This is a genomic window from Paenibacillus sp. J22P59, assembly GCF_059383895.1.
The window spans coordinates 57,672-173,014 of the sequence record NZ_JBXENX010000008.1; the positions used below are offsets into that span (position 1 = coordinate 57,672).

Annotated in this window: 107 protein-coding genes and 4 pseudogenes (1 of these 111 only partly in view); 34 read left to right on the forward strand and 77 right to left on the reverse strand. The window is 46.2% G+C overall.

The genetic code is table 11. The annotated features are described in order from the left end of the window. Window positions 1-6 precede the first annotated feature (6 nt). The 8 genes from AC50YO_RS15085 to AC50YO_RS15120 form a co-directional block, all read right to left on the reverse strand. Window positions 7-516 (reverse strand): HugZ family pyridoxamine 5'-phosphate oxidase, encoded by a 510-nt coding sequence (locus AC50YO_RS15085; protein ID WP_494848222.1) that lies wholly within the window; start codon window positions 514-516, stop codon window positions 7-9. A gap of 20 nt (window positions 517-536) precedes the next feature. Beyond that, complete coding sequence (locus AC50YO_RS15090; protein WP_494848224.1) at window positions 537-1,313, reverse strand: ABC transporter ATP-binding protein; 777 nt, start codon at window positions 1,311-1,313, stop codon at window positions 537-539. Between the two features lies 1 nt (window position 1,314). Next, window positions 1,315-2,280 (reverse strand): FecCD family ABC transporter permease, encoded by a 966-nt coding sequence (locus AC50YO_RS15095; protein ID WP_494848701.1) that lies wholly within the window; start codon window positions 2,278-2,280, stop codon window positions 1,315-1,317. 47 nt (window positions 2,281-2,327) lie between these two features. Then, entirely contained in the window at window positions 2,328-3,323 is a 996-nt protein-coding gene (locus AC50YO_RS15100) for a helical backbone metal receptor (protein WP_494848226.1), read from the reverse strand. 237 nt (window positions 3,324-3,560) lie between these two features. Next, entirely contained in the window at window positions 3,561-6,011 is a 2,451-nt protein-coding gene (locus tag AC50YO_RS15105) for a glycoside hydrolase family 31 protein (protein ID WP_494848228.1), read from the reverse strand. A gap of 98 nt (window positions 6,012-6,109) precedes the next feature. Continuing rightward, window positions 6,110-7,402: an ABC transporter substrate-binding protein gene (locus AC50YO_RS15110; RefSeq protein WP_494848229.1), complete on the reverse strand. Its 1,293-nt coding sequence runs from the start codon at window positions 7,400-7,402 to the stop codon at window positions 6,110-6,112. A gap of 125 nt (window positions 7,403-7,527) precedes the next feature. Further along, window positions 7,528-8,364 (reverse strand): carbohydrate ABC transporter permease, encoded by an 837-nt coding sequence (locus AC50YO_RS15115; protein WP_494848231.1) that lies wholly within the window; start codon window positions 8,362-8,364, stop codon window positions 7,528-7,530. After that, window positions 8,364-9,245 carry a carbohydrate ABC transporter permease gene (locus AC50YO_RS15120; RefSeq protein WP_494848233.1) on the reverse strand — a complete coding sequence of 294 codons (882 nt, stop codon included), beginning with the start codon at window positions 9,243-9,245 and terminating at the stop codon, window positions 8,364-8,366. The genes AC50YO_RS15115 and AC50YO_RS15120 overlap by 1 nt, the downstream gene beginning before the upstream one ends. 140 nt (window positions 9,246-9,385) lie before the next feature. Between AC50YO_RS15120 and AC50YO_RS15125 the strand changes: the two genes are divergently transcribed. Both AC50YO_RS15125 and AC50YO_RS15130 read left to right on the forward strand, forming a co-directional pair. Next, window positions 9,386-11,173, forward strand: coding sequence for a cache domain-containing sensor histidine kinase (locus AC50YO_RS15125; RefSeq protein ID WP_494848234.1), 1,788 nt, complete (start codon window positions 9,386-9,388; stop codon window positions 11,171-11,173). Continuing rightward, entirely contained in the window at window positions 11,170-12,783 is a 1,614-nt protein-coding gene (locus AC50YO_RS15130; protein ID WP_494848236.1) for a response regulator transcription factor, read from the forward strand. The genes AC50YO_RS15125 and AC50YO_RS15130 overlap by 4 nt, the downstream gene beginning before the upstream one ends. Window positions 12,784-12,824: 41 nt before the next feature. Here the strand turns inward: AC50YO_RS15130 and AC50YO_RS15135 are convergent, their stop codons facing one another. Then, on the reverse strand, window positions 12,825-13,235 hold the full coding sequence (locus AC50YO_RS15135) for a glycosyltransferase (RefSeq protein WP_494848238.1): 411 nt from the start codon (window positions 13,233-13,235) through the stop codon (window positions 12,825-12,827). Between the two features lie 206 nt (window positions 13,236-13,441). Between AC50YO_RS15135 and AC50YO_RS15140 the strand changes: the two genes are divergently transcribed. Then, window positions 13,442-14,416, forward strand: coding sequence for an aldo/keto reductase (locus AC50YO_RS15140; RefSeq protein ID WP_494848240.1), 975 nt, complete (start codon window positions 13,442-13,444; stop codon window positions 14,414-14,416). A 9-nt stretch (window positions 14,417-14,425) separates the two neighbouring features. On the opposite strand, the gene AC50YO_RS15145 is transcribed toward AC50YO_RS15140, so the two are convergent. Continuing rightward, on the reverse strand, window positions 14,426-15,331 hold the full coding sequence (locus AC50YO_RS15145; RefSeq protein WP_494848703.1) for a LysR family transcriptional regulator: 906 nt from the start codon (window positions 15,329-15,331) through the stop codon (window positions 14,426-14,428). 128 nt (window positions 15,332-15,459) lie between these two features. On the opposite strand from AC50YO_RS15145, the gene AC50YO_RS15150 reads away from it, so the two are divergent. Then, on the forward strand, window positions 15,460-16,500 hold the full coding sequence (locus tag AC50YO_RS15150) for a YeiH family protein (protein ID WP_494848242.1): 1,041 nt from the start codon (window positions 15,460-15,462) through the stop codon (window positions 16,498-16,500). Window positions 16,501-16,655: 155 nt separating this feature from the next. Here AC50YO_RS15150 and AC50YO_RS15155 read toward each other — a convergent pair. Together AC50YO_RS15155 and map are read right to left on the reverse strand one after the other, a co-directional pair. Beyond that, window positions 16,656-16,825: pseudogene (locus AC50YO_RS15155) on the reverse strand (IS1182 family transposase); the annotation flags it as partial. Window positions 16,826-17,284: 459 nt separating this feature from the next. Then, window positions 17,285-18,031, reverse strand: coding sequence for a type I methionyl aminopeptidase (gene map, locus AC50YO_RS15160; protein WP_494848243.1), 747 nt, complete (start codon window positions 18,029-18,031; stop codon window positions 17,285-17,287). 257 nt (window positions 18,032-18,288) lie between these two features. Here map and AC50YO_RS15165 point away from each other — a divergent pair, with 257 nt between their 5' ends. Continuing rightward, window positions 18,289-18,792, forward strand: a complete 504-nt coding sequence (locus tag AC50YO_RS15165) for a hypothetical protein (protein ID WP_494848244.1) — start codon at window positions 18,289-18,291, stop codon at window positions 18,790-18,792. Window positions 18,793-18,951: 159 nt separating this feature from the next. Beyond that, a complete protein-coding gene (locus AC50YO_RS15170) occupies window positions 18,952-21,225 on the forward strand; it encodes an ATP-binding protein (RefSeq protein WP_494848246.1) in 2,274 nt (757 codons plus the stop codon). A gap of 4 nt (window positions 21,226-21,229) precedes the next feature. Here AC50YO_RS15170 and AC50YO_RS15175 read toward each other — a convergent pair whose 3' ends face one another. From AC50YO_RS15175 to AC50YO_RS15190, 4 genes are read right to left on the reverse strand one after another with little or no spacing between them, the layout of a single operon-like run. After that, complete coding sequence (locus tag AC50YO_RS15175; protein WP_494848248.1) at window positions 21,230-22,105, reverse strand: ABC transporter ATP-binding protein; 876 nt, start codon at window positions 22,103-22,105, stop codon at window positions 21,230-21,232. A 3-nt stretch (window positions 22,106-22,108) separates the two neighbouring features. Then, window positions 22,109-24,940 (reverse strand): ABC transporter permease, encoded by a 2,832-nt coding sequence (locus tag AC50YO_RS15180; protein WP_494848252.1) that lies wholly within the window; start codon window positions 24,938-24,940, stop codon window positions 22,109-22,111. A gap of 40 nt (window positions 24,941-24,980) precedes the next feature. Then, on the reverse strand, window positions 24,981-26,006 hold the full coding sequence (locus tag AC50YO_RS15185; protein ID WP_494848254.1) for an efflux RND transporter periplasmic adaptor subunit: 1,026 nt from the start codon (window positions 26,004-26,006) through the stop codon (window positions 24,981-24,983). After that, the gene (locus AC50YO_RS15190) at window positions 25,984-26,718 is read right to left on the reverse strand and encodes an ABC transporter ATP-binding protein (RefSeq protein WP_494848257.1); all 735 of its coding nucleotides are present in this window, start codon (window positions 26,716-26,718) and stop codon (window positions 25,984-25,986) included. The genes AC50YO_RS15185 and AC50YO_RS15190 overlap by 23 nt, the downstream gene beginning before the upstream one ends. Window positions 26,719-27,000: 282 nt before the next feature. Here AC50YO_RS15190 and AC50YO_RS15195 point away from each other — a divergent pair, with 282 nt between their 5' ends. Beyond that, window positions 27,001-27,207, forward strand: coding sequence for a hypothetical protein (locus AC50YO_RS15195; RefSeq protein WP_494848261.1), 207 nt, complete (start codon window positions 27,001-27,003; stop codon window positions 27,205-27,207). 178 nt (window positions 27,208-27,385) lie between these two features. Continuing rightward, entirely contained in the window at window positions 27,386-28,234 is an 849-nt protein-coding gene (locus AC50YO_RS15200; protein WP_494848262.1) for a lipoate--protein ligase family protein, read from the forward strand. Here the strand turns inward: AC50YO_RS15200 and AC50YO_RS15205 are convergent. From AC50YO_RS15205 to AC50YO_RS15215, 3 genes and pseudogenes are all read right to left on the reverse strand, one after another. Further along, on the reverse strand, window positions 28,231-28,662 hold the full coding sequence (locus AC50YO_RS15205) for a threonine/serine exporter family protein (RefSeq protein WP_494848265.1): 432 nt from the start codon (window positions 28,660-28,662) through the stop codon (window positions 28,231-28,233). The two genes, AC50YO_RS15200 and AC50YO_RS15205, sit on opposite strands and share 4 nt — an antisense overlap. Window positions 28,663-28,683: 21 nt before the next feature. Further along, on the reverse strand, window positions 28,684-29,445 hold the full coding sequence (locus AC50YO_RS15210) for a threonine/serine exporter family protein (RefSeq protein ID WP_494848267.1): 762 nt from the start codon (window positions 29,443-29,445) through the stop codon (window positions 28,684-28,686). 25 nt (window positions 29,446-29,470) lie between these two features. After that, a pseudogene (locus AC50YO_RS15215) lies at window positions 29,471-30,879 on the reverse strand (MATE family efflux transporter). 164 nt (window positions 30,880-31,043) lie between these two features. Here AC50YO_RS15215 and AC50YO_RS15220 point away from each other — a divergent pair. Continuing rightward, the gene (locus tag AC50YO_RS15220) at window positions 31,044-31,841 is read left to right on the forward strand and encodes a DUF6492 family protein (RefSeq protein ID WP_494848705.1); all 798 of its coding nucleotides are present in this window, start codon (window positions 31,044-31,046) and stop codon (window positions 31,839-31,841) included. Window positions 31,842-31,909: 68 nt separating this feature from the next. Here the strand turns inward: AC50YO_RS15220 and AC50YO_RS15225 are convergent, their stop codons facing one another. Continuing rightward, on the reverse strand, window positions 31,910-33,100 hold the full coding sequence (locus AC50YO_RS15225) for a polysaccharide deacetylase family protein (protein WP_494848269.1): 1,191 nt from the start codon (window positions 33,098-33,100) through the stop codon (window positions 31,910-31,912). 303 nt (window positions 33,101-33,403) lie between these two features. Between AC50YO_RS15225 and AC50YO_RS15230 the strand changes: the two genes are divergently transcribed. Together AC50YO_RS15230 and AC50YO_RS15235 are read left to right on the forward strand one after the other, a co-directional pair. Beyond that, window positions 33,404-34,999: a histidine kinase N-terminal 7TM domain-containing diguanylate cyclase gene (locus AC50YO_RS15230; RefSeq protein WP_494848271.1), complete on the forward strand. Its 1,596-nt coding sequence runs from the start codon at window positions 33,404-33,406 to the stop codon at window positions 34,997-34,999. Then, complete coding sequence (locus AC50YO_RS15235) at window positions 34,999-35,619, forward strand: NAD(P)-dependent oxidoreductase (RefSeq protein WP_494848272.1); 621 nt, start codon at window positions 34,999-35,001, stop codon at window positions 35,617-35,619. The genes AC50YO_RS15230 and AC50YO_RS15235 overlap by 1 nt, the downstream gene beginning before the upstream one ends. A gap of 108 nt (window positions 35,620-35,727) precedes the next feature. Here AC50YO_RS15235 and AC50YO_RS15240 read toward each other — a convergent pair whose 3' ends face one another. After that, complete coding sequence (locus AC50YO_RS15240; RefSeq protein WP_494848274.1) at window positions 35,728-36,210, reverse strand: glutathione peroxidase; 483 nt, start codon at window positions 36,208-36,210, stop codon at window positions 35,728-35,730. Between the two features lie 177 nt (window positions 36,211-36,387). Between AC50YO_RS15240 and AC50YO_RS15245 the strand changes: the two genes are divergently transcribed. The 5 genes from AC50YO_RS15245 to AC50YO_RS15265 all read left to right on the forward strand — a co-directional run bounded on the left by AC50YO_RS15245 (window position 36,388) and on the right by AC50YO_RS15265 (window position 40,744). Then, window positions 36,388-36,849, forward strand: coding sequence for a MarR family winged helix-turn-helix transcriptional regulator (locus tag AC50YO_RS15245; RefSeq protein WP_494848276.1), 462 nt, complete (start codon window positions 36,388-36,390; stop codon window positions 36,847-36,849). A 151-nt stretch (window positions 36,850-37,000) separates the two neighbouring features. Beyond that, window positions 37,001-37,372: a GntR family transcriptional regulator gene (locus tag AC50YO_RS15250; RefSeq protein ID WP_494848278.1), complete on the forward strand. Its 372-nt coding sequence runs from the start codon at window positions 37,001-37,003 to the stop codon at window positions 37,370-37,372. Next, window positions 37,369-38,265 (forward strand): ABC transporter ATP-binding protein, encoded by an 897-nt coding sequence (locus AC50YO_RS15255; protein WP_494848280.1) that lies wholly within the window; start codon window positions 37,369-37,371, stop codon window positions 38,263-38,265. Before AC50YO_RS15250 ends, AC50YO_RS15255 begins: the two co-directional genes overlap by 4 nt. Beyond that, window positions 38,262-38,945 carry a hypothetical protein gene (locus tag AC50YO_RS15260; protein WP_494848282.1) on the forward strand — a complete coding sequence of 228 codons (684 nt, stop codon included), beginning with the start codon at window positions 38,262-38,264 and terminating at the stop codon, window positions 38,943-38,945. Before AC50YO_RS15255 ends, AC50YO_RS15260 begins: the two co-directional genes overlap by 4 nt. 92 nt (window positions 38,946-39,037) lie before the next feature. Next, the gene (locus AC50YO_RS15265) at window positions 39,038-40,744 is read left to right on the forward strand and encodes an alpha/beta fold hydrolase (RefSeq protein WP_494848283.1); all 1,707 of its coding nucleotides are present in this window, start codon (window positions 39,038-39,040) and stop codon (window positions 40,742-40,744) included. Between the two features lie 76 nt (window positions 40,745-40,820). Here AC50YO_RS15265 and AC50YO_RS15270 read toward each other — a convergent pair whose 3' ends face one another. The 5 genes from AC50YO_RS15270 to AC50YO_RS15290 all read right to left on the reverse strand — a co-directional run bounded on the left by AC50YO_RS15270 (window position 40,821) and on the right by AC50YO_RS15290 (window position 44,891). Beyond that, the gene (locus AC50YO_RS15270) at window positions 40,821-41,453 is read right to left on the reverse strand and encodes an ABC transporter permease (protein ID WP_494848285.1); all 633 of its coding nucleotides are present in this window, start codon (window positions 41,451-41,453) and stop codon (window positions 40,821-40,823) included. Window positions 41,454-41,466: 13 nt separating this feature from the next. After that, complete coding sequence (locus AC50YO_RS15275) at window positions 41,467-42,378, reverse strand: glycine betaine ABC transporter substrate-binding protein (protein ID WP_494848287.1); 912 nt, start codon at window positions 42,376-42,378, stop codon at window positions 41,467-41,469. Between the two features lie 18 nt (window positions 42,379-42,396). Continuing rightward, window positions 42,397-43,071, reverse strand: a complete 675-nt coding sequence (locus tag AC50YO_RS15280) for an ABC transporter permease (protein WP_494848289.1) — start codon at window positions 43,069-43,071, stop codon at window positions 42,397-42,399. Then, a complete protein-coding gene (locus AC50YO_RS15285) occupies window positions 43,068-44,294 on the reverse strand; it encodes a betaine/proline/choline family ABC transporter ATP-binding protein (RefSeq protein WP_494848290.1) in 1,227 nt (408 codons plus the stop codon). Before AC50YO_RS15285 ends, AC50YO_RS15280 begins: the two co-directional genes overlap by 4 nt. Before the next feature lie 66 nt (window positions 44,295-44,360). Continuing rightward, window positions 44,361-44,891, reverse strand: coding sequence for a DUF2179 domain-containing protein (locus AC50YO_RS15290; RefSeq protein WP_494848291.1), 531 nt, complete (start codon window positions 44,889-44,891; stop codon window positions 44,361-44,363). A gap of 274 nt (window positions 44,892-45,165) precedes the next feature. On the opposite strand from AC50YO_RS15290, the gene pepT reads away from it, so the two are divergent. Then, window positions 45,166-46,398, forward strand: a complete 1,233-nt coding sequence (pepT, locus tag AC50YO_RS15295; RefSeq protein ID WP_494848293.1) for a peptidase T — start codon at window positions 45,166-45,168, stop codon at window positions 46,396-46,398. 73 nt (window positions 46,399-46,471) lie between these two features. On the opposite strand, the gene AC50YO_RS15300 is transcribed toward pepT, so the two are convergent. From AC50YO_RS15300 to AC50YO_RS15355, 12 genes are all read right to left on the reverse strand, one after another. Further along, entirely contained in the window at window positions 46,472-47,083 is a 612-nt protein-coding gene (locus AC50YO_RS15300) for a flavin reductase family protein (RefSeq protein WP_494848295.1), read from the reverse strand. A gap of 12 nt (window positions 47,084-47,095) precedes the next feature. Beyond that, complete coding sequence (locus AC50YO_RS15305) at window positions 47,096-47,704, reverse strand: alpha/beta hydrolase (RefSeq protein WP_494848296.1); 609 nt, start codon at window positions 47,702-47,704, stop codon at window positions 47,096-47,098. A 38-nt stretch (window positions 47,705-47,742) separates the two neighbouring features. Beyond that, window positions 47,743-48,696 carry a ring-cleaving dioxygenase gene (locus AC50YO_RS15310; protein WP_494848297.1) on the reverse strand — a complete coding sequence of 318 codons (954 nt, stop codon included), beginning with the start codon at window positions 48,694-48,696 and terminating at the stop codon, window positions 47,743-47,745. 31 nt (window positions 48,697-48,727) lie between these two features. Further along, on the reverse strand, window positions 48,728-49,354 hold the full coding sequence (locus tag AC50YO_RS15315) for a nitroreductase family protein (RefSeq protein WP_494848298.1): 627 nt from the start codon (window positions 49,352-49,354) through the stop codon (window positions 48,728-48,730). 122 nt (window positions 49,355-49,476) lie between these two features. Further along, window positions 49,477-49,923: a MarR family winged helix-turn-helix transcriptional regulator gene (locus AC50YO_RS15320; protein ID WP_494848707.1), complete on the reverse strand. Its 447-nt coding sequence runs from the start codon at window positions 49,921-49,923 to the stop codon at window positions 49,477-49,479. Window positions 49,924-50,096: 173 nt separating this feature from the next. After that, window positions 50,097-51,086 carry a peptidoglycan-binding domain-containing protein gene (locus AC50YO_RS15325; protein ID WP_494848299.1) on the reverse strand — a complete coding sequence of 330 codons (990 nt, stop codon included), beginning with the start codon at window positions 51,084-51,086 and terminating at the stop codon, window positions 50,097-50,099. A gap of 152 nt (window positions 51,087-51,238) precedes the next feature. After that, window positions 51,239-52,996 carry a sensor histidine kinase gene (locus AC50YO_RS15330; protein WP_494848301.1) on the reverse strand — a complete coding sequence of 586 codons (1,758 nt, stop codon included), beginning with the start codon at window positions 52,994-52,996 and terminating at the stop codon, window positions 51,239-51,241. 2 nt (window positions 52,997-52,998) lie between these two features. After that, on the reverse strand, window positions 52,999-54,555 hold the full coding sequence (locus AC50YO_RS15335) for a response regulator (RefSeq protein ID WP_494848303.1): 1,557 nt from the start codon (window positions 54,553-54,555) through the stop codon (window positions 52,999-53,001). 123 nt (window positions 54,556-54,678) lie between these two features. Beyond that, window positions 54,679-56,361 (reverse strand): extracellular solute-binding protein, encoded by a 1,683-nt coding sequence (locus AC50YO_RS15340; protein ID WP_494848305.1) that lies wholly within the window; start codon window positions 56,359-56,361, stop codon window positions 54,679-54,681. A gap of 69 nt (window positions 56,362-56,430) precedes the next feature. Further along, the gene (locus AC50YO_RS15345; protein ID WP_494848307.1) at window positions 56,431-57,327 is read right to left on the reverse strand and encodes a carbohydrate ABC transporter permease; all 897 of its coding nucleotides are present in this window, start codon (window positions 57,325-57,327) and stop codon (window positions 56,431-56,433) included. A 34-nt stretch (window positions 57,328-57,361) separates the two neighbouring features. After that, window positions 57,362-58,330: an ABC transporter permease gene (locus AC50YO_RS15350; protein WP_494848309.1), complete on the reverse strand. Its 969-nt coding sequence runs from the start codon at window positions 58,328-58,330 to the stop codon at window positions 57,362-57,364. Between the two features lie 243 nt (window positions 58,331-58,573). Then, entirely contained in the window at window positions 58,574-58,852 is a 279-nt protein-coding gene (locus AC50YO_RS15355) for a hypothetical protein (protein ID WP_494848311.1), read from the reverse strand. Between the two features lie 181 nt (window positions 58,853-59,033). On the opposite strand from AC50YO_RS15355, the gene AC50YO_RS15360 reads away from it, so the two are divergent. Next, entirely contained in the window at window positions 59,034-59,963 is a 930-nt protein-coding gene (locus AC50YO_RS15360) for a TRM11 family SAM-dependent methyltransferase (protein WP_494848313.1), read from the forward strand. 88 nt (window positions 59,964-60,051) lie between these two features. Further along, complete coding sequence (locus AC50YO_RS15365; protein WP_494848315.1) at window positions 60,052-60,336, forward strand: alpha/beta-type small acid-soluble spore protein; 285 nt, start codon at window positions 60,052-60,054, stop codon at window positions 60,334-60,336. Between the two features lie 7 nt (window positions 60,337-60,343). On the opposite strand, the gene AC50YO_RS15370 is transcribed toward AC50YO_RS15365, so the two are convergent. The 5 genes from AC50YO_RS15370 to AC50YO_RS15390 form a co-directional block, all read right to left on the reverse strand. Next, window positions 60,344-60,769 carry a DUF1284 domain-containing protein gene (locus AC50YO_RS15370; protein ID WP_494848317.1) on the reverse strand — a complete coding sequence of 142 codons (426 nt, stop codon included), beginning with the start codon at window positions 60,767-60,769 and terminating at the stop codon, window positions 60,344-60,346. Between the two features lie 49 nt (window positions 60,770-60,818). Then, a complete protein-coding gene (locus AC50YO_RS15375) occupies window positions 60,819-61,118 on the reverse strand; it encodes an MGMT family protein (RefSeq protein WP_494848319.1) in 300 nt (99 codons plus the stop codon). Between the two features lie 74 nt (window positions 61,119-61,192). Continuing rightward, the gene (locus AC50YO_RS15380) at window positions 61,193-61,672 is read right to left on the reverse strand and encodes a GyrI-like domain-containing protein (protein WP_494848321.1); all 480 of its coding nucleotides are present in this window, start codon (window positions 61,670-61,672) and stop codon (window positions 61,193-61,195) included. Between the two features lie 64 nt (window positions 61,673-61,736). After that, window positions 61,737-62,675 (reverse strand): helix-turn-helix transcriptional regulator, encoded by a 939-nt coding sequence (locus tag AC50YO_RS15385; protein WP_494848323.1) that lies wholly within the window; start codon window positions 62,673-62,675, stop codon window positions 61,737-61,739. Between the two features lie 45 nt (window positions 62,676-62,720). Beyond that, window positions 62,721-63,956: an MFS transporter gene (locus AC50YO_RS15390; RefSeq protein ID WP_494848325.1), complete on the reverse strand. Its 1,236-nt coding sequence runs from the start codon at window positions 63,954-63,956 to the stop codon at window positions 62,721-62,723. Window positions 63,957-64,113: 157 nt separating this feature from the next. Between AC50YO_RS15390 and AC50YO_RS15395 the strand changes: the two genes are divergently transcribed. Next, complete coding sequence (locus tag AC50YO_RS15395; protein WP_494848327.1) at window positions 64,114-64,746, forward strand: TetR/AcrR family transcriptional regulator; 633 nt, start codon at window positions 64,114-64,116, stop codon at window positions 64,744-64,746. Here the strand turns inward: AC50YO_RS15395 and AC50YO_RS15400 are convergent. After that, complete coding sequence (locus tag AC50YO_RS15400) at window positions 64,727-65,467, reverse strand: uracil-DNA glycosylase family protein (RefSeq protein ID WP_494848329.1); 741 nt, start codon at window positions 65,465-65,467, stop codon at window positions 64,727-64,729. The two genes, AC50YO_RS15395 and AC50YO_RS15400, sit on opposite strands and share 20 nt — an antisense overlap. 162 nt (window positions 65,468-65,629) lie before the next feature. Further along, on the reverse strand, window positions 65,630-66,181 hold the full coding sequence (locus AC50YO_RS15405; protein WP_494848331.1) for a pyridoxamine 5'-phosphate oxidase family protein: 552 nt from the start codon (window positions 66,179-66,181) through the stop codon (window positions 65,630-65,632). Window positions 66,182-66,438: 257 nt separating this feature from the next. On the opposite strand from AC50YO_RS15405, the gene AC50YO_RS15410 reads away from it, so the two are divergent. After that, a complete protein-coding gene (locus AC50YO_RS15410; protein ID WP_494848333.1) occupies window positions 66,439-68,064 on the forward strand; it encodes a stalk domain-containing protein in 1,626 nt (541 codons plus the stop codon). Window positions 68,065-68,854: 790 nt separating this feature from the next. Here AC50YO_RS15410 and AC50YO_RS15415 read toward each other — a convergent pair. The 5 genes from AC50YO_RS15415 to AC50YO_RS15435 form a co-directional block, all read right to left on the reverse strand. Further along, the gene (locus AC50YO_RS15415; RefSeq protein ID WP_494848334.1) at window positions 68,855-70,768 is read right to left on the reverse strand and encodes a beta-N-acetylhexosaminidase; all 1,914 of its coding nucleotides are present in this window, start codon (window positions 70,766-70,768) and stop codon (window positions 68,855-68,857) included. Between the two features lie 242 nt (window positions 70,769-71,010). Next, window positions 71,011-71,580 carry a xanthine phosphoribosyltransferase gene (locus tag AC50YO_RS15420; protein WP_494848336.1) on the reverse strand — a complete coding sequence of 190 codons (570 nt, stop codon included), beginning with the start codon at window positions 71,578-71,580 and terminating at the stop codon, window positions 71,011-71,013. Between the two features lie 210 nt (window positions 71,581-71,790). Then, window positions 71,791-72,273: a transcription elongation factor GreA gene (greA, locus tag AC50YO_RS15425; protein WP_494848338.1), complete on the reverse strand. Its 483-nt coding sequence runs from the start codon at window positions 72,271-72,273 to the stop codon at window positions 71,791-71,793. A 229-nt stretch (window positions 72,274-72,502) separates the two neighbouring features. After that, on the reverse strand, window positions 72,503-73,378 hold the full coding sequence (aguB, locus tag AC50YO_RS15430; RefSeq protein ID WP_494848340.1) for an N-carbamoylputrescine amidase: 876 nt from the start codon (window positions 73,376-73,378) through the stop codon (window positions 72,503-72,505). Between the two features lie 39 nt (window positions 73,379-73,417). After that, a complete protein-coding gene (locus AC50YO_RS15435; protein ID WP_494848710.1) occupies window positions 73,418-74,452 on the reverse strand; it encodes an agmatine deiminase family protein in 1,035 nt (344 codons plus the stop codon). A gap of 237 nt (window positions 74,453-74,689) precedes the next feature. Between AC50YO_RS15435 and AC50YO_RS15440 the strand changes: the two genes are divergently transcribed. The 3 genes from AC50YO_RS15440 to AC50YO_RS15450 all read left to right on the forward strand — a co-directional run bounded on the left by AC50YO_RS15440 (window position 74,690) and on the right by AC50YO_RS15450 (window position 77,765). Then, on the forward strand, window positions 74,690-75,334 hold the full coding sequence (locus AC50YO_RS15440) for a DUF2306 domain-containing protein (protein WP_494848342.1): 645 nt from the start codon (window positions 74,690-74,692) through the stop codon (window positions 75,332-75,334). 148 nt (window positions 75,335-75,482) lie between these two features. Beyond that, on the forward strand, window positions 75,483-76,577 hold the full coding sequence (locus AC50YO_RS15445) for a PRK06851 family protein (RefSeq protein ID WP_494848344.1): 1,095 nt from the start codon (window positions 75,483-75,485) through the stop codon (window positions 76,575-76,577). A 156-nt stretch (window positions 76,578-76,733) separates the two neighbouring features. Continuing rightward, window positions 76,734-77,765, forward strand: coding sequence for an LLM class flavin-dependent oxidoreductase (locus tag AC50YO_RS15450; protein ID WP_494848345.1), 1,032 nt, complete (start codon window positions 76,734-76,736; stop codon window positions 77,763-77,765). Here the strand turns inward: AC50YO_RS15450 and AC50YO_RS15455 are convergent. The 4 genes from AC50YO_RS15455 to rlmN all read right to left on the reverse strand — a co-directional run bounded on the left by AC50YO_RS15455 (window position 77,762) and on the right by rlmN (window position 82,075). Then, window positions 77,762-78,322 (reverse strand): class I SAM-dependent methyltransferase, encoded by a 561-nt coding sequence (locus AC50YO_RS15455; RefSeq protein WP_494848347.1) that lies wholly within the window; start codon window positions 78,320-78,322, stop codon window positions 77,762-77,764. The two genes, AC50YO_RS15450 and AC50YO_RS15455, sit on opposite strands and share 4 nt — an antisense overlap. 3 nt (window positions 78,323-78,325) lie before the next feature. Then, window positions 78,326-79,774 carry a DEAD/DEAH box helicase gene (locus AC50YO_RS15460; protein ID WP_494848349.1) on the reverse strand — a complete coding sequence of 483 codons (1,449 nt, stop codon included), beginning with the start codon at window positions 79,772-79,774 and terminating at the stop codon, window positions 78,326-78,328. Window positions 79,775-79,843: 69 nt separating this feature from the next. Continuing rightward, complete coding sequence (locus tag AC50YO_RS15465; protein WP_494848351.1) at window positions 79,844-80,899, reverse strand: TlpA family protein disulfide reductase; 1,056 nt, start codon at window positions 80,897-80,899, stop codon at window positions 79,844-79,846. A 114-nt stretch (window positions 80,900-81,013) separates the two neighbouring features. After that, window positions 81,014-82,075: a dual-specificity RNA methyltransferase RlmN gene (gene rlmN, locus AC50YO_RS15470; RefSeq protein WP_494848353.1), complete on the reverse strand. Its 1,062-nt coding sequence runs from the start codon at window positions 82,073-82,075 to the stop codon at window positions 81,014-81,016. Between the two features lie 217 nt (window positions 82,076-82,292). Between rlmN and AC50YO_RS15475 the strand changes: the two genes are divergently transcribed. Then, complete coding sequence (locus AC50YO_RS15475; protein ID WP_494848712.1) at window positions 82,293-82,838, forward strand: pyridoxamine 5'-phosphate oxidase family protein; 546 nt, start codon at window positions 82,293-82,295, stop codon at window positions 82,836-82,838. A 91-nt stretch (window positions 82,839-82,929) separates the two neighbouring features. Here AC50YO_RS15475 and AC50YO_RS15480 read toward each other — a convergent pair. After that, window positions 82,930-84,263, reverse strand: a protein-coding gene (locus AC50YO_RS15480) for an IS3 family transposase (RefSeq protein WP_494848355.1) whose coding sequence is annotated in 2 segments (ribosomal slippage) — window positions 82,930-83,876 and window positions 83,876-84,263 — 1,335 coding nt in all. Because the reading frame shifts where the segments join, the coding sequence is not laid out codon by codon here. A gap of 139 nt (window positions 84,264-84,402) precedes the next feature. Continuing rightward, entirely contained in the window at window positions 84,403-84,786 is a 384-nt protein-coding gene (locus AC50YO_RS15485) for a winged helix-turn-helix transcriptional regulator (RefSeq protein ID WP_494848357.1), read from the reverse strand. A gap of 125 nt (window positions 84,787-84,911) precedes the next feature. On the opposite strand from AC50YO_RS15485, the gene AC50YO_RS15490 reads away from it, so the two are divergent. Next, the gene (locus AC50YO_RS15490) at window positions 84,912-85,949 is read left to right on the forward strand and encodes a zinc-binding alcohol dehydrogenase family protein (RefSeq protein WP_494848359.1); all 1,038 of its coding nucleotides are present in this window, start codon (window positions 84,912-84,914) and stop codon (window positions 85,947-85,949) included. Between the two features lie 969 nt (window positions 85,950-86,918). After that, on the forward strand, window positions 86,919-88,529 hold the full coding sequence (locus tag AC50YO_RS15495) for a M14 family zinc carboxypeptidase (protein ID WP_494848361.1): 1,611 nt from the start codon (window positions 86,919-86,921) through the stop codon (window positions 88,527-88,529). Between the two features lie 212 nt (window positions 88,530-88,741). Here AC50YO_RS15495 and AC50YO_RS15500 read toward each other — a convergent pair whose 3' ends face one another. Next, the gene (locus AC50YO_RS15500) at window positions 88,742-89,557 is read right to left on the reverse strand and encodes an SDR family NAD(P)-dependent oxidoreductase (protein ID WP_494848363.1); all 816 of its coding nucleotides are present in this window, start codon (window positions 89,555-89,557) and stop codon (window positions 88,742-88,744) included. A 41-nt stretch (window positions 89,558-89,598) separates the two neighbouring features. Beyond that, the gene (locus tag AC50YO_RS15505) at window positions 89,599-90,033 is read right to left on the reverse strand and encodes a MarR family winged helix-turn-helix transcriptional regulator (RefSeq protein ID WP_494848365.1); all 435 of its coding nucleotides are present in this window, start codon (window positions 90,031-90,033) and stop codon (window positions 89,599-89,601) included. 454 nt (window positions 90,034-90,487) lie between these two features. Between AC50YO_RS15505 and nagZ the strand changes: the two genes are divergently transcribed. Beyond that, complete coding sequence (gene nagZ, locus AC50YO_RS15510) at window positions 90,488-91,687, forward strand: beta-N-acetylhexosaminidase (RefSeq protein WP_494848367.1); 1,200 nt, start codon at window positions 90,488-90,490, stop codon at window positions 91,685-91,687. A gap of 89 nt (window positions 91,688-91,776) precedes the next feature. Here nagZ and AC50YO_RS15515 read toward each other — a convergent pair whose 3' ends face one another. The 11 genes from AC50YO_RS15515 to AC50YO_RS15565 all read right to left on the reverse strand — a co-directional run bounded on the left by AC50YO_RS15515 (window position 91,777) and on the right by AC50YO_RS15565 (window position 104,166). Beyond that, a complete protein-coding gene (locus AC50YO_RS15515) occupies window positions 91,777-92,922 on the reverse strand; it encodes a glycerate kinase (RefSeq protein ID WP_494848369.1) in 1,146 nt (381 codons plus the stop codon). 44 nt (window positions 92,923-92,966) lie between these two features. Further along, window positions 92,967-93,869 carry a DUF2167 domain-containing protein gene (locus AC50YO_RS15520; RefSeq protein WP_494848371.1) on the reverse strand — a complete coding sequence of 301 codons (903 nt, stop codon included), beginning with the start codon at window positions 93,867-93,869 and terminating at the stop codon, window positions 92,967-92,969. A gap of 254 nt (window positions 93,870-94,123) precedes the next feature. Next, on the reverse strand, window positions 94,124-95,512 hold the full coding sequence (locus tag AC50YO_RS15525) for an ADP-ribosylglycohydrolase family protein (protein WP_494848373.1): 1,389 nt from the start codon (window positions 95,510-95,512) through the stop codon (window positions 94,124-94,126). A gap of 45 nt (window positions 95,513-95,557) precedes the next feature. Further along, window positions 95,558-96,499, reverse strand: coding sequence for a nucleoside hydrolase (locus tag AC50YO_RS15530; RefSeq protein ID WP_494848374.1), 942 nt, complete (start codon window positions 96,497-96,499; stop codon window positions 95,558-95,560). A 25-nt stretch (window positions 96,500-96,524) separates the two neighbouring features. Further along, window positions 96,525-97,466, reverse strand: coding sequence for a nucleoside hydrolase (locus AC50YO_RS15535; RefSeq protein WP_494848714.1), 942 nt, complete (start codon window positions 97,464-97,466; stop codon window positions 96,525-96,527). 23 nt (window positions 97,467-97,489) lie between these two features. Beyond that, window positions 97,490-98,428, reverse strand: coding sequence for an ABC transporter permease (locus AC50YO_RS15540; RefSeq protein WP_494848375.1), 939 nt, complete (start codon window positions 98,426-98,428; stop codon window positions 97,490-97,492). 1 nt (window position 98,429) lies between these two features. Further along, window positions 98,430-99,491 carry an ABC transporter permease gene (locus tag AC50YO_RS15545; protein ID WP_494848377.1) on the reverse strand — a complete coding sequence of 354 codons (1,062 nt, stop codon included), beginning with the start codon at window positions 99,489-99,491 and terminating at the stop codon, window positions 98,430-98,432. Then, window positions 99,488-101,032 carry an ABC transporter ATP-binding protein gene (locus AC50YO_RS15550; RefSeq protein ID WP_494848378.1) on the reverse strand — a complete coding sequence of 515 codons (1,545 nt, stop codon included), beginning with the start codon at window positions 101,030-101,032 and terminating at the stop codon, window positions 99,488-99,490. Before AC50YO_RS15550 ends, AC50YO_RS15545 begins: the two co-directional genes overlap by 4 nt. A gap of 100 nt (window positions 101,033-101,132) precedes the next feature. Next, a complete protein-coding gene (locus AC50YO_RS15555; protein ID WP_494848380.1) occupies window positions 101,133-102,215 on the reverse strand; it encodes a BMP family lipoprotein in 1,083 nt (360 codons plus the stop codon). Between the two features lie 26 nt (window positions 102,216-102,241). Beyond that, a complete protein-coding gene (gene rbsK, locus AC50YO_RS15560) occupies window positions 102,242-103,171 on the reverse strand; it encodes a ribokinase (RefSeq protein WP_494848381.1) in 930 nt (309 codons plus the stop codon). Continuing rightward, on the reverse strand, window positions 103,168-104,166 hold the full coding sequence (locus tag AC50YO_RS15565; RefSeq protein WP_494848383.1) for a LacI family DNA-binding transcriptional regulator: 999 nt from the start codon (window positions 104,164-104,166) through the stop codon (window positions 103,168-103,170). The genes rbsK and AC50YO_RS15565 overlap by 4 nt, the downstream gene beginning before the upstream one ends. A 314-nt stretch (window positions 104,167-104,480) precedes the next feature. Here AC50YO_RS15565 and AC50YO_RS15570 point away from each other — a divergent pair, with 314 nt between their 5' ends. Continuing rightward, the gene (locus AC50YO_RS15570; protein WP_494848385.1) at window positions 104,481-105,068 is read left to right on the forward strand and encodes a Crp/Fnr family transcriptional regulator; all 588 of its coding nucleotides are present in this window, start codon (window positions 104,481-104,483) and stop codon (window positions 105,066-105,068) included. A 57-nt stretch (window positions 105,069-105,125) separates the two neighbouring features. Then, window positions 105,126-105,857: an SDR family oxidoreductase gene (locus AC50YO_RS15575; RefSeq protein WP_494848387.1), complete on the forward strand. Its 732-nt coding sequence runs from the start codon at window positions 105,126-105,128 to the stop codon at window positions 105,855-105,857. A gap of 83 nt (window positions 105,858-105,940) precedes the next feature. On the opposite strand, the gene AC50YO_RS15580 is transcribed toward AC50YO_RS15575, so the two are convergent. The 3 genes from AC50YO_RS15580 to AC50YO_RS15590 form a co-directional block, all read right to left on the reverse strand. Next, entirely contained in the window at window positions 105,941-106,654 is a 714-nt protein-coding gene (locus tag AC50YO_RS15580; RefSeq protein ID WP_494848389.1) for a hypothetical protein, read from the reverse strand. 179 nt (window positions 106,655-106,833) lie between these two features. Continuing rightward, a complete protein-coding gene (locus AC50YO_RS15585) occupies window positions 106,834-107,553 on the reverse strand; it encodes a 3-ketoacyl-ACP reductase (protein WP_494848391.1) in 720 nt (239 codons plus the stop codon). A gap of 94 nt (window positions 107,554-107,647) precedes the next feature. Continuing rightward, window positions 107,648-108,229, reverse strand: a complete 582-nt coding sequence (locus AC50YO_RS15590; RefSeq protein WP_494848393.1) for an NAD(P)H-dependent oxidoreductase — start codon at window positions 108,227-108,229, stop codon at window positions 107,648-107,650. Window positions 108,230-108,349: 120 nt separating this feature from the next. Between AC50YO_RS15590 and AC50YO_RS15595 the strand changes: the two genes are divergently transcribed. The 4 genes and pseudogenes from AC50YO_RS15595 (at window position 108,350) to AC50YO_RS15610 (ending at window position 111,669) form a co-directional block, all read left to right on the forward strand. After that, window positions 108,350-108,778, forward strand: a complete 429-nt coding sequence (locus tag AC50YO_RS15595; RefSeq protein ID WP_494848395.1) for a MarR family winged helix-turn-helix transcriptional regulator — start codon at window positions 108,350-108,352, stop codon at window positions 108,776-108,778. 676 nt (window positions 108,779-109,454) lie between these two features. Continuing rightward, window positions 109,455-109,559: pseudogene (locus AC50YO_RS15600) on the forward strand (hypothetical protein); the annotation flags it as partial. A 76-nt stretch (window positions 109,560-109,635) separates the two neighbouring features. Continuing rightward, the gene (locus AC50YO_RS15605; RefSeq protein WP_494848399.1) at window positions 109,636-110,685 is read left to right on the forward strand and encodes a bifunctional transcriptional activator/DNA repair enzyme AdaA; all 1,050 of its coding nucleotides are present in this window, start codon (window positions 109,636-109,638) and stop codon (window positions 110,683-110,685) included. Between the two features lie 93 nt (window positions 110,686-110,778). Beyond that, entirely contained in the window at window positions 110,779-111,669 is an 891-nt protein-coding gene (locus tag AC50YO_RS15610) for a diacylglycerol/lipid kinase family protein (RefSeq protein WP_494848402.1), read from the forward strand. 63 nt (window positions 111,670-111,732) lie between these two features. Here the strand turns inward: AC50YO_RS15610 and AC50YO_RS15615 are convergent, their stop codons facing one another. The 5 genes and pseudogenes from AC50YO_RS15615 to AC50YO_RS15635 all read right to left on the reverse strand — a co-directional run. Beyond that, a complete protein-coding gene (locus AC50YO_RS15615) occupies window positions 111,733-112,410 on the reverse strand; it encodes a DUF3169 family protein (RefSeq protein WP_494848404.1) in 678 nt (225 codons plus the stop codon). Between the two features lie 3 nt (window positions 112,411-112,413). Continuing rightward, a complete protein-coding gene (locus AC50YO_RS15620) occupies window positions 112,414-112,614 on the reverse strand; it encodes a helix-turn-helix transcriptional regulator (RefSeq protein ID WP_494848405.1) in 201 nt (66 codons plus the stop codon). A gap of 157 nt (window positions 112,615-112,771) precedes the next feature. Then, complete coding sequence (locus AC50YO_RS15625) at window positions 112,772-113,542, reverse strand: AAA family ATPase (protein ID WP_494848406.1); 771 nt, start codon at window positions 113,540-113,542, stop codon at window positions 112,772-112,774. A 35-nt stretch (window positions 113,543-113,577) separates the two neighbouring features. Then, window positions 113,578-114,140, reverse strand: a pseudogene (locus tag AC50YO_RS15630) (uridine monophosphate kinase). Between the two features lie 186 nt (window positions 114,141-114,326). Then, on the reverse strand, window positions 114,327-115,343 hold the 3' portion of the coding sequence (locus tag AC50YO_RS15635; protein ID WP_494848407.1) for a hypothetical protein. It continues 42 nt past the right edge of the window; the window shows 1,017 of its 1,059 coding nt (coding positions 43-1,059); the start codon falls outside the window, past its right edge; its stop codon occupies window positions 114,327-114,329.

Here is a 115,343-nt window from a genome sequence, read left to right on the forward strand (position 1 = left end):
GGCTTGTTAGGCTTTCTTCGCTTGGCTATGTCCATCTCTTGCAACATGGTCGAATCTGTCAGCCATAAGGTCAATATCAAAGGCTTGGCCGAATCCAGCTACATATCTGCCTTCGGAAGTAGTAAGCTCGAACAAGGAGAAGTCCAATCCGCGCAGCATGCCGATCATGCTTTTGCCGAACGTTGCTCCGAATTTCTCGAAAATTTCTTCATTACCTTCGTTACCCAGATTCACTGCCGTACATACAAAGCGCGCACGCTGTCTTGCGAATAGGTTATTCGTCTGTGACTCGTCTTCGATCATCATGACATCAACAGCAGGATTCTCTTCCATATAACGATAATGGTGGGCGATTCTGCTTATATAGATGTAGAGCTTGCCTTCATGCTTAACGAAAGGAGCATACGATACGAATGGTTTGCCCTCCGTATCTAACGTTCCGAGCATAACTGATTTAAGACTATCTATAAAACTCAAATATTGTCCTTTGATTAATTCCGAATCCATTGTTTTCATTCGTCATCCCTGCTTTTCGTTTATATTTTTTTTAGAATATGAATGCGGGGGCTTTTACTATTCGGCATCTGTTCAATCTCTGTCTCTACCCCGTACACACTACGGATCAGTTCCATCGTGAACACTTCCTGCGGCTTGCCGAACACGCGCATATCCCCATTCTTGATTACACATACTCGATCGCTATAAGCGCTGGCATGATTCAGATCATGCAATACCATAATAACGGTTAATTTCAGTTCGCGATTAAGCTTCCGAACTAACTCCAGCACCTCTAATTGATGAGCAATATCCAGATAGGTTGTTGGTTCATCAAGCAGTAACACTTTGGGGCGCTGAGCAAGCGCCATCGCTAGCCATGCCTTCTGCGCTTCTCCACCGGACAAGGAAACGACCAGCCGATCCTTATAATCCAGCATACCCGTCTGCTCTAATGCCCAATGCACAACCTCTTGATCTTCCTCATTCGACCGCTCATACCATTTCTTATGTGGAATGCGCCCATAGGCGACAAGCTCCCCTACAGTCAAATCAGCTGGACTTGAGTTCGATTGGCACAGCATGCACATTAATTGAGAAACCTTCTTCGTACTGAGCGAGCCAAGCTCTTGATTAGCAATACAGACACGGCCACCCTCGCAAGGAATTAGTCGGGATACAGCTTTTAGAATCGTCGATTTACCTGAACCGTTAGGCCCAATAATCGATACAACCTCTCCCTCTTGCACCTCAAGCGAGAAATCACTAACTATCGTTTTCTCCGCATAGCGAATTTTTAGCGACTGTACCTTCAGCATATCAAGCTCCTCCTTTACGCATCAGATAGAGGAAGTAAGGTCCTCCCGCCATTGCCATCACAATACCCGCTGGGATACCTACGGAACCGAAGGCCGTACGACCTATCGTATCCGCAATCAGCAATATCAACGCGCCTAGAACAAGACTCAGCGGAAGGCTAAAGCGGTAATCCGAACCAATCAGAATACGTGCGATATGAGGAACAATCAGTCCCACGAAACCGACAAGTCCCACGGTGGATACAGAGATCGCGGCCAAATATACAGCCACAAAAGACAGCATAATTCGAATATGGTTAAGATTCTGCCCAAGATTATGAGCCACTTGCTCCCCTAGTCGCAGAATATTCGCTTGACGAATACATAGCAATGCGGCGATCCACCCTACGATTGAGTATGGGAGAATCACAAGAACATCTCCCATCCCTTTACCTGATAAACTGCCGTTCATCCACTGAAGTGCAGCCGGCAGCTTATCACTGTATAGAATGGACAGTAAGCCGATGACACCGCCAAAGACGGCATTAACGGCTACACCGGATAAAATAATACGGACAGGCGTGAAGCCCTCCCGCTTCTTCCATGCATAAGCATAGACTAGCACTGCTGCGATCGTTCCACCAACAATGGCTGCAAGAGGAATGAATGCCGAGTAATTCGGAACAACCAGCAGGATGAACAATACCGTAACTGCCGCTCCGCTGGATACACCGGTAAGTCCAGGATCAGCCAGCGGATTGAGCATGACTGCTTGCAGCAATGCGCCGGAAGCAGCCAAGTTAGCACCGATGAGTAAGGCTAGGAACACTCGCGGAATCCGAATGTCCCAGAGGATCGTATTGAACTGATCGCCCCCCTGCCCAATGACCGTCAGGAACGTCTTGATCGGAGAAATGCTGACACTGCCTAATCCGATAGAAATCAATACCGCCAATGTCAGCAGTACTGCCGCCCATCCTATAAGCATGATTTTCTTGTATGCTCTATTCTCCGTCACAACTAGAATCCCCCGTATCAGTTATATAAAATGTTTGTCAATTCTTTATAAGCATCTGGTGCTTTCACGAGAGAAGCAACACCGAACAGGTTGTAATCCAGCGCCGTAAGCTTGCCATTCTTGAATGCATTCAGTTTCTCCCAAGCGCCATTCTTCTTCACATCTTCTTCAAGCTTCTTCGTCACAGCAGACGGATCGCCATGCGCCACAAGAAGGATCACATCAGGATTAGCTTCAACAATGCTCTCCATATCAAGCGGGATGTAAGTCTCAGTCTTCTTCAATACATCCGAGACAACATTCGAAGCGCCGAGCTTCTTAACAAGGCTGCCAACAAAGGTGTCATCGTTCATGAACATGAGCGATTCAGCAGAACCAAACAGGATCATAACCGTAGGAGCATCCTTGCCCTCTGTAAGCTTAACTGCCTCATTCTCCTTCTCTGCGAATTGCTGAAGGACCTTAGTTGCTTGCTCTTCTTTATCATAGACTCTGCCTAATACAACTGTGGACAGCTTCAGCTCATCCAATGAATCTGCTGGCAAGTAAGCTGTCGGCAATGACGCTGGCTTGAAGATTTTATCAATGCTGTCTTTAATTGAGCTTGGTCCAAGAATAACATCAGGCTTCAGATTTGCAATTTGCTCTAGGTCAGGCTGATGCGACGAGCCTACGCGTGGAACGTTAGCGAATGCTTCTGGAAGCTCACTCTTTGTCGTAGGAACACCTGCAGGGACAATGCCGAGCTCATTCATTAATTCTGTAATCGATACGGACAGCGTCACCGTAGAAGCTGGTGTTTTATCACCGAATTGCGCCATGACCTCTGCTGCCTTAGTCTCATCTATCTCAATACCAGCCGCAGCTTCAGGACTCGCGGTTTCTACAGGAGCAGGCTGCTCTGTAGTTGCTGGAGTTGCGTTCGGATCTGAGTTATTCGTATTGTTGCTGCATGCAACCGCAGTTGCTAATAATAATGTAATGATTCCTAATTTCCAACCTGTACTTTTCACTTGATAATTGCCCCCTGTGATAATGATAATTGATATCATATACGTGATAATATTTATCATTATATAGATAATGACAATCATTATCAATAACTATTTTCAACTAACCTTCTCTTCTTCTTCCCCCTTGTGAATATGCCAAAAAAACAGAGGATTGACGCAAGCCGTATAATTTCCACGACTTTCCTCAACCCCCTGCCAATGTAATTCCTTAAGCTATCTTTAATGTTAAAAGATGAGCTAAGTCATCATCGAAATGACCAGCTTGCCGCCTTCATGCTGATCGGCTGCCTGAAGCACAATGGCTCCATTCTCGTCTATAAGCCATCCTGCTGCTCCTGCTGCGAGCTCTTCCCCTGTCAGAGGATTCAAGCCAGACACAGCATTTGGTGTGAAGCCTGGATCATGCAGCACGAAGCGCAGCTGTGAACGGCTAGGCTTGAAGGAGCCCTCGCTATTATACTGCCATTGCAGCTCTATCGCTTGACTGGTTCCCCTTGCATGTACAACCAGTTCGGAATGGGCTCCCGCTTGATAAGCAAAGCTAACGCCATCGTCTTCATATAAACGATAATCGGCCTGATAGCTGTCCGCAGCCTCTACTCCGTATAAATGGAAGCTTACGAATTCATTCGATAGCGGATCTGCATTTTGCTTAAGAGGTCCCTCTGCTATAATCGCGCCTGCTTTCACATACATCGGCATGATTTCAATGGGTGCATGCGCCAGAATATGACGCCCGCCTTCATAGGCTTCACCTGTCCAGTAGTCAATCCAAGTCCCTTCCGGCAAATAGACCGCACGGTGATCCGTATTCGGACGATAGATCGGTGCGATAAGCAGATGCTCTCCGATCAGAAACTGATCGCTCAGGTTGCTGACATTCGGATCATTCGGATATTCTAGCAGCAATGGTCGCATAATCGGCAGCCCGGTTGTCGCGGCCTCATGGAACAAGTTGTACAAATGCGGCATCAGGCGGTAGCGTAATCCGATATATTCTCGAACAATTGCTTCCGTCTTTGTACCAAAGGACCACGGCTCCTGACGGAGCGTGAGAATCGCTGAATGATTACGGCAATAAGGGAAGAAGGCTCCCATCTGCGTCCAACGAGCCAGCAGCTCGCCCGATGCATGATGAGCGAAGCCCCCAATATCCGGTCCTGCGAACGGAACCCCGGACAGACCCATATTCATCACCATCGGCATAGCGAGTGCCATGTGCTCCCAGAAGCTGCGATTATCGCCTGTCCATACCGCAGCATAGCGCTGTACACCGGCATAGCCGGCACGTGTGAGAACGAATGGGCGATTGCCTTCCAATTGTCCGCATAGCCCTTCATACGTCGCCTTGGACATGAGCATGCCGTACAGATTATGCAGCTCTTCATGCGTGAGCGGCTTGCCATTATTGCGGTGCATGGCATCCAGATCCATCGTCTTGCTCTCATTGAATAGCGCAGGCTCGTTCATATCATTCCATATGCCCTCGATACCCATATCCGTGTAGAATCGGTGCTTCTCTGCCCACCACTCACCGGTACGATCCTCCGTAAAATCAGGGAACGCGCTTTCCCCGGGCCATACTTCCCCGAGGACAATATCGCCTTCCAGCTTGCGAACAAAGTGATCCTCACGGATGCCTTCTTGATAAATATTGTATTTCGGGTCCTTCTTCACGCCCGGATCGACAATTGGAATGATTCGAATGCCCATCTCTCGAAGCTCCTTGATCATCGCCTTAGGATCAGGGAAGCGGACAGGATCAAAGGTGAAGACACGATATTCGTCCATGTAATGGATATCCAAATAAATTACATCGCAAGGAATCTGCTTCTCTCGGAATGAACGTGCTAGGTCCATGACCTCCTGCTGGCTCATATAGCTATAACGGGATTGATGGTAACCAATCGCCCATTTTGGCGGCAGCTCTATTCTTCCAGTAAGTGCTGTGTAACGGGAGACGATATCCTTCAATTCAGGACCATTAATGAAATAAAGATCATAAGCGCCTGTGGAACAAGAGATGGTATAGGTTTCATTCGATTGCATATCGAAGTCGGTTCTGCCTGGATTGTCAAGAAACAGGCCATAGCTCAGCCCCTCAACCTTGTGAATCATCAGCGGAATGGACTCATACAAAGCTTCAATCTCCGGAACATGGGGAGCATACACATCCGTATTCCAATTCGTATAACGCTCGCCTGCTTTATCCAAGAAGCCTGTCTTCTCCCCAAGACCGTAGAAATGCGATTCAGGCGGGCTATTGTAGACAGCCCGAAGCTCTCCTCGCGCATTCCAGCTTACTGGGCTTTGATAAGCCAGTTGATTGCCCTCATTATCTTGAATAGAGAAGCTGAAATTACTCTTATCCAGAACGAGGCGCAGAGCAGCCGTCTTGAATACAAGGCTGTCCTCGGTATCCTCAGTTACTACACCAAGAGGCTCACCTTGAGGCAATACCGCTGGCGTCGAGGATAAATCCACTATTTTCACAGGCTTGCCTGGAAATACTTTAATCCGGAACAGATCGTCTGTCAGAAATACGATAGCGACGCTTCCTTGCTCGCCATGGCATAAGTATGCCTCGCCAGCCTGCTCCATGCTAATGAATGATCCTATGCTTTTCCACAAGATTTGAATATATCTCTCTTCTGCTTTATCTGGACGTATGGCTGCACTGCCTTCCATGTTCATTCCTCCCGTGATGTTAAAACTGTATAAAAAAAGGCGACTCCTGTTATTGATTGGAGGCCGCCTCTTCAATAATGCTTGGTTGCGGGTCAGCCTTACTTGGTTTTCAAGCTATCCCATGATTTTTGCAAGGCTTCTAACAAACCGTTTTTATCTAATTTACCAGCTACATAAGCCTGTATTTGATTGCCGAATTCATTCATGCCGCCATCAGGGAATTTGTTAAAGTTCCAGCTAAGCGCTTTGTTCGCTTGGCTGTATTTCACAACTTCAGCGCCAAGCTCTCCGAGGTCCTCGCTGCTTGCTTCAATGCTCTTGAAGGCTGGAATGAACTTGAACTCTTTTGTGATATATTGCTTGCCGATATCGGAAGTTACGAGCCAGTTCAAGAATTCTTTTGCTTCTTCTTTTACCGCTGAGTTTTTATTCACTACCCAGTTGTTTGGTACACCAATTAATAGTTTATCGTTAGCTTCGCCATTCTCATTGATCGGCATAGGCAGAATGCCAAGGTTCAGATCTGGGTTAATGCCGTCGATTTGAACTTGCGTCCAGTTGCCTTGCTGAGTCATTGCCGCTTCACCGTTGGCGAACAGCGTCATTTCGGTATTGTAATCCGTCGTAAGTGGGTTTTTGTTGCCATATTTCAGCGTCAAATCAAGCAGGTTCACCCATTCGCCAAACACAGCGTTGCCTGCGATTTTCTCAGTACCTTCATTCAATCCTTTAATGAATGCGTCTGGATCTTTTTGGTGGGCGAATGCGACATTCAAGTTGTGATTGCCTAGAACCCACAGCTCTTGATAACCGTTGGCGAATGGTGTAACGCCGCTCGCTTGCAGCTTCTTAGCCGCCTCTTCCAATTGAGACAGCGTTGTTGGAAGCTCTGTAATGCCTGCTTTTGCGAACAAGTCTTTGTTATAAATGAAGCCGTAGCCTTCCAAGTTCATAGGCTGGCCATACAGCTTGCCGTCTTTGGTCATTGGCTCTTTGGCTACATCTACGGTATCCGCTGCCCAAGGCTGGTCAGATAGATCCTCCAGCTTGCTGAACCATGTCTCAAGATCGCTGTATCCACCATTATTGAAAATATCCGGTTCATCGTTGGACGCGAATTTGGCTTTCAATGCTGCGCCATAATCTGCACCGCCGCCCACGGTCTGGATATCCAGCTTAATGCCCGGATGCGTGCTCTCATATTCGCCCTTCAGCTTATTCAACGCTTCTGCAATTTCAACTTTGAATTGAAAAATTTTGATAGTCTTCGTCTCGCCTGAGCCCGTTTCTTTTCCGCCATTGGTCTCATTGCCAGCCTTATTACCGCAAGCGGTCAATAGAAGGGATAAGGAAAGCAGCATAACCAGTGTAAGCTTAGTGTAGTTTTTCAAAGTAAAGCCCCCTTTTTTAGTTGTGCATGTAAGCCTGCAATCGTTTACTTTCTCAGTATAAAGAATGGCTTTGACTGATTGTAGGTAGGATATTGATCAATTAAGTGGATGTCTGTGACCACCTTCTAGCCTTTGACCGCACCCTGTGTAATGCCTTCAATAATATACTTCTGCATGAACAAGAAGAAGACGATCACTGGCAGGACGCCCATAACGAGCGCTGGCAGCGCCAAATCCCATTGCTTCGTGTACTGTCCGAAGAAAGCGAAGGTCGCAATTGGAATCGTACGCAGATCTGGTGACTGCAGAATAAGAGATGGAAGAAGATAGTCATTCCAGATCCACAGCGTATTGAGAATAAATACGGTAACCAACATTGGCTTCATCAGCGGCAATACGATACGGAAGAACACGCCATAAGAGCTGGAACCATCCACTCTGGCTGCCTCCTCTATTTCCATAGGAATCGACTTCACGAAGCCATGGAATAGAAAGACGGACATTGGTATGCCAAAGCCCAAATAACAGATCACTAATCCGTGAATGCTATTCATAAGGCCGACTGTGCTCGCTACCTTAACCAGAGGAATCATGATGGATTGAAAAGGAATAACCATTGCAGCGACAAATAGCACGAACAGGATCTGATTGAACTTGGTGTTGCTCCTTACCATCCGATAAGCAGCCATCGAAGCGACAAACACTAGCAGGACGTTGCTCACCACAGTAATAATGATGGAATTCAAGAAAGCTGTCGGGAATTTCGTAATTTCGAATGCCCTGGTATAGTTGCTCCATTCAAAGGACTGCGGCAAGCTGGCTGCATTCGTAAGCAAGTCGCCGAACGACTTCACGGAATTGACGAACAAGAAGTAGAAGGGAACAAGGAAGAGCAGACCAATGATGATCATAATAATTTCAGTGATCGCTAAGCTCAGACGACCGTTTTTGGTAACCTCCATCAGGCTTCAACCTCCTTGCTTTTCGTGAATTTAACTTGAAGCGTTGTAATAACGGCTACAACAATGAAGAAAATAATCGCCTTCGCTGTGCCAAGCCCGTAACGGTTCTTGGAGAAGGCCTCATTGTAAATATTCATGGCCACCGACTCCGTGGAGCCGAATGGTCCGCCCTTGGTCAATGACAAATTCAAGTCGAACATCTTGAAGGACCACGAAATCGCTAAAAACAAGCACACAGTTGCTGCTGGCATAATAAGCGGAATGATGATCGTACGCAGTACTTGCAGCTTGTTTGCACCATCGATCTCGGCTGCTTCAAGAATATCCTTGGGAACATTATTCAACGAAGAAATATAGATAACCATGAGATATCCTGCTGTCTGCCAGACGAAGACGATGACGATTGCCCAGAAGGCAGTATTCTCAGTTCCCAGCCATGGCAGATTGAAGAAGGATAATCCCGTTGCACTGCCGATTGCTGAGAAGCCCTTCACGAAGATGAACTGCCAGATGAAGCCGAGCAGCAAGCCGCCGATGACATTAGGCATAAAAAATACGGTTCGCAAAACATTGCGAGTCAGCAGCTTTTTCGTTAAGAAATAAGCCAGCAGAAAACCTAATAAATTCGTCAATACGACGCCGAGAATAGTGAATTTAGCAGTAAACCAGAATGAATCTCGGAAAGTGCTATCACTCATGAAAATTTGTTTGTAATTGTCCAGCCCGATCCAGGATACCGCACCCGATACGCCATTCCAGTTGGTGAAGGAATAGTAGAGGCCCAGAAGGAACGGAATAACGATTATAAGGATGAAAAATAGAGTAGCAGGACCCACAAACACAAGTTGTTGAGCTAGCTGCGAGCTTTTTTTGCGATTCATCCTAATCCCCCTTTGCACGTTTCAAATTTTGCTTATACTTAGTATGCGGCTATTGGTCAGCAAAAAAAACGGACGATCGTGCACCAAAAAGTGTACGATATTGACCATCAGCCATATTCACCAATGAGGAGGTTCCTCTTTTGAAGACTCACAGCATTAGAACTAGACTGATTCAATTCATGCTCGTAGCCACTACTATTCCCTTGCTGCTCTCCCTGATCATTACGCTCCTGCATACGAGAGAATCCATCAAAGAGCAGTCCATCAGCGAGAATCAGCGGCTGATCTTTCAGGGGAAAACCAACTTCGATAATTATCTAAATAATATCAATCGAGCCTCGATCGTAGTCTATTCGGATCCGTATTTCTTAAGCAACCTGTCCAAAAGCTCGGATGATTATCAAGCAATAGCCGAAATGTACTCTACCCTGCAAAACCTGCAGGGCTCGCTGCCTGATATTCAACAGGTTTATTTGCATTCCCGTCTCACGAATCAATCTACGCTTATTACAAGCAGTGTCCCAAGACGTGATTACAGACCATCACCCTACAAGGGCACACTCGGCTACAGCAATAAGCAGACTAGTATCGAGCCTCCCCACAAGGTTCATTCTTATGGCTTTCCTGCTTCGCCCTTAGACAATTCCAACAAAACAGTATTCACCTTCTACCGCTCCATCTCACGTATTCCACTGACCGATGAACTCGCAATCATGGCTATTGACGTCAAGCTCGATGGGATCGCAGCGATCAGCGAACAATTGTATGACGCGAAGGAAGAGCAATTCTATCTAGTCGATGAAGCAGGCATCGTCATATACAGCGGAGTTGCTGCAGAAATCGGTAAGCCTCTTAACCATCCGGATATGGATCTGCCATCAATGATTGGTAAATCAGGCCATTCTGACGGGAAGAGTGCTATGCATGTGTATGAGCAGCTTGACGCCCCTTTTGCCCAGTGGACATTAATCAAGCAAATTCCGCACAGTGTCTTGTATCAAAAATCAACAGAGCTTATCACGATTAATACGATTATCGCCGCACTTGCTCTGCTTGCTGTTATATTGGGGACATTATTCATTTCATTCCGGATAACAAGGCCAATCAAGCAGCTTGCCAGCTATATGAATGAGATACAGACCGGTCGCCTAGATATTAATATTGAGGTATCCACCAAGGATGAAATCGGATTGCTATCGCGAAGGTTCAGGCAAATGATGGATACTATAAATAATCTGATTCTCCGCAAATACAAGCTTGAGCTTGCTAACAAAACCAATCAATTACGGGCCCTGCAAGCCCAGATTGACCCGCATTTTCTATACAATGCCCTGCAATCAATCGGTACAGTCGCACTTCAGCACAACGTTCCGCATATTTACTCTCTGCTCTCATCATTAGCAAGCCTCATGCGTTACACAATGCGCAGCAACGAGGGGATGGTTACCTTGCAAGAGGAGGTCAATCATCTTAGACTTTACTTAGACCTGCAGAAGGAACGATTCGATGATCAGTTTGATTTTAATATGGATATAGAGCCTGGCAGCCTGAGCGCACATATTCCCAAAATGACGCTGCAGCCGCTAGCCGAAAATTACTTCAAGCATGGCATGGACCCTCAGCTCGGTACGGGCCAATTATTAGTCCAGAGTCGATTAATCGAGAACAAACGCCTCATTCTTGTCATAGAGAATAATGGCGCTTCGATTCCGGAGCACAAGCTCAAGAAGCTTCAAGAGGAGCTCCTCCATCCGATAGATAATAGCGATGACAGCAATAGGAACGAGAGCAAATCCATTGGTCTATACAATGTGCTTATGCGTCTGCGACTCTATTCCGATGACACGGCCGTTCTCTTTATCGAGAACAAGCAGCCTCACGGTGTAAGAATCACCTTAGAATACGTGCAGGAGAGTGAGATCCAATGAAGGTATTAATCGTGGACGATGAAAAACATGTAAGAGAGGCTATTAATCTGCTCGCCAATTGGAAGCAGCATGGCGTTACAGAGGTACTCCAGGCTTCTGATGGAGAAGCCGCTGAAGCGATTATTCTGGCGAATTCCCCCCAGATCGTGCTGACAGATATGCGGATGCCCCGGAAAGACGGCGCCGCCTTATTAACCTGGATGTACGAGCATGCTCCAGCGATCAAGGCGATTGTCATTAGCGGCTATGATGATTTCGATCTCATGCGCCATGCCATTCGTAATGGCGGAATTGACTATATATTAAAGCCGGTCCAGCCTGACGCCCTTAACGAAGCCATAGGCAAAGCGATCGACTGCTGGCGCAAAGAGGAAAAGGGACGGCAGAGCCTCACTCAAAAAAGCATTGAAGTCAATGAGATGCAGCCACATTTTGTAGACCAGCTATTGTCAGACTTGGTCACAGGCCATTGCAGCAAAGAGCGTGTACGCCAACTGTTTCAACAGAAATTCAAGCTGGCAGCACCGATTGCTGCTTGTTCTGTAGCTGTGCTCTCGGTTACCCAGATTGACAAAAGGCTGCAAGACCGGTTCAAGAATCAATTGCCGTTGCTTTTCTTCACCTTAATCAATATTAGCAATGAGCTGCTCAAGCAGGAGGGCGTTGCTTTCCGCAAATTGGATAGCTCCGGGGAAATTATTGTTCTCTACTGGGGCAAGCGATTGCCGTTCGAAACGATGTTGAAGAACATTAACGAGGGGATCTACCAGACCCTTCAGCGTCGCATTCACTATGGGATAAGCGCACAGCGTTCCTTCCCTGATGAGACACCGCGCGCTTATCTGGAAGCCTCCAGTGCGTTATGGAGACGTAATCTGCTTGACCCTGCCAAGATACATCCTTTCGTTGCGGAAGACAGTCCATCTGCCCGTCCACTGCGCTTAGCTGTCAAAGAAGAAGAGCTTAAGCTAGCTGCTTTGAGCAATAGCCGCGAACAGATGAAGATCGTCTTGACAGAGTGGCTGGAGGAGGTCAAACAACAGGACAGAGTAACACCAGAACAGCTTATTCAATGGAATAAGGAATGGGATTGGATGCAATTGCGATGGGTCGAGGGCAAGACAAAGGAAAACCCTTCAAAGGAAACGCAAGAAACCGCAGCAGCCTCTACCCTTGCACTTCCGATCAATGAGGAAGGATTGCTCTCTTGGGAGCTTATCTATGCGCAGATGGAGGAGCGCTTCGAAGCAGCATCTAAGCTGCTGACCAAGCTGCATACGAAGGATAACTTATTCATTCATGATATTGCGAATTATATTGATCGGCATTATCAAGAGGATATTTCGCTGCAAGATATGGCTTCGCGTTTCTTCCTGAGCCGGGAATACATCTCGCGTAAATTCAAGCAAGAATACGGAGTCACTCTGCTGGATTATTTGAGCCGAATACGTATCGAGAAAGCCAAGCTGCTTCTGCATAACTCACATTTGCGCATTGCACAGGTAGCAGAGATGGTCGGCTATCATGATGAGAAGTACTTCAGTAAGGTGTTCAAAAAGCTGGAAGGACTCAATCCTGGGGAATTTCGCAAAGAAAAAACGTTAGGATGATTACGATCAGCTCGTATCACTCTAACGTTATAGCTCCCCGCTTAAGATACAGAAGATTCTGGCTCATAATCCCATAGAGGGGAATGGGTGAAGCCCTCCTTCGCCCGAATCGCATAGGACGTCGGCCCTGTGGAGGCTTGATCACGAGAAGCAGCCTTCACATCCATGACCATAATCGCTGCCCCCGCAGAGGCATGGTCTATTCCGGCTTCCACTGCCGCCGTGTAGCCGAAGCAATCGGACAAATAGATAGCTCTTATTCTAATATCCGCGGCACAGAATACACGAAGGAGATCAGGAGAACGGTCTGAGCTGTTATCATCAACAAAGATTAATTCATAGTTGTCGCTTGCAGGCGCGATAATATATTTCAACCTCTTATACGTGTCGTAAAGCGCTTTCTCATCATTATAGACCGGTATAATAATGGAATAAGCTACAGGTTCGCGCATGAATATCCCTCCCGAATGTTCGTCGATTCAGAAGCGCTTGCTTAGACTTCAGTATAATGCTTTAATCTTAAAACAAGCTTAGTTATTTCTTAAGAAGACTATCCCATAACCAACAACAAATGTCTATTTGCAATATTCATAAAAAACGTTGGTTATAATTACAAAATTTGTGAATATAACATTCGGGTAACTAGGAGGAAATCACAATGCGCTACAATCGCTTGGGTCACAGCGGCCTAAAAGTATCTGCTCTGGGGCTTGGAACCAACTCCTTCGGATCACGAGCAGACGAGACTGCCTCAGCAAAAATTGTGCACCATGCTATAGACAATGGAATCAACTTTATTGATACCGCTAACATTTATTCGGGCACAGAATCGGAGAGCATCATTGGCCGTTCCCTCGAAGGAAGGCGCCATGAAGTTGTTCTAGCAACCAAAGCAGGGCTCGTACGAGGAGAAGGGCCTAATGCAAGGGGCTCTTCGCGTTATCATCTTCAGATGGAGCTTGAAGGAAGCCTTCGGCGTCTGAAGACCGATTATGTGGATCTGTACCAAATTCATACCTTCGATCCTGAGACGCCTCTGGAAGAGACTCTCCGAGCACTTGAGGATATGGTTAGGTCGGGTAAAGTACGCTACATAGGTGCTTCGAATTATGCAGCATGGGAGCTGATGAAAGCACTGGGGATAAGCACTCAGCTTGGCTTAAATCGCTATGTCTCTGTTCAGACCAGCTATTCGCTAGCTGACCGTACCCCTGAACGTGAGCTTGTCCCTCTATGCCTAGATCAAGGAATCGGGATCATTCCCTACTTTCCGCTGGCAGGCGGCATTCTCACAGGCAAATATAGCCACGGCGCTGCTGTTCCGGCAGGCTCGCGAGCTGACAAAGATCCAAAGTTCAGTCGTTTCTTCAATGAACGCAGCTTCGCATTAAGCAGCTCAGTAAGCAGCTTCGCTGACGAATTAAACTGCTCTCCCAGCGTCCTATCACTTGCTTGGCTCATGCAGCAGCCAGCAGTAGCAACTGTTATCGTAGGCGCAACAAGCCCAGACCAGTTGAAGCATAATCTCGATAGCCTTTCTCTCTCCATGGATACAAGCTGTTTGGATAAGCTTGATGCACTCAGCCGATCATTCAAGCACGGAGAGCCCTTCGCTGAATATCGCCTGCCTTAGCTTAAGCTATTAATAAGCTTGTAAATTATGAGGCAAGCCTTGATGAGCTTTGAGAACTGCTATGAACAGCTCCACTGCCTTTGTATGCTGCTGATCCTCTTGGGTTAAATAAGAAAAGTCACGTTCAACAGGCTGGCCGTCCAGGGTCAGTCTATTCAACGTTCCCAGCAATAATTCCTTTCTTACTGCCCAATGGGACAATAAAGAGATGCCCAGACCCGCTTCCACTGATTCTTTTATAATCTGGGTACTGCCGAACTCCATCCGGTTAGCCGGGTCTAGACTCTTCTCAACGAACATCCGATCCGTTGCCTCGCGTGTGCCGGACCCTTCCTCCCTGACAATCCACGTCTCATTCGCTAGCTGCTGTGTCTCAACATCCTGCTTCGCTCCGAAAGCATGGCCCGATGAGGTAATCACATACAGTTTGTCCTTGGCAAAAGCCTCTATATGCAGCCTTTGATTCTCCAGCTCTCCCTCAATGATTCCAATATCCAACTGCCTCCCTGCCACTAGGGCAGCGATCTCCTTCGTATTGCTGATTGTAATGGCAGGACGAATCTGCGGATACTGCGCTTTAAAGTAAGCAATGATATGTGGAAGCACATATTCACCGAACGTATAACTTGCTCCTATCGCAAGCGTTCCACTTGCTGTATGCATCAAATCATCGACCATTCTCTGCATGCGTGTGTAGATACGCTCTACTTCTTGGGCATGTCGATAGACGATCTCTCCAGCCTTATTTAATCGGACATATTTATTGCTGCGATCCAGCAGCTTCGCTCCAATCAACGATTCCAGTGCCTGAATATGCTGGCTAACCGCGGGCTGAGTCATATGAAGAGCCTCTGCTGCCCGCGTGAAATTTTGTTTTTCGACAACTGCCATAAAGACTAACAGCGATTGATCCAGCTTATCCATCCTCCTTCATTAATAATAAGTAAATACTTATACATATTATTAAAACGATTTATTTTTCTTATTATATCAAGAGGTATATGCTAAGTATACAAACTAACTAACAGATATGAGGTGGGTTTATGGGAGCAGTTCTACACAAAACAATGACAGCTGAACCTACTAAACACCAAGGCAAACGCATGGCTGCTTGGATAGGCGGCGTACTCTTCACTCTAACCTTTGCATTAATCGGGTACGGCCTTGCGAAGCTTCCGGGCTTTGACCGTGCCGGGCAAATGGCTATCGCTCTAATTGGAGCTGTCCTCTACCGTCAATTTCTTGGATATCCCCAGCAGTTTAGTTCCGGCATACAATTCGTATCCAGATATTTGCTAAGGCTGGCGATCATCCTCTTCGGATTAAAGCTGAACATAGGTCTGGTCTTGCAGCAGGGCTGGGGCTTGCTGCTGCAGGCCGCGATAACCGTAGTCTTCTCCATCGGACTAACCCTGTGGCTTGCCAAAAAGCTCAAGGCTGAATTTTCCTTGTCGCTGCTGCTGGGCATTGGCACCGGCGTATGCGGTGCAGCGGCAATTGCTGCTGTCCAGCCCATCTTGAAAGCAAAGGATGACGATACCGCGATCGGCGCTGGATTGATTGCCCTAATCGGTACGATATTCGCAGTAGGCTATACCATTCTACAGCCCTTTATCCCCCTTAGTGCGGAACAATATGGTATTTGGTCGGGTCTTACGCTGCATGAAATTGCCCATGTCGCCTTGGCAGCCGATCCCGCAGGGCAAGATGCCATCGCTATCGCCTTATTAGCCAAGCTGGCAAGGGTATTCATGCTTATTCCTTTGAGCCTGATTCTAATGCTGGTCATGAAACGCAAAGGAACTTTAACGCCTGGGACAAAAATCTCGTTCCCTTGGTTCCTATTAGGCTTTCTCGCTCTCAGCGGCTTCGGTAGTATTAGCGCGGGAACCTCGTTCGAGATTCCGGCGAATGCCATGGATGTTATCTCGGGCGGAACCTCGTTCCTGCTTGCAATGGCTATGGTTGGCCTTGGATTGAATGTCAATCTGAAGGCACTGCGTACGAAGGCTCTGCGTCCGCTTATAGCCATGACCATCACATCGCTGTTGCTATCCCTATTATCGCTGCTTTATATTGCCTGATACAGCAGCTTAACCATACATTTAACTAAGTGCTCTCTCTCCTCTCCAAGTTACAAAAAAGATTCAACAAGAAGGGGCTGTCCCAAAAGGAGCTCTGCTCACTTCAAGAGACAGTCCGATTAATAAAAATTTGGTGAACGGCGATGATAGGGAGGTTATCCCTGGTGCACCGCCATTTCTACTGCTTGGTCTATTGCGGTCTTCTTGTGCAAATTGTAAGTGAGCGAAAGCCACCCGACCTCAAGGCTCACTTTCGGCAATCCTCGAAGCAGAAACCCCGGAATCCCCGGTTGTTCTTGATAAGTCCGATCACACACTTCGGTTCAATCCTTATTCATGAAAGGTGGCGTCTGGTTCCTGTAGCTGTTCCAATCGCCGCCCTGAAAAAAGAAAGGACTGGCCCAAAAGGCAGGAGCCCCAGCTAGAGAAGGAATGTCATGTACAATTTAATGAATACATTTGCTCTATTTCTTAGGCTTATACAGCTAAAAAGGAGCAACAGTGAAGCTATGTTCCTTAGTGGAGAAGGTCGATTTCCGACTACTGAATAGAGCTGACCTTATCTCCGATATGCCCCAAGATTATGCCTATTATTACGAAAAATGCTTCATAAAATAGGGTAAGCTCCTCATATGCACCATCTGTAGCGTAAGAGATAGGGCTTCTGGAGGTTTTGGAGGTTTAGGCCCTTGTACTTTTAAAAATAGCTATAAAGGAAAGGAGCTGTCCAAAAAATCATTCTCATGACTTTTTAGACAGCCCCTTCTTTTTATCGAGCAATGTTCTATTGTTCCGTGAGAATAAGCGGCCCATTAGCGGTAATCGCAATCGTATGCTCATATTGCGCAGACAGCTTGCCATCTCTCGTGCGAGCGGTCCAGCCATCCGAATCAATCTTTGATAGATGAGTGCCCACGTTGAGCATCGGCTCTATCGTAAATACCATGCCTTCCTTGATACGCGGTCCTTTGTTAGGAGGCCCATAATGAGGAACCTGCGGGTCCTCATGCATATCCTTGCCAATGCCATGACCGATAAATTCGCGGACTACAGAGAAGCCCTCAGCTTCCGCATAAGTCTGAATAACGTTAGAGATATCTCCAATCCTGTTGCCCGCTACCGCTTGCTCAATCCCTTTATAGAGCGACTCCTTCGTTACACGCAGCAAGCGTTCTGCCTCCTCGGATACCGTGCCAACCGTATAAGACCAAGCAGAATCCGCGAGCCAGCCATTTAAATTAACAACCATATCAATCGTAACGATGTCTCCATCATTCAGCTTTTCTTTTTTAGGGAACCCGTGACAGATTACATCATTCACAGAAGCACAGGTCGCATACGGATAGCCCTTGTAGCCCTTCTGCTCCGGTGTCGCCCCGTGCTGCTTCAGCAATCGCTCGACAAGCTGGTCGATCTCATGCGAAGTAATGCCCGGCTGAATGATCTTGGCAATTTGTCTATGGCATTCCGCCAATATTTTGCCCGCTTCATGCATGCGGTTAATTTCTGATTCTGTTTTAATCGTAATCATATGGATCTCCTTCTTTACTTCAATGTCAGAATGCAAAACAATATAACTGAGCATAACTCAGTGACAAGCATCGTTGCAAATACAATCTCTCTCCATCCATATACTTCCGTTCTGAATGACAAATTCATTGGAATAACGCCCTTCAATGAGAAGCTAGACCTTAGTCTAGTTTGATCTCTTACCTGCAGAAGGAGGACAGAGCTGGACCAGCATGTTATGCTGGAATTAATTAGATTATTAAAGGAGATGCAAGGATTATGAATAAAAGAACGATAGCCGCTCCCTTCCTTATTCTGCTTGGCGTATATTTGTTTTTGAATCAAGGAGAAAGCTTCGGACCGGGATCCATATTCGCCTATTTCTGGCCAAGTCTCTTCGTTATTCCGCTCGGTATATTTTTTCACTGGATGTACTTCTCAATGACGGGACGCAAGGGAGTCGGGCTGCTCATTCCCGGCGGCATTCTCTTCGTAGCCGGTATCGTATGCCAAATCGCGATGCTCTTCAATACTTGGAGCTATATGTGGCCCGGATTTATACTAGCTGTAGCTGTCGGCCTCTTCGAGTTTTACTGGTTCAGCGGTCGCAACAAGTGGCTGCTTATTCCTATTAATATTTTGACCATTCTCAGCCTGCTATTCTTCGCCGTCTTCTCTATCGGTACCTTCTTCAATCAGATGACGGTTCTGCGCCCGATTCTTGCCGCGCTATTGATCATCGCAGGAGCGCTCGCTCTAGTTATGCGCCGCAAAGAGCATTAATTACATAGTAATGAACATCAGCTATCTACAGCCATTTTCATGGACTGGGGTAGCTTTTTTGTTATTGGTCAAAGTTTCAATAAGCCAAAACAAGGAATTCATATAAGCTATGTCAAAATGGTTAGTTAAGTAACCCAGATAGTATCGGGAGGAAATCCATTGTTAATCAAAACAAAGCTTTCGTGGTTTATATCTTTACTTGTCACGATCATTCTCTTGTTGAATATAACCATTTATTATTTCACAACCAAAGTAGAGCTTCAGGATAATGCCGAACAGCAGATGATCGTCATAGCCAGGCAAATCGGAGAAACATTGGAAACCTCACAGAAATCCAAAGCTGTTATGGAAGAAATGATCGGCAAGCAGCTGCGTCTAGCCGCAATTAGTGCACAGCATGAGCTGGACCCTGATTGGTCTAATGTAAATAATGAAGAACTGGCGGCACTTAGCAAGGAATATGCAGTCGATCACATCACTTTATGGGCTAGAGACGGTGACGATATTGTCGCTGTGAAATCCTCTGATCCCAAAGAAATTGGCTTAGGCTCAAAAACATTTGATTATTGGTTTACCGCGTTTAACCAACTGCTCGATAACTACCAAGTATCCATCCCTCAAGGACAAACGCTTAATCACTTCTGGTCCGGCCCAATCAACTTCTCAACTTCAGACCCTGCACAAACAAACAAGTGGGGCTATTATCATGATGGCACCACGAACTATATTATCAATCCTTTCGTCCATGCCAAGGAATTTCTCGACTTCGAGCGTGTTAGCGGAAGCGAGGCGATTACCGCACAAGTATTGAAGGATAATAAATCTATTCTCGAGGTGAGCGGATTCGACCCTGCCTTTTTTGGCAAACAACCGATTATCAAAATTAAACAGGGCGTTCCCATTTACAATTTAGATGTGCGGAGTATTTTTTTTGGCTCCTATAACTATGTTCACACCGAAACCGATGCAGCCAATATCCATCAAGCTGCCACAACCAATCAGGTCGTTACAACTAAAGTTACAGTCAAAGGCAAATCCGTAATGAAAACCTTCTTTCCCATTAGGTCGAATAAGCCGCTCGTCATCAGTGTCAGCTTCGATCTCTCTTCCATCCAGCAAGCGCTGCTCCAGCAGCTGCTCGTGCAAGGAAGTATTTCTCTATGCCTGATTGCAATTACCTTTGCCGTGAGCTCCTTTATATCAGGGTTCGTAGTGCGGTCCCTGCATTCCATCCTGAAAAAGGTTAATGAAATCGCACGTGGCAATTTCGGTGCTAAAGTATCTATTACCAGCAATGATGAGCTTGGCCTATTGGCGACTAGAGTCAACATTATGAGCCATAATCTCCATACCTATATGTCACGGCTAACCGAAGCCGCAGAAGAGCTGCGGCATACGAAGCAATACTTGGAATCATTCGTCAATCACACAACGGATGCCATTCATGTCTCCGATCTGAACGGTCTTGTCATACAGGTCAATAATGCGTTCGAAGCGATGTATGGCTGGAATGAGGAGGAGACATTAGGACAAGCACTGCCTATTATCCCCGATAATTACTTGTCGGAGCACAAGACAAACTGGAATAAGGTGCTGCAAGGAGGGTCTGTCACCGATTGTGAAACGGTGCGGTATGACAAAGAGGGCAGGCTAATTGATGTGAGCATTACGATCTCATCTATTCGTGATGAGATCGGGGAGATCATTGCCATTGCCACGATCTCTCGGAATATTACAGCCAGAAAACAGACCGAGGAAATATTGCGCCGATCAGAGAAGCTGTCGGTTGTCGGTCAGCTTGCGGCTGGTGTTGCTCATGAGGTGCGCAATCCGCTTACAACGCTTAGGGGATTCGTTCAGCTGCTGCAGAAGAATGGCACTTTATCCCCTCAATTTATTAATGTTATGCTCTCGGAGATGGACCGTATCAATCTTATCGTTAGTGAGTTCCTTGTATTCGCCAAGCCGCAGGCCGATCACTATCAGCTAGCTAATCTAACAGTTACCATAAGTGACATCTTGATGCTGCTAGATTCCGAGGCCAACTATCAAAACGTTCGAATCCGTACGTCATTTCAACCGAATATCCCGCTGGTGGAATGCGAAGAAAACCAGTTGAAGCAGGTCTTTGTCAATATTATCAAAAACGGAATGGAAGCTATGCCAGAAGGGGGCGACCTGATCGTATCTTTAGCTTGGTCAGGTGAAGACGGCATTCTTATCCAAGTCACTGATCATGGAATGGGGATTAAAGAGGAGGATCTGACCCGCCTTGGGGAGCCTTTCTTCACGACAAAAGCCGAGGGCAATGGCCTCGGCCTTATGATTAGCCAACAAATAATCGAGAATCATCGGGGGAGCATACAGTTCCACAGCAAGCTGGGCCATGGCACACGTGTGGAGCTTCGCCTCCCATTAAGAAAGCCCTCCTGAATACTCATTCGGGTGGAGACAGGATGATCTTGCCATCCTCCATCTCTACCCGAACCCGTCGTTTATCCTTGAACCCTTCTGTATCCAGATAAGCAGCAGGCACTTGAAGACGGCCGGCTTTGTCTAATACTGCATATTCCGTATGGGCTTGAACTTCCGTCGCCCTGCCTGCTGCTATCTCCTCCAGCTCCTCCAGATAAGACTTGGTGCGGAGCATCTCTGAGGAAATCTTCCCATCGCGTATAGCAACAACACGATCTACATTACGCGCCACCTCAGGATCATGGGTAACAATAATAACGGTAAGCCCCAGGGTCTTGTTCAGTTCCCTGAACAAATCCAATATTTGCGCAGCCATTCGGCTGTCGACCGATCCAGTCGGCTCATCAGCAAGCAGAATCTTCGGCTGATTCGCGAGTGCAATGGCAATAGCGACCCGCTGCTGCTCGCCGCCTGATAGCTGCTGCAGCTTATTATGTGCACGATGACTTAGGCCTACTGATTCTAGCAGCTCCTTCGCCCGTTCTCGCTTGCGGCGGCCATTGAGCAGAATCGGCAGCTCGACGTTCTGCTGCGCCGTCAAATAGGGAATGAGATTCCGCGCATTGTTCTGCCACACGAAGCCCACCGTTTCCCTTTTATAACGAACGAATTCTTTCTCTGTAAATTTCATGAGATCTTTGCCATCAATAATCAGGCCTCCGGCAGAGGGCCGGTCTAATCCACCCAACATATTAAGCAAGGTGGACTTGCCGCTGCCGCTGTTGCCGATGATAGCCATCATCTCGCCCGGCTCTACATGAAGCTCAAGCCCTTGAAGAGCGAATACCTCAAGATCGGCAGCTTTATATATCTTAACTAATCCCTCGCAGTGAATCATCGGTTAATCCTCCCCTAGCTTGACTGCTTGATGGATCTTCAGACGCGTCAACAGATAGCCGAGAATACATAACCCGATTAGAATCATCGTGCCCACGAACAAATAAATGCGCATGGAATCAACAGCGTCAATCATGACCATGAATGGCGGCACCAATGCTTTCACGCTGAAGGCATTCTGGAAGATCGGAACGAATACATAGCTAGCCGTTATTCCTGTAATCATGCCAATGAGGATAGATGCTCCAGAAGTGAGCAGCTGTTCAACGGCCAACATGCCAAGCAACTGCCGAAGCGATAGTCCCATAGCACGCATGATGCCGTTTTGAAGCATTCTGCCGCGCATGACCAATGTCCAATAGAGCAAGAACCCTACGAAGCTGATCAATAAGGAGATTAGGAATCCAAGTGTCAGCACGCCATTGACAGCCAGTAAATACGGCTCTGACTTTCCTTTGCTAATATCCCCCGCTGTATTCGTAATGCTGTCTATTTGCAGATTTCTCTTCTCGATGTCGCGGTAGAGATCATCAATGGAGGCTCCCTCTTTCATCTTCAGCCACAGCTTATAAGGCTCTTTATAAAAGACCTTCTGGAACTGTTGGCGATGTCCAATAACGAGCATCTTCGGTGTGCCATCTATATTCTTATCTTTGGTATTAAAAGAAGGGAAATAATCAATAATGCCAACCACAGTGAATGGCTGTTTGCTGACAGCCTCCCAGCCCAGCTCGATTTTGCCGCCTTCCTTGATGTTGAATTGATCGGCCATCGTTCGCGTGATTAGCACAGACGTTGGCTCTGTTGCTAGAATGTTCAAATACTCATAGAAATGATAGGGCAGCAGATCATCTCGGAACCAAGCTGCTCGGCCAAATTCATCAGTATCTATCCCCATCATACTAACCTCTCCAGCACCAAAGCCGGAGAAATTGCTGAACATCGCGGATTCCCTCAAATATACTTTGGCAATCTGATCAACACCAGCCAGATTCTCAAACTGCTTGAATGGCGGTTCCGCATAGTTAATTTTAGTCCGCTTCTCCAACGCTATCTGTTCTTTTGATTTTCGGGCAAAAATATCTTCAGGCTTCTTATCGTCCTGCCATCTAGGCGCGAGCACAACGTCTGCCCCATTCGCATAACGAATTCGATCCTCTCCATTCTGATTAATCGTCCTTGCCGCACTCGCACTGAACATGCCAGTAGCAATTGTCATCATCAGGAAAATCATCAGAAATTGATAGCTGGAACTTGATCGACCTACTTGAATCAACGTGGCATAGAGAGAAGGTGACCACCATCTCCTGCCTAGCCAATATACAAACTTAATAACATACGGATAAAGACGAAGCAGCAGCATGCCGCCGCCCAGAATAAATAATGCAGGAACGATGAATTGCAGTGGATCAATCTGCAGTTGCGCCCCTTCCAGGCTCAAGGTATCCAAGGTTTTCAAACGATCATAGAACATCTTCAAACCGTACAAAGAAATACCAAGGGCGATAACGTCCAGATACAGCTTATGGAAGAAAGGTGTTTTTCCCATTCGTGCCATCTGCTGCTTATGATTGACAATGGTCACTCTCGTAGCCAGAATAACTGGAACCAGCATAATAACGAAGGCTGCTACAGCAGCAATTACCGCATATAAATACACATTGCTGGTCAAGTCAACTCGCAAGCCTGATCGCTGAATGAATGACATAAAGCCATTCGAGGAACCCAGCATGACTGTCAACAATTTACCGAGCGGTGGGCCTACAGCAATCGCTATGGCTCCCAGGAAGACGTACTCTACAATATACGACAGTATGATCTGCCAGCGGGAAGCCCCTCTGCTTCGCAATACTGCGATCTCAGTCTTCTGACGATTGGTGATCAAGTTAGAGACCATGAACACATACATCGCCAGCATGACGAGTACAGGAACGTTCAAGGATAACGTCAACACACGCAGATCGAAGGACCGATCCATATATTTGTTGATCACAGGCACATGTCTTGCATATATCGTGTTCGTATTATTGCTTTTCGACCACTCACTCAGCTCAGCTACCGTCGCCAAATAAGTATCAACGTTATTAACAGTTAACTGCGAATAATCAGGGACAATAGTCCAATAATGACTAGAAAGCAGCAGCTTCCTGCTATCAAGCATATCCCGTTGCATCAAGTCGTGGTCCATAATGATGCTCTTGGCATATACATTCATATCGTTGAATTGGAAGAATAGACTGTCATCCGTTTTTTTAGTGAAAATACCTACTGGCCTCACTTGCAATACAGCCTTATCCGTCTTCTTATCTTCAATCGTAAACACAGTGTTCAGCACTGCACCAAAATAACTAAGCGCTTTCTGCGTCAGCAATACCTCATAGATGCCATCAACAGGCTCTTTGGCTGGCATCCGTCCATCTATAAGCCGAATATCCTCTTCGATATTAGCAATACCAATTAAATTCGAGTCCTGTTTCTCTCCATTATGAACAACAGCAAACAAGGTAGAGCTTATTTCATTCCTTACAGCAAGGAGATCAATCGGCAAAGATGGAATCGCCTTTTGCTTAATATAGCTGTCATTCTGCTTCTGCCATTGCAGCCTTTCCTCGGCATTATTTTTCCCTGTATAAGCAAATCTGGCGAGTATGGTTCCAGGGTAATTGGGCACATCAGACGCTTCCAGCTCCTTGACCAACATTCTGGATAAGGTGGCATCCGTATACATCGGAATGCTCGAGACTAAGCCTACTGTTATAATCAGACCCATTAGAAGACTGAGCTCCAGCCACTTATTCTGAGTCATCTTGCGGATAATCATCGATAATAAAGCCAATTTACAGCCTCCACTCTATGATTGTAGTCCCAAGCTTCAGCTATTTGGTCACCACTTCTTGTCCCTCTTTGAGCCCGCTCAAAACCTCATAATGAGTTGCCGATTCCAAGCCAAGCTCGATGTCTACCTCATACAAGGTATCGCCTTCCAAAATCCGAACATACTTGCGGCTCTCAAATACTTGCAGACCGGCTTTCGGCAGCCTTACTGCATCTTTGACCTCTGCCAATATTAGTGACACGGCAACGCTATTGCCAACCGTAATCCCTTTAGGGAGCTTTCCTGGTTCTATATACATTATATTCATATACCTTTCCGCTAAAGCCTTATCTTCAGTCTGTGGGGCAGTAAGCGGGGTCTGCACGACTGTTCCTTTGGCTTTGGTCTCATCCTGGAAAGTAAGCTCTACTTGTACGCCTACCTGTACATCCTGGATTACCGCAGGTTCCCCGCTCCAGGATATACGCAGCTTCTCTGGGTTGGCTATTCGGAAGAGCGTTTGTGAGGGCTTAACGAAATCCCCTTCTTGCATCGTCTCTACAAACATCACTTTACCCGTTAGCGGTGCTAATAATTTGCTATTATTCAACAACTCCTGGAGCTTCGCCAGCCTCAATTTCTCCAGATCATATTGCAAGCCCTTGAGTCTCAGAGCATCGGCATTACTCTCATCTCTTACCAGCAGCTTTAGCTCAGCAGAGATCTGCTCGACTTTGATTTTCTGCTCGAGGAGTTGGATGTCAACGCCGTCAACATCCAGCTCCAATAACACATCGCCCTTCTTGACAGAGTCACCCGCCTTAACATGAATCTTATGTATTTTGCCTGTCTTGCCCGGGTATTCCACACTTACAATTTCTGTCGATTCGAATGTGCCATATCCGCTAATTGCTTTGGTCACCGTTCCCTTATCTGTCTTTATTGTTTTGTAAGAAGGGACTGTAGGCTTCACAAGGGGCGGCTTGATCACTCCCTCTTCTTTGGGAATAAGAGAGCAGCCCCCAATCAGAAGGGACATGCTTATAAGCAGCGAAGCCGCCAGATTATAGCTTTTTAGTTTCAACAATAGTTCCATCCTCCAATTCGTAGACCTCATCCACCAGCTCCATAATAGCCGGGTCATGCGTCGTTAGAACGATCGTCATTCCTTCTTCCTTCACCAAGCTGCGCAGCACGCTCAGTATAAGCAGACCTGTTCGACTGTCTAGCTCAGCCGTAGGCTCATCAGCAAGCAGCAGCTTCGGCTTATGGGCAATAGCGCGTGCAATAGCTGTACGCTGCTGCTCTCCACCTGAGAGCTCGAAGGGGCGATGATGCATTCGCGGCTTGAGCCCTACATAATCAAGCGCTTGAATAGCCGCTTCCTTCCTGCCGCTCGCAGGAACCCCTGCTACCCTCATGGCAAATTCCACATTCTCGTAAGCGGACATAAGCGGGAATAAAGCGAAGGATTGAAAGATTAAGCCCATATTCGATTTGCGTATATTTCCTCTTGCTCTATCGCCTAGCTTGCTCATCACGATATTATTGAACGTAATGCTGCCTTCTGTCGGCACATCTAAGCCACCGATTAAATTAAGCAAGGTTGTCTTCCCAGAGCCGGATCTCCCCTTCAAAGCAATCAACTTCCCCTGTGGGATTGAGAGATTAACACCTTGCAAGACAACGGCGGCACTAGATCCTCGGCCAAACGTCCGTTTGAGTTCAGTTAAGCGGAGCAATATCTCATCTTGTCCTGTTTCGACCTCCGATGCTTTATGAACAGCGGGCTCCAGCATAATCTCCACTCCTTTTCATTGCTATTTCATTAAAAAAACGCTCTCATAACGTGAACGCTTACAAAAGTAAATTAATAATATTCTACAATTTACAGCAAATATTGTAAATATATTATAAGTCTATTCGCTGTCAAAAACCGCTATTTATACCCAAATAACGCTAGTATGAATATTAATTTTTTCTCATTCACTATTCTGATTCATTAATGGGGGGTTGGTTAATTACAGATAGGATGAACAAATCTACTAAATTGGATGAATAAGAGAGGGGATTTACCAGTTATGAATTCAAATCTAAAAAAACGCAATGCAGCAAAAATGATCTTTATCGGCACCTTGAGTGCAGCTATTATGTTGACGGCTTCCGCTTGTAACAATACAGACGGCAATAAAAACAATAATGGGGTAAATAATAGTTCAGAGACGAATGCTGTGTCTCCGTCACCAACGATTGCTCCGCAGGACCCGGCAGTGCCGCTCGCTCCTTAGAAACTGATCTGCACAGTTTAATACAACAGAAATAACCAAAGGATGACTCATCACATCCTTTGGTTATTTCTGTTGTTCTGATTGCTTATAAAAGCGCGTCTTCGATTAAGCAGCAGAAGTGTCAACATGATATGATAGGCTTACCTGAATACGAGAGCCGGAAAGGATTGGGAACAGGATGGAATGGGATACAACTGGAGAGCGGAGCTTGGGGTTACCTGCTACAATCAGACTTTTAGATCGAAGTAATGATTTCTCGCAAGAGGATATACTCTATCCTTTTGCATTGGATGAGCTGTTATGCCGAGGTGTTGGTCGCGGAGAAGCCGCGGTATGCCATATTTGGCGCCATCCGCATGCATTCGTAATGGGATTGCGGGACAGCCGAATGCCGAATGCGAAGCACGCAAGGCAGCAGCTCGAAGACGCCGGCTGGTCTACTGCTGTTCGCAATTCCGGAGGTGCTGCCGTCCCCCTTGATCTCGGTGTTGTGAACCTTTCCCTTATTTTGCCCAAATCAGATGCGCTCGACTTTCACTTTCACGATGATTTTGAACGGATGTATGCTCTGATCAGCCATGCTCTTCGAGCTACAGGATGCCAGGTAGACAAAGGAGAGATCGCCGGCGCTTATTGTCCGGGCGACTTCGACCTTAGCATCGGCGGTTATAAGTTTTGCGGCATCGCCCAGCGGCGGCAAGCTCATGCTTTTATCGTACAAGCCTTTATTATTGCAGAAGGCTCGGGCCGGGAGCGTGCACAGCTTGTCCGTTCCTTCTATGAACAGGCTGTAAGCGAGAACGAGGCCGCCGATCATCCATTCGTTACCGATAACCATACGGCAAGCTTGGAGGAGCTCACCTCGCTTGGACCAGACGGGGCACGGATATTCACCAATGCGGTCAAGCATATCATTAATAGCCGAGATCCACTGACAGACAACGCCTTACTCCCATCACAAGAACAGGTTCAGGCTATGATCCACACTCTGAGAAACAGATATGCCCTCGAGGACAGAACGAACTAGCGGCCGGTTCTGCGGATTACCTGACTTACAACTTCTGAGAATACAAGACCGATTGCAATCGTACCCGCTATCATGAATGCCTCCACGCCGAGCTGAACGGCGATATCATAATGCTTCTCGACGACATTGCGCATCGCATCGTAGGCCAGGCTTCCAGGCACAAGCGGGATAATACCCGCTACGCTAAAGACGATAATAGGCGTCTTATAGAGCCTGGCGAATAGTTGGCTGATAATCGTAATGACAAACACGGCAATCAGTGTAGACGGGATCGTATCCATCCCTATCTCTGTACTGAAAAAAAAGGCCAGCCAACCGATCATACCTACACCCCCGCACTGGGCAAGCAATCGTCTCGGCACATTAAATATAAGACCAAAAGCAGCAGAAGCGATGAAGCTCAATAGGATCTGTTCCACCCATATCATTCGTTATTCGCCTCCATCCTATTAGAAAATAGACAATACAACCGCAATACCCGAGCCAATGGCAAAAGCAGTCAAGAAGGCCTCTGCTCCCTTAGAAAGACCTGATACGAGGTGACCAGCCATTAAATCTCTCACTGCATTCGTTAGATGAACACCGGGCACAAGCGGCATGACAGACCCGATAATAATTTTATTCAGTTCACTGCCCAGTCCGTTCTTCACCAGCAAAATAGCAACCGTGCCTATCACCATGGAGGAGAGAAACTCGGCAAAAAATTTAATAGGCACCAGGCGATGCAGGGCGACCAAGCAGAAGAAACCGAGACCGCCAGCCAAAATAGCAGGTATGCAATCTCCCCAATTGCCTTGAAGCATCAGCAGAAAACAGCCGCTGGCAATCGCTGCCGCAGCTACCTTCAGCCACTCTGGATAAGCAAAGGGCATCCTATCAACATCTTGCAATAGCCGTTGCGCCTCCGCTATCTGTACCTGTCCGTTACTGATTCGACGGGAGATATCATTCACAAGGGACACCTTGCCCAGATTCGTCGAACGCTCTGATATGCGTATGAGTCTTGTCGTTGGCGTGCTCCCGTCAATTGCGAACAATATACCAGTTGGTGTAACAAAGCTGTGTGAATCCTCTATACCATACGCAGCGGCGATCCTTCTCATCGTATCTTCTACCCGATACGTTTCGCCGCCGCTTTGCAAAATAATTTTACCCGCCAGCAGACAGATTTGCGTAATTTCATAGCAATCGTTATTCTTCTGCTCCTTCATCTTATATCTCCCTATGCCCTATCCTTTAGTTAGTTGATAGTACTGCCTGATCGCTAGATTCCGACTTCACAAGCGCATGCTTCTCCCACCTTCTGCTCTTCCAACGGAAGAACATAATGAATGCCCGGAGCCATTCATCGGCAGCAATAGCAAGCCAAATACCCGCTAACCCCATATCGAGTACAAAAACAAACAAATAACCAAGCGATAAGCTGATGCCGACCATTGTTACCATGCCGATCCACAACGGATATTTCGCATCACCTGACGCCCGAAGCGAATTAATGAGCACGATATTAATCGTTCTCCCTGTCTCCAGTACAATGCTCAGAAGAAGCACCTTGGCGCCGAGCTGAATAATAGCCTCATCCGTTGTGAAGATACCCATTAATGGCACGCGGAAGACCATAACGACAAGCACCATGATAAGAGTGACTGCACTAGCCCATTTCACACTTCCCCATACCCGATGATAAGCCTCGTCTTTACGACTCGCTCCTACCAATTGACCCACAATAATAGAGGTCCCAATCCCGATCGCAATCGCGAATAAATAAATGAACATCGAAATATTCGAAGCATATTGCCTAGCTGCTAAGGAATTCTCGCCCAAGAAAGTCGCGTAATAAAGAAAGACCATTTGACACCCTTGATACATTACCTGCTCGGCCGCTGAAGGGATGCCAATCTTCAATATTTTGCCAACAAACTCCTTGGACAGCTTGAAGTAATACTGAATTCGGACTCTAATCTCCATAATGCGATAAAGCAGCCAGAAAAAGACCACCAGCGCAATAAAACGACTGACTACCGTTGATATTGCTGCACCGTGAACCCCCATCTCTGGAAAGCCGAAGTTGCCGAAGATCAGCAAATAGTTACCTATAATATGAATGACATTCATACCCAGCGATACGAACATAACTTCCTTCGTAAATCCATGAACCCGTATAATGGCCGCCAATGAATTAATAATGGCTTGGAAAAATATAAATCCGCCTACAAAAGATAAATAACTGTGAGCATACGCAAGTACCTCACCCTGTAAATTCAAAGCTTCTAGAATGTTATAGCTGAATAAGAGGAATATGCCGCTCATGACTAAGCCGACTAGTAGATTAAGAGTAACAGCGAGTGCCGATATTTTGGCCGCTTCAAGCATCTTGCGAGAGCCAATATACTGCGCTACTACAATGGAGGCTCCATTGCCTATTACCTCAAGAATGAGCAGCGAGATATGAAGATACTGATTCGCTGCGCCCACGCCGGATACGGCATTGTCCGATATCGCGCTAAGCATGAGAGTGTCTGTAATCCCCATAAGCATGAATAAGAAAATTTCGAGAAATATGGGCCATGTCAGAAGAAACAGATTAAATTGTTTGGACTTTAAATCCACTGCTGCAGTTGCCACGATGTCACCTTCTTTATGATGTATCTATTTAAACAAGTGTATCGTATCGTAGCATAGTTGCCATGCAATTGCACGTACAACCTTTCTATTAACAATAACTTCTTAATTAGGCCATTTGAACACAGTCTGAACGAACCTCGGATGACCAACATACACTAAGCTAAAAAGAGGATAAGGACTGGTGATGAGCAACTTGACGCTTCCTGCAATTGATGTGCTGATTCCCGCTATCGAGAAGGATTTGGGGACGCTCCCGTATGTCATAGATAGCGTTAGACGAATGGTGAAGCATCCCATTCGCAAGTTCATGATTATCTCACCAGACACAAAGCGGATGAGAGCCTTATGCATACGAAAAGGCTGCACGTTCGTTAATGAAAACATCGTGCTTCCGATTACGAAAAAAAATATCAACTACCGTTCCTCCAAATGGGAACGCTCCGGCTGGCTCTATCAACAGCTGCTCAAGCTCGGCGGCGATAAGCTGAGCTCCCAGAAGTATTATCTTGTTATTGATGCGGACACTGTGCTAATTCGTCCGCATACGTTCCGAACTTCGGAGGGCAAAGCTATATTTTATTACCGCAGTTGGAGCCAACCAGAGTATTTTCGCACCTATAAGAAGCTGCTGGGAAGCAATGCCGCCTCTCGCCGCTCCTTCGTCACCCACTACATGCTGTTCGAGAGAGCCAAGGTTGCGGAGCTCAAAAGAAAAATAGAAAATAAGCATGGCATCCGTTGGTATCAGGCGATTATGCGCAGCATGAATAAGAAAAAACAGTTCGCGTTCTCGGAATTCGAGACCTACGGCAATTTTCTTCATACCCATTATCCTGGCAGCTACGTACTCAAGAGAGCCTTGAATAAGAGCCTCTCGATGAATGGCGGAGCTCTCTCGGAGAAAAGAAGGAAGACGCTGGCGGCCTCTTATCGTTCGGTTTCCTTCCATAAACGTAAAGGGTATAGGAGAGCATCCAACTAATTGGAACAATAGAAAGGCCGCCAAACCCTTCAGCAGAGGTTGGCGGCCTTTCGTCAGTCGATACAGTATTATGAAGTAATGGTAGCAATCTTCTTCTTATTATCCCAATTCAGCTTGAGATTGTTCGACTTGCAGAAGTCACGCAGCGGAATCATCACTCCGTCGGCTGTCTTCACAGGCTGTATCGTTGTAAATACAGCCTCCTGTCCATTCATGCGCACATTTACTGCTGCGTCCGTTAACGTCAGAGCCTTCAGCTTCTCCATGAGCTGCTTAGCCGATTCACCAGATCTCGCTCCGTTAACACGGTAGCCATTCGTCTGGCCTCGTCCATTGATGCCCTCCTTCACCGTGAAGGAAATTTCAATATTAAGCGACTTCAATATAGCTAAGACGTCATCATTATAGGCGCCATAAGGGAAGGCAATAACGCCTCTTGTAGTGCCAAGCTCTTCTTTCAGCTTCTCTTCTGCCGTCGTCAAATCATTCGTTATTCTTGCCAAATACTCTTCTTGTGTCTCGGTCCGCTTCTCAGCCTTGAAATATTGCTTGCGTGTCATAACCGGCTTCGTCATGCCATCTTCTCTCATCACGCCATAATGATGCAGATCATTGGTATGACTATAGAAGCTCATTCCTGATTGCTGCATCTCCCGCATTTCGTCCCAGGTCATCTTGGCTGTACCTTTTTCCCCTCTGTCGCCAACCGCAGATACAATAACGAAGTTGATTGCAGGATAACCGTATTCCTTCAGAATCGGGAATGCTTCCTTATAGAAGCTCTCATAACCATCATCGAAGGTCAATAGAACTGCATTATCAGGTACCGTTCCGTCTCTCAGAATAAAGTCCTCATACTCATCAATGCCGATTACATGGAACCCGTTCGTGCGAAGCAGCTCCATTTGCTCCCGGAATAATTCTGTGGGAATCGCCTCCACGCCCTCCTCGTCCTTTTCCACGAGATGATGATACATAAGCACCGCTACCTTATCGGAATAATAGATCCCCTTCGGCTCAGCTTCGTGCTTCAATTCCCATTCCATCTTTACAGCGAAGGTCTTCTCCAGGAAAGCCGCCGGGACAAGCAATTGTCCCTCCTCAAAGGCAACCGCTGGTGCTTGCTTGAGCTTATTCCCATCAATAACGAAGCTAACTTGCTTCGGATTCTCTGCTTGTGAACAAGCCGCAATTATACAAAGACAAATCATAATAAAGAGCAATTTCCCAACAAAATAACGACTACCACTTCGATTCATTCTGATCTCCTTCTTTTGTGTATTCGATAGATTAGATTAAGCATACTAGTAAATCCTTAATTTTACATTGAGAACTCTTAATAAAACCTTAAAATAAAATGAATAAGTCTCATTCTAGTATAAACGATCACTTTTTCCATAAGGTTGCGGTCGTGGTAAAATTTCTATATAAAATAAAATCGACAAATAGACCTAAAAATGATCTTGAATTTACTGGACAATTTCACTTATTTAACGTTATAAAGAAATAAGAATAATGTCGAGATATATCTCCCAAAACTTAATAGATGGAGTCGTTACCCTATGAATACCGCCATATCCAACTACATTGTAATCGTCGCAACCTCGGGCGTGCTTAGCATTTATCTTGGCGTATATGCTTACTTCATCAAATCCAGCTTTCCTGGAATGAAAACCTTTGTCTGGATTACAGCATTCTCGGCAATCTATACCTTTGGCTTTGCCTTTGAGCTGTCTAGCAGTACCTTGCAGGAAATTCGATTCTGGCTGAACGTCGAATACTTCGGTATGCCATTCATCGCACCTTGCAGCCTCCTGCTCGTTATGTATTATTGCGGATTAAATAAATACGTGACACGAAGGAATGTTCTCATTCTTTTCCTTATTCCTATAACTACCGTCCTGCTCGTTACCACCAACGAATATCATCATCTCTTCTATCGTTCCCTCTACTTGCGTCCGAATGAGACAACTGCCTTGGTCGATATCGTCAGAGGGGATTGGTATATCGTCAACGGCAGCTTTACTTTTGGCTGTTTGTTGACAGGTGGAGCATTATTGCTCCGTCGATGGAAGCATGCCACCCGCCTTTATCGCAAACAGATCATTGTTTTGGTAATCGGCCTGTATATCCCGATGGCAACATCCTTTCTTTATCTGATAGGATTAACCCCTTATGGCATGGACCTTGTGCCAGTTATGATGAGTGTAACCTCTGCCCTTACGATTTGGGCCATCCGATCAGCCAACATACTGAAATCTTCGCCTATCGTCAGAGAAAATATATTCGAGAGCATGCGCGATGGCGTACTTGTACTTGATATGGAGCAAAAGATTGTTGATTATAATCGGGCAGCGACAAACATGATGACCTCATTAAACGCTTCGGCAATTGGTCAATCTGTAGCTCCCTTCTGGTATCAGCACACCAACGAATCCTTTGATTTCATATGCAACGATGAGCCAGGCTCAACCCAAGAGCATGAAGTAAGGTGGCTGGATGCAACTGGACGAACTCATTGGTATTTAATCCGCTTCTCACCGGTCTCCCATAAGAGCGGTCTGCTCGTTGGTCATACCATTATGTTCATTGATGTAACGGAGAAAGCAGAGCTGCATGACAAGCTGCGGCACTTAGCCACGATAGACGGATTAACTCAAATCTACAACCGTTCCTTCTTTCTGCTAAAAAGCAAGGAATTGATCCAAGCAGTCGCCCTGCGCGGACAGCCGATAAGCCTTATTCTGCTCGATGTCGATCATTTCAAGCGAATTAATGATCGCTTTGGGCATGATATAGGCGATGCTGCATTAAAGCATGTTGTCTCGCTATGCCAACAGTATATTCAGCCAACGGATTTGTTCTGCCGTTATGGGGGCGAGGAATTCATTATTTGTCTTCCTGATTTATCGCTGAGCCAAGCAGGCCGATTAGCTAATCGGCTGCGTAAAGAATTGGCTTCCACACCGCTCGTAACACAGGACATCTCTGTTACGATCACAGCCAGCTTCGGCGTTTCCCAAACTAATCCGTCTAACAGTATAACCCTGGAAAATCTCATAAGACAGGCTGATCGGGCCTTATACCGCTCCAAGAATAACGGGCGCAATAGCGTATATTTGGCTACAGGCGTTCGATTAGCAGAGGAAGAGATATAATGCATATCATCGTATTAGGATCTACGGGCCGGGTAGGAAGACGAATCGTAGAACAGGCTTTGAACGACGATCATACCGTAACCGCTCTGGCACGTACGCCGGAGAAGCTTGGAATCGTTCATTCCAAGCTAACTATCGTGCAGGGAGATGCAAGGCAGGAGCAGGATCTTGAACACGTGATGACTAATGGGGATGCCGTCGTCAGCGCTCTGAGCACCGATGGCACAACCACGCTATCAGAGAGCTTCCCTCTCATCATTAGAGCTATGCAATCGCATCGCATTCAACGGCTAATTACGGTTGGAACAGCAGGCATATTAAACAGTCGGATCGAACCCGGCCTGCTTCGCTATCAGTCCAGTGAGTCAAGACGTACGTTGACTCGCGCAGCCGAGGAGCATCATGCGGTACTGCGGATATTGGAGCAATCCACGCTGGAATGGACTCTCGTATGCCCTACTTATTTACCGGATGGCCCACAGCTTGGAGAATACCGAACAGAGCGGAATTATTTGCCCGAGGATGGTACGCAAATATCTGTCGCCGACACCGCTGCCTTTACTTATAAGCAAATATCCAGTACCGAATTTAGCAGATGCCGTGTAGGTATCGCTTATTGAGCTATCTTTCAGAGAGCTAGGCCAACAGACAAAAGAGACTATTCTTGCAGCCGCCATATAACGGCTGCAAGAATAGTCTCTTTGCTATTACCCATAGATGAAATCAGCTTAGGCTTCAATCAGCGCTTTGAGCTCTTTCTCCATTTTCTCCGGCGTATCCTGCGGTCCGAATCGCTTCACGACCTTGCCATCCCGATTAATAAGGAATTTCGTGAAATTCCATTTGATCGCCTTGGACCCGAGCAGTCCGCGCGCTTCATTCGTCAGGTGTTGAAATAACGGATGCGCTGTATTCCCGTTAACATCAACCTTCGCATACAACGGGAAGCTGACGCCATGGTTAAGTTCACACGCCTCAGCAATCTCTGCATTATCCTCCAGCTCCTGATTCATGAACTGCGCACTAGGAAAGCCTAATACGGCGAAGCCCTGTTCACGATAAGTATCATACAGCTTTTGCAGGCCCTTGAATTGCGGAGCAAATCCGCACTTGGTTGCTGTATTTACGATTAGCATAACCTGACCCTTATAGGGCGCCAGCGTCTGCTTGTCTCCGCTAATCGTCTTTACCTCAATATCATATAAAGACATACTTCAAACCTCCGTTCTATTAAATTGATCTTAATTTAATTGTATACAATCAACATAACAATTGTCAAACCGTCATTCATTTATCAGCAGCCTTTGACACCTCTTTCTCAACAATGCTACAATAAGCACAATCAATTGTATGCAATTGATTAGAAGTTTTAAGGAGCGACAACGATTATGGACAAAGATGAACAACTGCGTTTAAACAACCAGCTCTGCTTCGCATTCTATGCCTGTTCCAAAGAAATTACCAAACTATATCGACCCATTCTAGCCGATCTGGGTCTAACCTATACCCAATACATTACGCTGCTGTCTCTATGGGAGCAGGATAAAGTAACGGTGAAGGAGCTAGGCGCCAAGCTGTCATTAGATTCAGGCACATTGACTCCTCTGCTCAAGAAGCTTGAAGGAATGAATCTCCTGACTCGCATCAGAGACAAATCCGACGAGCGGAATGTCGTCATTGAATTAACGCCTGAGGGGCAGGCCTTACGCTTGCAGGCGATTGATATTCCAGCACGCTTATTCGCCGATACGAACATTGAGCCTACAGAACTGCTTACCCTGCGTGATCAGATTCAAGCACTTATGAGCAAGCTCAGCTCATCTAATGTCCCGTCCAATCCTCATGATTGAGACTATTCTTTAAGTAAATAGGCAGGCCTTTCTGCATTCTGCAGGAGGCCTGCCTATTTTTTATTCCCTCTTATTGACATATGAACACCTACCCTGTATAGTTGATTACATGAGTAACCAACCAAGCAAGTAAATAAGGGGTGATTAACAAATGTCTATCTCCATAGATGACAGCCGTCCCATCTTCATGCAAGTAGCCGAATCCATCGAGGACGATATCATCCAAGGAAGACTGCCGGAGGAATCGCAAGTTCCTTCCAAGAATGAATTCGCCGCCTTTTATCAGATTAATCCTGCAACAGCGTCCAAAGGCGTCAATCTATTGGCAGATGAAGGTATCTTATATAAGAGAAGGGGAATCGGAATGTTTGTAGCAACTGGCGCTCGTCAGGTTTTGATTGAGAAACGGAAAGAGCTCTTTTTTGAACAGTATGTGGTATCCATGATAAGTGAGGCTAAGAAGCTGGGTATTACGACAGAGCAGCTAACTGAGCTGATTCGGAGAGGGGATAACGGTCAATGAGCGCAATCGTAGAATTAAAACAATTAACCAAGTCTTATGGCGCCATGAAGGCAGTCAATGAGGTAAGCCTGACCTTGGAGAAAGACAAAATCTATGGGCTTCTTGGACGCAACGGTGCCGGCAAAACGACGATCATGCAATTAATTACAGCTCAGATCTTTGCAACAAGCGGTGAACTCAAGGTAATGGGTGAAGAGCCTTATGAGAATAGCCGTGTACTTGACCAAATCTGCTTCATCAAGGAAAGCCAGAAGTACCCCGACACCTATAACGTACGCAATGTTCTGGAGCTGTCTGCCTCACTATTCCCTAATTGGGACAAAGAATATGCTTACTCCCTAGCAGAAGAGTTCCGACTCCCATTGAAACGATTAATCAAAAAACTGTCTCGCGGCATGCACTCATCCGTTGGCATTATCGTAGGTCTCGCCAGCCGTGCTCCGTTAACGATATTCGATGAGCCTTATCTGGGCTTAGATGCGGTCGCACGCGGATTATTCTATGACCGTCTAATTGAAGATTATTCGGAAAATCCTCGGACGATCATTCTGTCCACCCATTTGATCGATGAGGTAAGCAAGCTGCTAGAGCATATTATCCTTATTGATAACGGTAAAATTATTATTAACGAGGACGCAGAAGAGCTGCGCGGATCAGCCTACACAATTGGAGGGACTTCCTCTGCTGTAGAGAGCTTCATAGGGAATCGGACCGTCATTTCCAGACAGCCGTTCGGTTCACTGCTGACAGCTAGTCTCATGGGCAAACTATCCTCTGGTGAGCGGAAGCAGGCCGAAGCGCTGGGACTAGAAATCGCATCTATACCGTTACAGCAGCTTATTGTGGAATTAACCAAAAGCAAAGTTGATTTACAAGGAGATGATTCTATATGAGCCGTACAGCAACTGTAGTCAAAATGCATCTTCAAGATAAGTTATCATGGTTCGTCATTCCAAGCCTTATTCTTGGGTCCAGCTTTATTGTCAATTGGCTTATTGCGTTTTTTAGCAACACCGAGTTTCAGACAGGCGGCATTGCCTCCATCTTTATCTATATGCTGGTTATAGGCATCCTTGTATTGCCGCAAACCTTTCCCTTCGCTGTCAGCTTCAGCGTAAGAAGAGCCGATTATTTCAAAGGCACTTCTCTCATGGCACTTCTTGCATCAGGACTTGCCTCGATTATTCTTTTAGTGCTCGCAGCGCTCGAATCTAGCGTAACTGATGGCTGGGGCGTAGGACTCCGATTTTTCACTATACCTTTTTTGAATGAGGGCAACGGCTTTCAGCAATTAATCATCTATTGGCTATTGATGCTGGGCTTCTTCTACTGCGGATTTGCTATTAGCAGCGTACATCGAAGATTCAAAGGAATGGGCATGCTTATTCTCACCATCAGCGCCCTGCTGATCTTCACCATTCTCACTTTCCTTACTACAGCTAATGGCTGGTGGATGGATATTTGGAATTGGATTGTTGATCATAAGGCTTTTGAGCTTGCTCTATGGATCATTCCATTCATACTATGCTATAGCCTAATTTCGTTCCTCCTGCTTAGAAAATCAACAATATAACCTTTATGAATCCTTTTCCTCCCTCTTCTCGTATATCCAAGTATGGGTTTATTAGACAATCATCTACTTATTTGAAGAGGAGGAATTACGAATTGAAAAAGTATGTAGCTTCGACAATCGCATTAACTATGCTGCTCCTGGCAGCTCTGCCCGCTATGGCGGCAGCAACCGCTATTCATGTCCTTATTAACGGCACTCCAGCGTCATATTCAGATGCCAAACCCTACACACAAGGCAAAACCGTCATGCTGCCCCTTCGTCAGACTGCAGCACAGTTAGGACTGAAAATTTCTTCAGGCAAGAAGCCGAAGGAAATTCGCTTGCAGCAGGAAGGTTTGGATATTTCCTTGCAGATAGGCAGCTCCAAAGCAATTAACAAGCTTACAGGCAAGACCATCTCCTTTGGAGAAGCTGCCGTAGAGAAGAAGGGCCGGGTCTTTATTCCTCTATCTTTCTTCGATAAAGGATTAGGCTACACAACCTCTTATAACGCAACTAAACAGCATGTCTCCATTGTCACGCCGGAAGGTAAAGCGCAGGAGCTCGTTACTACGATCATTACCTTGCTTGGTAAAGGCAGCTTTCAGCAGCTCTCCGATCAGTATTTTGACGAGAACCTCAAGAAGACTGTCACCATACCCGTACTTGCCTCTGTCTGGCAGCAGCTAACCTCGGTTGCAGGAAATTATGTAAGCGTGAAGTCCGTTCAGACTGCGAAGGATAAGAAGGATCCCTCCATCACGATTACCACCGCTACTATACAATTCGAACATCTTGATACGACTCTTACGCTAGTCTCCAACAAGAGCGGGAAGCTTATCGGGCTGCTCTTTCAATTCATCACGGAGGAGGCAGCTCTGCCTAACAATGTTGTGGAAGAAAAGGTCACCGTTGATGCGGGCACTTCATTCCCATTAGGCGGAACGCTGACTTTGCCGAAGAACGCAACCGGCAAGATTCCGGCCGTCGTGCTTGTTCAAGGGTCAGGAGCAAGTGACCGTGACGAGGCAACAGCCGCCTACAAGCCTTTTCGGGATCTCGCATGGGGCCTCGCTCAGCAAGGAATTGCAGTACTTCGCTATGATAAGCGGACCTTTGCTTATGCGAGCAGCTACACACCTGAGAATATCGCTGAGTTGACCGTTAAGGAAGAATCCGTGGACGATGCGATCGCCGCTTCCAAGCTGCTGAAGAACGACAAACGAATTGATGCCACACAGGTCTATATCATTGGTCATAGCCAAGGCGGCATGCTGGCTCCGCGAATCGATGCGGAGGGCGGCGACTTTGCCGGTATCGTATCGCTTGCCGGCTCGCCTAGATCACTGCTCGAAATCATCTATGATCAGAATTTAGCCATTATTGCAGCTATGGATGATAAGGATCCGTTGAAGGCAACCCATATGGCGATGCTTGAAGCCGAGCAGGCGAAGGCAAAGTTATTGCCAGGCATGTCTGATGAAGAAGCCAAGAAGACCAGCTTGTTTAGTATGCCAGCCTACTATTTCAAAGAGATGGACAGCAAAAGCGCGACCAAGTATATCCCTCAGTTGACTAAGCCCGTCCTTATTCTGCAAGGCGAGGACGACTTCCAGGTATATACGAATAAAGATTATGTACAATGGCAGGAACTGTTCAAGGGCAAGCAAAATGCCACTTTCAAGCTCTACCCCGGACTGAATCATTTCTTCGTTAACTATGATGGCCCGAATGCCGGCACTGTTAATGAATATTTTGTTCCTGGCCGAATCGAGCAGCAGGTGATTGATGATATTGCCAATTGGATTGTGAAAAAATAACGGAATGAAGCAGCAGGGATCCGCCTCTCGAAGAGCGCTGATCCCTGCTGCTTATTTTATATGGCTATAGGATGTGTTATCTGCGGCTTAGTCTCGCGGACTGCTGCACTTTCTCGAGCAAAAGATCAGCTACCAGTGCGAGAAGTGCCGCTGGTATAGCGCCTGCATACAGCCTTGCAGAATTGCTCATATTGATACCGGAATAAATCTCCCGTCCGAGCCCATCGCCCCCTACGAGCGGAGCTATGGTCGCCACGCCAATGGCAATAACCGCTGCAATCCGAATTCCCGTCAGAATAAAGGGAAGCGCCAATGGAATTTGGACACTAAGCATAACTTGAAGAGGACTCATGCCTACCCCTTTGCCCGCTTCCATAATCGACTTGTCCACTTGTGTAAGACCGACATACGTATTCCGAATAATCGGCAACAGAGAATAGAGGAACAGGCCGATGACGACCGTCGTTGTTCCTAGACCAAAGACGACCATCAATAGAACTAACAAAGCCAAGCTTGGGAATACTTGAATAATATTCGCTAGGGTAAGAATCACTTGGCCTGTACGCCGATTTCTCGAAGCCAGCACGCCGAGCGGGATGCCTACTGCAAGTGCAAGCAGCAGCCCTATTAGCACCATGAAGATGTGCTGCCCGGTGAAGACCAGAAGGTCCATCCAATTCTCTCTAACATAACGGAAAAACAACTCCATGCTCTTCACTCCATTACTTCAATAATCCAACATCTTTCAAATATTGTTCAGCTACTTTTTTCTCATTCCTTTTATTCACATCCACCTCATAATTCAGATCAATCATCGTCTTAGCATCCAGCTTGCCAATTAATAGATCGATGATTTCCTTGAGCTCGGGATGTGCCTCCAATACTTCCTTGCGAATGACCGGGGAAGCATCATATGGCGGAAAGAATTGCTTATCGTCTTCGAGTGTCACCAACTGATGCTCTTTCAGCCTTGCATCCGTGGAATAAGCCAGTACGATATCCATTTTTTTATTTGCCACCGCACTATAGACAAGAGCGACCTCCATTGGGAATACTTTGCCGAAGCTAATTCCGTATACCTTCTGAAAGGCTGGGTACCCATCATTATTTCTCTCCATCCATGACGTATCCACGCCTAGGTTCATGGAAGCAGCCTTATCCTTTACATCTGATATTTTTTGCAGGTTCTGTTCTTCCGCAACTTCCTTCCGCACCGTGAAGGCATACGTATTCTCGAATCCGTAGGAATCGAACCACTTCAGCCCATAGTGCTTATCGAAGCCTTCTTGCGCCTGCCTTAGTACCTCAGCTCGATCATTCGTCTGTTCAATCGGGAAGTAATTATCATACACGATGCCCGAATAAAGAGACGCCATCTGTATATCATTATTATTCAAAGCATCGAGCACGACTGTACTGGTAGCCAAGTCCGGCATAACCTTTACCTTCAGATCCGTTCGATCTTCAATAAGCAGCCGATACATTTGAGCAATAATTTTGGGCTCGGAGAAGGTTTGTGTACCGATCTTTATGGTATTGTCATTGCCGCAGCCAGCCAATCCCACACTGATAATGCAAGCAGCCACTACTAGAAAAGCAGCTCTTACTCGCATTCCACAACTTATTCTTTTCATTTCTGTTTCCCCCTGCTGTTATACGGCGCCCGACGCCGGATTGCTTCTTGTCTTCGCGGTTATCCACTTCTCCAGAAGACCTAACAAATAATCGGCTGCCAGCGCAAGAAGCACCGCGAGCAAGGCTCCCGTAACGATTAGCTCCTTCTTGTTCACGCCAAGGCCCGAGAAGATCAATTGGCCAAGCCCGCCTGCTCCGATCAATGTAGCCAGCGTAGCCCAGCTAATAATATACACCGTTGTCACCCGTAATCCCGACATGATATAGGGAAAGGACAATGGCAGTTGAATGCGCAGCAATCGTTGGATACGGCTGTAGCCCATACCGCGTGCCGCTTCCATCACATTCGGATCAACCGACTTGAAGCCTGAATACGTATTGCGCATAATCGGCATGATTGAATATAGGAACAAGGCAAAGACAGCAGGTGTCCGTCCTATTCCCAGCAATGGAATTAGAATAGCCAGCAGCGCTAAGCTAGGAATCGTCTGTAGAATGTTAGCAATGGTAAATACAATGCTGTTCAACCATCCCTTTCGGCTTCCTGCCAGCATAATCCCTACCGGTATAGCGACGATTGCTCCGAACACAATTGCCAAAGCCGAAATATAAATATGATCACGAAGCGCACTTAGAATATCTTCCTGTCTACTCTGAAGAAAAGCTCCGTACTCTGTCATCCAATTGATCATAGACGGGACACCCCTTGTTCATCTGTCTCCACGGAGTTCTCGTTAATTGGTATATCCTCTCTGAGGCTCTCCTCCGCGATCAATTCCTCCAGACTTCTATCATCTGGATTATATACCTCGGCAAGATGGCGAACGACACTGCCTTTGGTAATCAAACCGATCAACAGACCATTACGGACAACAGGCACATAAGGCAGGCCATGCTCATCCATCAAGGCAAGCGCAAAGGCAACTGAAGAGCCTGACTCCACCACATGATGGAAGGGCTTCATTACATCCGACAGCCTGCTGTCCTCATGGCGATAGCCCTTCAGAACTTGGAATATTGAAGCATGTCCGAGCAACTCCCTATTCCGGCCCACGATAATAAGGGAATCGACGCGATTGCGCTCCATGAACTTGATCGCTGCAGCGAGGCCTCTCTCCGGATACGCAGTAATAGGATGCTCAGACATCACATCATCTACCGTAAGGTCTAATTCCCTCGTCTCCGCAGTAAGGCGCTTCTTGCCAATAAAGGTCGTCACGAATTCATTCGCCGGATGGCGCAGAATATGCTCCGGAGTCCCTTTCTGGATAACCTCGCCATCCTTCATTAGCACGATCGTATCGGCAATCTTAATCGCTTCATCCATATCATGAGTTACGAATACAATTGTTTTCTTAAGCTCCTGCTGAAGGCGAATCAATTCATCCTGGAGCTGCTCTCTGCTGAGCGGATCTAATGCACTGAAGGGCTCATCCAGTAGAATAACATCGGGATCTGCCGCTAATGCGCGAATAACACCAATGCGCTGCTGCTGCCCTCCGCTCAGCTCCGAAGGATACCGATTCCGGTATACCTCAGGGTCCAGATTAACCATTCGCAGCAGCTCATCAACCTTCTGCTCCGTTTTTTCTTTATCCCACTTCAGAAGCCGTGGTACGATAGCCACGTTCTTAGCAATATTCATATGCGGGAACAAGCCTACATTCTGAATCACGTAGCCGATACTTCTGCGCAGCTCAACTGGATCAATACGAGAAATATCACGGTCTCTTATATAGATCTTGCCGCTGGTCGGATTGTTCAGACGATTAATATGCTTCATTAATGTCGATTTGCCGCAGCCGCTCGGTCCAATCAGAACCGTTAGCTCTCCTTCTTTAAATTCCAAATTGATGGTTTTTAACGCTTCAAAGCCATCCTCATACGTTTTTTTTACATTCTCGAATCGGATCATCTGTTCTCAACCCCCGAATTGTCTTATGTATAGATTGTCCGATTGGCAATTCTACCATTCTATACTTTACTGACGTTCATTTTTAAGCCGCCTCGTCCAGAAGCCCCCCCGAAAGGCACGAGGCTCATAAGAGATCACGAAGGCTTTAGGCGCTGTTTCTTGAATGATTCGCATCAAATGCTTCTCCTGATTGCGTTTCGTTAGAACCTCCATCACCAGCCTCGGGCCATCCTTGCCCTCAGCAATCCAATTGGTGACACCAAAGCCTTTCTCCCTCAGCAGAACCGGCATTCGATTAGAGCTTGATTCCACAACGATCTGCAGCGTAATATAACCGAGCGCGAGCCATTCCTCTATCTTCACACCAAGCCATACTCCGCCTCCCCATCCAATACAATAAGCAGCGAGATTAACTGGATCATCAATGTTCTTTAATACAATTTGAAGTCCCATCAAATACGCGAATACCTCGAACATGCTAATGACCGAAGCCAATACCCGTCTGGATTTGGTAACGAGGATGATGCGAATCGTAAATAAGGAGACATAAATCAGGTTCATAATGACGATAATCGCTATCGTCTCTAATCCGTCCATGTTAATCTGTCCCCTCTCATGCTGAATGGACTACCGCTCGCAAAACGTCATATAACATATACCCATTCCTGGCTAGAATGAAACAAAAAACCTGTATTCAGCTTAAAAAGCGCTGTTACAGGTTTTCCATTTAAGCTCTTTTTCATCCCTTAATCCTTTGTTTCAATCCTCTATATCCACAAAAGTATAGAATGCTCTGCATTCGTTTTCTTCCTGCTTCTCGTCTATAATATAAGAATAGATGCCAAGAAAAAGAAGGGAGTATACGACAACTATGAAAAACGAGATCATCAAGCGCTTCACTTCCTATGTCATTATCGACACGCAATCCAATGAGGACAGCGAGACCTGTCCAACTACACCGGGCCAGCTCGTCCTTGCCAAGCAACTTGCTGAAGAACTTAACAGCATCGGCATGCAAGAAATAACGATCGACTCCAATGGTTATCTGATGGCTACGCTGCCCTCCAATACCCAGAAGGATGTGCCGACGATTGGATTCCTGGCCCATCTGGACACAGCTGTTGACTTTACAGGCGCGGGCGTTAAGCCTCAAATTATAGATAACTACGAAGGCGGCTCCATTCCACTCAATGAAGAGCTGGGAATCTTGCTTTCACCAAAAGACTTTCCTGAACTGAATCACTATCTAGGGCACACGCTCATCACGACAGATGGCACGACACTGCTCGGAGCTGATAACAAAGCAGGCATTGCCGAAATCATGACCGCGATGAATTATTTGATTCAGCATCCTGAGATTAAGCATGGCAAGATTCGAATTGCATTCACTCCAGATGAAGAGATCGGCAGAGGGCCCCATAGATTCGATGTACCAGCCTTCGGTGCAACCTATGCTTACACGGTGGATGGCGGACCGCTCGGTGAGCTGGAATATGAGAGCTTCAATGCGGCATCTGCACGTATTACTTGCAAAGGCACCAATGTCCATCCTGGTACGGCAAAAGGCAAGATGGTTCATTCCGCCAAGATTGCTATGGAGCTGCAACGGAGACTGCCCGCTGAAGAGGCGCCTGAGTATACGACAGGATATGAAGGCTTCTACCATCTTATCTCTATCAACGGCGAGGTGGAGCAGACCAAGCTGTCTTATATTATTCGTGATTTCGATCGTGAGCAGTTCGCTGCAAGGAAAGCATTCATGGCTCAGCAAGTCGAAGAGCTTAATGCGATCTACGGAGAAGGCGCTGTTACGCTGGAGCTGAAAGATCAATATTACAATATGGGAGACAAAATCGAGCCTGTTAAGCATATTGTGGACATCGCACATGAGGCGATGGTTAGTCTAGGCATTAAACCTATCATCCAACCTATCCGCGGCGGTACAGATGGCTCGCAGCTGTCCTACATGGGCTTGCCTACCCCTAATATTTTCACTGGCGGCGAGAACTTCCACGGCAAATTCGAATATATTTCAGTCGATAATATGATCATGGCTGTACAAACCATCGTAGAAATTACGAAACGCTTTGAGCAGCAAGCCTAACCAGCAAAAACGGCACCTGTACGGAGATTACTCTCCTGGCAGGTGCCGTTTTTTCGTAAACTGAACGGTAGCATTACTCTGGGCGGTCCATCGAGAACGTCTCCCCAAGCTTCGCATAGCTGGAACCAGCCAACCGGCTGACAGGCTGCAAAGCCTCTGCTTCAATATAACCATTCTTATAGACCGTTTCATCCAGATGATAGCATACGACCCGGCCAATCAATAAATCGCAGGCAGGTTCCTCCTCTGTTCCACCAAGAGGTATGATCTTCTCCAGCTTACATTCCAGTCTGATTCTTGCCTCTGCTATTCCCGGCACGGAAATTCGATGGCTGTCCACTGGAGTCAAGCCTGTTAGAGCTACCTCGCTTTGGTCCGGGGGCAAGCTAGCGGCGGCTAAATTCAACTGCTCGATATAGCCTTCATCCGCAATATGCACAACAAACTCTCCTGCCTCCGCAGCATTGCGCGAGGTATCCTTGCGATGGCCCTTCCTGCGTTGTACCGATACGGAGATTAGAGGCGGATTAGCTGCCACGATATTGAAATAACTATAAGGTGCCGCATTCAGGCTTCCGTTAGCTGAAAGGGTTGTAACAAAAGCAATCGGCCTTGGAATAATGCTGCCGATTAACAGCTTATAATTATCGCGTTCACTCTGAGCATTCGGGTCTATAGTGATCATTAGCCTTCTCCTTTATTGAATAGACTGTTGAAACCAAGCCGCGGCAGCATTAACCTCTGATGAGGTCAATTGGTGACCATAGTTCTCCCAATGAACGGTCACATTCGCGCCTGCCCCGCTCAGCAGCGCCTCCAGGTCTTCCGTCTCACTAGGAGGGCACATCTGATCATTGCGGCCTGCCCCAATAAAGCAAGCAACCCCTGCTAAGTCAGGGAGCTCAAGTCCCCTGATCGGAACCATCGGGTGATGGAGTATCGCTCCTCGTAGAGCGTCTTTGTAATGGAATAACAGGCTGGCTGCAATATTCGCCCCGTTAGAATAGCCAATTGCTATTACATTATTACGGTCAAAGCCATAGTCACCTGCTGCTTGTTCAACAAATGCATGGAGCTCCTCTGTACGGAATACAAGATCCTCCAGATCAAATACACCTGCTGCGAGTCTGCGGAAAAATCTAGGCATTCCGTTCTCTAGAACGTTGCCCCTAACACTCAGCAGAGAGGAGCCCGGCGAGATTCGTTCGCCTAACGAAATTAAGTCCTGTTCTGTCCCGCCAGTACCATGCAAGAGTAAAAGCACCGGTGCTGACTTATCTGTTCCCTGCTTATAAATATGCTTCATAACGAATAGTCCTCCTCGTGTGATCTTGCTATCATTTCTTAATAATGATCCTGTTCTAATACACGGACATCAAATGGCGATAACAACTGCTCGATCTGCGCACGATGATTCTCGTACCATTCTGGCAGCATCAGCTTCTCGCCAAGGTGGTCTGGCTCTTCATCTCTGGCAAATCCCGGAGGATCAGTCGCAATCTCGAACAAAATGCCGCCTTCTTCACGGAAATAAATCGCATTGAAATACTGTCTGTCTACAATTGGAGTAGGCTGGAAGCCGCTTCCTTCAACATGGCTTCTCCACAGGGCGTGCTCGGCATCATCTTTCGCTCGCCAAGCGATATGATGTACCGTTCCTGAACCTCCGTGCCCAGGTGCCATTGCCTCCACATTCAGGTCAATAACATTTCCCAGATCTCCGTAAGAATGATAACGGGCATACCCGCCCTCTTCACCAATCTTGCTAAGGCCCATCACATGCTCCAATACATAGGCCGTCCGGGCTGGCGCCGTACTATATAGAATGGCACCGCCGAAGCCTTTGATTGCTTTATCTGCTGTTACGCCGCCGAAAGACCACTGGCTTAACGGTCCTGCTTCCCTTGCCACAAGCTCTACTAGTAAGCCATCCGGATCTGCAAATTGCAAATAATCCTCACCGAATCTGGTTGTTTCTTTGAAGGCAATATTGAATTTATTCAAGCGATCTCTCCAGAAGCTTAAGGTTCCCTCGGGAACTACATACGTTGTGAAGCCAACCTGACCGCCTCCGACAACACCCTTGCGGGAATTCTCCCATGGGAAGAAGGTAATAATCGTACCTGGGCTGCCGATTTCATTGCCGAAGTAGAGATGATACACTTCCGGCGCGTCGAAGTTAATGGTTTTCTTAATCAAACGAAGTCCCAGAACGCCCGCATAGAAGTCAGTTGTTTCCTGTGGGTTCCGTACAAATGCTGTTACATGGTGAATACCTGCTGTTTGATGTGTAGTCATAAGATTACTCTCCTTATATGATAAATTAGATTTAAAATCCGTTATAGCTGACGAACTCTCCAGTGGGCTTACGGTAGCCGCGCGGACGCTGGCTCGATACATCTTCTTTGCCGATCGCTATCATCAGCGAGGGTACATAACGAGATGGGATATGCAGCAGCTCCTGAATAGCCTCAGAGTCGAAGCCGATCATCGGACAGGTATCCCAGCCCTTCTCCTTGGCAATATACAAGAAGGTCATCGCTGACAAGCTCGCATTGCGTATCGCTTCATCACGCTTGAATGCATCTCCCCTATCCTCATAGAAGCTGCTGACAGATTGAACGGTTGCGTCGTATTCTTGTTTAGATAGAATGCCCAGATTCAAGAATCCTTCATTAATCCGAGCAACATCCTGATGAGCCTCCGTATTGCCTAGTACAATAATGACCGCGGATGCGGAATGTACTTTGTATTGCTTGTTCGATGCTTCATACACCTTATTTTTCAATTCAGGATCTTTGACCACAATATAATGAGCATGCTGCAAATTAAAAGCGGACGGTGCGTATTTGACCAGCCTGAACATCTCTTCGAACGCCGTATCCGGTATATCCACATTCGGTAAAAATTTATTAGCCGATCTTCTATCTTGCAGCAAGGATATGAAATCACTCATCATTCATCTCTCCATTTTCATGAGTTATTATTACACTTTAAGAATCTTTAATTTAAGGTATATGTCCAAAAAGTAATCCGCCCCTTTGCTAGCCCGGTTTGGATTCTTTTCTGCCAGCTTTACTACTTGAATGATTCCTGAGCGTACTTGCCAAGCTTCTTAAGCAGCTGACTTGCCACCCTCTTCTCATCGGGCGTCAGTCCGTCCACTGCACTTTCAATGATTATCGTATGCTTGGGGAAGATCTCTTCCATAAATGCGATTCCCGCAGCTGTTATCTCGGCGAAGATCAATCTCCGATCCTCTGTTGATGCTCTGCGATTGACCAGCTGCTTCTTCTCTAGTTTATCAATAACATACGTGATATTGCCGCTGCTCATAAGCACCTTGCCGCCGATCTGCTGAAGAGGCTGTGCACCCTTATGATACAGCAGCTCCAGAACACCGAATTCCGTTCGATTCAAACCGCTTTTACGAATATCACGATCCGCATGTGCATTCACCCATTGGCTTGCTCTGGCTAGAGCAATATATAGATCCAATGAATCGTCCCGGTTCTTATCTACCATTCGCATCCCAACCTCTTCCTCATCAACTCTTTATATTGAATATCTTAAATTAAAGATACTTAAATGTCAACTATATATTTTCATTCCGTTAGTTACGTATTGCATCATCGTATAAAAACAACAAAATACCCCGCCTATTAAGGCGAGGTATTTCTATAGTTCGTATAGCTTGATTAACGTAAGCCTTTCGGTGCTTGGTTCTCACTTGGCGCTGGGTTAGCGTTTGGTGCTGGATTAGCTTTAGGCGCTGGATTGTTTCCTTGGCCTTGTCCGCCGCCGATTCCTTGACCGCCGCTTTGGCCTTTGCCGCCGCCAATTCCTTGACCGCCGCTTTGTCCTTTGCCGCCTCCAATTCCTTGACCGCCGCCTTGGCCTTTGCCGCCACCAATTCCTTGGCCTCCGCCTTGACCTTGACCGCCGCCAATTCCTTGACCGCCGCCTTGGCCTTTGCCGCCGCCAATTCCTTGGCCTCCGCCTTGACCTTGACCGCTGCCAATTCCTTGGCCTCCGCCTTGACCTTGACCGCCGCCAATTCCTTGGCCTCCGCCTTGGCCTTTGCCGCCGCCTTGACCTTGACCGCCGCCGCCAGTTCCTTGGCCTCCGCCTTGACCTTGACCGCCGCCGATTCCTTGGCCTCCGCCTTGACCTTGACCGCCGCCGATTCCTTGGCCTCCGCCTTGACCTTTGCCGCCGCCAGTTCCTTGGCCTCCGCCTTGGCCTTGACCGCCGCCAATTCCTTGGCCTCCGCCTTGGCCTTGACCTTTAAGCTTACCTCCACCTTGACCGCCTTTAGCTCCGCCCTTTGCTTTTACTTTCGGAGCGTACTTCACTTGACCATAAGAGTAAGTAATCGCTTGGAATGTTTTATTATCTACCGATCCAGTGACCGGAAGACCATTCATTTTTTGATAATGCTTCACGCCTTGCACAGTCGTTTTATCATAATGACCATTAATTGGCCCTGCGTAACTGCCAAGTGATTTCAACATCCCTTGGATCACGTAGATGTCTGGTCCATGAGCTCCTTTTCCAACTGCCATGGTCGCATGTGGCATAGATACGATCAGCGCTAGAGCGAGCAGCATAGCTGCCATTGTTTTGCCGGCCCATTGTCCGGACTTACCTTTTTTCCCGCGGAAGGAAATGCTCCAATCCCATTTCATGTAACAAGACACCGTCCTTTTCTTAGCTGAGTTATTTTTTCACAAACCTTACTATTCCCAATTTCTCGATTTCATTACGAAAAAATTCTAAATATTAAACGGAATGAAAAAAAAGCCCTCTTTCACAAAAGAAAGAGGACTCTTTTTTATGGTTATCGGTTGCAATCTGGGCTGCTCAAAGCTGGAATCGTAATGCTGATTACGGTCCCGATACCAAGTCGGCTAAATATGTTAACCCCATAAGGCTCGCCATATTGAAGCTTAATCCGTTGATGAACATTGCGAATTCCGTAGCCCAAATTAGCATTTTCGTTAGGATCATTGATTTGTTGGAGAAGCTCGGCACTCATTCCAAAACCATCATCAATTATTTTGAATAAAATATGATCGCCTTCATGACTCGCGACCACTCGAATATAAATACGATCACCGCTCCAGGCATGCTCCAGCACATTTTCTATAAACGGCTGAAGAATAAGCTTGATGGTCTGATACTCCATAATCTCAGGATCAATATCGAAGGTGACGCCCATCCGCTCTTCATACTTGTTCTTCTGAATATTCAGATAAGCCTTCGCTTGATCCAATTCATCACTGATCGGCAGCAAAGCACGGCCTTCATTCAGAGATAAACGATAAAACTTCGCCAAATCCAGAACCATCCGCTGCAGCTTATCCAGCTCACCGAACTTCGCCAATCGATTAATAGAGGATAATGTATTATACAAGAAATGAGGATTAATCTGAGCCTGAAGCATATTAAGCTCTGCTTCCTTCTTCTCAAGACCCGTCACATATACTTTATTAATCAATTCACCGATGTTCTGGCCCATCTCATTTAATGCCTCAGATATTTTGCTGAATTCATCCTTGCCCTTGAAATGAATTCGCTTATAGAAATTGCCTTCTTGGAACGAATCCAGAACAAAGACAATTTTTTCGACCTTTCTTGAAAAATAGCGAGAGATAAGAGCACCCGAAATAAAATAAATGGCCACTACAATTAAGCAGATCAGGAAGACGACCGACCGCACTTCATTTGTCTTTTCTTCGAACACTTCATTAGGAATGCTGGCAGTAATATTCCAATGCATCTCTGGTATTTCCTGCCGTACGGTTAGGTTCTTACTATACTCTCCTTCGTCCCAAACGTCACCATACTTCAGGTTCGAAGGGCCCGAAACCATTATAACTTTGCCTTCTTCATTCGTAACAACAATCGTTGCGCCATTACCGATTTTATCCGGATCTACACTTTCGAACAAACTGGATAAGTAAAGGCTGAATCGTAGAAAGCCATACTCTTCAAGCTTAATAGAATTGTTGACATTAACAATACGCCGCAGAAGAGAAATACGTCCATATTGCTCATCATCCTCGACTTGCTGCCATCTCAACGTCTGGGCATATACTTCTTCGGGAAAATCCTTAAACCACTGTTTATCTTTAATACGACTCATCTGATAAATATCTTGGATGCTTTCTTTATTCTGCAAGGGATCTCTGCCATCGTACACATTGTAAATCTCAGGCATAGTCTCATTCTTCAAATAAATAGACAGCCAAACCTTCTGACTCGTTGAATCTAGTGTCGACGTAATTCTCGGCATCAAATAGTTCCTTGCTATGTCGAATGTGATCCACCTTTCATTCAGCTGCCTAAGGCGGCTAAATAAATTGTAATCAAAGTAAAAGGTATTTGAGAGCCGTTTCACATCCTCCAGCTTATAAGAAACATTGTCGCTCATCTGGAGCAGCGTTCCGTTAACACTGCTTTTCGTTTGCTCTTTAATAGATTGGATGTAAATAGAGTTGGCGAAATAAGCAATAAGAAGGACCGGAAGAATGATGAAGAAACAATAGGACAGCATAAGTTTATATCCAAAGGACAAATACCGTTTTCTCTTCATTATTATAGCTTCCTCCGATACTCCAGTGGTGTTTTGCCATGGTAATCCTTGAACTGCCTGCTGAAGTAGGGCAAATATTTGTAGCCAATCTGATTGGCTATCTCATATACTTTCAGATTCGTATTAAGCAATAGCTCGCCGGCTTTTTCCATTCTCAGGTTAACCACATAATCACTGAAATTCGTCGCTGTCTCTTCTTTGAAGATCTGTCCCAAATAGTTGGGCGAGAATGAGTATTTCTCCGCAACCGTCTTCAAGGTCATATTCTCATGCAGTCGCAGCTTTATATCCTCAATAATATCTTGAATGAGCTTCCAATTCTTCTTTTGTTTCTTGATATGAAGAAGCTCAGAGAGTTCATATACACGGTAACGCAGCCAAGAATGAATCTCGTCTATCGTTTCATACTGCAGCAGAATGTCCAAGCTGTTGAAATCCATGTTCAATAGTTGGAACAAATCTTCATTAATTTTTTGCAAATAATGATCCAGCTTCATAATTAAGAACATCGTGAAGTTCTGAATAGTGAATTTCGACCTCATCGTGATCGCTAATCCGTACAATTCCTCAAGCTCATCATGAACACCTACAAGATCATAATTCATCATCGCAATAAATAAAGCATCCAATTGAATATCTAAGCTTTGTACATCCTTCATCTGGGTTAGCTTGATCTCATCATGCCGGATCATTCTGCCCTTCCCATAAAACACTTTATAGTCTATTGCTGCCTTGGCCTTCTGATAGGAATCCTTCAAAGCACATAGATCTGAAGCCTTATCTCCTACCCCAATCGTCACCGTAAAAGGTGTCTTGCTCCTGTCCTTTTGCAACGACTGCAAATCTAAGTGAGTATCAATTAGCAATGCTACTCTCTTATCTGATAGCTTACAGCAATGCTCTATGGCATACTCCTTGCACAAGGAGAAGATCTCGTCCCAAAAAGCGCTTGCAATACTAGCATCATCGAAGCTTTGATCAGAGCCTCTCTTCCAGATCCAATCATCCCGTTCAATGATCACTACTTTTACAGGCCACTCTAGAGCATCAAAATTATAATCATGAAGCAGAATATCATTTACCGACTGATCCCAAGTTCCCTCTAACAACCGCAATAAATATTCATTCTTCACAATGGGCACCATACGCTTATACACACGCTCGGTCTCGAACAGCTTCTTTTCTTCATCCAGCTCTTCACGGAGCTTCATCAGTGATTCAATCAATTCATTGTCATCCATAGGCTTCAATACGTAGCTGCATGCATTCAAAGAAATCGCCTGCTTCACATAATTAAAGTCCTGATAACCGCTTACAAAAATAATTCGCAAATGCTTGAATCGATCCAATGCTTTTCTAGCAAGCTCAAGCCCTGACATATTCGGCATTCGAATATCCGTTACCAAAATATCAATATGTTCTTTCTCGATCAAATCACTAGCCGCAAATGCATTGGTGACCGCGCCTACTAGCTCCATACCCAAATCCGACCAGGGGATAAAGGTCTGCATTCCCTTCAAATCAAGAATCTCATCATCAACAAGCAATACTTTATACATCATATTCACTCCAAGCTTATCATTGCTGATGTAAAACCAGGATGACTTTTACTCAAATGTTATATACAGCAAGAAAAAGGGTATACTATAAATAGTATACCCCTTTCTTTGTAAGAAACAATATTATTTATTTGCAGCAATGATATCAATGTTCTTCTTCCACTGCTCCGTACGCCATTCAAGAACCTCGTTGTAACCAGCAGCTACTGCATCTTTCTCAGCTTTATCAAGGATAGCATCTACTTCCTCGTCACTGCCAGCCATAGTTGCTTGAGCTAGAACTTCAAGAGCAATATCGTCTACAGCCTGTCTCTTAATACCAAGATCGCTTTCTGGATCTGGATTGAGGTTAATGAACTCAGTAACGTTCATTTGTGTAGGCCAAGTGATTTCGCTTTGGTAGCGAGCAGCCCAGTTTTGTTTTTCTGGTGGAAGCGTGCTTTCGTATTTCATTTTTGCAGGGTCAACATAAACCGTGTTACCATTCCACATTACAGGGTCATTCTCGGATTGGATACGGGAGATTTCAGCAGGATCATACTTATCGTTGAAGATAGGGTATCCTTCTTCGTCAAATCCATCCCAGAATTGGCCTTCTGGACCAAACATAAGCAATGATTGACCTTCTGGACCTGTGTACCAGTCAAGGAATGCAAAGATTTTCTCAGGATCTTTAGCAGCCGTTGTGATAACACTTACGTTCCAGCCCAAGCTTGTGTACGTACCTGGGAATACTTTGTTCTTGTCAACACCTGGCTTATGAATCGGCCAGATCATGAAGTAACCAGCTTCTGGATCTTTCTCGCTCAACAGTTTGTGAGCTTCCATTGCCAATACTGTAGGGTTAGCTGCTGCGAATACAGCAACGCGGCCTTGGTTGATTTTTTCTGTTACTTGGTCAACTGTTTGCGTGAAAGTATCTTGTGCAATCAGTTTTTCTCTGAACAATTTAGTAATATATTTTTGAGCTTCACGGTAGGTTGGATCTGTAAATACAGAAACCAATTTGCCGTCTTTAGGAATAGCACGCAGGGATTGACCAAGGCTCGCGTAGTTCAGGTTCTCACCGAACGCTGTGTACAATACGCCTAGACCTTGAGCATCTTGACCACGATGCGGCTCAAAAGGAATTACGTTTGGATATTTTTCTTTAACTTGTTTCAAGTAAGCATACAAATCGTCAGTAGTCTCAAGAGCAGGCTCGCCGAGTTCTTTGTAGATCTTCTTGTTGATTACATAACCAGCATTACCTGCGGATTTACCGCCGCCAATATACCAGTTAGGGAACTGATACAATTTGCCATCTTCGGAACGAAGCATATTCAGCTCAGGTCCAAGGAAGGTTTTGAGGTTTGTATATTTATCCAAGTAATCATCGAACGGTACAAGCATTCCTGCTTTGCGAAGTCTTTCAATGTCAGCATGGTTACGGTCGCCCCAGATCATATCTGGAAGATCGTTACCAACGATCATTGTGTTCAGCTTTTGGTTATGGTTACCGTTAGCTGTAATTGGAATAACGTTGATTTGTTTGTTCTCTTTCAACCACTTACCAGCTGGAACGCTGTCCCATGCCGGTACGTCATACCAGCTATAGTGACCGTAAACCGAGAATTCCAAAGGCTCAGAACCTACTACCCAGCCATTGGAAACTGGTTTTTCTGAAGCGTCAGGCGTTGTAGATGCACTGCTTGTCGGAGCTGGTGATGGCTCATTAGTACCATTCTTTGCGCAACCGGCAAGAACTGAAGCCATAACAACTACTGCACTGACCGTGAGCAATAACGGCTTTTTAATTCTTTTCATGCTTGTACTACCCCTCTCGTGTACATTTTATATGTCCAAAGCGGATATCGCCTTAAACCGTAGGAAATACTACTCTTTCAAGGAACCGATCAATACACCTTTTACAAAGTGTTTTTGAACGAATGGGTAAACCAACATGATAGGCAATGTAGCAACCATCATTGTTGCCATAATTAGGGACTTCGAGCTTACTCGTTTGGATTTCTCTGCATAAGCTTGCGATGCAGAGTCAATATAAGCGAGCTGATCGGTAACAATGTTAGCGTTCAATATTTGTCTAAGCATTGTTTGAATTGGGTACAGATCTGGGCTGGAAATATAAATACTTGGTGTAAACCAGTCATTCCAGTGCGCTACGGCGGTGAATAAGCCCAAAGTGGCAATTACCGGACCCGAGAGCGGCAATACAATTCGGAAGAAGATCCCCCAGTTCGTACAACCATCAATTTGGGCTGATTCTTCCAAACCAATAGGCAACGACTTGAAGAAGGTTCTAAATACGATCATATTCCATACACTGATTAACGCTGGGATAATAAATACCCAGAAGCTATCCATCAGGCCAAGGGAGCGAATCAACAGGTAAGTAGGGATTAGTCCGCCGCCAAAGTATATTGTAATGATGAAGAATACCATATACTGCTTCTTGCCGATGAGCTCTCTTCTAGTCATTCCGTATGCCAGAAGAGCTGTCATAAATACTGAACAAAGTGTACCAACGATCGTACGCATAACGGAGATAAAGAATGCCTGTATAATCCTTGGGTCATTCAGTACGATCTCGTAGTTCTCCCAAGTAAACTTACGAGGCCAGAACGTAATTCCACCTAACGATGTATCTGAACCTACGTTAACGGAGATTACTGCAGCATTCCAGAATGGATAAAATGCCGTGAATGATAATACGATAAGAAAGACATAAATCCCTATGACCATAAACCGGTCGTTAAAACTTAAACGCACCAATGCGGTTCGCCTCCTGCTTTAGTAAATTGAAATTCTACCACAAGCTGTTTCCAGATCTCCGAGCAATGAGGTTCGCCATTGTTAACAATCCTATACTTACAACAGCTTTGAACAAACCAACAGCAGTGGCATAGGAGAACCTATAGTTTGATAATCCGACCCTGTAAACATAGGTATCAAGAACGTCGGAAATTTGTCTTAGAATTGGGTTCTGTGCAAGCAAGAGAATATCCTCGAAACCAGCACTCAACAAGTTACCGATCGCCAGAATCATGAAGATCACGATAACAGGCATAATTGTTGGGATAGTGATCATGTATACCTGCTTGAACTTGCTCGCTCCGTCGATATCAGCCGCTTCATACATATGCTGGTCAACACCGGCGATTGCAGCCAAGTAGACGATAGAACCGAAGCCGATTTCTTTCCATACGTTAGCTGAGACTAGAATAGCCCAGAAGTACTTCGGAATGGAAAGGAAGTTGACAGGTTCATCAATTGCGCCAACCTTCTCTAAGAGAATGTTAACACTACCGTTATCTACAGATAGCAATGAGATTGTCATACCTGCAACGATAACCCATGAGATGAAGAATGGCAGATACGTAATCGTCTGTACAATTCTCTTAAACATCATATTGCGAACTTCATTCAGCATGAGCGCCAATATAATTGGAGCTGGGAAGCCGATACAGAACTTCAGCAAACTGATAATCAACGTATTACGCATTACCGTGTAAAATTCAGGAGCACCAAAGAATGCTTCAAAGTGTTTGAATCCTACCCAAGGATTCTCCCAAATGCGACCTCCGGTAAACATGTTGTAGTCCATGAACCCGGTCAATACCCCATACATTGGAAGATACGCGAAAACAAAAATCAATAAAATACCTGGCCAAACCATTAGCTGGATATCCCATTGCTTAAGAAAGCGCATGATCAAATTTGGTTTGCTTGGTTGCTGATTTACTGCGAGTTTTGGCTCAGTTGTTGCTTGCGCCATTTCCATCCTCCTTACGACTAACTTGATACTCCTTATTCTAAGGGAGATGGTCATTTCTTACTATTTGCCTAATCAACAAAAAATGATACTTTGCAATGAAGTTCATTGTAAAATATCATTTTGGATCAAATGGACAACCATGATCCTTTCGCTCGGCTGTCAGAACAAGAAAGAACCGTCTGGGCAGATTACCCTAACGGTTCTTTTGAATGTGATGCCTATCTGGATAGTGTCGCTCTTCATTTAATCGACGTAGCCGGCAAGTCCTTTATCCATCAGATAATCCATCTCTGAATCAAGAATAGCTTCGACAGTCAGCTCATCCAGCTTCATGCCGGCACGGCTAAGGATATAATCGACAAGCTCATCGCTATCAATATCAACTTCCCCTTGGGCATCCGCATTAGCGCTGTTAATAAAAGCAATTTCGTGCTTCAATACGAGGCTGATACTTGCAGGATCAGCTTGTGTATGGCTTGCAATGTAGGCGATAAGCTCTTGCTCGTTTATTTGCTCACTCATGATAAATCATCTCCTTGTGATTGTCTTGCTCCCTGTCATTGTAACACATTGCGCCTTCATTAGCTTTTCGTGCTGGCTGCATGTCCACAAGCAAGGCTGGATCTGCCTCATCTTTGCTTTTCCGCTTGAAACAAGCTATGGTTTGAAGTAATGACAGATCAGAGAACAGGAATGAGATAGATTGTATATTTACACTTTTGCTTGTCGGCCAGAAGAGCTCTCTTTATGCCATTTGGAGATGCGCACCTTATTTGGCGAGGAGAGCCCTAACCACATTCTAGCCAGCTCCAGAGCCGTTGAGCCTGATCGCAGCCCGTTCATGAGAGAACGGCTTGAAGTTCTATATGAGGGTGATACGCTCTCGGAAATTCTGGAGCAGGTGCGCAGCATCACTATGAATGAAGCTACGTTCAAGGTCATCTTTGTGAAAATGAATGATTTGGCTCCTTCGCACAAAATCGAATTCGATGAGCAACGAGTCATTGAGCGAAGTATAGGTATGCATATCGACGGTGAGGCAGATGTCCATAATCCCGATTATGTATTCGGCATAATGACCTTAGGCGGACGCTGGTACTTCGGCAATTATATGAAAAGCAAAGCCGTCTGGCTGCACCATATGGACAAGCCCCGCAACTATTCCATTGCTTTGACAACAAGGGTCGCAAGGGCTATTGCTAATATTGCTGTTCCTTCTCCGGCTGGCGTAACAGCCATCGATCCTTGCTGCGGAATTGGTACGGTACTCATCGAAGCCCTCTCAATGGGCATCGACATCGTTGGGAGGGATATTAATCCTTTCGTAGTCCGCGGCACTCTTGAGAACATGGCGCATTTCGGACTAACTGGCGATGTGACTATGGGAGATATAGGAGCTGTCACAGCTTCCTATGATGCTGCTGTTATTGACATGCCTTACAACCACTATTCAAGGACGACAGAGAAGGATCAATCCTATCTGCTGCAGCAGGCAAGACGCATTGCGGCAAGAGTTATTGTCGTTACCGCTGAACCAATGGACGAGCTGATTGCAGATGCTGGTTTCACCATCATAGATCGAGGCACAGTAAGAAAAGGTTCTTTTCTACGGCATATCATCGTTTGTTCATGAGTCAGCCTTGCCTTGCCTCATAAATAAATACACCGTATATAGGGGAATGTAAAAAAGTATATATTACAGACCCAAGGGCGGTGTCATTATGGCTAGAAGGAATAATCGAAGACTTCTTGTCCCACAAGCAAGGCAGGGACTGGATCAATTCAAGGCTGAGGTAATGAAGAGAGAAGGGTTCGATGTAAGTGCAGATCGTCCCGATGAGGTCAAGTTCGAGGTAGCAAGGGAATTAGGCGTTCCCCTGCAAACAGGCGATAACGGCGATCTCACGACAGAGGCGGCGGGACGCGTGGGAGGTCGGATTGGCGGTTCGATGGTTAGGGAAATGATTCGGCTGGCACAAGAGAAGCTGAATAATCAGCAGCCTTAGCATGGCGTCATGACTGAGGCAGCTCTCTAAGCTTGCTGCTCTGCTGGATGTGCTCGACTCCTTCTTGGCATAGGCCAAGCGGCTGCCATCGGCAGTCGGCACATAACTGATTAATATCGCCGGGCATAACGTTCTCTGCGACGGCTTCACAAATGCCGCGCCAGCTCGCGCAGCTGCCAATACCCAGCCCAACGGCTCGCAAAATTTCACCATCCTTATGGTATACCGAGTGGTTATGACAATGCGAATGCTGATCGGACGGGAATGCCCGGCAAATATCATCAGGTCCTTCTATAATTTCAATACGAGTCTCTGGCTGCAGCCGCAGCCTCTCATAAATATCCGTCATATTGGCACAAAACCCTTCGGAATATCCTTTTCCCCTATAGCCAAGCAAACATAATAAATGATGCCCTCTCAACTGAATGCTCACTTTACCACTCCTTTATTGTTAACCTTATTATATCATTATGGTTAACAATTCAGAAGAGATATTTCTTCAAATCAATACGGCCCTCTTCATCCACCTCCACGCCCTCCTCTTTCAGATATAATAGTTGCATGAACCGTGATTCTTCATCTGCAATCGCAATTTCTCCCTTCGCATTGACAATCCTATGCCAGGGCAATTGATGAGCAGCACTCATCGAATGCAATATGCGCACGACTTGCCGCGCTCCCCTTGGGCTGCCCGCCAGCTTCGCTACTTGTCCATAAGTCATGACTGATCCCGCCGGTATCTGCTTAATAATCGTAATAACCTGCTCTGTAAATGGCTTCATTAGCCCGCACCCCCTGCGATATTGCAAAAAAGACTGCACACAAGCTTTGCTTGGGCAGCCTTTCCTCATTACACCTATTTTACAGCAATATAAATCTCAATCTCAACCTCATTCGGATTGAAGCTTCTTGTATCATATAACTCATAATCCCCTGTATAGGCCCTCTCGATAGAGGAACCCTCAAAATAAGCCCATATTTCTACCCAAGCCTGCGGAACAACTTCATGGAACGGGCCTTTCTTGGTCTTGAACACCAGATAACGGGAGGCTGGAATGATAGCCTGATCATAGTTCTCCAAGCTCTCTGGTGCACTATTGCCCTTCTCGTGTCCAAGCAACAGTGTATACGCTCCATTAGCATCACTCTCGTAGTCTGTATACAAGCCATAAATAAGGTGGGGATTAGCTGCATCCAAATGCTCTAGCATATTGCTCTGAAAGTATGCATCCCAAAGGCCGGGTATACGTCCGCCTGGTCCCGCTTCCTCTGCGTTGGTCGTTCTTACGCTAATACCCGCTAGTTCAATAGCTTGCTGTTCTTCTGTCCTCGTCATTGTCCATCCCTCTTTCCTCTAGTTCTGTCTTTATTGTAAGGGTGGAACTCGGACAGCTGTCTGTCTAGTTAGAGTAACGCGCAATAATTTTTCTGGCCCGAGCTGTAACCTCTTCAGCAACACTGGCGGGATGCTCGACCTTCACGAACTCACCATAGCTTAGAATCATGCCGTAGAACCATTCATCCGCTGCGAATATGCCTTGGACACGAACTGATCCATCGTCCAGCACCGTCATTTGATCAGGAAGATAGCTATCCCCCAACCGGTGGCGGACGCGAGAATCATAATGCAAGGTCATCTCGATAAGCGCTGTCTCAAACCACTCCGCTTCCCAAGCATAGCTCTCCAGCAAAGGCAGGCTCCGACGCTCGAAGTGAAGCTTCCGTACCCTTAGCTCCTGAATACGGGATAAGCGGAATACACGGCAATCCTTCTTGATCAGACAATAGCCTCGCAGGTACCATACATTCCCTTTCAATAGCAAGGAATACGGCTCGACAATCCGCTCACTGCTTGCGCCGTTTCTATCCATATAAGAAAAGTCAATTTCCGTTCTTTCTTCGATGGCCTGCTTCAATAGCTTGACCTTTTCCCTAGAATCGGTTCCCTGTCCCCATGGATTAAAGTCAAATACAAGCCTGCCTGCCTGGCCATCATTCCCATTATCCGACTGGCGGAGAACTGCTGACACCTTGTCCAGCAAATGCGAGAGCTTCACATCATCCAGAACCGTATTCATTCCCTTAACCGCTGTTATAATTGCCTCTATTTCCTTGTCCGTAATAAATTGTCGATTGATCGTATAGTGCGGCATAATCTCGAACCCGCCTGATGTACCTTGCTGTGCCGTAATTGGAATGCCGGCTTGGCTCAAGGTATCCATATCCCGGTAAATCGTCTTGGTCGATACTTCAAATCGCTCTGCCAGCTGCTTGGCACTAATTCGTTCACGGTTAAGCAATAGAACCGTAATGGCAAGCAAGCGATCCATTCTCAACATGCTTCCCCCTTTCTGTTCCTAATCCGCCTATTCATTCATTAGATGCTAGCTTAATGCAGAGGAGAGCGTCCTCCTCGTCGAGAATGCCGCTGTCCTCTTATAAATCAACAAATAGCCTACTGCGGCCACAAGACAAAGGAACGCATCGAGTCCGATTAGTATTTGGTAGCTCTTGTAGTAATCGTAGACTAATCCTCCTGCCAATGCACCTATAATTCCACCTGCCTGATGGAGGAGAATATAGTATCCCACCTGCTTGCCGCGGCTGGTTGCCCATTCGCTTGCAACTAGCAGGCCACCAGGAACTGCTCCTAAATAAGTCATACCGAAAGCTACAGCAAATAAGACAGGCGAGATATTAATATGGAGGAAAAGCAGAATGAAACCAAGAACGCGCACCCCATACAACAGAGCCAGCGCAAGCCTTCTATTCATTCCATCCAATAAAAAACCAAATGCAACCGAGCCTGCTAATTCTAGAATTCCCAAGAGGCTCATTGATAGTGCAATCATAGCAGGCGTAACATTAGCGAGCTGATGAATCGCAACCAAATTCATTTCTACAGTACCCATATTGAACCCGCAAGTAAATAACCCGAAGCCCACAACAAATACCGATAAATAACGAAGCTGTCTAGTTCCATGATTAATAGGGGCATCCTTATTCAACACCTTCTGCTCACCGTCTTCATGATTGGAATCTTCACTATGCTGAGGTGAACGAAGCAGCAGAATAACCATTGGCAAAATAAGGAGGAAACCAAGCAAAGAAGAAGCTAGGAAAGCAAACTCCCAAGTAATCCAGCTGTTTAACACGAACAATGGTGTGCATATAGTCAATCCAAGAGAGGAGGAGCTGGACATTACAGCAGCCGCTTTGGCTTGATGACGGTGGAATAACTGAAATAATAACATATACATTGCTGACACAGAGATACCAACAAATCCAGATATGATTCCATAGCCTACATAGAAAAAGAGCGGGCTTTGTCCGATATACACAAGCCCTGAGCCGACAATACTGAATACCGTACTTGCAATCATAATTCTCTTGGGACCATAGCGATCAGCCAGAAAACCTCCTAGAGGAGCGCATATCGCCGCTATGAACAGATTAGTAGACCATGCCATAGAAATAAATCCTCTGCTTATATCCAGATCCTTGGAAATTTGGACTTGATAATAAGCCATAATAAACCTAGATAGTGCACCAGTAAAGCCGACAGCCCATAAGGTTAATAGTCCTGTCCATGCGTGAATTGGCCTGGTAAGTCCCCCCATGTTATTCCCACCTCAATCGTTATATGATATAAAATAAATATTAAAAGATACCGATCGGTCTCTTTTAATATAGCAGTAATGGATAAAATTTCAACAACTATTTTTATTTGCTATACTAGTATGGGTATTATTCTTTACGGACGGGGGAAGATCGCAGATGAAAAAAGGAGAAGCTACTCGCGAGCATATTATTAAAAAATCAGCAGAAATATTCAATCAACAGGGCTACTCAGGTACATCTCTGAACGATATCATACGTCTTACTGGTATACAAAAAGGTGGAATCTACCGCCATTTCAGCAATAAGGATGAAATTGCCCTCGCTGCTTACGACTATGCCTCCAGCGTAGTAGGCGAACAGATCGCTGCCGCAGTCCAAAGCAAGACAACCGCCTGTGACCAATTACTTGCTTATTTCGAAGTTTACCAGAACGTAAACGAGCATCCCCCTTTCATTGGAGGATGCCCTTTATTAAATACAGCTATAGAAAGCGACGATGGCCACCCAGCGCTTCGTAAGCAAGCCCAAGTCGGACTGGAAGCCACCTTGGGTTCTTTGACAAAAATTATAGTTGAAGGTATCGCAAATGGGGAGCTTAGAACGGACCTTAATGCCGATGCCCTTGCCTCCTTCGCTCTATCCGCTCTAGAGGGGGGAATTATGCTCAGCAAGCTGGAAGGCAGCAATCGTCATATCCAATCCAATATGGCGATGTTCTCCACTTATTTGCATCAATGCTGTACGAGTCAAATAGCCCCGTTGCAACCTATCAAAACTCTTTCTGAATAATTGCTCTCATCCGCTCATAATTGGATTGGAATTGGGTATAGCGGTGCCCATTGGCCCCAGACGGATGAGGGAAGCCCCACAAGCATTGGTAACCCGCAAGCTTGCCTTGCTGCTCCAGTACATGGAGAACGCTCTCTACTGATTTGCCCAATGGGATAAGAAACGGACGCGTTGCGATTCGTTGAAGCTCCTCTTGAAAAAATGCAGAGGCTGCGTTCATAAGAATAGGCGTTGCTGCCAACGGAGGGCGCGTGCCCGTATAATTCTGCTCGTCATAAAATACAGGGTAGCGCAGCAAGGAAGTCGTATGCAAAAGTCCGCGATGCTCCCCGAATAAAGTCTCGCAGGATGGAATGCCTAATAATTCATGCAGGCCAAGCTCACTCAGCATACCGATCATATGCTTTCTCATTGGTCCAGCGAATCCTGCTGCATACTTCACCAACTTGCAAATCTCGTCATCGGCCAGCCCTTGCCTGAGCCCTCTTATGGCCGTCTCATAGGCTATCTTCATCTGTGTCCATCCCGGCGTTATTCCAACGATCATAATGGCAGCGGCCTCATTCACATATTCATTATGAGGCGCGTAATACATATCAAGCTTGCCTTGACGCTCCATTAAGAAATCCTCAATCTGTAAATCCTCTTTGGTTAACGCTCTTTCGCTCGGCAGCGCTGCTATCGCCGGCTTATATTTCATCCAATTATTCGATAAGATCACGCGAAACAACTCCCGCAGCATTATTCACACCAGCTATACCGAGCACTTTATCAAATTATCCCCTGGAATAAAAGCGCTATGCTCCCTGTAATTAAGCAATGGCAAAGAAGCTGGTCCCTTGTGGCCAGCTTCTTTGTGCTGCTATGACAGAACTGCCCGCTGCTAGTGAGAGGAGAAGGAGGTCGGCAGACCATCCAAGCTGCGGCTGTTCTTCTCTGCACGATACTGCTGAAGCCCCTCCTCTCCCTTCTGAATCGACCATTTCTGCAAAGTATCTCTTTCTCCTGTGTAAGAAAAGAACGGAACGGCAAATCCGCAAGAAGTCTGGACCTTATGCACTTCAATAGAAATAATCTGCCTCGCCCCCGGGAGAGGTGAGAATATCGGGTACAGTGCTTGCCACTCAGCGGATTCAGGCAAGATGACTGTTCCTGTGCCGTATAAGCGCAAAATGTTAGGAGGTCCTTCAAATGCACAGAACATAATCGTCACTCGACCATTCTCCATAATATGAGCGCTGGTCTCATTGCCGCTACCGGTCATATCCAAATAAGCAACATGATTAGCGGATAGAATACGGAAGGCATCATGCCCTTTTGGAGAGAGGTTGACATGACCTTCTTCCGACAGTGGAGCCGATCCTACAAAAAATAAATGCTGCTTGCCCATGAATGCCTCATGCTCAGGCCGAATTTCTGTAAACTGTTTGCCCATGATCGCGGCCTCCTCTTCCATCATCGCCTAATTTTACATTTATTTCTATCATAATGGTTCTCAAGCTTAGCTGACAATATAAAGAATGGGAGTTTACAGAAGAAATGATCTCCCAAATCTAATGCTTGTAGTATTCATATAGGCAATTATAACTACTACAACCATCAACACTGGAGGATTATGGATGTAAAAGTCGAATTTAATTAATGATTCACATTTAATTATTTGTATACATGAGAGCTAGAGGGGGCAATTGTATGAAAAAATTTTTAATAGGCCTGTTTATTGTATTAATAGGCCTAACAAACTCGGGAGGCCATTTATATGCACAAAGTGACATTCAAGTTATTCTAAACGGAAAAAAAATGAATTTTGCCAATCCGCCTATTCTGATCAAAAATACAGTAATGGTACCGTTCAGAGAACTGTTTACGGCAATGGATCTTGTCATTAATTATAATTCCGAGACTAAAGCTATTAGGGGCAATCAAACCTTCTCACCTTACACAGAGGTATCTATGACTATTGGCAACACAAAGGCTAAGATAGATCAAACCATTATTACGCTTGCGGAAGCTCCGACTGTGATTAAGAATGCAACCTACGTTCCATTGCGTTTTGTTGGTGAAGCCACTCAGGCTACTGTTAAATGGGATAGTATAAAAAGGGCAGTCATTATAGATGAAGCGCCAACCCTCTTAATCCTAAGGCTCTGTAGAGCAGGGGATGTTGAAGGTGTAAGACAAATGCTGCTCGCCCATCCTGATATCGATGTAAATAAGAACTCTCGTCAATTTCTATTTGAAGCTATCCTAGCCAAAAACGTGGAGCTAGTTAAATTATTAATTGATGCAGGAGCAGATGTAAATGTAACTTTTGGTTCTTCTGGCACTACAACCTTGATGTTGGCAGAGTGGGAGCCTGATATCGTGCAATTACTCCTAGAAAACGGTGCCGATCCGGCAATGACGAATAACGAAGGTAAAAACGCTCTTGAGAATCTGTTTGTCCTTCACGAAGATGCAGTAAAGACAGCTTATTTATTAAGCAAAGCGCTTAATGTAGACATCACTATCGACGGAACGAAGGTTGTTATTCATGAAATTAAAAAGCTTCCTTATCAAGTTGATTTACCTAAAAATTTAATTACCTATACCTTTGAAAAAATCGTTCAAAACGAAGCAGGCATCACATTAACCGTAAGAACAGTAAATAATTCAGACAGAAAACAAAATTTTTACCATTCTATTGATCTGTATAGTAACAACACAAAGCTAAAGCTGCTTTCCACTAACACGATTTCTGGCAATGACAGTATTGCTAACGGCAAGGCAGTATACGAATTTATATTCGAGAAGCCCGCAGCTAATACAGAAACTTATCAGATTACGGTCTCTCATCGGTATGCGACAACCCATAAATTCACCATCAGCAACAAGGATATTAGCGATACCAGCGGGCAGCCTTTACAGTTCGAGCAACTACAAGCTTACCTAGCACAGAAATACGCCAAGCTTTCCACCGCCAGCGGTTCTACACAATTTGATATAGCTGTATTGAAATGGAATGATAATGCTTACCGCATTCAGCTTGAATATGATATTGATTTCTTTTGGGACAAGCATGTGATGACTTCTGAGGTCCAATTCCAGCTTCGTGAGCATATGAAATCATTAGCAGCAGATGTTATCGAACGGTTCCCCCACATTTCATTTGTCGGATTATATCATCATAGCTGGTACAAGTACCCTAATCTGCAGCAAGGACTAATGACTTCCGATCATATGTCATGGGATACGAATGGTACCGGTACAGAAGCAAATATGCCTGTTCGTTTCCAATGGACACCTAATAAAGATGACAGAATGATCTTTATTAGTTAAACATCAATATTAGTCGTAAAACCCCCGAAGACGCAAAAAAGCCCTTAGCATCGGTTTCCTTCCTTGAAATAGACACCACTATTTCAAATCATTCATACCGACGCTAAGGCTTTTCATCTTCGTTGTAAAAAAGGAATAGAACTGCAGCTGATGATGAAAATTGCAATCTGTTGTATGCCACCTAAGAAAGAAAAATAACTTACTATCGTTTATTAAAACGATATATAAGAAATCCACATAATAATAACATCAAGATACTGAAACAACCCATTACAAAATAAAATATACTAGCTTGATTTGGATTTAAGTAGAATATACTATTTATAATTAAGCCTTGAGTATTTGTGATTGATTTAAAAAATAAATAAGCTCCACTTACTGGAAATAGAACTGAAATCATAATAATATTTTTCAATGGAATTTTCATTAAATATTAACATCCTCTACAAATAAAAATTTTTGACGGCTTTAAACCTAAATTCCCTCCACTCTTTCATCCATTTAAATTGATTATGAAGTCAAGCACTGTAATCTCTGAAATAACAACAAATCCAATTGATGGATTTAATATGCAATCATTCCTGGAATTATACCACCAATAAAGATGACTGAGTAGCTCTCTTTTTCAATTTCATTCTCTCTCCTGAAGCTCATGACGTTCACTGCGTCTTGGTCTCGAATTTCATTTATAACTAATCTAGAGGACTCACTTGCAAGCAAAGACATAGCCACGGACCACAAACGAATAAAGGGTATCCCGAGGGATACCCTTTATTCTATACTCTATGATTTAGAAAGGATTCATAACGTGGAAGAAGACGTTTGGTGTAGCCATGCGATAGTAGAAGCTTGACCAGCCAATACCTTTGTTATTGAAGCGATTCGCTGTGCTGTATACGAGGCGCTCCTGCTCCAGCTCTTCAATACGGTCAATTCTGCCTTCTACATAATCAAGCAGCCTCATCGAAGCCGTATCCAGACGATTCACTACGCCGCCGTAACGGATATCAATAACTTCCCAGCCGAACGGCTTGAACATGCTCAGCCATTGCGTACGGTGTGCAGCGCGCAGTCCTTGAACAGCCTCGGAAATCTGCGGCAATACTTCTACAGCAATATGCTTCAGAGTTGCATGATCCTTAGCATCATAAGCACGCTTCAGATCGATGCCGATCTCGCTCTTCAGCTTGAGTACGCCAGCCAAGCGCTCTGGCACTTCAAATATATAATCCAGCTCGGCTTCTGGTACGCGCTTGCTATGGATATTCTGCTCCACCTGCGCATAGTGTGCGGACATTTCCAGACCCTCGATCTGCTTATCGAATAAACCGAGCAGCACATCTTGATATAACAGGAACTTAGAAGGGTTCGCCTGCTTCTCATTGTTCTTCTCTGAGCCTGGTGTCTCATCCAGATCTTTCATCAGCATATAGGCATCGGCATCAATGCCGGTACAGAACTTAACGCGTTCTGCCAGCTTGGCCCAATCAGGCGTGCCTTCAGATATATAGGCATGCTCTGCATAAAACTGCAAGCCAAGCAATGCGATATAAGGGTTGCTTTCCATCCCATCATCGCCCCACATCGTCGCATAGACCTCGCGAACGCCTTCCTTCTTACACACCTGCAGCGCCGCATCCGTCGCATTCAAGGAGAGCCCGTAGTTAACACCGAACGTATTGAACACCCATATGCCGCCTGCAAAGACCAGATTGCAGCCGAGCGGCCGATGCTTGTCAATCAGCACCCTATAATCCTCATGCTCCATATGCGCATAATCCCAGTAGACCATATCAACATCTTTAGGAATACGGCTAGCCATTTCCTCAGGAATAACGGTCTCCTTATTGAAATGATCATCGCCCGTAGCGGAAGCGAGCTTCAGGAACATGTCACTCCACATCATTGGCTTCAATCCGCGCTTGCGCACAGCTGCCAGCACCTTGTCGAGGTGCGCCGTCATAATATCGAAGCGGCTAGTGAAGCCGTTCAGATCCAAGTACTTGCCGCGGCCAACCTCTTCGGCTTCGTCCATGCCAATCTGAATTTTGCGGCTGCGGAATGGAGCTGTTGCCGCATCAATCATTTCCTCTACCAACCGATCAGTGCGCTCGTCTCCAACCAGCAATGCGCCCTTCGTATCCTTGTAGTGCTTAACAGGTTCCCACTTCAAGAATTCCTCCAAGTGAGCCAGCGTCTGAATGCTCGGGAATGCCTCGATACCGAACTGATCTGCATAATCGTCAATTTCTTTCAGATCCGCTTGTGTATAGCGACCGCGCATATAGCCGAAGTAAGGCTGATTTTGTATCTCATAAGTATCTTCCAAGTACAGCATGACGGTGTTCATGCCCATCAGAGCCATCTTGCGAAGCATAAATTTGAAGCTGTCTAACGTTAGAACCGCATTACGGGATAGGTCGAACATCGGTCCGATTGTATCGAACTGCTGCTGCTCCCGGATTTGAAAAGCTTCTCCGCCAGCACCATGCTGGACAAGAAGTCCGAGTGCCCGGAAGAATTGGTTCTTGTGTCCATAGCGTATGTAAGCTTGACCTTCCTCTAATCCCACCTCAAGATCGCCTGTAGACGGCTCCACTTGAACGATGATGCCATCTTGTGCTTGCGTGAATGATAGCTCCTCCGACAATAACTGAATTCCCGGTAGCAGATCGTTCAAATCCCCTTGAAAATGCAACTTCACCGTTATTCATCCTCCATTCGTCATTTACCTTCCTGATTGAGGGCTCCTACTAATCAGGTTCATGAACAAACCGCATAATATATGGTAAAAAAAGGGCCTGTCCTTCTTAATTTCAATAGAAGCATATCAGAAAAGCAAGCAAGAAAAAAGACCTTTAATAGGTTCCCTTAACATTCCATGCTTTACAGCATAGGTGCCCGGAGCTGCTTCTTCAAAGAAGCCCCGGGCACCTATCGTATTTCCTATATAAAATCTACGCTGCCTGGAGACATCGCTGCAATGCGCGCCAAGGAATGAACACGAATTCCCCGTTCCTCCAGCAAGCCCCGACCCTCCTGGAAGGTCTTCTCGATCACACAGCCCACGCCTACAAGCTCTGCACCCGATTCCTTCACAATATCGACGAGGCCTACCAGTGCCGCACCTGTAGCGAGAAAATCATCAATAATCAGAACCTTATCATTTGCGCTCAAATAATTCTGAGAGACGCTGATCTGGTAGGTCTCCTGACGGGTAAAAGAATGTACCGGCGCTGAATATACCTTCTCAGAGAGAGTAACGGCTTTCTTTTTCTTCGCATAAATGAATGGAACCTGCAAGGCAATTCCTGTCGCCATTGCGAACTGAATGCCGCTGGCTTCAATCGTCAATACCTTCGTAATGGGCTCATTGCCAAAAATTCGTCCGAACTCCCTGCCGATCTCCAGTGCAAGCTGTGTATCAACCTGATGATTTAGAAAAGCGTCCACCTTCAATACCTTATCGGACAGAATCAAACCTTCTTTACGTATGCGTTCCTGCAATTGCTTCATGATGCCCTTCGCTCCCTTATTTGTTTACACTGCTACATGTATCCTACACGCTCTATTTAAAGGATACAAGCCACTGCGAGGCAAATTTCCTGCATATAGTGTGAAATTACTCCATTTATTATAGCCATATCATCAGCAAAGACTGCCCTCCGCGTAGAACGCTCTACATTGGAAGGCAGCCTTTATTCCATCTATTAACAGCGTTATTGATTAGCCAGCCTTAATTTCAAGCAGCTCATACTTGATGACGCCGACAGGTGCAGTCACTTCAATCATATCGCCAACAGACTTTCCTAGCAGAGCTTTGCCAATCGGGCTCTCATAAGAGATCTTGTTATCGAGTACATTCGCCTCAGCAGGACCGACAACACGGTACTCGATCTTCTCCGCGAACTCGATGTCATTAAGAATAACGACGGAGCCGATGCTAACCGTTGAGAGATTCAAGCTCGACTCATCCACAACGCGTGCTTTAGCCAGCATTTTCTCCAGAATCGTAATCCGTGTCTCCATGAACGCTTGATCATCCTTGGCGGAATGATATTCACTGTTCTCCTTCAGATCGCCATAGCTTATCGCCAATTTGATCCGGGCTGCCAATTCCTTGCGCTTCACATATTTCAGATCATCCAGCTCGGCTTGCAGCTGGGCGAGCCCCTCTTTAGTCAACAACACTTCTTTGCCTTGGGACATCTTTTTAACAACTCCAGTAGGTTTTATTTTCTTCATTCTAACCTAATTCGAATCCATATACATGCATAATCGGCTTATTAGCAAAAATAAACGGCTCGCACCAAAACGAATCTAAACGGCTTTCTTGACTAAGACTACGGGAAGCGGCAATTATAAGCAATAGTTATTCCCAAGTATTTATTAGAAAAAACAGCCATTCCCGCCAAGGGAATGACTGCTTATGTCGGATCTATAAAATTTGGCTGCCGTCATAGGTGGCAATGGCCTTATACAGATCAGGACGACGATCACGGAAAATTCCCCATTCGATACGTTGTACCTCAAGCTGATCCAGATCGAATTCCGCGACCAGCACACCTTCTTCCGTGCGTCCCGCTTCCTCGATCATATTGCCTTGCGGTCCAGCGATGAAGGAAGAACCATAGAAGTCAATGCTGGAGTCCTCATCCACTTCTTTGCCGATACGATTAGAGGCAATGACTGGAATGAGATTGGAGGCAGCATGGCCGCGCATGCACATTTGCCAATGATCCTTGGAATCAATCGAGCCGTCCTGAGGCTCCGAGCCAATCGCTGTCGGATAGAACAACAGCTCTGCGCCCATAAGCGACATACATCTCGCCGCTTCCGGATACCACTGGTCCCAGCACACGCCTACGCCGATCTTCGCATAACGGGTCTTCCATACCTTGAAGCCGGTATCGCCGGGGTTGAAATAGAACTTCTCTTCATAGCCGGGACCGTCGGGAATATGGCTTTTGCGGTAAAGGCCCAGCACCTCACCATCCGCATCAATGACTGCAAGCGAATTATAGCGGGCATAATTCTTCTTCTCATAAAAGCTGATTGGCAGCACGACCTGCAGCTCTTTGGCTATTTGGCGAAAATGATTGACTGCTTTGTTGTTCTCAAGCTCCGTCGCATAATGATAATAATCGGCCTTCTCCTTCTGGCAGAAGTAAGGGGTCTCGAACAGCTCCTGAATCAGGATGATCTGAGCACCCTTAGCAGCAGCTTCCCGCACCAGCGCTTCGGCTTTATTAATATTTTCCTCTATATTCGTCGAGCAGCTCATTTGTGTCGCTGCAACCTTTACATTTCTCAAGTAGAGTCACCTCGTTAACTATAATAGTAAGAGCTTGACTTACGCTCTAGCACTCGCTGGCATTTGTTGTGTCGTACAATGGACGTTGCCGCCCTCTTTAATAATCGACATCCCATTAATCTTGCGGATTCTCCGATCAGGGAAAGCATTCGCTAGTACCTGCTCCGCCTTGCGGTCGGTCTCTTCAGCCGTTCCGCCGAACACTGGAAGAATAATTCCTCCGTTGACGAAATAGAAATTCAAATAGCTAAGCGTAAGACGCTGCTCGCCATAGAAGGTCTTAGGAGGCTGCTCGATCTCAATAATCTCGAGCTTCCGTCCCTTTACATCCGTTGCTTCGCGAAGAATAGCGAGATTCTCTTGGGTAATGGCATAGTTCTCATCCGACGGGTCATGGCAGACCTGCATAATAATGCGGCCTGGAGCTGCAAAGCAAGCAATATTATCCACATGGCCATCCGTCTCATCGCCATCCAGCCCGTTCTTCAGCCAGATAATTTTCTCTACGTTCACGAAATCCTTCACATAACTCGCAATCTCTTCCCGGCTCAGATGAGGATTGCGGTTCGTATTGAGCAGGCATTCCTCCGTTGTCAGCAGCGTACCCTCTCCATCTACATGGATAGAGCCGCCCTCCATAACCAGAGGAGCATCCAGACGGCGTACGCCATAATGCTCCAGTACCTGCGGAGCTACCGCATCATCCAGATCCCATGGCTCGTATTTGCCGCCCCATGCGTTGAACTTCCAGTTCACTCCTGCGATCTCCTGCTCATTGTTCAGCAGGAACGTTGGACCATTGTCCCGGAACCAAGCGTCGTTATGAGCGATCACTAGAAAAGTTATATTAGATTCCGTAAAACGCGCTCGCACCGCTTCCTCATCGGACGGGTTAACGATTACAGTTACAGCTTCAAATTCGGCTGTTGCTTTAATTAAATCCTCATAGCCCTGTGTTACTGCATGATAATCATCGGGATAAACCATAGAGTCTTGTACGGGCCAAGACACGAAAGTACGCTCATGCGTTACCCATTCTGCTGGCATTGTATAGTGTAATTCCTTAGCATTCATCTCATTCATCTCACTTTATCCATGGATTTTGCGCGGCACCAGCCGCGGACAGCGAGTACCAGCTTTCATCATATACTAAAAGAAGATTCTGCTCAATGCTAGAAATGTGAACGAAACAGCAGGAATGGCGCTATTGCTTATGATTCTCTTTCTTCGAATGTGTGCAGCAGATCAGTCCCGGGATGTATTTACATATTATTGTTAAATCGCTATTAATAGAGAATTAGGAGGGATATAATGAAAGCAAAAATTGGGCTATGGAGCATCGCAATTCTAGCTATTCTCGTGACCGCCTATGCCATTCAGTTCGGCATCTCGAACTTGCAGGATTCCAGCACGGCACAGGAAGACAGCTTCATCGTGTTTAGCGGCGATCGGCATATGTGGATTATTGTACACGCCTTCGCCGGCTCGTTAGCGCTTCTCGTAGGCTGGATGCAATTCATACGCAGATGGCGCCAAGGCTCCATACGCCTGCATCGCATAATTGGCATGCTCTATACACTGGGCATTGCAGTAGGCGGTCTTACTGGACTCTATTTAGCGTTATTTGCTGCAGGGGGCTTGGCTAGCTCACTTGGCTTCGGATTATTGTCATTAGGGTGGCTAGTCACCACAGGAATTGGCGTCTATGCAATTGCAGTGAAGAAATCGCCGATTGCGCATAGCAATTGGATGATTCGCAGCTATGCGCTAGCTTTTGCCGCCGTGACCCTTCGAATCTATCTTCCGGTAGCTGTGATCAGCTTTGGCGAAGACCATTTCATAACCAGCTATACAATTATCGCATGGCTCTGCTGGGTTCCTAATCTGTTTTTTGCCGAGTGGCTCATCAGGAGAAAAACACGCCGGAGGAACAGTACCCCTGTCATCCAAGCATAACTTAGTGCCATTTCTATTTTTGTAGCCCCTCCCTATCGTTATAGGCTTGAGGGGCTTTTTCTTATTTTATTCAGGCTGCACCTTTTCCCCAGAAGAGTAATACGATGAGTTATGCGCCATGATATTAGCCTAGAAAGGTGTGACGGTGATGACTGGAATCATCCAACATTTTTATGCAGGCGGGAATACCGCTCGCGGCTTCACCAGCCTGTACGACTCATCTCTGCAAGGGCTTGAACGTTTATTCCTACTAGAAGGGGGGCCTGGCACAGGAAAGTCGCAGGTGATTCAGGCCATCGGAGAGCAAATGGCTGAGAACGGCTATGATTGCTGGTTCATCCATTGTGCCTCAGATAACGACGCACTTGATGGAGTTATTATTCCCGAACTGAAGACAGGTCTCGTCAAAGGAACGGCACCACGGACAATCGCGCCTGACCTGCCCGACGAAGCAGTGACTTATGTCAATTTTGAACAGACAAGGACGCCTTCCTCACAAGAGGATGTGCAGGCCTTTATAGACAGAAGCAGCCTGATCTCCGAGACATTCGAGCTTGCTTATGCCGGATTCGCTGAGGCTCTTCGCATACATGACGATTGGGAAGCAATCTATATTGCCAATATGAACTTCAACGCAGCCGATGAGCTGACGAATGATTATACTCATATTCTCTATGGCGATCGCAGACTGAAGAAGGAAAGCCGAGTTGATCACCGATTCCTTGGAGCTGCGACTCCGCAAGGAGCGGTCGATTATGTCCCTGACCTAACGGATGGCTTGAATCGCTACCTCATCAAGGGGCGCCCTGGCTCCGGCAAATCCACTATGCTGAAAAAGCTTGCAGCAGCTGGTGTGGACCGCGGCTTTGATGTGGAGATTTACCACTGCGGCTTTGATCCTAACAGCTTGGATATGGTCATTGTAAGAGAGCTCGGATTCGCTATATTCGACAGTACCGCCCCTCACGAGTACTTCCCTGACCGCATCACTGATGAGATCGTGGATATGTATAAAATCTGCATCAAACCGGGAACGGACGAAGCCCACGCTGAAGCTCTTCGGGATATTAAGGAACAATATGCTGCCAAGATGAAGCAGTCTATCGCTCATCTGGCTACAGCCAAAGCTCTGCATGATGAGCTGGAGCTGCTCTACACCCCTTCTTTAGATCTGAGATTTCTCCATCGAATCCAAGAGGAGATTTTGCAAGAAATGAACAGTATTGCCGCTGAAATTGATTAATAGCAAAAGGAGCAGCCTCTCTCTCAATGAGGAAGCCGCTCCTTTTTTACAATAGAATACTATCTTACATAAGATTAGGCACTTGCTTTTGTAGCGTTGGTAAATCAATAATAAAAGGGTAACCTATATAATCAGGTTTGAGAGGATGAGGATAGGATGTTGGAAAACAATACGATTAATAAATTGGCGGAGATTCCTATTTCGATTCTGGATCTTGCGCCAGTAATTGTGGGCAGCACACCCGCTGACGCCCTTCGCAATACACTTGATCTTGCTCGTCATGCCGAGCAGTGGGGCTACCACCGCTACTGGCTTGCCGAGCATCATAATATGCCCGGCATCGCAAGCTCGGCTACATCGCTTGTCATTGGGCATGTAGCAGGCGGTACAAACACCATTCGTGTAGGCTCAGGCGGAATCATGCTGTCCAATCATGCCCCATTAATGATTGCTGAGCAGTTCGGCACGCTGGAGTCTCTCTATCCCGGCCGTATCGACTTAGGGCTCGGAAGGGCTCCCGGCTCGGACCAGCCTGCTATGCGTGCCCTTCGCCGTGGTCTTGGAAGCGATGGCAATGACTTCCCAGAACAGCTCCTTGAGCTTCGCTCTTACTTAGATCCAGCTTCTTTTCACTCTCGTCCAGCTGGAGTAAGGGCTATTCCCGGAGAAGGTCTTAATATTCCGATCTGGCTGCTCGGCTCCAGCGGCTTCAGTGCACAGCTCGCAGGGCAGCTCGGTCTTCCGTTCTCCTTCGCCAGCCATTTTGCCCCTGGCTACTTACTGCCAGCCTTACAGCTGTATCATAGCCAATTCCGCCCTTCAGCAGCATTGGACAAGCCTTATGCTATGATTGGCATTAATGTCATCCTAGCTGATACCGATGAAGAAGCTCAGCTCTTGGCAACGTCACAGCAGCAGCAATTCCTTAATCTCGTTCGCGGACAAACGGGCCAATTGAATCCTCCGGTCGCTAATATGGATCTTCTATGGAATGCGCAGGAGAAAGCTCATATCCAGAACCAACTGAGCTATACGATTGCGGGCAACCCAGACACCGTTCGAGAGAGGCTGCTGGCGATTCTGCAGGAGACAAGAGCCAATGAATTCATTGTGGGCTGCCAGGTCTATGATCATGAAGCCCGTTTGAAATCTTACCGTATGCTAGCTGAGCTGGTGAAAGGAAGCTAAACCCTAATTACCACCTGAGGCTTGTCTACACGGTAAACATACACCTTTGTTCGATAGAGGTCTCTACAAGTAATGACACGCTCTGCTTGCCAGCCTGGCAGCGCAAAGCAGACACTGATAACTCTTGCTCCTGCTGGCAGCTGCTTGCGCAGTATCGGGCTTAACCGACTCATAGCGCCAGGGTACAAGTAACACACGACGATATCCGTATTTGCATAGCCGTTATAAGTATAAATATCGCCGTGCCGGAACGTAATTCTGCTTCTGCCGCGGGAGACAAATAGATTCAGCCATTGGGAGATCCATAGCGGCACAGGAGAATTCTCAATGCCGATGAGCCGCCAATTGGCACAATGCTTATTTAAATAAAAAGCAAGCGTTCCCCAGCCCGAACCAGCTTCGACAATCGTTCCTGTTTCCGGTACGAGCCGATTCACTTCAGCCGCCACCGCAATGCGGACCGAAGCTGATGCGGGCATGGGAGATATGCCGTTCTTCCAGCTTATATAGACGATGGATACTACAGCCAGCAAGGCAATGCCTGCGAGATAGACCACTTGCTACTGTTTATTCGCTGGATGAACCTTCAGCAGCTTGCCTTTAACCGTCGTATTTTTCATTGCTTGAATAACGAGCTGGCCTTTTCCGTTCAGAATATCAACGTAGGTGACATTATCCTCAATCGCAATAATACCGATATCCTCCGCCGTTACTCCTTCAATTCTGGCAATAGTACCTACGAAATCGACAGCCCTAAGCTTCTTCTTCTTCCCGCCATTGAAATACAGCTTCAGAATTTGTTCATTTAATTGCGCGCTTCTATCCTTCTTCAGCATAGGCTGCTTTTTCATGCTTTGATCGAAGGCTGCCTTCGCCTGACGAACCTCTTCACGATCAGGTGTATCCTTTCTCGGAATCTCGAAGCCCAAGTATCCCTCAATGAAGGCTAGAAATTTATCTTCATGAGGCGTGACGAAGCTGATGGCTTGTCCAGATTTGCCTGCCCGCCCTGTTCTGCCCGCCCGATGAACGTAGCTTTCCTTCTCCATCGGAAGATCATAATTAATGACATGCGTAATGCTGTCTATATCAATGCCTCTGGCAGCTACATCGGTAGCTGCTAAATAACGGAACTCTCCTCTTTTGAAGGCATTCATTACTTCGAACCGATCATCCTGCTCCATCCCGCCATGGATTTTGTTAATCGGATAGCCTCGCTGCTCCAGCTCTTGATGGACAAGATCGACCTGCCCTTTCGTCCTGCAGAATATAATGCAGCTTGCCGGATTCTCGACAACGGTTACGTCCAGCAATAACTGAAGCTTCTCTTTCTCTGGGACGGTATAGAGGGAATGAGCAATTTGATCGGTGGTTTTCTCCGTTGTTTCGATTGTAATGGCAATGGGGTCCTGCATATAACGATGGCAGAGCCGCTCTACATCCTTCGGAAGCGTCGCCGAGAATACCAAGGTCACTCGATCCTGTGGCAGCTCTCGGATTATCACTTCCACCTGCTCAATGAAGCCCATGCTCAGCATCTCGTCCGCTTCGTCAATAACGAGATATTTCACCCGCTCCAGATCAATCGTGTCCTTCTCAATATGATCCATTACGCGTCCCGGCGTGCCTACGACAACATGGTTTTTTTGCGTGAGCTCGGCCTTCTGCTTGGCGAAGGGCTGCTTCCCATAGACAGCTGTCGCTTTGATGCGCTTATATCTCCCGATATTTTTAATGTCATCCTTAACTTGGTCGGCCAGCTCGCGCGTCGGCGTCAGAATTAGCGCCTGTGGCTTGTTCTCTTCCCAATCGAGCATCTCACAGATCGGAATCCCATAGGCAGCTGTCTTACCGCTTCCCGTATGTGACTTCACGACCAGATCCTTCATCTTGAGGGCAATGGGTATTACTTCACTCTGCACACTCGTGGGCTGCTCGTAGCCCAGACTCTCTAACGCTCTCGTAATCTCTTCACTTAATGCATATTCTTGAAAGCTGCCTTTACTCATCGTTGTTCTCCTTTTATGTGTAGCTATCTTATTATTATCGTTCTCTATTCTTATGAAGCCTGTTCATCCTTACGAGCCAATTGCCTGAATCGTCTTGCTCATACTCTCGTAGCTGAATGCGCCAAGGAACCTTGTATGGATGATCCCCTCTTTATCGAGAATATACGTGGTCGGAAAAGCTTTGACGTTATAGAGATCCGCGATCTCACCTCGGTGATCCAATGCAATTGGGAAGTTCAATCCTTCCCGGTCTGCATAGCTATCCGCCTGTCCTGCATCGCGCTCCTGGCTTGTCACATTAATGGACAGAATAACAACCTCTTGCCCCTTATACGTCTGATACAGCTTCTCCACATGGGGCATTTCTGTCTTGCATACCCGGCACCAGGTCGTCCAGAAGTTCATCAGGACGATCTTCCCGCGATATTCCGCTGTATCGAACGTATTACCATCCCCATCTTCTAGCTGCACACGAGGAGCAAGCTGTCCCTCACGAATGCCTATGCCCGCCTGCTGCGACCCATCCCCTGCCTGAAGCTGATCCTGCACAGTCGAGATCAGCATCAAGGCAATTAAGACAAGCCCAAGCGCCTGCAGGACTGATCGCATGATCGCACCCCTATTGCCGAATAGCTGGGCACCAGCCTTGGCTATGGCAGCAGGACTAAGCAGCAGCAGGAGCAAGAATAAAGCGAGGAACAGAATGATGTAATACGATAAGAATAGCCTGTCTGCCAACACAATACGGGCCAAATATACTGCGGCTGTCCAGCCTGATACGGCTACCAAGACCAAGGCAACAGCCTGTGTCCTGCCTAATTTTTTGGAATAGCGATACGCCAGCAGCACGATCGTACAGACAGATGCCAGCCATACCCCTTTCGTTCCCCCGCTAAAAAAGAGCAGCGACATCGGATGCTCGATTACCCCTTTCAGATCAAAGAGAAGAAGGCTGCCCTTCCAGACCGCAATCCATACAAAAACCGCACTCCAAGCAATCGAAACCGCGATTTCCCGATCAGCCTTTGCTCGCATTCTTATGGACAAGATGCCAGCCATGCCCGCAAGCAGATACACCAACAGCTCGGTATTCAGAACCAGTGACCCCAGTTGTATGTTCGACACCGTTATCCCTCCTTGCAAGCCCTCCGTTGACACCAACAACAGCAAGGCAACTAGATGCTCTCCATCCTGCTTTCAAAAAAAGCGTATCCACATCGAGTTGGATACGCTGGTCTATTACTTCGCTTCTTTTATTTGTTTGCTTCTGAGCTGCCCGCAAGCCGCATCGATATCCGTACCATGCTCCAAGCGAACGCTGCAGCTGATGCCTTGCTTTTTCAACGTATCATAGAATTCTCGTACCGACTCATGCTCGGTTCGTTGATACTGGCTATGCTCATCTACCGGATTATAAGGAATCAGATTCACATTGGCAAGCTGGCGCCTATCTCCCACAAGCTCTGCCAGTTCAAGAGCATGCTCCTTCTTGTCGTTCACATCCTTAAGCAGGATATACTCCAGCGTAATTCTCCGATTGGTCTTCTCCAAATAATAATCAATAGCTTCCATTAGCTTCTCTATTGGAATGCCCCGGTTGATCTTCATAATTCTCGTACGAAGCTCGTTATTAGGCGCATGCAACGAAATAGCCAAATTCACATTAAGATCGGTATCTGCGAATTCCTTAATTTTGTTAGCTAGTCCGCTAGTAGACACGGTAATATGTCTAGCCCCAATAGCCAGACCCTTATGATCAATAACCGTTCGCAGGAAGTCGATCATATTCGTGAAGTTATCGAACGGCTCGCCGATACCCATAACAACCACGTGAGTTACTCGCTCGCCTTGCCCCAGCCGATCGAGATGATGCTGGACCTTCATAATTTGCTCGACGATCTCGCCGCTGGACAAGTCACGGTCTTTGCTAAGCAGACCGCTTGCGCAGAAGCTGCAGCCAATATTGCAGCCTACTTGTGTGGTAACACAGACGGACAAGCCATATTTATGTCTCATTAATACCGTCTCAATTAGATTGCCATCCTGCAGCTTGAACAGAAATTTAATGGTGCCATCCTGCGATTCCTGCTTCAAGTGCTCCGTCAAGGTCTCGATAGCATAATGGTCTGATAAAAGCTGAATACAATCTTTATTCACATCGGTCATGGCCGTGAACTCGGTTACCCGCTTCCGATAGAGCCAGTCCCACACCTGTGAGGCCCGGAATTTCTTATGCCCGCGTTCATTAAGCCATGCCGTTAGCTGATCCAAAGTTAATCCATATATGGATGGTTTACTCATGCGTTACCCTCTTTTCAAAACAGTGAAGTTCAATCCTATTCTACTTCTACAGCTCAAATGAAGCAAGCGATCGCCTGCCTTGTCTCAGCCTCGCTCCAATGCGCCAACTGACCCTGTATAATTGAAGAATTCTGTCCCTTTTTACATGGACAATAGCCCTCTATACTGATTTTAACACATTTGAGCGCGGGCAGTAGAAAGGGGAATGGACAATTCTATGTTTTCTATCCGATTGGAAAAAAGAGCCTGTACAGATCAAAACAGAATCAATTATTTTCTAAGCCAGGCCAAGACAGGCTTCCTTGGTCTATCTCTCCAAGATCAGCCCTATGTCATTCCCGTGAATTTCGTATGGCGCGACGGAGCGATTTACTTCCATGGCTCCTCAGAGGGACGCAAAAACACTTATATGCAGAACAATTCACAAGCTTGCTTCACCATTGGAGAAGAATACGGCACTCTAACCTCTCCCATTCCCGCCCATACAGATACCGCATATATGAGTGTGGTCATCACTGGAAGCGTTACGTTTCTATCGGATCTCGATGAGTCAACAGAAGCGATGCAGGCCTTATTGGACAAATATGTTCCCGGGTTTTACAGCCAGCCGCTATCGCACAGCCACGTTGATAAATATAGATCCTCGCTCGGCAGCAAGACGGCTGTGTTCAAGATTGTCCCTGCCTCCCTATCCGCTAAGGAAAATGCATCCTCAGAAGAAGAGCTGTTTTATCACGGTAAAAAGATGAACGATACGCTCTGACTGGATAGAGCTGGCTATGTTCGTCATGCTAATGAAAAAAAGGCCTCTCCTGCATAAACTGTACCCCTTGTAAAGGACATTTTTAAAAAGTCTAGGCAGATTGAAGAAGATGATCTCTGTATTGAACAGGGGTCATCTTTTTTAAATTCCATTGGTATCTGTAGTGATTGTAATAAGTCATGTAGTCCTTAATCTCCCGTTTTAACTCGTTCAAAGTCAAACAGGGTTTAATGGAGGCCTGATCTTTAAAATGACCGAAAAATGATTCCTGAGGTGCGTTGTCCCAACAGTTTCCCCGCCTGGACATTGACTGTTTTAAATTCATCTTCCTCACCATTTTTTGAAAATCTGGATGTGTATAATGGGATCCCTGGTCAGAATGAATTAAGGCCCCCTCTGCTTTCTTAAACCTTCTGTTTTTCTTAAGCTTAACGAGGGTGGCTGTTACAAGATCCATCGTGATTCGGTCTGATACATGATAGGCTACGATCTCATTAGTCGAACTGTCTTTAATGGTTGATAGGTAGGCTTTCTTGCCTGAACCGTATAATAAATAGGTGATGTCCGTCAGTAATACCTTACCAGGAATGTTCTGCTTAAACTCCCGGTTTAGCAGGTTGGGAACGACCCTGTGCTCTTGGGTGGCCTTCATCATCCTTTTATAGGGATTGGCCTTTCTGAAAGGGCACACAATGCCGTACTTCTTCATAATCCTCCTGATGCGTTTCAGATTGTAGACAACCTTAAACTGCCCCTCTAGCGTCATCTTAATAGAACGGGCACCTTTCTTGCGTTTTTTGAAATGATACGCTTTTAAGATGACCTCTTTTACCTGTTCATCTTGCTGATCACGTTGGCTTCGCTTTTGCTTTGCCTCGGAAGACCAGTACCTGTAATAACCGCTCCTGGAAACCTCAACTATCCCACATAAATAGTTGACCATACGATGGAGTTGATATTTCTTGATAATGCTATGGATTAGAATATATTTTTGGTGTGGTGACAGCCTTATTTCTTGCTCTGCCCCCTTCCCGCAAAACGAATCTTTTTTAACAATTCGTTCTCCGCTTTTAACAAGTTGTTCTGAGCCTCCAGCCTGGCATACTTCTCTTCCAACGTCAGTTCTCTCATGAGAGGTCTTCCTGATCCTCGGCTTCTCGTATCCTGCAAGCCTAAAACACCGTTCTCATGGAACCCCGCACGCCATCTTTTCCCCGAAGATCTGACTCTTTGGATCCCAATAACGGCTACGTCAAAACCACATTCCTCAAATATTTCTCTCGGCAGTTTGCCTTTGTTATTCTCTGAGATAAACAATTGCTTAAACGCATCCGTATACGTAATTGCCTTTGAAGATACAGACTTCACATAAGGATTGTTAGACAACAGATTGATTTCTTTATCTGTGAATATTTTCTTACTCACTTCATTTTTCCATTCCCATCTTTTCTGATATAAACAAAAGTACCCTACTGAGAGACTTTTTTAAAGTGTCTTCTCGATAGGGTACAGTTTAGCAGCAGGGGGCCTTCTTTCATTATTATTAAACAAGAATCATAGGCTGCTACGAGCCGATCTCCTCGCTACTCTTCGTTCTGGCCTCATCCAGCTTGCTCTGGTAGCCTTCTCCCCAGACTTTCATAGCTAAAATGATCGGTTCAAGTGTTCTTCCGAACTCGGTTAGCGAATACTCTACCTTAGGGGGAACCTCTTTATACACTTCACGATGAATGATGCCATCCCGCTCAAGCTCACGGAGCTGTAAGGTCAGCATGAATGCGGTGATGCCCGGATATAAACGACGAAACTCGCTAAATCTCCTTGTACCGGCAATCAGATGATAGAGAATGATTCCCTTCCACTTGCCTCCGATGACCCCCAGCGTTATCTCAACAGGGCATCCTTCTGTACTCGGCGCCACTTTATTCTTTTTTCTTCGATCACCCATATCCCTTTGTCCCTCCAAAGGTATTAAATTTAGTACTATGCCATAAAAATATGCGTACTTATTTCACAACCCTATATCCTATATAATTTTATCGTAATAAACACGATATTGAAAGGATGGGAATAATGAGCAATTCACAAACCATGAGAGCAGTTGGCTTTTATCATAATTTGCCTTTAGCTGATCCCCAGAGCTTGCTGGATCTTGAGATCGCCAAGCCCGTGCCTATGGGGCAAGATTTACTAGTAGAGATCAAGGCTGTTTCTATTAACCCTGTCGATGAGAATATGCGGCATAATCCCCGTGACGGGCAAACAGCCGGTATATTAGGATGGGACGCGGCCGGTGTAGTTGCGGAGGTAGGCCCTAACTGCCAATTGTTCAAGCCGGGAGATGAAGTGTATTATGCAGGTTCATGGAGTCGGCCAGGCTGCAACAGCGCCTTCCATTTGGTCGATGAGCGTATCGTTGGGCGGAAGCCTAACAGCCTGAGCTTCGCGGAAGCAGCTGCTCTGCCTCTGACCTCCATCACCGCTTGGGAAACGCTATATGATCGTCTCGGAATTAGCCATAATGTACGTGATAACCACAATAAAACCATTCTGATCATCGGTGCCGCAGGCGGTGTTGGTTCCATTGCTACGCAGCTCGCTCGTCTGGCAGGCTTAACGGTCATTGGGACTGCATCAAGGCCAGAATCCACGCAGTGGGCTCTAGATCACGGAGCTGAGTTTGTCATTAACCACAATGAGGATTTTCTTAGCCAGCTTCAGGATATCGGTTTTTCGTCTGTCCATTATATTTTCAGCTGCAACAATACAGCCGGGCATTGGGATAATATTGCCGCAGCCATTGCTCCTCAAGGAAAGATCTGCTCGATCGTCCCTACCCATGCTCCTTTGAATATCAACTTGCTGTTTCATAAAAGCGCAGCCTTCATGTATGAATTGATGTTCGTCAGGCCCCAATTCCAGACTGAGGATATGATTCAGCAGCATCAGCTGCTTGAGACTGTAGCCGATCTTGTCGACGCAGGCAAAATAAAAACGACGCTCTCCCAGCGACTGGAGCCGATTGACGCAGCCAATATACGTGAGGCGCATGAGCGGCTCCTCGCCAATAATATGATTGGCAAGCTGGTCGTAGAGAACTTTAAAGACTAATTGAGAGCTATCTCAATTAGTCTTTAAATATTTGGGCAAAAAGGGGCTGTCCCAGAAGATATCTGCTCACTTGAAGAGAAAGCTTGCTTACTAGAAATTTGGTGAAAATTTACGGAATGGCGATGCTAGGGAGGTTATTCCTGTATCGCCATTTCTGCTGTGTGGTCTATTGCTGTCTTCTTGAGTAATGCAGGTGAGCGAAAGCCAACGGGCCTCAAAGCTCACTTTCGGCAATCCTCGAAGCAGAAAACGCCTGACATCGTCGGTTGTTCTTAATTTGTCCGAACATCTGCATCGATTTAATCCTTCTTGATGACAGGTGGCGTCCGGTTCCTTAAGCTGTTCCAATCGCCGCCCTAAAAAAGAAAGGGCTGTCCCAAAAGGCAGGCTCCTAAACTACAAAAGGAATGTCATGTAGAAATTAGTGAATACAATTGCTCTATCTTAATGCTCAGACAGGTAAAAAGGGCCAACAGTGAAGTTATGTTCACTAGTGGAGCAGATGGGTTTCCGACTACTGAATATAGCTGACGTTATCTTCAATATGCCCCAAAATCAAGCCTGTTTTAACGAAAAACGCTTCCTAAAATAGAGTAAGCTCTTCCTATGCGCCATCTGTAAGCGTAGGGGATAAAGCTCCTAGAGCTTTAGGAGCTTTAGGAGCTTTAGGAGCTTTAGGAGCTTTAGGAGCTTTAAGCCCTTCTGCCTTTAAAAAATACCTGCGAAGGAAAGAAGCTGCCCCCAAAAATCATCTTCCTAACTTTTGGGGCAGCCCTATTTTTTTATGTTTTCGTTGAAGGTGAGCCGTCTCTCTAGCTAACTCCATGCTTTTGGGACAGCCTCTTCGTATCTTCTCTATCATTAGACCTATGACTTAGTACTTATTAATTTTGAGGAAAAACAAGGAAAATTTAGATTCTTTGTCGAATAAAATGACCTAGTATTTACATCTAGGAGGAATTTGGAAAAATGAGCTTGCAAAAACGTCTTAAGCTAGCAGTACCCTTCATGCTCGCGGTCGTCTTCATTGTTTCATTGCTTGGACCAGCAGTACCCGCGCACGCCGCATCTATTATCAATCCCAATCAAATCTACAGTTATGAACAGATGACGCGTGATCTGAATAAGCTCGCTGATCGCTACCCTGATCTAATCAAGCTATCCTCCATTGGTGAGAGCGAATATGGCCGCAAGCTATGGAGAATGGACTTCGGCAAAGGACCCGCTATTATTCTATTAAACGGCTCTCACCATGCTCGGGAGTGGATAACTACAACACTGCTGATGTCGATGGTCGAGCATTATGCTTCTTCTTATACGAGCAAGGCAACTTATAATCAGATTGCTGTAAAGGATTTGCTTGACCGTGTCACCTTCGTAATTGTGCCTATGGTTAATCCTGACGGTGTAACCCTTCAACAAAAGGGACTCTCCGCATTCCCGGCATCAGACCACGCTGCATTAAAGAAAATGAACAAGGGCAGCACAAATTTCAAAAGATGGAAAGCAAATGCGAAAGGCATTGACTTGAACCGGCAATACCCCGCTGGCTGGGCAACGATTAGAAATACCGCCCCCGCCAATAACTATATGAATTACAAAGGAACCAAGCCTCTACAAGCCAAAGAAGCAGCCGCGATGGTCAAGCTGACGCGCGATATCAAGCCCGAGCTAGCCATGTCCTATCATTCTTCAGGTGAAATTATTTATTGGCACTACAAAACAAAGGCGGAGAACACTAAACGGGACAGAGCTCTCGCATCCAAGTTTGCGGCAATGACAGGCTACTCCCTGTCCCCTCCCAGCTCTAATCCATCCGGGGGCGGCTTCACCGACTGGTTCATTACAGAATTCGGACGTCCAGCAATGACGCCGGAGATCGGACTTTATGCGGGAGAGACTCATGTTCCATTATCCCAATGGAACAGAATTTGGAGTCAGCATCGCAATACTGGCTGGATGCTCGCTAACGAAGGATACCAGCTATGGCTAGATCGGCAAGAAGCACAGTCCGCATCCGGTAATGTCTACTTGCTATCCGAAGAAACCGTTCGCCAATGGCCTAGCATCGAAGGCAAAACACTTGGCACCGTAAAAGAGGGCTCGTACAAGCTTCTGCGAACTAAGGGAGATTGGCTTGAAATTCAAGCTTCCAAAGGAAGAGTATGGATTAACAATCTAAACGTATTGCAGAACGTAACTGCCGCTCCGAAGGATCAAAAAGTGATGATTGGAGAAAAGACCATTCTCTATACATCACCGCTTAACGGAAAAGCAGCCTCCGTTAATTTGAAAGGACAGCAGCTAACTGTACTGCTATCTTGGAAGGACTGGTACATGGTTCATACCTCTAGCCGAGCACTATGGGTCAAATCCAATCAAGTCACTATAGTCGTGGAAGAAGAACCAGAAGTACCGGAGCCCGAGGTTGAGACAGAGACTGAACCCGGTACCGAAGCAGGCACGAATCCAGAGACAGCACCGGGGAACAACCCCGAGATTGAATCTGGGACAGAGACTACGATTGAGCCGGGAACAGGAGCAGCCCCACACACCGAACAGCCTCTGCCAACCACATAAAACCTGGTAGATTTATAACAGAAGCAGGCATTGATTCCACCATTCCATTGTGCGGAGGCAATGCCTGCTATTTTTTTATAAAAAATATTGGATGGAGGATGGTGCCCCTCGAAGATGTCGAATGCCTTTAATGCGCCCACTTTCTACATCAGCAGTCAGAGAAGCAACAACAAAAAAGCCCGGGAGCTAGTCCCAGGCTTGTACAATAAAGCTTATTTGGATTGTGCTTGCAATTGAGCAACATACGCATTAAAGTCTGGGACAGTAGGGTTAGCAATATAATGTCCGCCTTCAACTTGAATCGTTTGTCCTGTAATAAATTTGGATTCATCAGAAGCCAAGAATAGAACGGTATTGCCAATATCATCCGCTTCACCATGGTAAGGCAATGCATTAAACTTAGCGAAGATATCCAATAGTGCTGGCGGAATATTGTTAGCAGCTGCTGGAGTTAGAATCAGACCAGGAGCAACGCCGTTGCAGCGAATTTTGTCTTTGCCGTACTGTGCAGCAATGTACTTAGTCAAGTTCACAACAGCTGCTTTGGAAGCGCCATATGCAGAGCGTACAGCATCGCCTGTGAAGCCCGCCATAGAAGCCGTATTAATGATGGAACCGCCGCCTGCTTTAATCATATGGGGAATGGCAAATCGGCTGCCCAGCAATACGCTCTTGAGGTTTACATTCATAAGGTGATCCCACTCATCCAGATCCATATTAACAACGTCAAGGTCTTTTTTCAGATTAGTCATACCTACGTTGTTGAATAGAACTGTAATTGTACCGTAGTGGTTAACTGTGAATTCGACTGCCTCTTTAATAGAATCTTCTTTGGATGCATCCAAGAACAGGCCTACTGCTTCTCCGCCTTGGCTAATGATGTTTTGTGCCGCTGCTTTGGCAGCCTCCACATTGAAGTCTCCAATAACAACTTTAGCGCCTTCTTTGGCAAGCAAAGTAGCTGCGGACAAACCGATGCCGGAAGCCCCTCCAGTTACTAAAGCAACCTTACCTTGTACTCTTCCCATGATGATATCTCCTCTGCGGTTGAATTGAGTGTAATTACAATCTAGACTTCTGGTCCATCGAAGCTCTTTAGTAGCTTCCCGTATATCTTCAGAAACTGCTGTACTTCTTCCTCATCTAGCACTTGGAACAGTTCCATTCGGAGCTCTCTCCCTTTTCTCTGTGCCTCCATGAGTATATCTACACCGGCATCCGTGATCGACAAAAATACATTCCGACGATCATTGTCGCTAAACTGACGTTCTGCATAGCCTTGCTTGATTAGCCGATTGGCGATATTCGTCATTGCACCTGGCGAGTACCCAAGATTCTTGGCCAATACCGTTGGTTTTTGCACGCCATGTATCTTCAATTCAGACAGGACTAGAATAGGAGATATTCCTATGTTGTGTTGAAAAGAATTCATCCAGCGAATAATCATTTCATTCGTGAATAATTCCACTGTGCGGATCAGCTTGAAAATATCGGTTTGCTCCAAAATGTCTCCTTAGTCGTTGGATAATATACATATTATCCAAAGTTAATGGTACCAGCGATGAAGTGTTATTCGTCCGGCCCAATCATGAGTTGCTTCCATTAGGCTTGATGACTTGTAACAGCCTTCGAAACTATTTTAACATAAAAATATTTATTGCCAAAGTATTTTTTTGTGAAAATAGTTTCCACTTCTTAACCGTGCAACTTATTGTGCGAATCTGAGTCCTATTACTCATAAAGTTACAAAAGAATGTTCTGGATATAGCAGCCAAATTAAGGTTATCCTAAAAGTATGCTATTTATTCGAGGTGAGCGTAATCATACGACAACAAATAAAAAGAGCGAAGACTAAGAGAGGTTTGCACAAGCTCGGGGCTATTCATATCTTAACCATTCTGTGCGCTTGCCTGCTTCTCCTTCAAAGCTGCTCGCAAGCCAATTCAACGAATCATTCGGTGAATAATTCCACCGATAATTCCGCAGTACAGATGGAGCCTTCCAGCAGCAGCGATACGACTAGCAAGCCAACGGAACCAACTGAAGAGGACCCCTTACTCAAACAACTTAGCGGAATGAGCCTTGAAGATAAAATCGGTCAGATGATCATCGCGGGAGTGGAGAGCAAAGAGCTTGACTCCGATATCCAGCAATTGATTGCGGAGGATAAGCTCGGCGGAATTATTTTGTACAAAAAAAATATCGCTGACCTGAAAGGGATGGTAACGCTAGTAAATGGACTCAAGCATTCCAATGCCAATAATCCCATACCTCTGATAATTAGTGTGGATCAAGAGGGCGGGAAGGTGAGCCGAATGCCATCAGAGTTCACCCCACTCCCTACGAGTCAGGCAGTAGGAGCAACGAATGAGCCCGCTTGGGCCGCCGCGATGGGCAAGCTGCTTGCGCAAGAGCTCAAATTAACTGGATTCAACATGAACTACGCACCTGTATTGGATGTGAACAGCAATCCAGACAATCCCGTTATCGGTGATCGGGCCTTTGGCTCCACAGCTGATCTCGTCACCCGAATGGGTATTGCAGAGATGCAGGGGATACGGGATACAGGGATCATTCCTGTCGTCAAGCATTTTCCGGGACATGGCGATACGTCAGTCGACTCGCATCTGGACCTGCCTGTGGTATACAAGACCAAGGAAGAGCTGGCCCAATTAGAATGGATTCCTTTTCAAGCAGCCATCGAGCAAGATACGGATGCCATCATGGTCGCCCATATTCTCTTTCCCCATATTGATGCGGACAAGCCCGCTTCCTTGTCCTCTATCATCATCGGTGATCAGCTGCGCGGAACCTTGGGCTATGACGGTGTTGTCATGACCGATGATCTGACTATGGGAGCCATTATGAAAAACTTCGATCTGGCTGAGTCTGCGCTCGATACCGTTCTAGCCGGAACCGACCTTGTCATGGTATCTCATGGTTATGAGAATGCTCGGCTTGTGCGAAGCACTCTATTGAAGAGTGTAGAAGAAGGATCACTATCGGTGGAGCGTATAGATCAAAGTGTTCTGCGTATTCTAGCATTGAAGCAGCGCTATCAGTTGAATGACGAAGAAGTGCCCTTGCCGGATGTTACGAAGCTTAATGCAGATATTAAGGCTTGGCTCCGTACAACCGGTCTAGATAAAGCCAAATAAGCATACCGCCAAATTTAATAAATGAGAGGAAGAAGGACAGATTGCCTAGGCAACCTGTCCTTCTTCCTCTCACTCAACTAATTGATTGGCTAGTCTCTCCGTTCGGCGCTAAGTAGAGCAATACGCATCATTTGCTCTGCTGCTTCTTCCAGCAGCAGTTCAGTCTGCTGCATCGCTTCTTCCAGTGTCATCGGGCGGTTAACAATGCTTACAACCGCTGATACCCCGTGCTCATATAAGCTGTCAATCCCTTGTCCTATAGAACCCGTCAAGACAAGGACTGGGACACCATAGCCCAGAGCTATACGAGCTACTCCATAAGGGGTTTTACCATGAACTGTCTGGGAATCCACCTGGCCCTCGCCCGTGATCACAAGATCAGCATTCGCGATCGCCTCTTCCAAGTGTGTATTCCGAGCAACGATCGCAACACCTGATTCCAGTTGCCCATTCAGAAACGCCAGAATAGAGCCCGATAATCCCCCCGCCGCTCCTGCACCCGGAAGATGATGAATGGTTCTCCCCTGCAACTGCTCAATCATATTCGCGAAATGATGCAGGTTATGGTCTAGCAGCTCCACCATTTCAGGTGATGCACCCTTCTGAGGCCCGAATACTAACGATGCTCCATTCGGTCCGACGAATGGGTTGTCGACATCACATGCAACGGTAAAATAGCTCTCCGCAACACGGGGATCTAATCCGTTCATGCTAATGGTGCGGATCTGGTCGAGAGCACCCCCGCCATATCCGATCTGTTGTCCTTGTGCATTGAGCAGCTCTATGCCTAGAGCCTGCAGCATCCCGGCTCCCCCATCATTCGTTGCACTACCGCCTACTGCCAGAATGAAATTACGGCAGCCCTCATCGAGCGCTGCCTTGATAAGCTGCCCTACCCCATAGGTCGTTGTCTTCCATGGATCACGCTCATGATCTTCAAGGAGATACAAACCGGATGCCATAGCCATTTCGATAACACATGTCTTATTATCACCCAGTAAACCGAATCCCGAATCAATCGTTCGACCAAGTGGATCTTGGACAGCTGTGCTAACGAATCTTCCCTTCGCAGCATTAATCAGGCAGTCCATCGTTCCTTCGCCGCCATCTGCCATCGGAATCACTTTCGTATTGCTCTTGGCATCAATCCGTTTAATCCCTTTCTCAATTGCCAGCCCTGCTTCGAGTGCAGACAGGCTCCCTTTGAATGAATCTGGTGCTATTACAATGTTCACCCTCTGCGCCTCCTCATGTGACGATGTCTTATTACCTTCAAATATTACATATACCCGCCGTGATCTCTTTTCTTCTTGATGAGTCGGCTTAACCAGCCCCAGACTGCTCCAATAGCAATAATCACAATAATGCCGAACTTCTTGATGAATACCAGTATGATGCCGAGCAGTCCAACCTTCTTCGCCAGTAGCAGCCCAGCTCCGCCAAGAACCAAGCCGGATAAGCCGTACTCCGCTTTCTTGTCTATGCTTGGGTTGTAATCCTCATACCGGTTGCCCTCCTTCGCCCTGAAAGAGGATAGTACCTGCTCCTCCATCTTTATGCGATCTGCTGCCAGATTCTCCGGATCAGTTACGAGAATTAGCGAGATAACGCCTTGTCTTGTCAGTATGTTAACGGTATAGTTAACCAGCTTCTCATTCGCAGCAGTATGCCCCAGCAAGGCCCAGCTCAGAGCATGCAGCTTCTCATCATAGAACGGCTCTACATCCCATCCATCGACGAACACATGGTTTTCTGGCGCAACCTCTTTATTAGCCTCCTCAGTACCCTTCTTATAATCTCTTAATAGCCGCTTGGCATCAATCTTGTCCTTCTCACTCTCTGCAATATAACCTGTCTCTTCATATTCGAAGTAAACACCCCATTGCTCATTCTCATTATAAGGAAAGAGAAAGCCGATCTCATTCCCTGTCACGGTCTCTCCCTCCTCCTCTTTAAAAATTCTCGCATCCGCTCCAGTTAGAAAAATAACATTCTCATTAAGCGTCAATTCCGCGAGGCCATTGCCCAATGTGACGGTCTGTCCACGGCCTTCAATCCAATTTATTTCTTTTTTCTGGCCTTCTGCTTCCGCTGCTATAGCCATAGAAGTAGGCAAGGCCATACCGCACAGTACTACTAGCATGATCAGCCGATAAGTCATTGCTGTCATTCTGTTAATCATTCTCTACCATCCCTTTTATGTAAAATATATCCTCGACAATAATATCAAAATTTATATAATTTTGATATATTAATCAACAACATAATCAAAATAAAAGGAGCATCACATTATCCAGCTAAAAATAATGAAAATTTATTGTCATGTACATTTTCTCTTCCATTTCTTAAACACGAATAGGCCAGCCAACAAGGTTGGCTGACCTGTTCATACGGGGGGCGGCCTGTCCAAGCTGCCCCTCTATTCATGTGCGCTTCTTATACGCTATGCTTCCGAACCGCTGCAACTGTCCAATCGGACAGCCCGCTGATCTTCATTTTTTTCATGCCTCTCAAATAAGTATCCAGCTCGTCGCCAATCGGATTCGTCCATTTGGTGTCAATGGAGGACTTACCATTCATAATGCCCAGAGCGGATACAATCTGCGCGGCATTGCAATCGACATCTTGCCCAGCCATTGCAATGATGTTCATCGTTGCATCAAAGTCTCCGTTGCCATACCATAGCGCCACCACTTCCGCCATCGCATTCGGATAGGCATGAATCCAGTTGTACTCTTTGAATTTATCCTCACATAGCGCCCAAGTCTGCTGCCAATCCTCATGCTCGCGGCACCAGCTTAGCGCAGTGGATACAAATTCATAGTACTCACTATCTGCCGGAATCGCAGCAACCGATAATTCAACGATCTTCCGAATGTCCTGCTCGACGAAAGCAAGCGATACGAATACGGCATTGAATATTTCTCCAAGGACGCCGTTGCCCGCATGAGATACGATGCCATCCTTCCATGCTAGTCTAGCCGCTTCCTTCGGATCGCCTGGAGCAACCATGCCGCAGATCGCACCGCGCATCTGTGCGCCGATCCACTCCCGGAACGGATTATTAAGATACCCGCTGTCTGGCGGATAGACGCCGCTGCGAATGTTCTTCAAGGCAATTTCTTCTGCGGACCAGCCGCTCGGAACGAGGCCAACCCATTCTTCGGCAATCGCAGCTGACGATACCTCGTAGCCTGTTTTATCAAACGCGCTCAAAAAAGCAATCTCAAACGTAATATCATCATTATACGTATTCGGTTTGCGTACGTAATGGCGGATATCGCCGAACTTCTCTTTGAGCTTCTTAGCGGTATAACCCTCAATCGCAGTGCCTAACGCACCGCCCACGATCTGTGCGAGCCAGCCGGCATAGATGCGCGAAGAATAATCTTCCGTGTTCACATCATATGAGCCATACGATGGGAATTTGGCCTTCTGCTCATACGCTTCCCAAGTCGTATAATTCGTATAGCTCCAGTAATTCGACTGCTCATCCTTCGGCAGCTGATTGAGCTCAAGCATCAACCTCGCAGTAATCCGCTGGAGCTCTGCCATATCCTCGTTCACATAGGCCTTCTCGCCCTTCTCCAATAGAGGAAGCAAATGATCAGTGGAATAACCCATATTATGCATAGATTGCACTGCCGCTACTGCCAGCATTTCCGGTGCGCCAGAGCCTGGCACATTGCTATGCCAGAACAGCTTCAAGGTCATATCGAAAAACTTCTCTACTTCATTCATCGCCAGCCAAGTCTGTTCTTCCTCATCCAGAACAACCGGATTCGCCTCTTGCAGTAATTGGTACGCTTTTTCCCATGCTTTCATAGTGTGATTCCTCCCCCGTCATTGTACAGCCCGTTCAAGTCCTGCCTACACAACCCGACTCATGAAGTGCTCTAGAAACCGCTCTGCATCTACTTCCATACAAACTTGGATATTCGGTGCATCATGAGGGCTGTCCGCTTGCTCGACAGCATAGGTCCTTCCGAGCGTAGGTGCGCCGTCTTCCGTATCCACCTCTACATGCATCGCTTCTACCTTGCAGAAGGACGGATCAATAACCACCCCTACCGCTAATGGATCATGCAATGCGCAGCCGCCAATTCCCGGATTCCAAGTCTCGTAAGCATTCATATAGAAATCAGCAGCATCAGCTAAAAATTGGGACAGATCTGTATTCTTGTTGCGCCATTCCTGCAATCTTGTGCGAGGCAGCAGCGTCTTCATTGTGACATCCAGCCCAACTAACGTAATCGGTAGTCCCGAATGGAATACAACAGCTGCCGCTTCTGGATCACTATGGGTATTCGCCTCCGCATACGGGGTCACGTTCCCCGGTGCCTTGACAGCTCCGCCCATAATCACGACTTGACCCACCAGCTTCACGAAGTCAGGGTCAAGCTGTACAGCCATCGCCAGATTCGTAAGCGGACCAACAGCGATAATAGTGACCTCACCCGGCATGCGCCGAACCTGCTCAACCATGAACTCAGCAGCAGTCATTGCACTTGCTTGCCCTTTAGGATGAGACGCCTTCAATGCACCGCCTAATCCATCCTCGCCATGAACATGCTTGGCATCGCCCAGCACCTTATCACGAAGCAATGGCGTGCCTGCACCAGCATAGACTGGAACATTCTCGTGTCCAAGCATCTCAAGCACATACAGCGTATTGCGGGTTGCTTCTTCCATCGATACATTCCCGAACTGCGTCGTCAAGCCTAACAGCTCTAGCTCCGGGGAGTGGGCTGCATAAGCAATAGCCAGCGTATCATCAATGCCAGTATCTACATCCAATATAATCGGTTTCATCATTCGCTCACCTCAGCTATGTTAGTTACTTCTTCGGGTAGTTGGCTAGCGTCGTAATCATTAGATCCCAGAATTTATCCAAATCCAGATCAAGTGCCACATTTACATTAGGTTCTTTGCCAGTTACAGCGAGCATATCTACAACAGTCATGCCATACGTAAATTCACCATGCGTCTCGATGTCCACACGCAGCTTGCGACAGGTGAAGACAGAAGGATCAATACAATACGCGACACAGCAAGCATCATGAATCGGTGCGCCGTCGAAGCCGAATACTTCCTTGTACGTCTTCATGAAAAATTGCAGGAGCTCTTCCACAAAATTCGATACCGGGCTGCCGATTGCCTTAATCTTTTCTTGAATCTCTGGTGTCGCCAGCGCTTTATGCGTCAGGTCGAGCCCGAACATCGTGATCGGCACACCGCTTTCGAATACGACCTTAGCTGCTTCTGCATCGACGAAAATATTAAATTCTGCCGCTGGCGTCCAGTTCCCGATCGTACCTCCGCCCATAACAACAATCTCACGAATTTTCGGTACAATCGCCGGCTCCTTGCGCATAGCCATAGCGATATTCGTTAAAGGAGCAACAGGCACGAGCGTAATGTCTCCATCTGAATTCAGCAATTCCCGAATAATGAAATCAACCGCATGCTCACTCGTGATGGTCTTAGTCGGGGAAGGCAGCGTGGGACCGTCCATACCGCTGTCGCCGTGAATATCAGCAGCGGTTTCCCGCTTCCTCACGAGCGGCTGCGGGGCTCCTTTGGCGACAGGCACGTCGTTCAAGCCCGCAATCTCGCATACCTTCAACGCATTAATCGTCGTTTTCTCTACTTCAGCATTCCCTGCAACGGTTGTAATCCCGATCAGGTCTATTTTCTCGTTTGCTCCAGCCAGCAATATGGCAATCGCGTCATCATGTCCCGGGTCACAATCAATGATTATTTTTCTTCTGTCCGTCATGCTCATCCTAGTCTCATCTCCTTTTATTTAGGCAAGGCTGCAAGTCTTCGCTTATTCCGAAGCGCGAAGAACACAAGGGCAACAATCGTTACCACGTACGGGATCATTTGAATGAATTGGCTTGGGACCGGTGAATTAGGAACGGTCTGAACAATCGTCGCCAATGCACTTGCCAAGCCGAATATAAGCGCCCCCAGCATAATTCCAATCGGATTTCTATTGCCGAGCAGTACAACCGCCAAGGCAAGGAAGCCAGTACCAGCCGTCATATCCTTAACGAACATATTGGTCAGGCCGTTGGACAGGAATGCGCCTGCCAGCCCTGCGAACGCACCGCTCCACGCCAGCGCGGAATACTGAATCCGTTTAACTGGAATACCGAGGGATTGCGCCGCATACGGCGCCTCGCCCACCGAACGAAGATGTACGCCATAAGGGGTGCGATAGATCAAGAATATGCAGAATGCTACGGACAATAATGCTACCCACACCATCAGGCTGTGTCCGCTGAGCAGCTTGCCCAGCACCGGGATATCCTCGATGAATGGAATTCTCACGACCGGGATGCGTGGCGCACCTGCTGGAGAATAGTTCCCCGTCATGCCATAGAGCTTGCTCATTAGAAATATGGTGAAGCCTGAGCCAAAAATGTTAACTGCGAAGCCGGTAATAATAATATCCACCTTCATCTTGAGAGAGAAGAAGCCCATGGCATAGCTGACAAGTACAGAAACTGCGACACCTGCCATCACACCGACGAACCAGCTTCCAGTCCCCGAACCGACAGCAATGGATGTGAATGCCGACAGCAGCATTAATCCCTCAAGCCCGATATTAATAACGCCACCGATATCCGAGATCAGACCGCCCAATGCAGCCAGCAGAATTGGCGTCATGAGGCGAAGAAGTACGGCGATCAGCGACAGGTCTACAATCTGGCCCCAAATCGTTTGCCACACCATATTACTTCACCGCCTTTTGCCCGGTTTTGGCAGATCTTTGTTTGATATAAGTGAAGATGGCTTGCGCCGATACCAGAAGTACGAGCATAACTTGGATAATAACAGCAACTTCACGCGGCATGTCACTGCCGAACTGCATCGTCTGCGCTCCTACCTGAATATACGCATAGAATAGAGCGGCAACCAACACGCCAATCGGATGATTACGGGCTAGCAGAGCGATGATGATACCATCGAAGCCAAGACCTGCTGAGAAATTCTCTTTGAACGTGGAGTGAATACCAAGAACCTCCACAATCCCGGCAAGTCCCGCCAGTGCGCCGCTGATCATAACACTAAACACAATGACTTTACGCGTTGCAATCCCGCCGTAGCGAGCAAATTGACCGTTCTTGCCTACAAGCCGCAATTCATAGCCGATAGAAGTTTTGTACAATAACAGGTATACGATCACAACGGCTGCAAGCGCGATGAGAATACCTGCGTGGGCATTCATGCCAGGAAAAAGCTTGGCCAGAAGAATATCTTTATTGATATTCTCCATCTTGGCGTAGCCGCCGCCATTCGCTGATTTGAATTGATTATTGACGAAGTAGGAGGTTGTTAGAATCGCTACGAAATTAAGCATGAGTGTCGTGACAATCTCGTTGGCATTCAAGTAAGCCTTGAGTATGCCCGGTATCGCTCCGAATAAGGCTCCGCCTGCAAGCGCACAGACAATGACAAGCGGCAAATGAATCCACGGACTGAGGTCCGGTAGGTATACGCCAGCCAGTGCGCCGACGAAGGCGCCAATGTACAGCTGGCCCTCTGCACCCATGCTGAATACGCCGGATTGGAATACGACAGAGAGCGCCAGACCTGTAAGAATAAGCGGAACGGCCTTGTTCAATATCGTGCCGATATTGAACGCGCTGGATAACGGATCAAGCAGCAAGGCGCTGATTGCAGTGAGCGGTTGGCTGCTCGTAAGAAGAATGACGATGAAGCCGAAGACGAGCGCTGTCACCACTGCCGCTAATATTCCCCCTATTTCCAGAAATAAAGCCTTTGACGATTTCATCGCACCGCCTCCTGTTCCTGCTTCTTGATGCCCAGCATGTAGTAGCCAATCTCTTGCTCCGTCAGCTCCGGTGTGTTCTCCAAGACCGCTACGATCTCTCCATCATAGAGCACGATGATCCGGTCGCTCAGCGCCATGACCTCTGATAGCTCAGCGGACACCACCATGACAGCTGCGCCACCATCTCTGCGCTTCACGATCTCGCGATGAATAAATTCAATCGCTCCGATATCAACTCCGCGAGTTGGCTGGGAGGCGAGCAGCAGCCGCGGATTTTTAGACAGCTCCCGCGCTATAATCACTTTCTGGAGATTGCCGCCCGACAGCGCGCCAGCCATCGTATCCTCGTTCTGGGCGCGGACATCGAATATTTGCATCATCGTTTTGGCGAATTCTTTTACTTTTTTCTTATTAATGAATGGTCCCCGCTTAAATTCCGGATTCCGATAATGGTCCAAAATCAGATTTTCTGCAATGCTCGAGGTTAGGCTGGCTCCAGAGGTTTGTCGATCCTCCGGTATATGTCCGACCTTCAATCGGCGGATTTCTGCGACGCTTGTCCCAAGCAAGTCCTTGTCTTTATACCGAACTTCCCCTGAGCTCGCTTTGCGCAGGCCCGTAATGGCCTCCACCAGCTCGGTCTGTCCATTGCCCTCTACTCCGGCAATTCCAAGCACTTCGCCTCCGCGAATATCGAAGGAGACTCCATTCAGAGCAAGAGCCCCTTTGTCATCCATTGCACTGAGATTGCGTACAGATAATACGACGTCACCCGGCTCAGACACTGCTTTCTCGACCCGGAACAGGACATCACGACCTACCATAAGACGGGATATTTCTTCTTGGTTCGTCTCCTTCGTTAGCAGGGTAGCGATGGATTTGCCTGCCCGCAGTACCGTAATGCGATTAGAGATCTGCATAACCTCACGCAGCTTATGCGTAATGAAAATAATGGTGTGGCCTTGGCTCACCAGTGCCTTAATGGAATCGAACAGCTCATCGGTTTCTTGCGGCGTCAGTACAGCTGTGGGCTCATCCAGAATGATCAGCTTCGCACCGCGGTACAATACCTTCAGAATTTCCACCCGCTGCTTTTGCCCCACAGGAATAGTCTCTACTTTGGCGTGTGTATTCACCTTCAGGCCATAGGTGGAGATCAAATGCTCTACTTCCTTGAATTCTTTGGTGCGGTCGCGGAACATCGACAATACGCCTTTTTTCGGCTCATCGCCAAGCACGATGTTCTCCGATACCGTCAAGGAAGGAGCAAGCATGAAATGCTGGTGCACCATGCCCATGCCCTGCTTAATCGCATCTCTTGGTCCGTCAAAGGTAACCGCTTGCCCCTTGTATTCGATCGTTCCGCTCGTCGGCGCTTCCAATCCGAACAATATTTTCATCAGGGTCGATTTGCCGGCGCCATTCTCGCCTACCAAGGCGTGAATTTCTCCTTCATGAACAGTAAGATCAACGCCCCGGTTCGCGGCGGTTCCATTCGGATACACTTTGTGAATGTCCTTCATCTCAAGTAATACTGGCATCGCTATTCCCCCCAGCCACAAAATAATTCCATACGAATTCGGGGCCCTACTCCATAAATAGGGGCGTGACTTGACTTCGCCGCACCCCTATTCCGGTCACTTACAGAGACGACTTCACGGTAATTTCACCCTTGGAAAGCTTGTCTTCGATCTCTTTCATTTTATCCTTAATCGCCTGCGGCACATGCTGATCATACAGCTCGTCCTTCGATAGGCCAATTGCGCCTTCTTTAATGCCCAGCACTTCGCTCGTGCCAAACTTCAGTTCATTCTTTTGCATCAGTTCGAAAGCACGGAAGATCGACTCATCCACATTTTTGAGCATGGAAGTCAATACACTTCCCGGATACAGCGGATTCTGGTTCGCATCAACACCGATGGAGTATGCGCCTTTTTCATTCGCGCCTTCTAATGTACCCAGACCGGCAGCGGATGCTACGTTGAAGACGATGTCTGCTTTCTGCGAGTTGATCTGTGCCAGCGTTAATTCCTTGCCCTTGGGAGCATTAGCGAAATCTCCAACATAGGAAGCAACAACCTTCACATCTTTATCTACATAATGGGCGCCTTGCTCGTAGCCTGATTTGAAGTCATTAATAATCGGAATATCCATGCCGCCTACAAAGCCGATAACCTTCTCCGGATTCGCGCCTTTCAGCTCTGTGCTCGTTGTAACCAACGCTCCGAATGCACCTGCAAGGAAAGAGCCTTCACTTTGCGAATACAGCATCGAATAAATATTCGGCACATCCTTGATTGTGTCATCGAAGAAAATAAATTTCACATCGGGGTAGCGTGCCGCCAAATCCTTCGTAATATCAGCCATTTGGCTCGTGCCTACTACAACTACATTGTAGTTGCCGCTAGATACAAGAGACTCAAGACTTGCCGCCCAATCCGCTTGGTTGGTTCCGCCTTCTACCGTTTTGGATTTGATGCCAAGCTCTTTAACGGCTCTTTGCATGCCCGCTTGAGCGGAATCGAAGAAGCTTTTATCGCCAAGTGTGCTGTTCAAGAAGTATAGGGCACTGATTTGCTCTCCATTATTCGCTCCAGATCCATTCGATGCACCTGGTGACTCAGATGGTGAAGCTCCGTTATTCGGCTTGTTGCCACATGCGCTTAGAATCAAAGCAATGGATAGAAACAGTATCCCTAGTACGCTAACCTTCTTGTTTATCATGGTGGAAGTCTCCCCTTTTATGAATTCTAGTTGTGTGCTTCCCTCTTAATAAATTGCTGAGCTTCCTCCAGGCTTGGCATTGATGCTTGCGCCCCCTTGCGGGTTACCGTGAGTGCGCCGATCGCCGAGGCGAATTGGGCAGCCGCCCATATATCTTCTCCGTTCACGATAGAAGCCCCGATTGCACCCGCAAAAGCATCGCCAGCGGCTGTTGAATCGACAGCCTTGACCTTATAAGGTTCCACGAAAGCGATCTGGTCTGCATGGCGGACAATAATTCCCTTTTCCCCAAGCTTGGCATATACAGTCGATACGCCTTTGCCCAGCAGATCGGCTGCTGCCAGCTTGGCTGTCTCCTGATCGGAGACCTGAATGCCTGTTAACTGTGCAATTTCCGTCTCATTCGGAACGATGTAATCGACCATGCTCAGCAGTTCTACCGATAACTCCTGTGCAGGCGCCGGGTCGAGAAGAACCGGTACCTTATGGCGCTTAGCAATCACAATAGCTTCCTTCACGGTTTCCAGCGGCACCTCCAGCTGAACCATCAGCAGCTTCGCCTGCTTAATCAGTTCTTCCCTCCGGCGAACATCCTCCGGGGTAAGATGAAGATTAGCTCCCGGCGCTACTACGATACTGTTGTCGCCTTCGGGGTCCAGCGTTATGAACGCTACGCCAGTTGTATCCTCGGTGATCTTCTCAATTGAGCTGCAATCTACACCGGCTTGCTCCAGATTAGCTAGGAGCTGATTGGCGAATAGATCCGAACCCAATTTGCCGATCATTGCAACTTTTGCTCCGAGCTTGCTGGCGGCTACCGCTTGATTGGCTCCTTTGCCTCCTGCATTCATGAAGAAATCCCGGCCAAGCACGGTTTCTCCTCGATCAGGGCGATGATCCAGACTTACTACCATATCCATATTTAGACTGCCCACTACTACAATCTCAGCATTCATTGTTCTGCCACCCCACCACATGTTTCTCTGTGTATAAGCTTGTGCTCCATAATCCTGTTTGTAGACCCGGAGCTCACCCCCTTCATCTGATCATCCAGCAGTTGTACTGCAGTGATGCCAATCTGATAGACAGGAATCGAAATCGTACTAAGCATCGGCCGCGACATTCTACTGAATGGAATGTCATCGCAGCCGATAATCGCCACATCCTCCGGCACGCGCAGCCCTCTGCGATGGATCTCTTTCATTGCTCCAAGGGCTACGAGATCATTCGCTGCGAATAAAGCGGTTGGTTGGTACTCATCAAGCACCGCTCCCATTTGTAGTTCCCCCGACTCGTAGCTGAAGCTCCCTACACTGATGAATGGGTCAAGGCCAGCAGCTGTCATAGCGTCGAGATAACCATTCTTGCGGTTGTCTGCGGATTGGATATTTACAGGCCCCGCCAAATGAGCAATACGAGTGTGACCCTGTCCAATAAAAAAGCTGATTACTTCATGTGCAGCTTTGTAATCATCAATCAGTACGGCATCGAATGGTGCATTGGCGATTAGACGGTCACAAAGTACGATAGGCGTCTGATGGTTATTCAAATCATTAACGGTCTCTTCATCCAGGATCGAGGAAATCAATACAATTCCGGCTACCTGCTGCTCCACCATTTTATGAATATATTCTCGCTCTAGAGCCGGATCATTATCCGTGTTACTAATAAACAGCGTATATCCGAGTCGATGAGCGGCATCTTCAATGCCACGCGCCAACACCGGGAAGTAAGGGTTCGTAATGTCGGGAAGGATCAGGCCGATCATGTTCGTTCGGCTCGTAGCCAAATTTCTGGCTATGGCACTAGGGCGATACCCCAATTCCTCAATCACTCGAAGAACTCGTTCCTTGATCTCCTCCTTCACCTGAGGGTTGTGGTTAAGTACACGAGACACGGTTGCTTTGGATACATTAGCCCGTTCTGCCACGTGTAGAATCGTCGGTTTCATTCGCTTCGACTCACCTTCTTTCCTTCTTCAGAAACCGGTTTCTGAAACGGTTAAAAAAAACGTTTCTGATTCTATTTACTAAAATGAGAAAGCGGTTTCTGAATAGCTAATGATATTTGAAAGCGTTTTCTGAAAAGAATATAGCATGGCACATTTAATAATGCAAGCGCTTTCTTTTTAATATGCAAAATTTTCAGTCTTTTCACGATTTTCTAATAGATTTAGTACTATAGCTATACTAAATTTCGTATAATTATATCTACATCTACTAAATTATTCATTTTAGTCACTCTATTTTTGGAGGCGTCCCTACTATGGAAGAAGCTTTGCACCGCTGTGTCGTATTGTTAAAAAAGCTTGGTGATATTCCAGATGTAGAATGTCGCTGGTTTTTATCAAACCTGCATAAGCACCACCTTCGGAAAAATCAATATTTTATTCGAGCAGGGGAACACGCACAATCTATCGCTTTTTGCTCAGCTGGCTTATTTCGATTCTATTATACTTCTGAGGACGGCACTGAAATTAATAAAAGCTTCTGCGGAAGTGGAGAATTCGTTGCTTCATTCCGTTCGCTATTGCTCAGTAGTGAATCTCTCCTGCATATTCAGGCATTAGAGGATAGTGAGCTATGGATAATGCCTTATGAACAATTTATCGCTTTGGACAAAAGGCATGTGTGCTGGGAGCGGCTTCAAAGAAGGCTGGCAGAACTGCTCTTCATTAAAAAGGAGAACCGTGAACGAGAACTGCTTCTCTTCTCAGCCGAACAACGGTATCGTTTATTCGTCCAAGAATATCCTGAGCTGCATGAGCATATTTCGCAATACCATATCGCATCCTATCTCGGCATCACGCCTGTTGCCCTGAGTAGAATTCGCCGCCGTATGGCATTAACCTAGGTTAATGCCATACCTTCTCTCTAGCCTTATAGTAGTTATAGAGAAGGGAGCGAATAAATGATGGAGATTACAGGACATACCATTCTAATAACAGGGGGATCAGCGGGAATTGGGCTAGCCTTAGCCCAGAGATTCCTCCAGATGGATAATCGAGTGATCGTCGTAGGACGCGATCAACACAAGCTGACACGCTTGAAGCTCGCGCACCCAGTCATTGAGACAATTGCCTGTGATCTAAGTGACCACAACCAGCGCGAGCAGTTGGTCCACACCTTGAATACGAAATATACTGATTTAAGTATTGTTGTCAACAATGCAGGCGTGCAGTACAATTACTCCTTTCTTACAGAATGCCAGCCTCCGATTACAGAGGAAATTACGATTAATCTAACTGCCCCGATTGAACTATGCTACAAGCTAATTCCACTGTTAGCAACGAAGAAGGAAGCAGCTATTATCAACATTTCATCCGGTCTTGGGTTAATACCCAAAACATCTGCAGCCGTCTATTGCGCCACCAAAGCTGGCCTGCATCTGTTCAGCAAAGCTCTTCGCAACCAACTGGCGAGCACCTCCATCCGAGTATTCGAAGTACTGCCAGCCATAATAGATACGAATATGACACAGGGAAGGGGGACAAATAAAATGTCTCCTGACGAGCTCGTGGATGAATTCATGCCTGCTTTTGCAAAAAACAAAGAGGAAATCCCTATTGGAAAGGTAAGGCTGCTTCAATGGTTAATTCGAATTGCCCCTGCTGTAGCCGATCGCTTATTTAAAAAGGCATAATAACATGGAAAAGAACCGCTGATACACTCAGCGGTTCTTTTCCCAGCTCACCTTACTAACCTATGCTAATGCTCCGTATTAACCTAAGGTGTCCAGACTGCGATATATGGCTTCTCCACCCCTAGCCAGCCCGAATCTGGTGCCGAGAGAACAAGCTTCGTAAGAGGCTTATTCTTCAAATCCCAATAGCTCACAACCAGTTGATAGGTCTGCCCGTCATTCGGAATAACGATGCGTCCATCATTCGCATAATTCGTGTTCACAAAGGCATACCATTGGCCCTCATACGCTTGATCAGTCGTATTCGTGACATTGAAGTAGGCTTTGCTTCCTTCTGTTCGATCCAATTGTATATCAATCTTCTTTTCTACCTCGCAAACCGCAAGCTTATATTGAATGGTTGTATAGTTTTTATCCGCTATATCTAGTCTTGCAGGAATGTTCTTGCCAGAGAATTCTCCCCATTTGGTTATTTCGAATTCTACCGTAATTTCCTCGCCAGCAGCAATATTCGGGAGCCAGTGTTCTTTAATCCATCCCGCTCCGCCATTCTCCGTACTGCGGGCAATCCAATATCCGCCATTAGGCCAACTGCTGCTATAGGGCGCTGCTGTAGGGTTCTTAATCTTCCAGACCTGCTTCGTGTCTGTGGAGGAGCAATCGAACTTAATGACCAGATCTGCCTCTGTTGTTACCCTCGGCGCACTGTCTGCAAAAGCAGCAATGGGCAGGGTGAGCAAAAGTATAAAGATAAGAAAGCTGAAGCCGATCCGTCTAAGATTGTTTGTTTGGTTCATCAATAAAACCATCCCTTCCCACTATGTATTTGTGTTGTCCTACACATAATCAAGTGTATGCGGAAGGTTCCAATCTATGATGAGCATATTAAGATTTTCGATGAATATTTGTTCAACTATGCCTATAAAAAAAGACCGGATAAGTTCACCTTATCCGATCCGCACGACTCGCATATTAATTATTGTGGGTTAGTTGTCCAAATTCCTGCTGTCTTCATGAAGACACGCGGCGGAAGCTTCAGTGCTGCCAAGGCAAGCTCTGCTACATCCTCAGGCTGCATCATGCGGTCCTCATCGCCAATTTTGAGACCAGCATTAACGGCTAGTGGCGTATTAACCGTGCTAGGAGTAAGGGCTGTCACACGAATATTGTTTTTCCGTACCTCTTGCAATACAGATTCCGTCAAGCCCAGCACTGCAAATTTGGAGGCACAGTATGCTGAGCCTGTAGCGAAGCCCCGCTCTCCAGCGGTAGAGGCTACATTGATAATATCTCCGCTGTTCTGCGCCACCATGGATGGCAATACGGCACGCAGCATATTGTAGGTGCCCATCAGGTTAATATCAACAATCTGTCTCCACTTTTCTGCTTCCATGTCCAGCAGGGTTCCGAATTCTGCAACGCCTGCATTATTAATCAATATATCAATGGAGCCTAATTGTTCTGTCAGCTGGGATACTGCCGTCTCAACCTCATCATCCGCTGTAATATCGGCAACTGCAACGAATACACGGACGCTATATTCCGCTTGCAAGGATTGTGCCAAGGACTCCAAATCGCCAAGTGTTCTAGAAATTAATCCAAGATCAACGCCCTCTTGAGCTAGAGCCGTTGCAATCGCACGACCTATCCCTTTGCCTGCTCCGGTTATAATAGCCTTTTTCTTCGTTAATTGCATGGTTCCACTCTCTTTTCTATAGGTTGATATGTATGATCAGATGATGACCATCCTTAACTACCATTATAGACTAACGCTGCCCTGCAACCAAATATCAGCCTCTGCTGAAAAACCGATAGACCTTATCCAGCTTCTGTGCATGCTTGCCCTTTGGACTCTCCATATTGCCAAATTCAAAAAATTTCACTTTCTTAATGCCAACATAGCTGAATAAAGCTCGTTTCATCAGCACTTTATGAGCATTATTCAAGAATAGCAATGGATATCCCGTCGGCCCCTTCATACTGGAGATGCATACGACAGACTTTCCTTTCAACAGCCCCTCTGGCAGCAGCCCTCCCTTATCCTTGTAAGCGAAATCCGAAGCAAACATTTGATCAATGTATCCCAAAAGCATAGCAGGAGGCCTTCCCCACCAGATCGGATAGACGAATACAATCTGATCGGCCCACATAATCTGCTTGCGGTATTTCTCTAGCTTAGGATCGGCATGCATATCCCTTCTTCGCTTGTCTTTATTAAAGACTAGAACGGGATCAAACCCCTCTTGATACAAATCCAGCACTTCTATCTCTCGCCGATTAGGGTTCTCTCTGCTGCCTTCAATGACTTTTTCAAGAAAAGAATAGCTTAAGCTTTTATGATTGGGATGCGTGTAAATAACTAATGTGTTCATAACGCCACCTCTTTACTTATCATTTGATAACTAAACAATAACACAACTCATTTTTTGTTGTCAAATGATAATTGTTTTATGATAATGACTTTGTTATCTTATCAATAAGAGGTGATTGTTTTGGACAAGACAGAGTTTTTTCACAAGCTAGTAGCCTTTACAGCTTCTGTTCATGAAGTTACGTATGCGTTCTCCCGAGATGTGAAGTCAGATGCGATTACGCCCATTCAATATAAAATTCTAGAATATTTGGCCGTTAGCCAGCCTGTTACCCTCAGCCAAATCAGTGAATGCCAGCATATGTCCATGCCAAATACCAGTCGTGAGCTTAAGAAATTAAGTGAGAAAAACCTTTGTGAAAAGTTCGATGTAGAAGAAGATCGGCGCAAGCAATTCATTCGGCTGTCACCAGCCGGGCAAGCGATGATGGACGACGCTTTCGCTTCCATTGAAGCCCGGTTCCAAGAACGCATCAAGGAGGCATCACCGGAAGAGCTAGATGAGATCGAGCGTGCAGTAGATCTGCTGCATCGGAAATTATTTTATTAATAGGAAGGGGCTGCATGGTGCAGCTCCCTCCTATTTCTTGCTTTCAGCATAATTGTCTTTCCAATCAGAAGTTATAGTCATCACAGCGGCTGTCCCAAAAGTGTTCAGAGCATCTGGATGAGAACCATCGAATCCACAAGTAAATTGGATTCGATGGTTCTTTTTTATTTGTTTAATCTATATCTCGATTACGGCGGAATACTAACGAATTGGCTTTTGGGAAAGCCTTTTTACTACGTGCTAGACAAACAGATGAGGGAATAAAGCATGTATACAAGCTGGAGGACCCTACTGCGAGGCCTTTTCTCTATTGTATGAGGCTATTTGTCGCTAACAGGACTACTCTACAAGTGTATTCGAGGATTAGCGTCACTAAGGTTCGTAGTCGAGAAGCTTGGTTTCCCACTAGTGAACCCAGCTTCATTATCTCGTTTTTTTGCCGGCATATAGGGTGGAACAGCGTAAATGGGATTCACAAATTAACGAAACATGTTCCTTAATGAATAACACCTGCGTTATCATTCGTATTATGATATCGAATCTCTGAATGGATACCGTAAATATAAGGACCTTTCCTTAGTAAATAGAGGAACTACTAAACCGCACACCACAAAGAGAGGTTACTTTGTACATTCCAGCTGCATGAAAGCAAAACCATGATTCCAATCTAACTGTTAGACATACAGATATTAAGTTCCGTGCTGCCAAGATCATTCCATCGAAGCAAGGGATTTACATAACGTTGTGGGAGAGGATGGACAATCAATTATATAAAAAATAGATGCCTGATTTTCGGCTATGCCTTATTGCAGGAGAGGATATAATAAATCCATAATCCAAATTTAGAGGGTGCCAGAATGATACCTGCCGAGCTTAACGAAGAATATTATAGGGCATTGTTAGAAAAGAGAACGGAATATGAAGGTGTATTTTATGTAGGAGTTAAAACTACCGGTGTATTTTGTCGGCCAACCTGCCCTGCGCGCAAGCCAAAGTTTGAGAACTGCGAGTTTTACGAGACGGCCCAGCAAGCGTTGCTTGCCTCTTATCGCCCCTGTCAGCGGTGCCGTCCTTTATCCCATCCCAATCATGTATCCGATTCTGTTCGTCTGCTTGTAGAAGCTGTGGAGAGTAATCCTGAGAAACGATGGAAAACACAGGATTTCAGGGAGCTCTCGGTCGATGAGTCTACGGCACGCCGCCAATTCAAAAAAAGATTCGGCATGACCTTCGTTGAATATGCACGTGCCCGCCGCATGGGTCTTGCCTTGAAAAATATACGGTCTGGCCATACGATCATTGATGCGCAATTGAGTACCGGATATGAATCCAGCAGTGGCTTCAGAGATGCATTCTCTCGAATTATGGGAGCAGCTCCAACTTTATTGGAGCATAGCAAGGTTCTAAAGGCCTCATGGATTGATACCCAGCTTGGACCCATGATCGCGATTGGGGATGATCATTCGATTTACCTATTAGAATTTGTTGATCGCCGGGGGCTGGAGCGCGAGGTAGAACGACTACGAACAAGAACCAAATCCGCCATCATTCCGGGAACTACCGCTGCGATTGAGTCCATGGGGGAAGAACTAACCAGCTACTTTAATGGAACGCTAACCGAATTCAGAACGCCGCTCTTTCTATTGGGTTCTCCTTTTCAGATAAGTGTATGGGAGCAATTAATGAAGATACCGCCCGGCGAGACTCGCTCCTATTCCGATATTGCCAACGCACTCGGCAGACCAACCGCCTTCCGAGCTGTCGCTCAAGCCAATGGCGCCAATCAGCTCGCTCTTGTTATCCCTTGTCACCGAGTCATTAACGCGAATGGCGAGCTGGGAGGCTATGGCGGTGGTCTTTCTCGAAAAGACTGGCTGCTGCGCCATGAAAAAAAAGTAAAAAAATGATCATTTTCTTCTTCTATAATAAGGGTCAAAGCCGTTTTTTGGGGTAATGATAGGTAATATCAAACTACTGCCAAAGAATAGAGGAATGTGTCTATGAAACACGCCATGATCATTATTAATCCCTCCTCCGGTAAAGAAGAAGCACTCGAATATGTCAGCAGTGTTCAAAAGATTTTGCATGAGCAAGGATACCTCGTTACCGTGAATGAGACAGAGAAAGAACTGGATGCCACAAAATTCTGTATTACCGCCTGCGAGCAGTGCTATGATCTGGTAGTATCCATCGGCGGAGATGGGACGCTGCACGAAACGATTAATGGACTGGTCAATCAGCACCATCGTCCGAAGCTTGCAGTAGTGCCTCTTGGGACAGTCAACGATTTTGCCCGTGCCTTGGAAATCCCATTGAATCCGGAGCAGGCCATCCAGACACTCACTTCTTCTAATGTCAAAACCGTGGATATGGGTAAAATAAATGATCGGCTGTTCGCCAACGTTGTTGCCGCCGGCTCCTTCGCGGAGTCGCTCTCTTCTGTATCATCAGAGGATAAATCCAGGCTAGGCGCTTTGGCTTACTTCAAAGAAGGCATCAAAGAGCTCTGGAACAATTCTGCCCATCCTCTAACGATTCAATATGATGATCAGACATGGAAGGGAGAATCTCCGCTGTTTCTTGCGGCGTTAACCAATTCAGTCGGGGGCTTCAAAAGACTTTCGCCTGATGCTGCCGTTGATGATGGTCTAATTCATTGTTTTATCATCCAAGATTTGAATATACTTAATACATTTACAGCAAGCTTATCTTTGCTATTTGGCGGCTTCAAGGATCATAAAGATGTCGTCTACTTTACAGCACAGCAAGTAAGCGTAGACTCAACCGAGCCAGTCAAGACCAATATAGATGGTGAAGAAGGCCCCCTCTTGCCTATAAATCTTCAAATTCTGCCTCGTTATATCGAAGTAGTTGTGCCAGAGGAGAATTAACTCATTACTGCAATTTATTTGCGATAAAACAAGGATGCTGCTTCTCGCAGCATCCTTGTTTTACTATTTATTACGAACAGCGAATAAATACTTTCCGTTAACCAGAAGCAATACGATACACATCACAATAATGGAAAACAGTTGCGACCGATCTGTCACCAAGGAATAAAGAGTTGCAGCCCCGATAGCAAGTATTAAGACAACGTTGAATAACTGGTGAGATTTGTATAGGCCATGCAGGATAACATGTTTTTCACCCTCATCTGAGATCTCCAACAGCTTCTCTGCATATTGGGGATCAGATACACTTGGAATGTTGCGATCTGGATATACAAGCCGCATTAAATGAATCATGTACACGGTATATAGATAGCTAGTCAGCAAAGCTATAATCGCAATCAGGATGTAAGAAGCCTTGGGCGTTGTAATAAGTGCAATGGTTAGAGCTAAAGTAGATAGGGTTATGCTTGAATTAGCGAACAAAGAGTAGTCAGCAAATTTTTTATACTTACGAGCATCCGCCTCATCCTCCTCATCGCCTGTGAATGGGATGTTATTCAGCTTTTTCACTTGCCGATATAATAACGTGCTTAGTCCCAACAAAATAGCGATGATTGTAAATAAGCCTACAATAGCTGCATCAGCATATTGGACAAAGTCGATTTTCGAACTAGACAATATAATAGTAGCCCCGATGAATCCAAGCGCACCGCCTATTAATAATTGCTTCAATAATTTCATCTGTTATTCATCCTCCCCAAAGAAAAATATGTTCTCTACAGGCTCTTGGAATATACGTGCAATACGAACAGCGATTAATAAAGAAGGCATGAACTCCTCACGTTCTATTAAGCTAATCGTCTGCCTTGATACTTTGGCGAGCTTCGCCAGTTGTGTTTGATTCAAGCCGTCTCTTGCCCGAAGCTCCTTCAGCCGAGTCTTCAAACCACATCACCTCTTTCCGATTATTGTAAATGATCTTAAACAATTTGACAAGTATATTTGTCAAAAAGAAATATATATTAGTCAAATTTTTAGCGCAAAAAAAAGAATACCTCATCAAAGGTATTCCCTACTCCTTCGTATTGATCTGGCTCATCACTCATTCGTTATCCCGTTCGTCGAATAACTCCCTGAGCATTCTGTCTTTGTTATTCATGAACTCTTTCATAATCATATAATGGTCCGTTTCTTCGAGCAGCTTGGTTTCAATGCCGTCTGTCGTTAGGTTATAGATAATGGAGTCAGGGTAAGCCATAACAATCGGAGAATGAGTGGATATAATAAACTGTGCGTTTTCCTGAACCAGCTCATGAATACGGGAGAGCAGCGCCATCTGCCGCAATGGGGACAGCGCAGCCTCTGGCTCATCCAGAATATATAGGCCTTGTGCCCCGAAACGGTGAACAAAGGTTGCAAAAAATGACTCCCCATGAGATTGCTCATGGAGTGACTTGCCGCCATAAGAATCTTTAATTGATCGACCAGCGCCGATTTGTATGTCCAGCTCTTCCATATTGGTTGCCAAGTTATAATAGCTTTCCGCTCGGAAGAAGAAGCCGTCCTGAGGCTTATAGGCTCCACGAACCAGCCGAATAAATTCATGCAGATTAGAATGGGTCGATTGCGTCGAAAAGTTAAAATTTTTCGTTCCGCCCTCTGCATTAAAGCCCCATGCAACGGCAATAGACTCCATTAGTGTTGACTTGCCCATTCCATTCTCGCCAACAATATAAGTCACCTTGGGATGAAGCTCTAGCTGATGCAAGCTTCTAATAGCTCCAAGGTTGAATGGATAGCAATCGAAGGAGGGGATAAAATCCCTCTCCAATTGGACCTGCCTCAAGAAAGGGTCCCGAGAACTCCAGTTCATTATGTCAGCTCCTTATACGCAGAATAGGTACCTAGCTATTGTTCTTCTAGCTCCAGAACGGATTCATTGCTAATGATTGTACCATTAAGCTTACCTTCACAAATCTCTTTCATTGAACCCGGCCTATCGAAATTAAAGACATGCATCGGCAGATTATAGTCCCTTGCCAGTATGAATGCGGACTGATCCATGACCTTCAGATTGTTATGAATAACGTCATTGTAATGAAGAGACTTGAACTTCCTCGCTTCTTTATTGTATTTAGGGTCTGCCTCCAGAACGCCGGCAAAGATGTCATTACTCTCACTTCTTTATTCATTTTGGCTTTCAGAACGCCTCTGAGCATCAAGCTGTTGATGACCGTCGCCAAGGTCCCAATGTTATCTGCCTCTGCTCTCTCGATCCCCCAGCTCTCTGCCATATTACCACGAAAAATATTGCCTCCGCCAATAACAAGTGATACCTCAACTCCCATATCCACAACAGACATGACTTCACTCGCGATATGCTCCAGCCTCTCCGGCTCAAAGCCAAACTCGCTGCTTCCTGCAACTGCCCCGCCGCTTAGTTTAATTAGAACTCGCTTGTATTTCATCACTCACTCCACCTCCTGAACAATAAAAAAACACTAGAGCATAATAGCTCTAGCGTTTCAACAAAGCAGAAATAAGAAAAGGTAACGCCCTTATTATTACCCCTCATATTCCCACCTCTTCCAATTTTATAAACAAATTAATACTATACGAATTAAGGTTAAAAAGCAACCGCCTGTTATACCAATTGCTTATTGTGCGTGACGGTATGCAGCAACTACACGATCAAAATTCATTTGTTTCTCCTTAATGTATGTATTCAAATAGTCATTGCCGTTTCTTGTATTAAAAGAATGGACGAGACCATCAATTTCTTCATTCAGCCATTCCAAAGTCACCTTATCCGATTCGATTAGTTTTTTCCTTCGCTTAGCCTTGCTCCATTCCTGAAGAAAGAGACGGACAGAAAGTAAATAGTGCAGCCGATCCCATGGCATTCTGCACTCTAATCCCAATCCAATCGTTCGCTCATATAATTTTACAGCCTTCTTCATATCGGTGACCGTGAAAAATTCCATAAAGATGCCGTATTCCTCCAAATATGGAGGGCCCTCTATAGAGTTAAAGGCTTTATTCGCTACGCTAATGGCCTGATCAAATTCGCCCAATTTTAGTAAAGGGCTGACAATGTGACTATAGGTATTTTGCGGAATAACACGGCATCTCATCTTACCCTCTAATATCGGCTTGACAGCCTGCATTCCTCTTTTATTATGATTAATCTCAAAATAGTATATGCCAAATAAATTTTGCTCACAGGCCTTGCAGTCGGATAGCTCATCTCTCGGTGCAGCTCTCCATTGTCGATAATAATGGGCAGCTTCCTGCAAATCCCCCATGGACAGCAGCATGCTCACCTTTTTTTGATAATAAGTCCTTAGAGAATATCCGTACTTCAAGCATTTTTCGCGGAAATCATCAAATACCTGTTCTATTTTCTCCCTACTGAATTGAGGAAGCCTCCACACCTGTTCTAATACCCATTTATAATGCCACATAATTGTTGAGCTTGAATATTCGCTTGGCTGCTGCTCGAATTTGGCCAAACACCATGAGAATGAAATAAATATTCTTTCTGGACAGCCGCAATCCAAGGCTGCAGAGGAATATCCCATCCTTGCGTCATAAGCGTCTTCTTCTGTTAGATATTTATCTGCAAGACGAATAGACTCCTCCAATAAAGCTAGCTTCTGCTTTCCATCCGGCAT

What these genes read in the sequence shown, in the direction of transcription:
- AC50YO_RS15230 (WP_494848271.1), top strand. Translation starts at nt 33,404, where the DNA reads ATGAATACCGCCATATCCAACTACATTGTAATCGTCGCAACCTCGGGC.
- greA (WP_494848338.1), bottom strand. Translation starts at nt 72,273, where the DNA reads ATGTCCCAAGGCAAAGAAGTGTTGTTGACTAAAGAGGGGCTCGCCCAG.
- AC50YO_RS15540 (WP_494848375.1), bottom strand. Translation starts at nt 98,428, where the DNA reads ATGGTGTGGCAAACGATTTGGGGCCAGATTGTAGACCTGTCGCTGATC.
- AC50YO_RS15175 (WP_494848248.1), bottom strand. Translation starts at nt 22,105, where the DNA reads ATGATTCACTGCGAGGGATTAGTTAAGATATATAAAGCTGCCGATCTT.
- AC50YO_RS15405 (WP_494848331.1), bottom strand. Translation starts at nt 66,181, where the DNA reads ATGGGCAAACAGTTTACAGAAATTCGGCCTGAGCATGAGGCATTCATG.
- AC50YO_RS15130 (WP_494848236.1), top strand. Translation starts at nt 11,170, where the DNA reads ATGAAGGTATTAATCGTGGACGATGAAAAACATGTAAGAGAGGCTATT.
- AC50YO_RS15245 (WP_494848276.1), top strand. Translation starts at nt 36,388, where the DNA reads ATGGACAAAGATGAACAACTGCGTTTAAACAACCAGCTCTGCTTCGCA.
- AC50YO_RS15140 (WP_494848240.1), top strand. Translation starts at nt 13,442, where the DNA reads ATGCGCTACAATCGCTTGGGTCACAGCGGCCTAAAAGTATCTGCTCTG.
- AC50YO_RS15250 (WP_494848278.1), top strand. Translation starts at nt 37,001, where the DNA reads ATGTCTATCTCCATAGATGACAGCCGTCCCATCTTCATGCAAGTAGCC.
- AC50YO_RS15570 (WP_494848385.1), top strand. Translation starts at nt 104,481, where the DNA reads ATGGAAGAAGCTTTGCACCGCTGTGTCGTATTGTTAAAAAAGCTTGGT.
- AC50YO_RS15225 (WP_494848269.1), bottom strand. Translation starts at nt 33,100, where the DNA reads ATGAATCGAAGTGGTAGTCGTTATTTTGTTGGGAAATTGCTCTTTATT.
- AC50YO_RS15135 (WP_494848238.1), bottom strand. Translation starts at nt 13,235, where the DNA reads ATGCGCGAACCTGTAGCTTATTCCATTATTATACCGGTCTATAATGAT.
- rlmN (WP_494848353.1), bottom strand. Translation starts at nt 82,075, where the DNA reads ATGAGTAAACCATCCATATATGGATTAACTTTGGATCAGCTAACGGCA.
- AC50YO_RS15380 (WP_494848321.1), bottom strand. Translation starts at nt 61,672, where the DNA reads ATGACGAGGACAGAAGAACAGCAAGCTATTGAACTAGCGGGTATTAGC.
- AC50YO_RS15165 (WP_494848244.1), top strand. Translation starts at nt 18,289, where the DNA reads ATGAATAAAAGAACGATAGCCGCTCCCTTCCTTATTCTGCTTGGCGTA.
- AC50YO_RS15095 (WP_494848701.1), bottom strand. Translation starts at nt 2,280, where the DNA reads ATGCTTATAGGATGGGCGGCAGTACTGCTGACATTGGCGGTATTGATT.
- AC50YO_RS15410 (WP_494848333.1), top strand. Translation starts at nt 66,439, where the DNA reads ATGAAAAAATTTTTAATAGGCCTGTTTATTGTATTAATAGGCCTAACA.
- AC50YO_RS15585 (WP_494848391.1), bottom strand. Translation starts at nt 107,553, where the DNA reads ATGCAATTAACGAAGAAAAAGGCTATTATAACCGGAGCAGGCAAAGGG.
- AC50YO_RS15220 (WP_494848705.1), top strand. Translation starts at nt 31,044, where the DNA reads ATGAGCAACTTGACGCTTCCTGCAATTGATGTGCTGATTCCCGCTATC.
- AC50YO_RS15115 (WP_494848231.1), bottom strand. Translation starts at nt 8,364, where the DNA reads ATGGAGGTTACCAAAAACGGTCGTCTGAGCTTAGCGATCACTGAAATT.
- AC50YO_RS15355 (WP_494848311.1), bottom strand. Translation starts at nt 58,852, where the DNA reads ATGAGTGAGCAAATAAACGAGCAAGAGCTTATCGCCTACATTGCAAGC.
- AC50YO_RS15615 (WP_494848404.1), bottom strand. Translation starts at nt 112,410, where the DNA reads ATGAAATTATTGAAGCAATTATTAATAGGCGGTGCGCTTGGATTCATC.
- AC50YO_RS15105 (WP_494848228.1), bottom strand. Translation starts at nt 6,011, where the DNA reads ATGGAAGGCAGTGCAGCCATACGTCCAGATAAAGCAGAAGAGAGATAT.
- AC50YO_RS15440 (WP_494848342.1), top strand. Translation starts at nt 74,690, where the DNA reads ATGAAAGCAAAAATTGGGCTATGGAGCATCGCAATTCTAGCTATTCTC.
- AC50YO_RS15340 (WP_494848305.1), bottom strand. Translation starts at nt 56,361, where the DNA reads ATGAAAAGAATTAAAAAGCCGTTATTGCTCACGGTCAGTGCAGTAGTT.
- AC50YO_RS15495 (WP_494848361.1), top strand. Translation starts at nt 86,919, where the DNA reads ATGAGCTTGCAAAAACGTCTTAAGCTAGCAGTACCCTTCATGCTCGCG.
- AC50YO_RS15490 (WP_494848359.1), top strand. Translation starts at nt 84,912, where the DNA reads ATGAGCAATTCACAAACCATGAGAGCAGTTGGCTTTTATCATAATTTG.
- AC50YO_RS15535 (WP_494848714.1), bottom strand. Translation starts at nt 97,466, where the DNA reads ATGACGGACAGAAGAAAAATAATCATTGATTGTGACCCGGGACATGAT.
- AC50YO_RS15435 (WP_494848710.1), bottom strand. Translation starts at nt 74,452, where the DNA reads ATGAATGCTAAGGAATTACACTATACAATGCCAGCAGAATGGGTAACG.
- AC50YO_RS15275 (WP_494848287.1), bottom strand. Translation starts at nt 42,378, where the DNA reads ATGAAAAGAATAAGTTGTGGAATGCGAGTAAGAGCTGCTTTTCTAGTA.
- AC50YO_RS15385 (WP_494848323.1), bottom strand. Translation starts at nt 62,675, where the DNA reads ATGTTGAGAATGGATCGCTTGCTTGCCATTACGGTTCTATTGCTTAAC.
- AC50YO_RS15590 (WP_494848393.1), bottom strand. Translation starts at nt 108,229, where the DNA reads ATGAACACATTAGTTATTTACACGCATCCCAATCATAAAAGCTTAAGC.
- AC50YO_RS15390 (WP_494848325.1), bottom strand. Translation starts at nt 63,956, where the DNA reads ATGGGGGGACTTACCAGGCCAATTCACGCATGGACAGGACTATTAACC.
- AC50YO_RS15500 (WP_494848363.1), bottom strand. Translation starts at nt 89,557, where the DNA reads ATGGGAAGAGTACAAGGTAAGGTTGCTTTAGTAACTGGAGGGGCTTCC.
- AC50YO_RS15240 (WP_494848274.1), bottom strand. Translation starts at nt 36,210, where the DNA reads ATGTCTTTATATGATATTGAGGTAAAGACGATTAGCGGAGACAAGCAG.
- AC50YO_RS15330 (WP_494848301.1), bottom strand. Translation starts at nt 52,996, where the DNA reads ATGAAGAGAAAACGGTATTTGTCCTTTGGATATAAACTTATGCTGTCC.
- AC50YO_RS15550 (WP_494848378.1), bottom strand. Translation starts at nt 101,032, where the DNA reads ATGCCAGTATTACTTGAGATGAAGGACATTCACAAAGTGTATCCGAAT.
- AC50YO_RS15445 (WP_494848344.1), top strand. Translation starts at nt 75,483, where the DNA reads ATGACTGGAATCATCCAACATTTTTATGCAGGCGGGAATACCGCTCGC.
- AC50YO_RS15205 (WP_494848265.1), bottom strand. Translation starts at nt 28,662, where the DNA reads ATGATATGGGTGGAACAGATCCTATTGAGCTTCATCGCTTCTGCTGCT.
- AC50YO_RS15520 (WP_494848371.1), bottom strand. Translation starts at nt 93,869, where the DNA reads ATGATTAACAGAATGACAGCAATGACTTATCGGCTGATCATGCTAGTA.
- AC50YO_RS15335 (WP_494848303.1), bottom strand. Translation starts at nt 54,555, where the DNA reads ATGTATAAAGTATTGCTTGTTGATGATGAGATTCTTGATTTGAAGGGA.
- AC50YO_RS15395 (WP_494848327.1), top strand. Translation starts at nt 64,114, where the DNA reads ATGAAAAAAGGAGAAGCTACTCGCGAGCATATTATTAAAAAATCAGCA.
- AC50YO_RS15085 (WP_494848222.1), bottom strand. Translation starts at nt 516, where the DNA reads ATGAAAACAATGGATTCGGAATTAATCAAAGGACAATATTTGAGTTTT.
- AC50YO_RS15315 (WP_494848298.1), bottom strand. Translation starts at nt 49,354, where the DNA reads ATGAGTGATTTCATATCCTTGCTGCAAGATAGAAGATCGGCTAATAAA.
- AC50YO_RS15530 (WP_494848374.1), bottom strand. Translation starts at nt 96,499, where the DNA reads ATGAAACCGATTATATTGGATGTAGATACTGGCATTGATGATACGCTG.
- AC50YO_RS15255 (WP_494848280.1), top strand. Translation starts at nt 37,369, where the DNA reads ATGAGCGCAATCGTAGAATTAAAACAATTAACCAAGTCTTATGGCGCC.
- AC50YO_RS15545 (WP_494848377.1), bottom strand. Translation starts at nt 99,491, where the DNA reads ATGAAATCGTCAAAGGCTTTATTTCTGGAAATAGGGGGAATATTAGCG.
- AC50YO_RS15460 (WP_494848349.1), bottom strand. Translation starts at nt 79,774, where the DNA reads ATGAGTAAAGGCAGCTTTCAAGAATATGCATTAAGTGAAGAGATTACG.
- AC50YO_RS15200 (WP_494848262.1), top strand. Translation starts at nt 27,386, where the DNA reads ATGGAATGGGATACAACTGGAGAGCGGAGCTTGGGGTTACCTGCTACA.
- AC50YO_RS15555 (WP_494848380.1), bottom strand. Translation starts at nt 102,215, where the DNA reads ATGATAAACAAGAAGGTTAGCGTACTAGGGATACTGTTTCTATCCATT.
- AC50YO_RS15485 (WP_494848357.1), bottom strand. Translation starts at nt 84,786, where the DNA reads ATGGGTGATCGAAGAAAAAAGAATAAAGTGGCGCCGAGTACAGAAGGA.
- AC50YO_RS15270 (WP_494848285.1), bottom strand. Translation starts at nt 41,453, where the DNA reads ATGGAGTTGTTTTTCCGTTATGTTAGAGAGAATTGGATGGACCTTCTG.
- AC50YO_RS15150 (WP_494848242.1), top strand. Translation starts at nt 15,460, where the DNA reads ATGGGAGCAGTTCTACACAAAACAATGACAGCTGAACCTACTAAACAC.
- AC50YO_RS15420 (WP_494848336.1), bottom strand. Translation starts at nt 71,580, where the DNA reads ATGAAGCAATTGCAGGAACGCATACGTAAAGAAGGTTTGATTCTGTCC.
- pepT (WP_494848293.1), top strand. Translation starts at nt 45,166, where the DNA reads ATGAAAAACGAGATCATCAAGCGCTTCACTTCCTATGTCATTATCGAC.
- AC50YO_RS15235 (WP_494848272.1), top strand. Translation starts at nt 34,999, where the DNA reads ATGCATATCATCGTATTAGGATCTACGGGCCGGGTAGGAAGACGAATC.
- AC50YO_RS15375 (WP_494848319.1), bottom strand. Translation starts at nt 61,118, where the DNA reads ATGAAGCCATTTACAGAGCAGGTTATTACGATTATTAAGCAGATACCG.
- AC50YO_RS15475 (WP_494848712.1), top strand. Translation starts at nt 82,293, where the DNA reads ATGTTTTCTATCCGATTGGAAAAAAGAGCCTGTACAGATCAAAACAGA.
- AC50YO_RS15610 (WP_494848402.1), top strand. Translation starts at nt 110,779, where the DNA reads ATGAAACACGCCATGATCATTATTAATCCCTCCTCCGGTAAAGAAGAA.
- AC50YO_RS15285 (WP_494848290.1), bottom strand. Translation starts at nt 44,294, where the DNA reads ATGATCCGATTCGAGAATGTAAAAAAAACGTATGAGGATGGCTTTGAA.
- AC50YO_RS15575 (WP_494848387.1), top strand. Translation starts at nt 105,126, where the DNA reads ATGATGGAGATTACAGGACATACCATTCTAATAACAGGGGGATCAGCG.
- AC50YO_RS15450 (WP_494848345.1), top strand. Translation starts at nt 76,734, where the DNA reads ATGTTGGAAAACAATACGATTAATAAATTGGCGGAGATTCCTATTTCG.
- AC50YO_RS15190 (WP_494848257.1), bottom strand. Translation starts at nt 26,718, where the DNA reads ATGCTGGAGCCCGCTGTTCATAAAGCATCGGAGGTCGAAACAGGACAA.
- AC50YO_RS15625 (WP_494848406.1), bottom strand. Translation starts at nt 113,542, where the DNA reads ATGAACTGGAGTTCTCGGGACCCTTTCTTGAGGCAGGTCCAATTGGAG.
- AC50YO_RS15280 (WP_494848289.1), bottom strand. Translation starts at nt 43,071, where the DNA reads ATGATCAATTGGATGACAGAGTACGGAGCTTTTCTTCAGAGTAGACAG.
- AC50YO_RS15310 (WP_494848297.1), bottom strand. Translation starts at nt 48,696, where the DNA reads ATGACTACACATCAAACAGCAGGTATTCACCATGTAACAGCATTTGTA.
- AC50YO_RS15580 (WP_494848389.1), bottom strand. Translation starts at nt 106,654, where the DNA reads ATGAACCAAACAAACAATCTTAGACGGATCGGCTTCAGCTTTCTTATC.
- AC50YO_RS15195 (WP_494848261.1), top strand. Translation starts at nt 27,001, where the DNA reads ATGAATTCAAATCTAAAAAAACGCAATGCAGCAAAAATGATCTTTATC.
- AC50YO_RS15325 (WP_494848299.1), bottom strand. Translation starts at nt 51,086, where the DNA reads ATGAAATGGGATTGGAGCATTTCCTTCCGCGGGAAAAAAGGTAAGTCC.
- AC50YO_RS15305 (WP_494848296.1), bottom strand. Translation starts at nt 47,704, where the DNA reads ATGAAGCATATTTATAAGCAGGGAACAGATAAGTCAGCACCGGTGCTT.
- AC50YO_RS15565 (WP_494848383.1), bottom strand. Translation starts at nt 104,166, where the DNA reads ATGAAACCGACGATTCTACACGTGGCAGAACGGGCTAATGTATCCAAA.
- AC50YO_RS15350 (WP_494848309.1), bottom strand. Translation starts at nt 58,330, where the DNA reads ATGGCGCAAGCAACAACTGAGCCAAAACTCGCAGTAAATCAGCAACCA.
- map (WP_494848243.1), bottom strand. Translation starts at nt 18,031, where the DNA reads ATGATTACGATTAAAACAGAATCAGAAATTAACCGCATGCATGAAGCG.
- AC50YO_RS15290 (WP_494848291.1), bottom strand. Translation starts at nt 44,891, where the DNA reads ATGGACGGATTAGAGACGATAGCGATTATCGTCATTATGAACCTGATT.
- AC50YO_RS15090 (WP_494848224.1), bottom strand. Translation starts at nt 1,313, where the DNA reads ATGCTGAAGGTACAGTCGCTAAAAATTCGCTATGCGGAGAAAACGATA.
- AC50YO_RS15260 (WP_494848282.1), top strand. Translation starts at nt 38,262, where the DNA reads ATGAGCCGTACAGCAACTGTAGTCAAAATGCATCTTCAAGATAAGTTA.
- AC50YO_RS15320 (WP_494848707.1), bottom strand. Translation starts at nt 49,923, where the DNA reads ATGGTAGATAAGAACCGGGACGATTCATTGGATCTATATATTGCTCTA.
- rbsK (WP_494848381.1), bottom strand. Translation starts at nt 103,171, where the DNA reads ATGAATGCTGAGATTGTAGTAGTGGGCAGTCTAAATATGGATATGGTA.
- AC50YO_RS15525 (WP_494848373.1), bottom strand. Translation starts at nt 95,512, where the DNA reads ATGAAAGCATGGGAAAAAGCGTACCAATTACTGCAAGAGGCGAATCCG.
- AC50YO_RS15365 (WP_494848315.1), top strand. Translation starts at nt 60,052, where the DNA reads ATGGCTAGAAGGAATAATCGAAGACTTCTTGTCCCACAAGCAAGGCAG.
- AC50YO_RS15605 (WP_494848399.1), top strand. Translation starts at nt 109,636, where the DNA reads ATGATACCTGCCGAGCTTAACGAAGAATATTATAGGGCATTGTTAGAA.
- AC50YO_RS15210 (WP_494848267.1), bottom strand. Translation starts at nt 29,445, where the DNA reads ATGAAGGAGCAGAAGAATAACGATTGCTATGAAATTACGCAAATCTGT.
- AC50YO_RS15120 (WP_494848233.1), bottom strand. Translation starts at nt 9,245, where the DNA reads ATGAATCGCAAAAAAAGCTCGCAGCTAGCTCAACAACTTGTGTTTGTG.
- AC50YO_RS15300 (WP_494848295.1), bottom strand. Translation starts at nt 47,083, where the DNA reads ATGATCACTATAGACCCGAATGCTCAGAGTGAACGCGATAATTATAAG.